This is a genomic window from Anabaena sp. CCY 0017, assembly GCF_963920885.1.
In the GTDB taxonomy this organism is placed as follows: domain Bacteria; phylum Cyanobacteriota; class Cyanobacteriia; order Cyanobacteriales; family Nostocaceae; genus Nodularia.
Genome location: NZ_CAWUDG010000001.1, coordinates 57,672 through 173,014 on the forward strand (window position 1 = coordinate 57,672; position 115,343 = coordinate 173,014).

Genomic DNA, 115,343 nt, shown 5'->3' on the forward strand with positions numbered 1-115,343 from the left:
ATAACGTTGTAAATAATCAATATCTCTAGTAATAATGGGACTGCGAGTTTGAATTACTAATGTTGGTGTAGGATAACCATCATCCCGAACATCTAGCATTACCTCCAACAATCTGCGAGTCAACTGATGTCGAGATTCCAGAGGTTGATAAGGATCTGTAACACTACTCATGTAAATTCTGGGAGGAGTTTGAGGATTTTGCTTATACCATTTTTGTAATTCTTTAGTTAAAACTTCCGCAGCATTTTCTTTGAAAATTACCCATTTACCCCAATCGTCGCGCATCTGAGTATTCGGACTAAATGCAGCCGCATAACAATAACTACAACCATATTGACAACCCCGGTAAGGATTCAGCGTAAAATCATAATCACCAATAAAACCGCTAGCTTTTGTCAGTAAAGACTTAGCATTTTGTCCATAAACCTGAGTGTCTCCAAATTTTTCTTTAACTAATTTAGTCGGCTGTACATCACAATAACCTTCATATTTTGCTTTTGCCATTTTTAATATTGAGTATTTAATAAGGGTGCGTTAGCCTAATGCTACACACCCTACTTTATATAATGCCCATTTTTGATTGCTGAATAACGCCCTAATGCTGCTGTTCTAAGCAAGCTACCAAATCAGCAACTTCGGAAAAATCAAACAATGCTTCGCCTAAATCTTCTAAATCATCAGCAGATAACTCTCTCACCTGTGTCATTAATGAATCATTAACATCACCAAAACGTTTTTTAATCTGACGACTAATCATTTTGAATGCTTGTTTTTGAACGATATCTTGATAAATTACAGATTCTTTGATAATATCCTCCCGTAAAAATTGATAGTTTTACCCTATTACTTACGCAAGCACTCTCTGAAACCCTCTTGACTTCTCCCAAGGGGAGACGCTACGCGAACGTGTCCTTTGTGTCCTTTGCTGTATGCGCTGCGCGCACGCTACGCGAACGTTTTTTCATAATTTTGCGTAAGTCCTGTACCCAACCAATTGCTATAATCAAACTAACTAAACTTGCCCCATAAAAAATTTTATGCTAATTTAACACCTGGAAATAATTAATTTGCATTAAATTCGTGTTTATTAAAATTTAAATAAGATCAGATTCGGTTAAATCTGCTTGTTTCATTAAAGTTTTTAGAAGTCCGATTTTCAAATCTTGATTAGCATGAATTGGTATAGAAATACTGATGCCATCTTTTTTGAAACGATGATGACTGCCTTTGACTCTGATTAATTTCCATCCGTTCTTTACCAGTATTTCTGATAATTTTTTACCTGATATTGCTTTCATACATTTAATTCCACTACTCTGTCAGAAGAGCTAATATTTTCTGGTTCATCCTCTGCATATAAACTGATTACCTCTTTAAGATTCTCTAATACTTCTTCAATGGTTTCTCCTTGTGTGTAACATCCATGAAAAATTGGTACTTCAGCCCAATAACCGCCTTCTTCGGCTGTATGAATTATTGCTTTAATTTTCATAAGGTTGAATTTTCCTGATAAAACGAGTGTGGTTACTTAATATTAAGTATATACAAAAATATATTTTACGTCCAGAACCAAAATTACTTTCAATACTTCAATTTGTGGCGCTTCTACCCCCAGCAACCAACGCACAAAATCAGCAGGATATTGTTCAGCTAAATATTTACAAGCGTTGTCGTAATTCAAATTTTTCTCCTTTACTCACTTCACAATATAAGATACTAGATTGAAATTAGGAAATTTATATGTTATTATCTCAGATAATTGACTAATTTATCAACTAATAAACTATGGAAAAACTACTAAACATCCATATTGAAAAATTACCAGAAGGTGTTTATTTAGCAACATCTGATGATTTGCAAGGGTTAGTTGCTCAAGGAAGGACTGTTGCAGAAACTTTAGAAATTGCTCGTGATGTAGCGAGAAAGTTATTAGAAGCGCAAAATCAAGATGAAGAATTAGAATATTTGCAGCCTATAACTGAGCAGTTTAACTATCCTTTAGTAGTAGGATATTAGTGAATTGATGGGTAGGTTATCTGGGTTTAGTTATCGAGAAATTATTAAAATTATCAAAAGATTTGGTTTTGTTTTTTATCGTCAAGCCGCAGGAAGTCACGAAATCATCTGGTTTAATCCTGAAACTAATCTTTATACTACCATTCCTAATCATTCTGGTGATATGCCAGAAGGCACATTACGATCAATTTTGAAGCAAGCTGGAATTAAACCTGATGACTTTCTTGAAGGTTAAATTCTTGCAATTAATTACAAGATTTATTATTTATGTATGCTTTAAATAAAGAATTAAGCTGAAATTTTCCTCCATCTTTTCCTAACAGTTTTTCTAATAAACACCGTCGTGTTAAAGATTGTATAATTTGCCGATATTTAGATTTCAATGATTCAAATTCAGGATGTTTCTGAGTAATATCTATAGGTTCATTTTGTCTTGCTAACCAGTTGATAACCTTTATTTCTAATTCTGACAAACGTTCTAAATCATTTTCTAAAATTGCTTCAATATCTCCTAAAAATAACTCATCATTATCTGCTAAAAATTGGGTAACTGAATCATGATAGTATTCTTGAATAGTTAATGTGATGATATTTAACCAACGCGGATGACCTTGATACAGTGTGATTAATTCGTTCCATTTATCTTCGTCTTTTAAACCTTTTTCTCTCAATATTTCTTTAGCATCTTCTCCTAAACCTTGAAGATATAATGTTTTTGTGTATTTGTTTTCAATTTCTAAAATTTCTATATCTGGTGGTTTTTCCGAACTAATTAATATTAAACAACTTTGATGAGATGTGGTAGAAATTTGTTTAAAAAATTTACTGTAATCTTTATATTCTTCTAAATATTGACCTGCAACGTTACCAAATTGAAATATGTTCTGTAGATCATCAATTATTACTAAACAACGAGATGATTGCAGATAATCTATTATTTCAGGTAATGGAGTTAACTGTGGTTGAGAAAAAAATTGTTTAAGGTCATTTTTAAGAGTTATCAGTTCAGGAAGATTATCAAGGCTGCGATAAATAATATAATCAAATTCTATTTGCATTTCTGAGATTAATTTAAGAGTTAAGGCAGTTTTGCCAATTCCACTTAATCCATAAATTGTGATTAGTCTGGTCTTATTTTCTAATATACATTCTTTAAGAGTAGAAATTTCTGAAGTGCGCCCATAATTACAGTTTAATTCTGGTGCTTTTGTTAGATCAATTATTGAGGTTTGATTTTCAGATTGAGGGGAATGCTTTTCTATGTATTCTGGATATTCCTGGTATTCTCTACAAATATTGATATGACTATTAATATTACTACTAACAATTTGTGAAGAATTACCAAAATTGTAGATAGTAGCTGAGGCTTTATTTTCTAAAATAGAACGAACATTACTTTGTTTAATATCTTCTTTAAAAACCTCAGAGAGAAGTTTCCACAATTTTGCACCCTCTCTTTTTACATGGTCATAACTATATCCATTATTATCCTTGATTTCACAAAAATCTTGAGATTGTAAAACTCCTTCTAATATAGACTTTTGCAATGAACTAAGACGGTTTCCTGTTTGATAAAAAACCTGGTCATCAGCCCATTTGGATAATTCTTTGATGTCCATATATCATTAGTTATTTGACTTGAGTGATTTTTGGAATTTTACTTATTTTAACCTATAGAAAAATTCTGCACCGACTTCTTAAACGAGCAAAAACTTTTGTATGGGGCTATGGATTTTATTGTTACACCTAAAGATGAATATGTTTTCCTGGAAAATAATCCTTTTGGTCAATATCTTTGGCTAGAAATAGAAACAAAAATACCATTAACAGAAGAGATTTGTAATTTATTGGTAAGCTATCTTGATGATTGATTAGTTTCTATGGAAATTAGCTATTTGGCATGAGAAGATTCAACTTGGGTATTTACAGTATTATTTAACTAAGTTGCTAAAAATTATATTACATAAAATCAAAAAAAACAGCCGCCCCCTTGCGGAAGCAGCCCAACGTATGTAGCAGTTCTCAGTTGATTGAGATATAAGAACCCCACCCCCAACCCCCTCCCCGCAAGCGAGGAGGGGGCTATGATGCAATTCATTCAAGTGCATACCGCCATAGCATTTTATAATCTGCTGAGTTAAACCTTATTAATTCTTCTCTCTGCGCCCTCTGCGCCTCTGCGGTTCGATTTCCATAAAAAAACAGCCACCTCCATCAGGAAGCAGCTATTTTTCAACTTATGTGACTACAGAATATTAGTAATCGAAGTCACCGCCACCCATACCACCGCCACCAGCAGGAGCAGCATCTTTAGGCTCAGGCTTGTCAACGATGATACATTCGGTTGTCAACACCATACCAGCGATAGAAGCAGCGTTTTGCAACGCAGAACGAGTTACCTTAGCAGGGTCAACAATACCAGCTTCTAACAAATCAACAAATTCGTTGGTTGCAGCATTGTAGCCGATGTTGAAATCTTTCTCTTTCACACGTTCAGCAATTACAGCACCGTTCTGACCAGCGTTTTCAGCAATCCGCTTCAGAGGCGCGGGTAAAGCACGAACGACAATCAAAGCACCAATCAACTCTTCATCTTTGAGATTAGCTTTTGCCCAAGTTTCTAATTCAGGAGCAAGGTGAGCTAGAGTTGTACCACCGCCGGGAACAATCCCTTCTTCTACAGCAGCTTTGGTAGCGTTGATCGCGTCTTCTAGGCGTAGCTTCTTGTCTTTCATTTCGGTTTCAGTGGCTGCACCCACTTTCACCACAGCTACACCACCAGAGAGTTTAGCCAGACGTTCTTGCAGCTTCTCTTTGTCATAAGAAGATTCGGTTTCATCCATCTGACGACGGATTTGTTCGCAACGAGCCTTCACAGGAGCTTCGTTACCTTCAGCAACAATTGTTGTTGTGTCCTTGGTAATGGTGACACGGCGAGCTTTACCCAGGCTTTCTAGCTTGGTATTTTCTAGCTTCAGACCAGCGTCTTCGGTGACCAATTGACCACCAGTCAGAACAGCGATATCTTCTAGCATCGCTTTCCGGCGATCGCCAAAACCAGGAGCTTTCACAGCTGCAACATTGAGTACACCACGCAAGCGGTTAACTACCAAAGTCGCTAAAGCTTCTTTTTCAATATCTTCGGCGATAATCACCAAAGGACGACCAGAGCGAGCTACTTGCTCTAAAACTGGTACGAGGTCTTGTACTAAAGCAATCTTCTTATCGGTGATCAGCAGGTAAGGCTCATCAAAAACCGTTTCCATGCGTTCAGCGTCGGTGGCGAAATAAGGAGAGATATAGCCTTTTTCAAAGCGCATCCCTTCGGTTATTTCTAACTCGGTGGTCATAGATTTCCCTTCTTCTAGGGAAATTACGCCTTCCTTGCCTACCTTGTCCATTGCTTGGGCAATCATCTGACCCACTTCTTCGTCGTTACCAGCTGAAATCGCCGCAACTTGGGCAATGGATTTAGAATCTTCTACTGGACGAGCGTGTTCAGCAATTTTCTCTACCAAGAAGGCGGAAGCTTTATCAATACCACGCTTCAAAGAAATTGCATTAGCGCCTGCTGCAACGTTGCGTAAGCCTTCTTTGACCATCGCGTGAGCCAAAACGGTAGCAGTTGTGGTACCATCGCCAGCAGCGTCATTGGTCTTGGAAGCAGCTTGACGAATCAAAGCTACGCCAGTGTTTTCAATATGGTCTTCTAGTTCGATTTCTTTGGCGATGGTTACACCGTCATTCACAATCTGGGGTGCGCCAAATTTCTTTTCTAGAACTACGTTACGACCTTTAGGGCCAAGGGTAACAGCTACGGCTTCAGCCAAGATGTCAATGCCTCTTTCCAGGGCGCGACGAGCGTTTTCGTTGTAAATAATGCGTTTTGCCATATTTGTCTCTATTCAGGGAGTAAGTCAATTTGATTTAGAATTGGGCGTTGGGTTTTCCCATTGCCTTGTAGAGACGCGATTCATCGCGTCTCTCTACCCATTACATGACGACTGCTAAGATGTCTTTTTCTGAAAGCAGTACGTATTCTTCTGTGCCGAGCTTGATGTCGGTGCCAGCGTACTTGGAGTACAACACTTTATCGCCGGTTTTAATGTCTAATTCTTGACGGCTACCGTCATCGTTACGCTTGCCAGGGCCAAGAGCGACTACTTCGCCTACTTGGGGTTTTTCCTGGGCATTATCGGGTAAAAACAGTCCACCTGCGGTCTTTTCTTCGGGGGCGCTTACTTTTACGAAAACGCGATCGCCTAGGGGTTTAACTGTGGAAACGCTTAAAGTTACAGCTGCCATAAATATTTATTTTCTTTTCTCTTCTCTTAGAGTTAGCACTCTCAACTCCTGAGTGCTAATCTACCTAAAAGCAGCCGACAATGGCAACGAGGACTTGAGTACGGGTTCCCGCACTAGGCGATCGCCCAATTACTTAAGTATAAATACTCAAATATTTTTATCTATCGGGTTTTGCTCGGTAGGTTACGAATATTTTTATATCGCTAAATTTATTTGCAAAGCTGGGAAATTGTTATAGAACTGTAATCAGGGTGCTGCTCGATGAGTAAGATTACAGTGATCCAGTGCCGCCGTCAAATCCCCAAAACCACTCAATCTCTAGACGACAAAACCTTAAGTAATTGTGTAGGAACTTTAGGACTGGCAAAAATTCAGCGACACATTTTGATCTTTGCTGACGAGACAGTTACTAACTTCTGTGCAAAACAAGTTAGGCTGGGATCTTGGGAATACCTAAAAAAACGGCGAATTCAAGAGTTAAAACTTGATCAGCCCCAAAACAGTTTCCCATTTGCATCGTTAGGACTAAAGCCAATTGCTTGCGAGTTTGTGGTTCTAGACCGATAATGGTGTTCTACCCAGATGGTGCATGGTTTTGCCTTTGCAAAACCAGAAGTTATTGAGCAAATCTCCCAGAACACTTGATAGGCATCATGATGGTGGAAGAATATGCATTTTTAAACCATCTTTTGCCGAAAATCTTCCTACTTGCTGGTAAACCTTTGATAAAGGCTGAACATCCGCAGGATATGGTAAAGCAGTAAGCATCTGAAAGTGCGGGTTGTTTTGAAGTTAGGGTCATCTTGAGCCAATACGTACCTCGTGAATCGGAAAGATGATGATTTAATCAGTGTTTTTCACCCGCCCCTTTCAAAGCGATATATAATAGCGCATTATAAATACTATTGCTCTACGTATCCTTACCGGAGTTTACCAATGAGCTGGAAATCTTATATAAAGTGTTCACCACTTTTGAAATTTCCAGAGAGCAAAGGCAAGTTAAGTAGGATAAAGGACAACATCTCAATGATCCACCATAAAGGATAACCATTCAAGACCTTGATGGACCGAAGCGCGACAAGTGCCACTGCTATGAAAGAACCCAGCATGAAAGATCATAAAAGACTGCTACTGATTGATGATGACCCTAACCTCATCTTGCTGGTGAAGGATTACCTGGAATTCAGAGGCTATGAAGTCAACACTGCCGAAAATGGACGAGAAGCTCTGGATATTCTTGAACAAGATATTCCAGATATGATCATCTGTGACGTAATGATGCCGGAAATGGACGGATATACTTTTGTAGAACAAGTCCGGCAAAATGAACGCACAGGCTGGATTCCCGTACTTTTCCTATCAGCAAAAGGACAAAGTGCAGACCGAGTTAAAGGTCTGAACAAAGGGGCTGACGTATATATGGTCAAGCCCTTTGAACCAGAAGAACTCGTAGCACAAGTAGAATCTTCACTGAAGCAAACTACCCGTTGGAAAGAACACCAAGCCAAAGGAGGAGAAAACGGTTCCCGCATTCAGGTTCCCTTTGATGTCCAGTTAACCCCAACCGAACTGAAAGTAGTACAGTTTGTTGCTAGGGGTTTAGCTAATCGGGAAATTGCTGAAGAATTAAACGTTAGTCAGCGTACAGTTGAAAGCCATGTGTCCAATATGTTGGGTAAAACCAACCTCCACAACCGCACCGAACTAGCACGTTGGGCGATTGAAAATCAAATGGCTTAAACCCTGGGCTAATTTCTGAAGTTCAGAGTTTTGAGTTAAAACACAGTAGCCCAAAACTCAAGCTGGTTATGGCATTTTGACTTCAGTTTGAAAGCTAATAGATTATGAATTGTGAAGCTAAATTTGGATTTTTTTAATTCAAACTTCATAATTCATAATTCATCATACAGTCCTCAACTGCGATGTTCCAACCCGGATATCACCTAAAATTATCACTACATCACCCCACGCAAATTTCCCCTCTGGACAACTGGAAAGGAAATATTAGCTTGTAGGGGTTTATAAATCTTTATATAACAAAAATTTAGGCTTCACCGGAGACGCATAGTTAAATTCGGTCGGTGTCTCATATGATGTTGAATTTGGGCGTTGCTGAATCAAAGTATAAAATGCCAAAATTACCTTTCTTTTCCTTGGTTCCTTTGCGCCTTTGCGCCTTTGCGTGAGACATATTCATACTCTCAATCAGCAACGCCTGAATTTGAATAGCGGCCGTTGTACTTACCAACTTTCTCACCCCACCAAAATTTAGCTTTGGTAGAGTGGTGTTATTTATGATGCGCTTCTATTTGGTTTTTACGTATTTTGGTGATAATGTATATTTTTAGCTGCATAATTAATTTTACTATGTCCAATAACCTTTTTCATCCTCCTCAAAATAATACTCCGACTCCATTCGAGCAAGATATTCATGATTTAGTTAAAAACCTTAAATGTAAAGTTACGGAGATATATAATAAAAATCCCCCTTCTTCTAGTATGGGAATAATGTGGATATATGGCTCTATATACCCAGGAAGGTTGCAGCGTGAAAACCAAGAAATGTTTCTGTTTTGGGAACTTGTTCAGCAAAAAATACTTGAAAAGTACGGTCACAACTTGACAGAAGAAAATGCACTTAAAAATCTCACTGCTAAGTTTCATCAATGGATTCTGGATGTTCAATTAGTTTCAACAGAGGGAAAGTTAAATAAGGTTTTGACGGAAATAGAAAGTTTAAGAATTAGACTTGGTGATTTCAGAGACCTAAATCCTTTCCAACCTGTTGTTGATTATTTTAGTCCTCCTGAACAACCTGTTGTTGATTATTTTAAGCCTCCTGAAACTCCGACTCCACTCGACGAACTAGATATTGATGATTTAAGTTCAAACCCTTCAAAATAAGATTTTGATTATTTTAAATAAAATTAACCTGAAACTATTGTAGTAGTTTTAAAAAGATATGTTGTAGCTTGGGTTAACCCCAGCACAAACCAATAAAGTCCCAGAAATGTTGGGTTTCCTTGCGTCAACCCAACCTACACCTAATATAGTATTTTAGCTACTAAAACTCGGCGCTTTGGGGTGTGCGGGGGAAGGGGATGACATCGCGGATATTTGCCATACCTGTCATAAATTGCACGAGTCTTTCAAAACCTAAGCCAAAACCAGCATGGGGAACAGTCCCATAACGGCGTAAATCCATGTACCACCACAAGTCTTCTGGTTGCATTCCTTGGGCTAAAATGCGGCGTTCTAAAACTTCTAGGCGTTCTTCTCTCTGGGAACCGCCAATAATTTCGCCAATTTTAGGTGCAAGAATATCCATTGCGCGCACGGTTTTTTCATCTTCGTTGACACGCATATAAAAGGCTTTGATTTGGGCGGGATAATCTGTGACAATTACGGGTTTTTTAAACAGTTGTTCGGCTAGATAGCGTTCATGTTCTGATTGTAAATCTAAGCCCCAACTGACTGGATATTCAAATTTGACATCGGCTTTTTCTAATAATTTGACTGCTTCTGTATAAGTTAAGCGCTCAAATTGATTATTAATAATATTTTCGGCTGTTTCTAAGACGGTTTTATCAATGCGCTGGTTGAAAAATTCCATGTCTTCTGGGCATTTTTCTAACACATATTTAAAAACGTGTTTCAGAAATGCTTCGGCTAAATCCATATTCCCATCTAGGTCACAAAATGCCATTTCTGGCTCGACCATCCAAAATTCGGCGAGGTGGCGGGAGGTGTTAGAATTTTCTGCACGGAAGGTAGGGGCAAAGGTGTAGACGTTAGAAAAGGCCATGGCCATGACTTCTGCTTCTAACTGTCCACTAACTGTTAAGTATGTGGGTTTACCAAAAAAGTCTTGGGTGTAATCTACAGCTTGATTTTCTGTGCGGGGAATGTTTTTTAAATCCAAGCTGGTAACGCTGAATAGTTCTCCTGCGCCTTCGCAGTCGTTAGCTGTAATTACGGGTGTATGTACCCATAAAAAGCCTCTTTGTTGGAAAAATTCGTGAATGGCCGCAGAACAGGCGTTTCTGACGCGGAAAACTGCACCAAAGGAATTAGTGCGCGATCGCAAGTGTCCAATTGTGCGTAAAAATTCAAAAGAGTGGCGTTTCTTTTGCAGAGGATAAGTTTCGGGATCAGCTTCTCCGTAGACCTTCACGGCTTGGGCTTGTAATTCAATGCGCTGTCCCTTACCTTGAGAAGCTACCAGTACCCCACTGACTTCTACAGCCGCACCTGTATTCAGCTTTTTGATGATTTCTTCGTAGTCTGGCAAATCCTGATTGATGACGGCTTGCAAATTAGCTAGTGATGAACCGTCATTGATTTCTATGAAAGCAAATCCTTTTAACTCGCGTTTCGTTCTGACCCAGCCTTGAACGATGAGAGAATCATCAGGTTCACCACTCCGCAATACTTCGGCAATTCGTCGATTTGACATATTATATAAATGCTATTTTGTCAAGTTAGATTAGACAGATATTAAATAATATTAACATTTAACTTAATCCTGCCAAGATTGGGATTACCCAGCACAGGATTTTAATATCCAGCCTATGATAACGCCCATACCACCAAAGCGGACAGCTTGCCAGAAAGGTTTTTTCAGACTCCGCCAAGAAAATAACTGGCTTTCTAAGTTAATTTCTAAAGCTTCTAACTGCTGTTTAATCTGCTGTAATTCTGCTTTGATTTCTGGTGTCTGGTGTTTATTTTGTTGTAATTCGTGGCGATGTTGTTGCCATTGTGCCTTTTTTTGACGATCGCTCTCAACTTGATTGTAACGTTCCTTTAAGGCGACAAGCGATCGCTCGACATCTTCTAGTTCTTGCTCAAAATCCGGTTCCTGATTTGACCCTGACGGCTGTGATTGTTTAGGCGGCTTCATTTTCAAGTAGTAAACTATGATTAAATGCTAGTCAATACTCAAAATTCTAACTTTTCTTATACTCACCAATTAAAATCATGTCTCAATCTACCCAGCTTCCTAAAACCAGTCAACTGAATGAAGTTAGCACCTTAGAACTAGCTCAAGCCCTGATGGAAAGGCTAAGTATATCACCTAACGATTGGCATCGCCTCAAGTCTAACCGCAATTCTCGCGCTAGTGAACAAGCAGCCGCAGCTGTTTTATATCTTGTTCAAAATCAGCCACAAGAAGCCATAGTTAGATTAGAACAAGCCGTTGGTTGGTTAGATAAGTCAATTTCCGCGCCTCCCTGTGAGAGTCATGGGAATAAGGGATAAAGGAAGTCGGGCGGTTTTTTTCCGCGTGTAATGACTAAGAGACTTACCCATAAAAAAATCTCCAATTTGTAGGGTGGGTTAGGACAGTAGTCCGTAACCCACCATCAAAATATGAATAATGGTGGGTTACGCTGCGCTAACCCACCCTACAATTCTTTTGACTTCCGCCTTGCGGCCTTAGCGTCTCAAAGACAAAAGGGGGCGATTTTCCATTTCTTTACAAAGCCTAAGTTCTGTACCTTTGCGATTCCACTCTACTTGGTCAAAAATTTGGTGTAGAAGACATAAACCACGACCATTTTCTGATTCATCGGGTGGTAAATAATCGGTTGGTTCTTCATCGTTAGTAGATGCGGGAATAAAACCTTGTCCTTGGTCTGATATTACCCACCAATACTGATTATCTATTAAGGAAAACCGGACTACAACTGTTTTACTAGGATCAAGATTATTACCGTGTTTGGCTGCATTTACTAAGGCTTCTTGGAGTCCTAGCCTGAGTTCTGCTTGGAGTTTGGCGGGAATTTCCGCCAACAGTAAATCTAAAATTGGGCATAGATAAAGAGTTGAGGCGAAACTAATCGTACCCCAATTACGTCCAACTGGACGGAGGGAAATGGTAATCACTAGAGAAACCCCGTAGCTTTCAGTTAGCTAGACATCAGTTTGCTATTACAGGCACCCTGATTTAATTTGAGGTGGTCGTGCTGCCTTCAAACTTGCGTCTTGAGATACTAAATTTTGAAAATGCTAGGGAGCATTGACTCTATTTAAAAGATGAGATTGCTGATACATAAAACGGCTATAAAAGAACTGGTAATGCATTTAGTGAGCAGCTAAAAGCATTGTAATTTTTGCTAAGACTCAGAGGTAGATTGGTAAATTGCCGATTTTTGTTTTAGACAATCCTATTCATGTTGTTTAGAGTTGATGCAACTTTAATCTTGGTCACAAAATTGTTTTTATTTTGAGGTTAATTCAATTTTAGCATTCTTAGTATGCACTCGACTAGGAATTTGAATTTTGATTTGTTGTTCAAGACTCAGTATTCCTATCCAAATGCGATCGCACCAGAAAGGCGACAGCTTCCACGTGGGCTGTTTGAGGAAAGAAATCAGCAGGTTGCACCCGTGTAATCGTATATTCCCCATCTTGGCACAACAATTTCAAATCGCGGGCAAGAGTGGCTACTTTACAGCTGACGTAAACGATGCGGGAAGGTTTCGATAGCAATAAAGAATCAATCACAGCGCGATCGCATCCTTTGCGGGGCGGGTCAAGTAACACTACATCTGGTATGATTCCCATTTCTGGCAGTAATTTCTCCACTGCGCCTACTTGGAATGTGACATTATTAATTCCATTGTGTTCGGCGTTCAAAATTGCCTGCTGTACAGCTTCCGGTTGTAATTCTATTCCTATGGCTTGGCGGACTTGTTTGGCTAAAGGCAAAGTTAAAGTCCCTATACCACAATATGCATCAATTAGCAACTCTTGTCCTTGAAGATTGAGTTCGGATTGAATTACCTGTAATAGGGCTTCTGCGGCTTCTGTATAAACCTGGAAAAAGGTATCTGGAAGGATTTGAAATTCTAAATCAGCGAATTTTTCTCGTAGGTAGGGAACGCCAGCAACGCAACGAGTTTCAGAACCAAAAATAGCATTTGTGCGATCGCTATTCCGATTTAACGACACACCCATCAATAGGGGATAGCGCTGTAACCATTCCTGCGCTTGGGTTTCAATTCCTGGTAAATTCCAATCCTTGACGACCAAAGTTAACAACATTTCCCCAGTTCGCCGTCCAATGCGTAAACCCAGATGGCGGATTTGTCCTTGGTGTTTACGTTCATCGTAAATTCGCCAACCGCGCTTTTGGATGTCTTGCTTGACTTCAGCCAGTAAAGGATTTAAGCGTGAATCTTGGACAGGACATTGATTCAAATTCACTAATTGATGACTACCTTTTTGATAGTAACCAGCCTGTACTTGACCCGTGGCGGAAATTCCCAGAGGATAAGTAGATTTATTACGATAGCCCAAAGGTGCAGATTTAGTCAGTACGGGATCTACTGGGGGATTGACAAAACCACCAATACGTTGTAATGCTTGAATAACTTGATTATGCTTCGCAACCAGCTGATAATCATAATTAATATGTTGCCACTGACAACCCCCACACTTATCAGCCACAATGCAACTAGGTCGCACCCGATGAGGAGAGGCTTCTAATAGCTCATGCAGTTTGCCGTGAGCGTATTTAGGTTTAACGTGTACTAAGCGTACTATAGCGCGATCGCCTGGAACCGTATCAGGAACAAAAACCACCTGTTCCTCAAAGCGTCCCACACCTTCACCTGTATTACTCAGGTCTGCGATCGCAATTTCAATTAAATCACCCTGTTGTTTAGTCATTAGTCATTAGTCATTAGTTATTAGTCATTGGTCATTGGTCATTAGTCATTAGTCATTGGGAAGTTACCGTCTTCTCCCCACACATCCCACACTCCCCACACCACATCTTTGTAATTTTCCTTTCTTTGTGTACCTCCAACTCGTTAAACTAGCAAATAATATTTCGCGTAATTGCGTATAGTTATGACTGTCATTAGCCAAGTTATTCTCAAAGCCGACGACCAACTGCGTTATCCCAGCAGTGGCGAACTCAAAAACATCAAAGACTATTTGCAAACTGGTGTACAACGGACGCGCATTGCTGCGACCTTAGCCGAGAACGAAAAAAAGATTGTTCAAGAAGCCACCAAAAAGCTTTGGCAAAAGCGCCCTGACTTTATCGCACCCGGCGGTAATGCTTACGGCGAACGTCAGCGTTCCCTGTGTATCCGTGATTTTGGCTGGTACTTGCGCCTAATTACCTATGGCGTACTTGCTGGCGACAAAGATCCAATTGAAAAAATTGGTTTAATTGGCGTGCGAGAAATGTACAATTCGTTAGGTGTTCCTGTTCCAGGTATGGTAGAAGCTATCACTGCCCTAAAGACAGCCTCTCTTGACTTACTCAGTGCGGAAGATGCAGCCCAAGCAGCACCTTACTTTGATTACATCATTCAAGCGATGTCTTAATCAAACTAGTGTTGAATTTTGGATCGTAAGGTATTAAAACCATAAGATTTCTTGTTTGATCATAACCTCCCCATACTTGGTCATAGCTTTGGCAAAAAATATCTGTCGGGTTATGAAACAAGTGTGGGGAAATTTTACCAGAAATTTAACGGGAGTGTGAAAGCCTATTCTGCCAGTGGCATCAGCCCTGATAAAGTATAAAATGTCTTTTGGCAAAACACATGGCTCAATTTGATTGGGAGAACTTACTCAAAGAATTCAGTTTAAAACTCATTGAATATGACATAAAAGAGTGTCGGGATGATATAACCAGAGAACCTAAACTTACACCCGAACTCCGTAAATCTGGTTGGCTGGGTTATCCAGGAGCAACAGAACAACAGATTATCAGTGCTGAGAGTCGTTTAGGTATTAAACTTCCACCTTCCTACCGAGAATTTCTGAAAATTTCTAACGGTTGGCGAAATTCAGACTGGACAGAGATGAAGCTTTGGTCAACAGATGAATTAGAGCAGTTCTCCACCAGAAATCAGGACTGGATTGATGCTTGGGTTCCATATACTGATGAAAGACCCACTGTTCCCGATCATGTATACTTCGCCTATGGTGAGGAGCAAGATTGTATTAATTTAAGACGTGAATATTTACAAAACGCCTTAGAAATTAGTAGTGACAGTGATGATGGCGATATTCTTTTGCTAATTCCTGATGTAGTTTTTGATGATGAAGAGTTAGAAGCATGGCACTTTGGTGATAAGCTTCCAGGTGCAAATCGCTATCCTTCTTTTTATGAGCTAATGCAAAAAGTAGTTGAGCAAGGAAGCTTCATTGACTAAATCAGTGAGCGATATATTTTGGTCGATTTACCGACATTACCAGCCGGTGACAGCATCAACAAGGCAGTTAGGAGATGAAAAAATTCCCAAAAAAGTATGAATTACATGGCAAGAACTGCACATATAGGGTAAGTAAATCGATACAATGATTCTCTGTACTCTTGGTGCATTATTCCCATGACCGCCACCTCCTCTACTCCCTTTTCACCGCAAGAAATCGCCGCCGAAGGCTTAAAACCAGAAGAATATGCCGAAATTGTCAGACGCTTAGGGCGACATCCCAACAAAGCTGAACTGGGAATGTTTGGGGTGATGTGGTCTGAACATTGCTGTTACAAAAATTCCCGCCCGTTACTCAAACAATTTCCCACCACAGGCCCCCGCATCCTCGTTGGCCCTGGTGAAAACGCTGGAGTTGTAGACATAGGCGACGGAAGACAATTAGCATTTAAAATTGAATCTCATAACCACCCCTCAGCCGTTGAACCTTTCCAAGGCGCAGCTACTGGTGTCGGCGGAATTCTCAGAGATATTTTTACAATGGGGGCGCGTCCCATTGCTTTATTAAATTCTTTACGTTTCGGTGATTTAGACGACCCCAAAACCCAAAGATTGTTTACAGGTGTTGTCGCAGGAATCTCCCATTATGGTAACTGTGTTGGGGTTCCCACTGTGGGCGGTGAAGTTTACTTTGATAAAGCTTACTCCGGAAATCCCTTAGTCAACGTCATGGCACTGGGATTGATGGAAACGCCGGAAATTGTCAAATCGGGGGCTTCTGGATTCGGGAATCCGGTGCTGTATGTCGGTTCTACCACCGGACGCGATGGTATGGGAGGGGCAAGTTTTGCTAGTGCGGAATTAAGTGATAAATCACTAGATAACCGTCCAGCAGTGCAAGTAGGCGACCCCTTTATCGAAAAGTCTTTAATTGAAGCTTGTTTAGAAGCCTTTAAAACTGGTGCAGTTGTCGCCGCCCAAGATATGGGTGCTGCTGGGATCACCTGTTCGACATCAGAGATGGCTGCTAAAGGTGGTGTGGGGATTGAATTCGATTTAGATAAGATTCCTGTGCGGGAACTGGGAATGGTTCCCTATGAATACCTGCTTTCGGAATCTCAAGAAAGAATGCTGTTTGTTACCCATAAGGGGCGGGAACAAGAGCTAATTGATATTTTTGAACGTTGGGGACTTCATGCTGTGGTTGCCGGTACGGTGATTGCTGAACCAATTGTGCGGATTTTATTCCAGGGTGAAATAGCCGCAGAAATTCCGGCTGAGGCTTTGGCGGAAAATACCCCCCTTTATGAACGGGAATTGTTGGCAGAACCACCAGAGTATGCGCGTGAAGCTTGGAAATGGTCGCCTGATTCTTTGCCGAGTTGCACAACGACTGGGATTGAAATTCAAGGAAAACTGCAATCTTGGGATGATGTTTTGTTAACTTTGCTCGATACGCCAACAATCGCTTCTAAAAGTTGGGTCTATCGTCAGTATGACCATCAAGTTCAGAATAATACTGTGATTTTACCAGGTGGTGCAGATGCGGCTGTAGTTCGCTTACGTCCTCTGGAAAAAACACAAAATGAAAAATTAGCACCGGAAACTTTTACTTCAGGGATAGCGGCGACTGTAGACTGTAATCCTCGGTATGTTTATCTTGACCCTTACGAGGGAGCAAAGGCAGTGGTAGCAGAAGCAGCTCGAAATCTTAGCTGTGTGGGTGCTGAACCTCTGGCGGTGACGGATAATCTCAATTTTGGCAGTCCAGAAAAACCCATCGGTTATTGGCAATTGGCTGAGGCTTGTCGGGGTTTGTCTGAAGGTTGTCTGGAATTGGCTACACCAGTTACAGGGGGGAATGTTTCTCTGTACAATGAAACTTTTGATTCTGAAGGTAATCCCCAACCAATTTATCCCACTCCTGTAGTGGGGATGGTGGGATTGATTCCCGATTTAAGCAAAATTTGTGGTCAAGGTTGGCAAGCCGTCGGTGATTTAATTTATCTTTTGGGTTTACCTCTGACATCCCCCATTAGTTTGGGTGCATCTGAGTATTTAGCCACTATCCACAAGACTGTGGCTGGTAAGCCGCCACGGGTAGATTTTGATTTAGAACGTCGTGTGCAGCAAGTTTGCAGGGAAGGGATTCGTGCGGGTTGGATACGTTCCGCCCATGATTCTGCTGAGGGAGGAATAGCTGTTGCTTTGGCGGAATCTTGCCTTTCTGGGAAGTTAGGCGCAGAAATTAACATAGAAAGTTCTGAAAATCAGTTAAAACGCCTGGATGAAGTGTTGTTTGGTGAGGGTGGGGCAAGAATTTTAGTTTCTGTTACATCATCAGAACAGAAAAATTGGGAATCCTACTTACAGGAGCATCTGGGAGAAAGTTGGCAAAAACTGGGTATGGTGGGGAATTCAGGCGGTTCTGAAGCAGGTTTAGCAATTTTAACTTCTGTTAACCAAACCTTAATAAAAGTTAGTATAGAACAAATGAGCGATCGCTATTTCCACGCGATTTCCAACCGTCTTGCTCACCCAACTAATACCCCCAATTAATTTTTTCATCCCCTATACCGGGATAATTAACGTCTGTGAGCATAATTACGGTAATGTTTTAATAGATGGTTAAAGATTCGTTAAGAATTTGGCAACTATCCGGCGACATAATCCCAGTGACCAAATAATTACTAATTTGTGGTTTGTCATTTGTAATTAATTCCAGATCAGGATGCAGCCCAACTCACTCAATTTATTGAGGGGTATAAATTACGAATTACGAATTGTCAATTACCGATTATTTTGACTTGACACCCAAACCAGGAGCAATAGCTAATGATTCCCATCCATTCCGTCACTTCGGATGAATACCCCAATCAGGAGACCAACCCAATTAATAGTCATGAACATCGACCAGACAAGCCAGAAGAAGCTTGTGGTGTTTTTGGCATCTACGCACCAGAAGCAGATGTGGCGAAAATGACCTACTTTGGATTGTATGCCCTCCAACATCGGGGTCAAGAATCAGCTGGAATTGCGACCTTTGAGGATACAAAAGTACACCTGCATAAAGACATGGGTTTGGTGTCTCAAGTCTTTAATGAAGCGGTTTTGGAGCATTTGCCGGGAAATCTGGCTATTGGTCACACTCGTTATTCCACTACTGGTTCCAGTCGCAAAGATAATGCCCAACCTGCGGTGGTGGAAACTCGACTCGGTTCATTGGCTCTAGCACATAATGGTAATTTAGTCAATACTTTAAAATTACGCGAAGAGTTAGTCCAGACTAATGTAAGTTTAGTCACCACTACAGACTCAGAAATGATTGCGTTTGCGATCGCCGAAGCTGTCAACGCTGGTGCAGATTGGCTAGAAGGATCAATTCAAGCGTTTCATCGTTGCGAAGGTGCTTTTAGTTTAGTGCTGGGTACTCCCGCAGGCGTGATGGGTGTCCGCGATCCTAATGGTATCCGTCCCTTAGTCATTGGGACTTTACCTGGTAATCCAGTTCGTTACGTCTTGGCTTCGGAAACTTGTGGTTTAGATATCATTGGAGCCGAATACTTACGAGATGTAGAACCAGGGGAATTAGTTTGGATAACTGAAGCAGGTTTAGCTTCCTACCATTGGAGTCAAAAACCTGAGCGCAAGTTGTGTATCTTTGAAATGATTTACTTTGCTCGTCCTGATAGCATCATGCACAACGAAAGTTTGTACACCTATCGCATGAGGTTAGGACGACGCATAGCGGCAGAATCGGCTGTAGATGCTGATATTGTCTTTGGTGTTCCTGATTCGGGAATCCCTGCGGCCATTGGCTTTTCCCAAGCTTCTGGTATACCTTACGCGGAAGGATTGATTAAAAACCGCTATGTAGGGCGAACTTTTATTCAGCCTACACAATCGATGCGCGAAACTGGGATTAGGATGAAACTCAATCCCCTCAAAGATGTGCTGCTGGGTAAACGCGTGATTATTGTCGATGATTCCATTGTCCGGGGTACAACAAGCCGGAAGCTGGTTAAAGCCTTGCGTGAAGCTGGTGCAACAGAAGTACACATGAGAATTTCTTCTCCCCCAGTCACACATCCCTGTTTTTACGGTATCGATACCGATAGCCAAGATCATTTGATTGCTGCTACCAAGTCTGTGGCAGAAATTGCCGAGCAGTTGGAAGTAGATAGTCTTGCTTATCTCAGTTGGGAAGGAATGCTAGAAGCAACGCAGGAAGATACTAATAGTTTCTGTTCGGCTTGTTTTACTGGGGATTATCCTGTAGCTATTCCTGAGCAAGTCAAGCGTTCTAAACTGATATTAGAAAAGGTTGTGGTTTAGATAATTAGGAAAATCTGAAGAGCGAATAATATCCTATTATGGGGGTGGGCAGAATGTCCACCCCTAATTCATAGCAGGCAAAAAGCCTACCTCATAAAAGCAGGATTTAAGAAAATTTTCTGACGCTGTTAAAAACTAAAAAATGGCGAGGTACAGGTATGTCATTCCAGCGCATTCACTGCTCCAGTCCGAAAAAGAGTCAAACATCCTCACATTCTCAATCCTCAGATCCTTCTATATTCGCACCTCATACTTTCTCTACCCCAAAAGTTCAACGAGAAGCAACACCAGAAGAACTCGAAAACCAGGCTTTTGAGGAGGAGAAGTTGGAAGTCCAAGGACTACAACTGAAGGAACAGCGAGGTACAATTACGAGTGAAGAGTCAGAAAAACTAACTGTGCTGCAAGCGAAAACGGATAGCTTTTTGCAAAAAAAGAGGGCAGCAATCGCAGGACAGCCGAATATATTAGAAATTCTCGCGAATAATAGTCGGTCTGCACAGCAAACTCAACCTGTACAACCTGTTAGACCTTCATTTTGGTGTTCAAATATTACCAGAAGGATCCGGCTCAATAGATACTCAAGTATCTTCTAGTGAAGAGATAAGGTCTGGAATTAATCCTGCAATTTGGCTAAATCAATTGGGAATTAGGCTTTCTGAAGTGGGGTATGAAAGACCACAAGATAGAGGGGAAAGAGGAAGACTGGCACATCCTAGAACAGAAATTGTTCAACGACAAGTTGATTCAGCATTACAGAAGCAGATAGGACAACTTGAAAACTCAACTAGAATTTCTATAGAACATATTTCAATGGAAACTCTACTTCCAATTCAGTCAAAAACTGACCGACAAACATCTCATACTCAAGGGTGTTCTTGTTCAAGCTGTATGCCAATTCAATTAACCAGGAATATAGTTCAAAGGCAAGGAGTGATTCAGAGAATTACAGAAGAAGAAAGGTATGAAAATACTTTACATAATGCAGGTACTACCAGAGGCACATGGGATAGTGGCTATCAAAATTCATCCTTTCTGGGGGTTGACATTAGAAACGGAATTCATCAACAACTATCTAATCGGCTTGCTTTAGCTCAAACATATCTCAGAGGCTTGTTTCCTGGTAGAAGTGATGCGGAAATTGCGAATGAAATTGGTCTTTATAGTGTGTCGGGTAGAAGACCTGTCCGAAGTGTCGTAGGTGGGAGTAAATTAAGTTTTCATTCTTTTGGACTTGCAATTGATGTAAACTATAGTGGTAATCCTTTTATTGGAAGGAATGAAGAAGTAGATCAAATTATCAATAGAATTTTTCAATTCATGACAGGAAACGAATTTCATATACGTGCTTCTCAGAGTGGAGATTTTGAAGAAATTAGATCACGATATGCGGAAGTTTCACAGGCATTTGCCACTTATTTTAGAATGCGAGGTAATACGGACTTAATTCGACAACATTTAGCAAGTCGAGGTGAGATAATTGCCTTACCTACTGACAGTGAATTACTTAACCCCTGGGAAACAGAAGGCGAAAGCAGAGTACAAGAGGTTTTTGATCAGATAGAGGCTGATGCAACTAATCAATCGTTGTTGGATGATATGAGAATGAATGATGGAGGAATGCGTTCTTTGAGCAGTGGTTTTATTGATTTGTCACAGGCTCGGAGTTTATTCAAGAGCGATCGCCAACAACAAGGTTTTTTTAATTAATCAAATAGTCATCGGCGTTAATATCTAATACATCAGGCTTGGTAAAAGGACATAATTCTGGGAAAGTAGCTAAAGGCAACTGGGTTTCAACAGCAGCAGCTTTGCAGGCTTCATGGTAGCATTCATCAAATACACCATCGAAGTGACGCTTCAAACTAGGACTATTTTTAAAGGCTTTGTTCAATCTTCGTGAGTGTTCAAGAATGGTATAAGACCAACTCACAGAGCGTTTTTTTGGCTGATAATTCCACTTGAGTAAATGTTGAAATACCCGGATGAGATTACTTTCCAAAGCATCTTTTTCACTGCGACTCATCCCTTCAATTTCTTCAAGTAAGTTTTCAATGTCTAATTGTTCTAACTTACCTTCTCTCAGTAGCAGCGCGGTTTCTTCTAACCAGAGATTAAAGTCAGTTTCGTAAAGGGTCTTTACAGTAAACATCTTGTAAATTCTCCTAAATTTCAAAATATGGAGTTTTGCGTCTATCGCGTCAATTCATAAAAATTAGGATAATAATCGAAAATTTAATCGGTTTCATAGAGTGTAGCTTTTGACTCTGCTTTCATAATAAGTTCTTCTCTACGAGAAGCTCTGCCAAAATGAAAACGAATATGAATCTATTTTAATTAATTTCGTAGCTCTCACGTATGCTGCATAAACTCAACTTTGGGTAATAACGGATCTGTGACAACCCCTACACCACTAAAACCCCAACGTTTGAGCAAGTTTCCTAACTGTGTACCGGGAATAGACTCTACAGCGAAGCGGTTGGCTAATTCACCTGCATGGGTGTTGAGATAGCTTAAAGCATCAAAGTTTTCCCGAAACAGTAATAAATAACCGGAAGTTTCGGGATTGGGATGGGCTAGGAGATAACGACCGTCAGCTTGCGATCGCACTATATAATAAATTTCAGTAAACATAGTATCGGGAATTGATTCTACAGCGAAGCGGTTAGCTGGTTCACCTGTATGGGTGATAAATTTTATTAAACATACTCAATTAAGAATCCAAACGAATTCGGGGGTCGGCGACCTTCAACAGCAAGTCTGCTAGTAAATTGCCTATATTCAGCAATACGGCACTCATTACGAGGCTAGCCATGACTAAATACTGGTCTTTTGCCATTACCGCCTGCAAAGTTAATCTACCTAAACCAGGCCAGTTAAAGAATTGTTCCGCGATGAATGCACCACCGAATAAACCCGCCAATTCAAAGCCTAATATCGTAATTAAGGGATTTATGGCATTGCGGAGGGCGTGAAGGTAAATCACCCGATTTTCTGGCAGTCCCTTAGCACGAGCCGTTTGGATATAATCTTGACGCAGAACATCCAACAATTCACCGCGAGTAATTCTCTGCAAACCAGCAAAGCTAGTGATACTTAAGGCGATAGTGGGTAAAATCATGTGCCAGCCGATATCAATGATTTTACCAAACCAAGAAAATTCTGCATGATTGATGCTAGTCATTCCACCCACTGGGAATAAAGGTGAGGTGATTTGAGCAAATATGAGTAAAAACAAGGCAGTGATGAAACTGGGAAATCCTTGTCCGGTGTAGCTAATTACCTGTAAAATCCGGTCAGTAGCTTTATTTTGTTTCACAGCAGCCAAAATGCCAAAGGGAATGGCGATCGCCCAAGTGCAAAATAAAGAAGCGATCGCTAAAAGTAAAGTAGCTGGTATCCTTTCCCACAACAGTGAAGCTACTGAACGCTGGTAAACAAAACTTGTGCCGAAATCTCCGTATCTCAAAATCCGCCATAACCATAGCCCAAATTGTTCTGGCCAAGATTTATTTAAACCAAACTGTTCCCTTAATTCCTCAATTCGTTCTGGCGAAATGGTCGGATTTTGCCGCAGCGTATCTACATAATCCCCTGGAGACAGTTTCATGATAAAAAACGACAGCGCCGTTGCCAATAACAAGGTGAACAGTGCTTGGACTATCCGTTTCACCACATAAAAAACCGTTTCGTTCGTGACTAGCCCCATCAGCCAATCTCGACCTGTCTCCAAGGAAATTTTAGTAGAAGTCATAGCAGTTTAGTCATGAGTCATGAGTCATTGGTCATTTGCTCAGGCATAGGAGAAAGCACGCCTGACTAGTATTGAATTAAGGAAATAATCGGCACATCTGGTAAATGCTTACGTCCTTGTAAATCCTGTAGCTCGATAATAAACCCAAACCCCACAAGTTCGCAGCCAATCTTCTGCACCAACTTTGCTGTTGCACTGGCTGTACCACCTGTAGCAATCAAATCATCCACAATTAAAACCCGGCTATTTGGATGCAAAGCGTCTTGATGCATTTCCAAACAGTCTGTACCATACTCTAATTCATATTCAATTGAGTGAACTGCTGCTGGTAACTTTCCCTTTTTCCGCACAGGAATAAAACCCGCGCCTAATTTGTAAGCTAAAGGAGGGCCAAAAATAAACCCACGGGACTCCATACCCAAAACATAATCCACCTGGAATCCAGATTCAATACATTTTTCTGTAAAAAAGTCAATAGTGTAGCGTAATCCTTCTGAATCACGCAGTAAAGTAGTTATATCCCGAAATAAAATTCCAGGTTTGGGAAAATCTGGGATATCGCGAATTAGAGACTTTAAATCCATAAATATGAGGGAGTAGGGAGTGGGGAAACAGTGTGGAGGGGAGAAGGTTGTCACTTCCCCATAACTAATGATTAGTCACCAATGACCATTACCTGAGAAATCCTACACTATAATGTCATACGCTGGGGATTTAGGCTCGAATTTAACAATCCATTGACGACACCTAGAATCTACACCAATCTAAAGATAAGCTTATATTTACAAGCAAGGAAGGTAAACAAATGCTTTGAAAATTTAAATTTAAGTATACGTAACCATTGGAATAGAACAAGTAATTAATGTATATATTAGGTAGTATTACTACTGCCAACAGTCTTATTTTCTTGTTTAGCTACCTATCTTAAATTAGTTGTACTAGTTTTATTTACTCTGTTTAGAACTGCACAAGGTATTTTATAGAATGAATGTCTCAGCCAGCTTAAAGCCATTGAATAGTCCAACCCCTCCATCATTGCCGATGATTCTGGATAGTTTACCAGACCCTGCGATACCTACGGTAAGCTTCGCTAACGCAGCACAGGGTTGTCCCGCTAGAACCCGGCTGCAAGTTGATCTAATTTTACTGGCGATTGAAGCTTTAGAACTTGGTGGTTCTGAAGCTATTCTGGCTTTTGCGGACGAGTTGGAACTCAAAGGAATTATTAAAAACCGGGTAAATTTATGGCGAATGCGTAGCTCTAACCCCATGCGACGAGCGCATATCCGCCGTCCCTTAACTATCATGGAGGCAAAAGCCTTAGTAGTAATTGCTAGCTACATAGCCCGGCGTTTAACTGTTGTCATTCGCCAGATGTTGATGACATACCAGCAAATGAGTGATAAGCAGATCCCTTTGGCACAAAATTTGCGACTATCTAATTACCTAGAGCGATTTCGAGTCCATTTCAAAAGTCGGATGAATTCCCGCCGTTCTAGTGTAATTGCATTAAGTTCTGATGAAAAATTAGATGAGCTAGCAATGAATTTGTTAGGACAATTACTATTTTGTACCGGCACAGCTGGAATGCAGCGCTTCTGGATTAGTCTTTTTGACGGTGAAGTAGAATGAATATCCAACGTAAATACAGTTTACCTAATTGTACGCTGCTATTAGAGGGTTTAAGTGATGCCTCCAAAGCTGCACACTACCAAGAAATACGTCCAGAATTATCCATATTGGTCAATGCCGAATGCCATGTCTCTGGCTACAATCAGCCTCTAGTGGGAGGCCGGGAATTTTTTGAAAGCTTGGTAAGAGCAGTAAGTGGCTATGCTCAAGAATTTTTGAGTAATGTGTCAAACCCACAAGCCCACAATCAAGACTCAGAATTAGTGGAATTACACAAAATTGGCACTAACCGACACAGGTTAATTGTGCATTCGGAAATAGCTGCGGACGGTTTTGAGTCCAACCCCAACTATAATAAACCAGCGACTCAAATGGAATTGAACACGGTGCAGTTATTTGATCTAGTGGAAGCTGTGGATCAATTTTTTGCTGACACCCAAACCTTACCAGAGTTATCACTAGAATTACAGCCAGTTGCTAGACGTTACGGTGGTACTAGTCAAGCCTTACTCAAACAGGCAGTACCAGCAGGTATAGGAGTTTCAACTGTAGCAGTTGCCGCGATCGCTTTCAGCTTAATTCCAGCCCCAGAGATCCGCCCACCAGAGCCAAAGGCAGAGGAAGAGACTAGCTCTACAGCACCTATCACTAATTCGGCTGCACCCAAGACCGCAGCAACCCCAGATGTGGCGACTCCCACACCCACACCCACACCCACTACTGTAGATGTAGTGACTCCCGCAACCGAAACAGCACCCAGAATTACAGATTTAGAAGCACTCTTAAATACAGTTACAGAAATTACTGACCGAGAGCAACTACGCATTCTAAACACTCTAGTTTATGAAAAAATTAATGCAGAGTGGAGTGGTCGATCAGCATTAACACAAGATTTAGTCTATCGTGTGGGTGCAACTGCCGATGGTGCTGTGATTGGTTACAAAGCAGTGAATGAAGGAGCAAATAAAGAAATAGAATTAACTCCTCTGCCCAAGCTGCTTTACAATCCTGCTACTCGTTCTCCCATTACCAATGAACCAATAGCCCAATTTAAAGTAGTTTTTACTAACAAAGGTGTCCTACAAGTTAGCCCTTGGTGGGGATATCAGTAATTGGGGAATGGGGGCAGGGAGCAGGGGGCAGGGAGCAGGGGGAATTGGAAAAGACCCCTGCCTCTTCTATCTGGTAACTTGCCTCATATAACTGCCCCATAGTTGAGCTGCTTGACCACTGCTGCCGGATGTGGGTGAATTATTGTCATTACCTAGCCAAATACCAGTTACAAGTCGCCGATTGGGGATAGAACCAATGAACCATAAATCAACGTTTTTATCCGTTGTGCCGGTTTTACCACCTTCTCCCTGTCCAATAGCGGCAGCGCGACCAGTACCGTTAGTTACCGCCTGGCGCATCATCCGGGTGATTTGTTCTGCTACACCTGTGGGTAAAACTTGCTGATTGGCGTTGCGATTTTGGTCAAAGGAATAGACAACACGACAGGTTGTTAAGTCATCACGATCTTGACAATCACTACTGTCTAAAATTCGACTAATTGCATGGGGTGGATTCCAGACACCACGATTAGCAATAGCGCCAAAAGCCCCGGTCATTTCTAAAACATTGACGACACTTTGACCCAGGACTAAGCCGGGAACTGCTTCTAGTGATGACTTGATTCCTAAACGTTTGGCCGTGGTTACAACTTGATTTAGCCCTACTTCTCTAGCAACTCGCAGAGCAATGGGATTTTCCGACTGGGCAAACCCAACGGTCATATTTAAGGAACCACCCGCACCGCTTCTACAAGGTCTGTAAGTAAAACCTTGCCAAGGCATAGCAGCGCAAGAGTAAGTTTTGGAGGCTGGTATCCCCTTCTCAAGAGCCGCAGCGAAGGCGAAAACTTTGAAGGTGGAACCTGGTTGTCTTTGAGCTTGTACAGCACGGTTAAACTGGCTTTGTCTAAAATCAGTGCCGCCGACCATAGACAAAATACTACCAGTGGTAGTGTCTAGAGTAACGATCGCACCTTGAGAAAAACGAAAAGTTGAGCCAGCGTTACTTATTGAATTACGCAACGCTGTTTCTGCTTGATTTTGGATTCTGGGGTCGAGTTGGGTTTCAATTATATAGTTCCCTTCTCTAGCTGCTCCTGCTCCCAAAATTGATTCTAGTTCCTGAAAAACATAACTGTAAAAGTAAGGAGCAATCGTACTGGCTTGCTGTTCACAAACTTTAGGGCTAATTTGAACTGGCGATCGCCTGGCTCGATTGGCTTCTGCTTCTGAAACTTTACCCAGATCCAGCATTCGCCTAATGACGCGATTCCGATATTCATCTACTGGTAGCCGATTCGAGCTATTCCCACAAAAATTAAAGGCGTTGGGAGCAGGTAAAATTCCCACTAATGTTGCAGCTTCCGAAAGAGTTAATTCTTTGGCTGGCTTCTCAAAGTAATAACGAGCCGCATCCTCAAAGCCAGATGTATCTACGCCCAAAAAGACTCGATTTAAGTAAGTCAGCAAGATATCATCTTTACTGTAAAAAGTTTCCAGCTTAAAGGAGACAACAGCCTCACGCAGTTTGCGTCCCAAGGAGTCCTGAGCGCCCACATAGTCCCGGAATAAACTTCGGGCTACTTGTTGGGTTACAGTACTAGCTCCTTGCTGCACATCTCCACTCCGAGTATTAACCAGCACGGCTCGTAAAATCCCCAACGGATCAACCCCAAAGTGCCAATTGTAACGGCTGTCTTCTGAGGACACTACGGCTGCTGCTAAATAAGGGCCAAAATCTTCCAAGCGCTTCATATCCACGTGGGAGGTACTCCGAGGTTCACGCAGGGGGGTCGAGCCATCACGGGCATAAATTACTATGGGAGCGCGAGTAGCAGTGGGTAGAGGCCTTACAGAAAATTTCAGCCATTCCACGCCGATGACTAACCCGACTAAGGCGCTAACACCAGTAATACCGTAAGCCGTCCAAGTGGCTGCTTTGATATGCAAGGGCGGTGGATCAACATATTGCAGGCGCACCGAAGCGGCGAGTTCTGGCGGCCCTAAAGTAAAAATATCACCGTGACGCAGTTCTAAGGTGTTAACTCGGCGTTTACCACGATAAATACCGTTAGTAGAATTTTCATCTTTAATCACAAACACAGGGGTGCGTTGAGCCGAATCCCGCGATAGTGACAGGTGAATTTGGCTGACAACTGGGTTGCGAATGACTATATCACAGGATTTGGAACTACGGCCGAGGATGTAGCGATCGCCTAACAATGGATAGACCTCCGCCTTATCCGCCCCCGCATCCTGCACCCATATTTCTGGTACTTTGGCATTAGGCTTGAGCGCCAATTTGGAAAAGTCAACCCTCGCTTGAATTGTCTGTACGGCTTGAGTCAGTTGACCAAGTAAAGTTTGTGGCTTGTGAGGAGGTTGGGGGGAACTCATCGGCTATTTAGATCACAATTGTTGGCAAAAAATTCAGACAATGACAATCTGGATACAGATATTCCACCATTTTACTCATAAGCCAAAGTAGAAATTGGCTATACGGAATTCTTGCCGCTTTAATTTTACACTAAGACAATATCCACTCAGAAAACTTACTCAATTGGGTTTGTTACTTTTTGACTGCGGCAAAATTTAGGTTATATAGTCTGTTATCTTGATTTTATTGACTATTATTTATCATCAAAATCAGGGTTAATACTTTTACTTTTGTGCTTCTAAAAACTAATTATTAATTTACAATAAATTTAAAGTTTACACTAAAAGTTTCCCATACATTTTATTCTTTATTTATACATCCTCATTTAGATAGATTTTCTCAAATTAATTGTTTGATTTAATTGGCGGAGTGTTCTGTTTCCGTTGAGGTTAATTTCAGAATGAAGGGAAAATTTCTGACCCTGATTGGTACAGCTTTGACTTTGGCTTTTACTGCTAATGTTGCTGTTGCCGAATCAAGTAAATCCCCAGTTACCGAATCCGATAGTTTATCCATGAATGCGCCTGCGGAAATCAAGCTCTCACCAGCAGGAATGAAAATTCTGTGTGAGCGATCGCCTCTTAATTCCCGTTGTCCAGGAGGGACTGCACTCGTACCTCCTACCTCTGGTACTATTCCTGTACCACTGTTAGATGGTAACACCACTCCTGACACTACAAATACTCCAGAAACTTTGATGCAGGAAGGAGCTGAACCGAATAGTAGCTTAACACCAGCCCCAGAAACTTTGATGCCGAGTGAATCTGATGTTCAGAGCGCACCCAACCCCCAATAAATTAGCAAAATAATTACTAATTCGTAATTCGTAATTTAAGAGGGTACAAGCCCCCACTATATATTTGTGATGTGGTGGATTACAATCAGTGGCGAGTCTCAAGCTCCCATTGATTGTAATTACGAACTACGTAAAGCCTGCGGCATAGCTGCGCTTAGAGCGTAGCTCCTCTGCAAGAGGCATTATCAATTACGAATTAGCTTGAGCCGTCGCCGGAATTTGGTGTTTTTTGGAAAGAAGCAATTAACAGACAAACAATACCAATACTAATAAATGAATCTGCCAAATTAAATACAGCAAAATTAATCAAGCGGAAATCTAGGAAATCAACGACATAGCCTAAAACAAACCGATCAATACCATTGCCCAAGGCTCCACCTAAAATTAAACCATAGCCGAACTGATCCCAGTAATTTAAATTCTGACCAAACCAGGCTAATGCTATCAATACTAAACTCACACCCAACGAGAGCCAGCGCAACCACTCTACTTTTCCACTAAATAGACTAAAAGCTGCACCAGTATTAGTAACATAAGTAAAATGAAATACGTCGGGTATGATTGGTAGTGTCTGTCCCAAAGTAAAGCTTTGCGTGATCCAATATTTTGTCAATTGATCCAAGAAAAAAGCAATAAAAGCAGCAATCCAAAAGAAATGATTTTTTAAACGCATGAAACTAAACTAGGGAGTGGGGAATGGGGAGTGAGAGCTAGTACAGTCATTCAAAAAGCTCAAAATCCCAAAATAACAACCTTTTGACTTCATGGCGGTACTAGTCCCGTCATAACTAATAAAACATTAAATGTCGTAATATATATGCTATTACAGTAACAGCGCACACTACAGCTAGTTGACCAGGTAGGGCAAACCACGAATATCTGAGGATTGCTTGCATTAGAGCTAAATTTTCCGTACCTTTCAACTGCAAAAGATAACTAATTGTCAAATAAGTAACACCACAGATGTGGACAGTTAACAAGCCACTTATACAACTAAAAGCTAGGCTTTCCAATCTGGGTCTAGCTTTAAAAGCTAAAAATCCACAAATCCACCCTCCCGGAATAAAGCCGAGTAGATAGCCAAACTGAGATAGCTTGACATAACCAATACCTCCGCCATCAGCAAATACAGGTAGCAAGGTTAAACCCATAACTAAATAGGCGATTTGCGATAGTGCGCCAGCATTTTTACCTCCTAAACAACCTACTAACAGCACCGCACCCACTTGACAGGTGACACCTAGAGAAAAAGTCTGAATGCCTTGCTGACCCCAATTCCAAGGCCAGTCCATACCATAGACTTCTAGGAATGTACCGCCCATTGTCAGGAGCAAGCCAACCATCGACCATAATAATTGAACAGTTCCCACATTTCCAACGCTTCCAGCCATTTTACTTACACAAATGCTCAAACAATGTATGAAAGGACTATTTTCTGTGTTTGAGGCTCTATTTTGAGCATAGCTATATACATATTGGTCATACTTAACTAATGCTCATTTTTCATTATGACAAGTGAATCATATTTTTAAGTTTTTGTGTACCTAGCACGAATGCTTAATCTCCCTATGTATCTTTCTTATTTAAGGTAATAGTTTAATAACTACAGAAGATAAACAGACAAAAAAATATAGCTATCAGAAAAAGGATCGGTGTTATTCTTTTTACAGTTGGTATCTATAGGTAAAAAATTTCTCAGGTTTAAAAGCCACAGGTCAAATATTTTTCCCTATCAGGTATTCATAAAAACAATAATTATACATATAGCGTTTACTCATCACATAAGGTATATCATCGCCCCCTGCTCGCTTGCGCCTATCCATTACCCAATGCTTGGCAGAAAGAACATTAGGGTTCAAGTCAATAATTAGGAATTTCTCATTCCACAAAATATATCTAGTGAAAGCAAGTATAAATTTTAAGTTTATTTACTGAATAAGTATAAAAAATATCCAGTCAAAGAAAACCAATTTGCCAAATTTATTCAAAAAAACATACATTTTTATGTTTCTTAACCTTTTGTTTACCTCTATATATATCTCTTAGAGGTATCCTGGTATCGCTCATCTGGATAAATTCACAGCGATGCTATCACGTATACAGAGAATCAAAAAAAGTCGCCTAGCGGCTACAGCTTCAGTGTTAGCACTGACATTTAGCTTAGGGGCTTGTGGCACAGAGCAAGCCTCAGATACTCCCGGTGGCACTGCGACAGACGCTACAGCTACAAGTCCTGTGAAATTGGATTTGGGCGGGGACGTAGCATTAACTGGTGCAGGTGCTTCTTTCCCAGCACCTTTATTTCAGAGTTGGTTTGCGGATCTCAACAAAAAATATCCTAACCTGCAAGTTAACTATCAGTCAGTGGGTAGTGGTGCGGGAGTTGAACAATTTACTAAAGGTACTGTAGACTTTGGTGCCAGTGATGTGGCCATGAAGGACGAAGAAATTCAGCAAGTACCACAAGATAAGGGCGTAATTTTACTCCCAGTGACGGCTGGTGGAATTGTACTGGCTTACAACTTGCCTGGTGTTACAGACCTAAACCTACCAAGAGACCTTTACACCGATATCGTTTTAGGTAAAGTCAAAACTTGGAACGATCCCAGAATTGTTGCAGCTAACCCAGATGCTAACCTTCCCGACCAGCCGATTGCATGGATACATCGTTCTGATGGTAGTGGTACTACAGGTGTGTTTACAAAACACTTGGCCACTATCAGTCCAGAGTGGAAAGATAAAGTTGGGGAAGGTAAAACTGTAGACTGGCCAGTAGGAGTGGGTGGTAAGGGTAATGAAGGTGTGACTGCCCAAATCAAACAAACTCAGGGTTCTATGGGTTACATTGAGTATGGTTACGCCAAGCAACAGAACCTCAGTTACGCTGCTTTGGAAAATAAAGCAGGCAAATTTGTTAAATACAATGACGATTCAGCATCTCAAACTTTAGCAGCAATACAATTGCCTGAAAATCTCCGTGCCTTTGAACCAGACCCAGAGGGAGATGGATCTTATCCTATTGTTAGTTTCAGTTGGATTCTGGCTTACAAAAATTATGCCAATCCAGTCAAAGCTAAAGCAATGGAAGCAACAATTGAGTACGTTTTAACTGAAGGGCAAAAAATCTCTGGAGAATTAGGGTATATTCCCTTACCTCAAGCTGTGATAGAAAAAGTGGCTGCGGCGGCAGATCAAATCAGTCCCGATTATCAAATAGCTGTAAATGGCAGTGGTGCTAGCGCTAGTAAGTAGTGCTAAGAAATTGTCAACAGTAGTAAATCAAGACATAGAGTAGCAAAAATCAAAAGTTAATCAACAGATTAACAAGCCTGTCGCTTTATTAACGTTCCCAACTAGCAACCCTGATTGAGCCATAGCTCAAATTTGCTCTAGTTGATGAAGCGACAATTTTACCCATTTGGTTTACGCTCACATTTTTTTGTGATTTAATTGTTACATTTGGTAGTCATGACTACAAATTTTTCAAGTCTGCAATCAGCAAATATTAAAAGTCGCTCCGATCTCAGAAATTCGCTAGACCGCGGCTTTATTTGGTTAACTCGAATTTTTTCTTTAGGTGTCGCTGCTACTTTGTTGTGGATTGCGATGCAGGTGACGATTGAAGCCTGGCCAGCCATACAAAAATATGGTGTAGGCTTTTTAATTAACAGTGCTTGGAATCCAGTTATTGATGATTATGGGGTGCTGCCGCAAATTTATGGAACTATAGTCAGTTCTTTGATTGGTTTGTTGATAGCTGTACCCATCGGCGTAGGTACGGCTGTGTTGTTGAGCGAAAATTTTCTCCCCACCCAAGTGCGGGTGGTGACAGTATTTTTGGTAGAACTGCTGGCTGCTATTCCCAGTGTTGTCTACGGAATATGGGGTATTTTCGTTTTAATTCCGATTTTGAACGAAGTGGGAAAATGGATTCATACTTATTTTGGCTGGATACCATTCTTTAGCACCACTCCTACAGGTCCATCAATGTTTCCAGCTGGAGTCATTTTGGCAATTATGATTGTGCCAATCATCACAGCTATATCTCGTGATGCTCTAATTTCTATACCTTCCAGTTTGCGTCAAGCATCTATGGGATTGGGTGCAACTCGTTGGGAAACAATTTTACAAGTAATAATTCCATCTGCCATCTCTGGCATCGTCAGTGCTATTATGCTGGCACTTGGCCGGGCTATGGGAGAAACAATGGCGGTAACAATGTTGATTGGCAATGCCAACAATATTAATATCTCAATTTTTGCTCCAGCGAATACAATTGCTTCTCTACTAGCAAATCAATTTGCGGAGGCTGGTGGTTTGCAAATTGCCTCTTTAATGTACGCAGGCTTGGTTTTGTTTTTTATCACGCTTGTTGTCAATATTATGGCAGAATTGATTGTTTTGCGAGTGAAGCGGATATAGCGTAGTTTTGGATTTAAGTATGACATCGAAATTTCCTGAACGTAGTTTGACACGCTCTTCTAAATCTCCCCGAACGCTGTTTAATACAGCCATGACAGTGGTAGCATTTATCTGTGGAGTGTTAGTGCTTGTGCCTTTAGTGGCAGTACTTAGTTATGTCATTATTAAAGGCTTTAGCAGTCTCAGTTTCGATGTGTTTACCGAACTACCACCCCCACCACTGAGAGAGGGAGGAGGTTTTGGGAATGCTATCATCGGAACAATATTAATGGTCGGAATTGCTGCATTAATGAGCATTCCCTTTGGTGTTTTAGCGGCAATTTACTTAACAGAATTTAGTACTGGTAAAGTCGCTAGAGGAATACGATTTGCTACTAATGTTCTCAGTGGAGTTCCTTCTATTATTGCTGGGGTATTTGCTTACGGGATTGTGGTTTTGGGATTAGTCAGGCTGAATTTAGGCTCATATTCAGCTGTTGGTGGTGGGTTCGCCTTAGCAATTTTGATGTTGCCAATTATTGTAAAAACTACTGATGAAGCATTACAGCTAGTATCGCAAGACTTGCGACAAGCATCTGTGGGTTTAGGTGCAACTAATTTTCAAACAGTAACACAAGTTGTTTTGCCAGCTGCTCTACCAGCAATTGTGACTGGTTCTAGTTTAGCGATCGCGCGCGCCTCTGGCGAAACTGCGCCTTTATTATTTACGGCTTTATTCTCCCAATTCTGGCCTAGTGGCTTACTCAAGCCTACTCCTTCCTTGGCGGTTTTAGTTTACAACTTTGCGATTTCTCCTTTTGACAATTGGCAGTCACTAGCTTGGGCAGCTTCTTTGGTCTTGGTATTTATGGTTTTGATTACCAGTATCCTGGCTCGTTGGGCAACTCGCAAAAAAGCTTAGTGAAATTGTATCCCAAGCATGGTTTTCTATCGCAAACATCAACACTACACTAGACTATATTATGGTTACTAACACTACTACAGTGAATGATACTGAAACCGTTTTACGGACAGAAAATCTTAACGTTTACTACGGCAAGTTCTTAGCTTTGCAGAATATTTGGCTGGACATTCCGAAAAATCAGGTGACATCCTTTATTGGCCCTTCTGGCTGTGGTAAAAGTACATTACTACGATGCTATAACCGCCTCAATGACCTGATTGATTCGTTTCGAGCCGAAGGTAAAGTTTATTTTTACAATGACAATTTGTATGCACCTAACATTGATCCTGTAGAGGTGCGCCGGAGAATTGGGATGGTATTTCAAAGACCAAACCCGTTTCCCAAATCAATTTATGACAATATTACTTTTGGAGCCAAAATCAACGGTTATAGAGGTAATTTAGATGAATTAGTGGAACGAAGTCTGCGACAAGCTGCTTTGTGGGATGAAGTTAAAGATAAACTGCGGCAAAGTGGTGCATCTTTATCTGGGGGACAGCAGCAACGGTTGTGTATTGCTAGAGCGATCGCAGTACAACCAGAAATTATCCTTATGGATGAACCTTGTTCAGCCCTAGATCCTGTTTCTACCTTGCGGGTGGAAGAACTAATTCACCAACTGAAAGAGAAATATACTATCGTGATCGTTACCCACAATATGCAACAAGCTGCACGGGTGTCTGATAATACAGCATTTTTTAACGTTAAAGTTGCAGAAGGTGGTCGCAGTGGTTATCTAGTTGAATACAACTCAACAGAACTTATTTTCAATGATCCTCAGCAAGAAGATACCCGCAATTATGTCAGTGGCAGATTTGGCTAATATCATAAATTGATATTTTTGTCAATCCCCACCCTAGAAAACTTTGGAGGTGGGAATTTTTATCACAAACGGCTATAAGCCTGCCCAAACTGTCAGGGGTTTTCCTACTTGTTTATACAGTAAGCTGGAAAGAATTACGCCATTGTTGTTGGCGGTGAGGCTTTTGTTGGGCTGACGGAGAGATTCATAGTAGCCGTTATACCAACCGTAATCTGATTGGAGATTTGTTTGGACAAAATTAGATAGTTTATTGGTGTAGTTGGTGTTGTAAAGTATGTTCCAGCCAAAGGCTGCTTTAGTACTGATAAATCTTAAGTTCTGATGTGGTTCGCGGCTATCCGTGATTGCTACCCAAGGTTCACCGTTGACAAATAAGCTGTTGTAAAGAAAGTATGGAGAACGGTCTAGGTTATCTTCTGTAACGGCTGTTAATTGATTGGTGGCTTGATAACGGGCTTCTTGGGCTGCTAATATCCGGTCAGCGAAAACTTTTGGTAAAGATTGAAATCCGGTTTCAATGCCATCTAATATATAGGGTTGGCTGAGGACGTAGTTATTCGCGCCTGATGTCTCATGGTCGCGTTTGTCGTAGGGTATGCCTTGTCCGTAAAGATTGGCATAAGCGGTATTGCTTTGATATTCTAAAGCTTCACTAGCATTTAAGCCCCACAGTTTCAAACCGTAGGCGGCATAGTTCCCATAACCTAAGCGTCCTTCTGGGTTATATTGTTCTCTACCTTTGACGATGCTAGTACCGTATATTTGACCTCTTCTGGTGAGGCGTTTAACTTGCCAATGTTGCCAAACTGCTTCGGTTTGCGATCGCCACTGGGGATATTTTGTCCCGACTATTTTTAACCATAGTGCCATTCGCCCTAAATCGATAGCTGACCAGCCAATTTCTGCGGGTTTCTCTAGTTGACCATAGTTAATGGGTGACAGAGTTTGGGAGTTATAGACTTTGTTAGGGAGTTCTTTTTTATATAAAGGCATAGTTGCTAAAGTCTGCAACATCACACCCATTTTTTCGTCAAATTCTGACTCAGAGACAATATCCAGTTCCTTGGCGCTGACCAAAGCGGCGATCGCACTGGCTTGATCCCACATAGTTACAGAAGTAATACCATCTACAGAATTAACTAAACCTGTTTCATCATTCCAGTTGCGTTGGAAGTATGACCAAGCTTGACGGGCGATCGCTATTTCTCCTGGAGTCAATTCTCCTAAGTTAGGTGCAACGTATGGAATGAAGGAGATAATAACTTGCTTAGGACTAATGGGGTCGCCTGGTAAAACTAAAGATTCCGCATCCAGTCTCGCCACTTCTTCTGAATCAACTTCTGGTTCTTTCTCCGGGGAAGGTTCAGTGATGGATGCTTCTGGTGTGTCTATAGAAGCTACGCGATTACTAGTTAAAGACACAGACCACCAACTTAGTCCTGTGATGGCGATCGCAGCTGTGACTACTCCTCCGACGGAAGCCAATATGGATAACTTTTTTGATGGTGGTTCAAAATCAGAGGTCATTTTTTTTAGAGTCTCGTTGTGTTAGTTAATATACGCTTTTACAGATAATAACAATTTCAATCTTCTCAGTTAAAAAATATAAAGTTATACAAACTGGTGTGGGAAATTTTCCAAGCCAAGGTAAGCGGAAAGCTATGCAGTGTGACTTTTTGATTGTATGCGCTTTCGCCGATATCTTCATTGGGAACGTGACTAAATGTATCCCACGAGTAAATTTTCCGTTGACTCACTGTTGTAAATTCTGAGTATTGAACTATACTTAGCTACGGGTAAGACTTGATTGCCTAATTCACCATCCAACGGGTGGATATCAGGTGATATTAGTAAATCTTACCCACATTGGCTTGAACCTCGTAGGGTGCGTGAAAAGCTTAAAATGATGCATTATGTTTCTCTTGTGGAACAGGCATACTTCGACAAGCTCAGTACAAGTCTTGCCTGTTCGGGGGGGGTAGAAGCCCACCCCACAATATTTATGCTTATGCACTATTTTAGGTTTGTCAGTCCAGTAGGGTGCGTTATGGACGCTAGTTCTAACGTACCGAGAATTGAAGATGGTGCGTTGCGCTACGCGACAACACACCCTACACACTTTAATTCCTGTTCCCCTCCTCGCTTGCGGGGAGGGGCTAGGGGAGGGGTTTCATCACAGCCCGACACTTTTCAAACACCCTCTCAAAAAACCATTAACTTTTTAATTTTCTTTAAGGTGCAATATGGCTTCAGACTCCATACTTAATCATGCAAAAAACTTTTCCGGTAATAGTCGTTCTATCCTCAAAAAAAGAACGTTACTTTTTCGCTATTTAGCAGAAATAAATTTAATTTTTGGGGCTTGGTATCTGCATTGGCGAATTAGTCATTCTATTAACTTTGATGCACTGTGGCTGGCGATTCCCTTATTATTAGCCGAAATTTACAGCTACTTCGGCGGAGTCATGTTTGTAATTGGACTGTGGCGACCCTTAGTTAGACAAATCAAATCTCTCGACCAAATGACACCATCCCTATCTATCTCTGATTGGCCGATTGTAGATGTTTTTGTGACCTGTGAGAATAAGCCGCCAGAAATTGTAGCAGCAACTGCTAGAGAGGCTTTAGGAATGGATTACCCCGCAAGTAAGTTACGCGTTTATATACTAGATGATGATAATTCAGAAGAAATGCGCAGGATGTCTGAAAGATTATGTATTGAAGATTTACAATCACCATTGTTACAACATGAGGCGAATCGAATTGATGCAGAACGTTCGACTCTGGTAAACCGTCTTCAGGAATTAGATAGTTTGCAACCAGATTTAGAAGCTGCTGAAGAATGCTTAAAAAACTTTAATTCCGAAGCCGATAATTCCTCCAAACTTTTAAATAGCCTGCAAAAATTTATTTTATGGTTAAATCTTGCTGATCACAATAGTTCTGAAGTAACAAATAGTATCCAAGAACGCCTAACTACAGAGCGACAATTATTAGAATCAGCTATTTACCAAAAAGAGTTAGAACTAGTTGAACTCGCTCGTTTACGCTATATTGCTCAACCAAAACAAACAGGTAGTCTTAATTACGCCATTTTTTCTGGCGAAACTGCGGGTGATTTTATTCTGACTTTAGATGCTGATCATATTCCTAAGCCCCAATTTCTTAAACGAGTTTTACCTTATTTTCATACTTACAATTTCTTTACAGCAAAATACGAATCCAACAAAATTGCTTTTGTACAAACACCCCAAGATTTTTACAATATTCCCTCTGGCGATCCTTTTGGTCATCGCGCCAGTTTATTTTATGAAACTTTACAACAGGGTAAAGATGGGATGAATTCGGCTTTCTATACAGGCACAAATGCCGTATTAAGAAGAGAAGCATTAATTAGTGTGGGGCTAGAATATTTTGCCGATGAATACATCAAAGATGAATTAAAATTAAATAATTGCGGATCTATCAACAGCATTACAGAAAATATAAATACAGCCATGCGCTTACATAGTGCTGGTTGGAAATCTGTTTATCATCATGAATTGTTAGCGGAAGGATTAGCACCTAATGATTTAATTTCTACATTGAAACAAAGATTACATTGGGCGCAAGGAACTATAAAAGTTTTAGTGGAAGAAAATCCCCTCACCAAAGCCGGACTAAGCTTTTGGCAAAAAGTGCAGTATTTTAAGACTATCTATAGCTATTTCTCAGGTTTTGCGACTTTTGTATTTATCTTGTGTCCAATTATATATTTTTTCACAGGAATTATTCCACTTAAAACAGTTGAATCTGATTTTGCTTTACACTTTTTTCCAGCTTTGATGATTAACCGAATGACCTTTATCGCTGCTAATTGGGGGATTTCTCCTAGAGAAATATGGCGTTCAGAACAATATGCGATCGCATTATTTCCTTTATTAATCCAATCCGTATGGAGTGTATTTTCTAAACAATCAATTAAATTTCCAATTATACCTAAGCACCGCCAATCACTAATGTATCTGTGGCTAATTTGGCCACAGTTATTTGTCTTTTTTCTGACTATTTTAGGAATATTATGGAGCATTTATCGTTATGCTACGGGTAATTTAAATAGTCCTGGCGTTTATTTCTTCAATATTGCTTGGGCTATTTACAATTTGGCATTAATCTGGGGAATTATTCAGGCTTCTATTTGGGAATCTCAGAATAATTCATAATTTATAATTAGTCTAAGTATGATTTATTCAGGTGCGTTAATTTCAGTTATAATGCACCTGATATTTACATACTATTAAAAAAAATTAATTGTTAAACTAGTAATAAATATTGATGAAGATTGCTTTTTTATAAAAATTATATGTAAAAATTAAATAATATCTCCCAAATTAATTTAAAGGTAAACGCGATGAATCCTAAAATCAAGGTGTTAGAACCTTCAGGAATTTTAAATTCAGTTAAGGGTAATGAGCTACGTCGAGAAATTACTAATCTTACATCCACAGATGCGGATATTATACTCATTGACTTGAAAGATGTTAATTTTATTGATAGTTCGGGTTTAGGTGCTTTAGTGGCGGCTATGCAGGCTGTTAAGCAATCTAATGGAAAACTCTTTATCTGCTCTGTAAATGATCAGGTGAAGACGATATTTGAATTAACGAAAATGGATAGAATTTTACAAGTGTTTACTACGAGAGAAGAATTTAACAATCAAGTATTAGCAACAAAATAATTAATTTTTTCTCACGCAGAGGCGCACCAGGCGCAAAGAGGAAATATTTTTGTAGGGGTAATTCATGAATTGCTTCTACTTAATTTGATTTACGCCGAGTTATCTAATTAAAGGTAATTTTTAAAAGCGATAAATCATCATCAAAAATAGCACTGGGGCTGAGATTTTTAATATGTGCTAATAGGTTCTGAAGATGAGAGTGATTTTGATTTGTCTGACTAGAATGGGTTAATAAATCTAAAAAAGCATCGAAACCCCAAATTTGACCATTTGGTAGTAAAAGTTCATACGTACCATCGCTAAAGAGGTATAAACTGCTATTATCTGCAATGTTTATCATCTCTATCTGAAAATCGATATCAGGAATAAAACCAATTGGTAAATCTAAAGAACTTAGCTGTTTGATATTTGTAGCATCTTTATCTAGTAATACACCTGCTGGATGTCCAGCATTAGCATAAGTTAATTGCTGTTTTAAGCGATTGTAAACTCCATACCAAATTGTAAAATATTTGTTTCCATGACTACTCATTTGAAAACTCTGATTAAGCGCTTTTAGAACTTCGTCGGGATGACAAAAATTAGTATTGGGTAGAGACTGCGATCGCAAGACGTTCAACACAGACACAGACAGTAGTGCTGAACCTACTCCATGTCCAGAAACATCTAAGAGATAAATCACCAAATGATCATCATCAATCCAGTAATAGTCAAAGCAATCTCCCCCTAACTGCGTTGAGGGAACAAACAAAGCCTCTGTAGTTACAGTACCTACAAGTGGTGATGGTAAGAGCGATCGCACATAATCAGCAGCTTCAGCTAACTCCGCTTCTAAATTGTGGTTTAACTCCTCTAAAGCTAGCTGTTTATTTCTCAAATCCTGATTGAGTTGATGTAACCTCAAACCAGCTCTCACCCGCGCCTTCAATTCATTCATTTCAATCGGTTTAGAAACAAACTCATCTGCGCCAGCGTCTAATCCCTTAACTCGCTCTCCTTCTTCCCCTGGTGCAGCACCTTTAGCCGTGAGTAAAATAAAAAAAGTAGTCGCTAAATCGGGATCTTTCTTAACTTGACGACACACTTCTAATCCATCCATTTCTGACATTACCCAATCACAAATAATCAGAGCCGGATGTAATATTTTCGCCTGTGTAATTCCTTCATTTCCATTACTAGTAACAGTAGTCTCATAGCCCTGATTTTGCAATGTTCTTTTCAGTGCTGCCCGTACTATCGGATCATCATCAATAATCAATATTTTAAACATAAATTTTAACTAAGTAATTAGGTATGAATAAACCTAACTATAGCAGGACTAAATCATTTGTGAACCTCTTTACTTCTTCACTTGGCGACCTACAGCCCTGGCGGGCATCGCTGCGCGCGGGCGACTTGGCGGTTTGATACATTCATAAATCAAAAAAGTTATAAATAATATAATATCAATAAAAATTTGTTATTATTTTGAAGGTACAAACACCCAGGTTGTCAAGGTGAGAAATGAATAAAAAAATTCATTTAAAAGTTAACACTGACATAGATGCTACAACTGAAATTTTATCCTGGTTTGAGCAAATAAATCAACCACCTCTTCCTGATCAAAAAATCTGGTGGAAGTGTCAAACCTTGCTGATGGAAGGTTTTGCCAATATTGTAGAACACGCCCATAAAGATTTACCTGTAGAAACTCCCATTGAGTTGGAAGTTGTGCGGTTAATTGAGCATATAGAAATTCGCATTTGGTGTCTGGGTTTAGCATTTGATTTAGAAAAACAATTACAAATAACACCTGAACTGATAGACAACTTTTTAGAAAGAGGTCGAGGTTTAAAAATCATGTCTTCTATCGCCGACGAATTAACTTATCTGCCAACAGATGATCATCGTTATTGTTTATTTTGTAAAATTAAATATTAAAATTTTAATTAGGATTTAGAGCAATAAATTATCAAGGAAACAGATATAAAAAAATTACTTAACTATATTTTTATTTAATTCTGCTATTTTAGCTAAAAAACTTTTAATCTCTTGAATAAAATCTTCTAACTCAGCTACTAATTCATTTGTACCAACAGACTCATTCTGATGACTTAATTTTTCTAGCTTATCTGCGGCTGTCTCCATAGATATAGCACCTATATTCGAGCTTGCACCTTTAATATGATGTGCTTCTCGTGCCAGTTGTTGAAAATTATTAGTAGCAATTGCCGCTTTGGTTGCTTCTAAATGTAACTCGCTATCTTCAACAAATATTTGTAATAATTCTAATTCAAATTCGGGATCATTTTCCGAAATTTGCTGTAAATGTTGCCAATCAATTGCTAATTCAAAATAAACATTTTTTCGTAAAATTATTTGGCTCCAATGGTTGAGGACATCTGCTAATTTTTCTTTGTTGACTGGTTTACTCAAATAATCATTCATGCCTGCATCTAGACAATTTTGTTTATCTTCTTTCATTGCATGAGCCGTCATGGCAATTACCACTGGTTGGCGATCCATACGACGACGAATTTCTTTTGTAGTTTCTAAACCATCTAAAATTGGCATTTGGCAATCCATGAGAATGAAATCATAGGGAATTCTTTCTAATAACTGTAAAACTTCCTGACCATTGCCTGCAACATCAGCAGCATAACCTAAATTTTGCAGTTGTTTTAAAGCAACTTTTTGATTTACTAAACTATCTTCAGCAATCAAAACTCTTAACTTGGATTTATTTACACTAGTTTGCTCACTAATTGGTAGCTCAATTTGTATAGTTTTGTCTGGAATTTCCAAGACATTGATAATTGTATCGAGTAGCCGAGATGCTTTGACAGGTTTGACTAAATAACTAGCAAATCCTATATTTAGCGCTTGTTGCACTTCCTCTCTTTGATTAGTAGAAGTCAACATAATTATGGGAATATCCGCAATTACAGGATTTGTTTTAATTTGTCTTCCCAATGTTAAACCATCGACTTGTGGCATTTGCATATCAATCAAAACTACATCATAAAGAATTCCTTTTTCAACAGCAGTTTCTAAAGCATTAAGTGCTTGAGTAGCACTAGCAGCCTCATCTACTTCCATTCCCCAATGGGTTGCTTGATCATAAATAATTTTACGGTTAGTAGCATTATCATCCACAACTAACAAGCGGCGATTCTGGAGAATTTCCCCATTCTGGACAGGAGAAACTGGCTGGGGGCGTTTTGTAAATGTTAGTTCAAACCAAAATTGAGATCCTTCTCCTGGTTCACTGTCAACACCAATTTCTCCGCCCATCAAATCTACTAACTGCTGACAAATAGCTAATCCTAAACCTGTACCACCGTACCTACGAGTAATGGAAGCATCGACTTGGCTGAATGGCTGAAATAGTTTGTTTTGATCTTCAAAGGAAATACCGATTCCTGTATCAGTAACTGAAAAATAAATAGTGACTTTTTTGGAAGTTTGCGATTGCAATTGGGCGCTGACTATAATTTCTCCCTTGCTGGTGAACTTGATAGCGTTACCAAGCAAATTCATCAAAATCTGTCGCAGGCGACTAGCATCACCTTGGAGATAAACCGGAACGTTACGATGAATTAATCCAGCAATTTCTAATCCCTTCTCGTGAGCTTGGGGTGCTAATAATTCTAAAACTTCTTCTACACAATTAGATAGGTCAAAATCTAATTTTTCCAGCATCATTTCGCCGGCTTCTAATTTTGACAAATCCAAAATTTCATTAATCAAGGACAAAAGCCCATCGCCACTAACATGAATGATTTCGGCAAAATCACGCTGTTCTCTATTCAAATCGGTTTCTAATAATAAGCCAGTCATTCCCAAAACAGCATTCATGGGAGTTCGAATTTCATGACTCATATTTGCTAAAAAAGCACTTTTGGCTTGAGAAGCTAATTCGGCTTGTTTGCGAGCAATTTCTAATTCTTGTCGTTGGCGGGTTTCTACCTCTAGTAGCTTGGCTTGAGCTAAAGCAATACCGACTTGATTTGCAAGCGATCGCAACAGTTCAATTTCCCAATTTTTCCATTGTCGGGTTTGATTACATTGATGAGCAATTAGCAATCCCCACAGTTCATTTTGCAGAAAAATCGGAATGACAAGGTTAGCTTTAACCTGAAATTCTTCTAATAATTTTTTATGGCAAGGCTCAATCTCAGATTCTTCTATATTATTAATAATGCCTATTCTACCTTCATAGTATTTCTGAAGATAACTCTCTGTCAAACAAGAGTCAGCAACATTTCTACCCATAACCGCAGGTAAATCCGGAATTACAGCTTCTTTGAGAATTGTTACAGAACTATCAGATTGCAGTTGCGAAATTAGTACCCGATCTGCTTGCAATAGTTTTTGGACTTCTGTAACGCTAGTTTGCAGAATTTCATCGATTTGTAAAGACTCGCGAATTTTTAAAGTCACATCTGCTAGTAATTGCGATCGCAAGTTTTGCTGTTGTATTTCTGCCTCGGCTTGTTTACCTTCTGTAATATCAATACCAGTAGCAATAATATATTCAATGTTGCCTTGTTCGTCTTTCAGGTTAGCACTAGTCCAAGCAATCAACCGCCGATGACCATTTTTTGTTAACCAGTAATTTTCGTAGTCTTGAATTTTGTCACCAGCAGCTGCTTGGGTTAAAATAGCTTTCACTGGTTCTATGTCTTGTGGAGTTAAAAATAGGTTCCAAATATATCTATCTTGTACTTGACTAAATGAATAACCAGTGATTTGCTCACAAGCTTGATTAAAGCGAACAATTCGCCCTTGTAAATCGAGAACTACGACTAAGGCACTAGCTGTATCTAGAACGGCTGCAATAAAGTTGCGCTCTGTTTTTAGCAGTTCCTCTGTGCGTGTTCGCTCAGTAAACTCTCGATAAATCAAGTAGTAGACAAAAGCCAAAATTATCAAACACAAACTAATGGCGATCGCCACTGTTATAATAGTATTATATCTGCTAGCTTTTGCAGATATAAACTGTTGCTGAAGTAATGCCTTTTCTTCTTTCTCTATATTATTAATAATCTGTTGAATGTCATTTAAAATATTTTTCTCCTGGTTAGTTTTCCATGACTGTAAACTAGACTCAAATCCCTGATTCTGCCGTAAATCGATAGTCTGCCTAATTCCGTCCAAACTGCTTACGATCAAAGTTTCTAGCTTGCTAATCTGACTTTGTTGGTTAAGTTGATTGGCTGTGATTGTTTTCAGGGATTGAATTTGTTTATCAATTTTTGTAAGTGCTAATTTGTAAGATTTTAAATAAGATTGCTCACCTGTGAGAATATAACCGCGCTGTCCCATTTCAGCATCTGATATTAATAAAAATAGCCGTTCTTGAATATTGATTTTTTCTAAATTGACTTGCTGTTTATGAATAATTTCTCGATAAGTTTTAGTATTTTGATAGGAAATCAAACCAATGGTGATCAAAATTGCTGATGCTACCCCAAACCCTCCAGTAATCTTTTTCAAGAATTGAAACCGTGCTTTCTTTGATTGTTGACGTTCCTGATTTACGAGTACCAAACTGGCTAAATTGCGTCGCAGTTCCAGTTGATTAATGACTTGATTACCTAAAATGCGTAAAGCTTCGATTTGTTCCGCAGTTAAACTTCGCGGTGTTTTGTCAATTACACACAGCGTTCCTAAACTGTATCCTTCAACATTAGTCAGAGGTACGCCCGCATAAAACCGGATATTGGGAGATGCTGTTACTAGTGGGTTACTAACAAATCGTTCATCAGTTGTGGTATCAGGAATAATAAAAACATCTTTTTGCAAAATAGCATGAGCGCAAAATGCCAAATCACGGGAAGTTTCTAATATGTCTAAGCCAATTTTAGATTTAAACCATTGACGGTTAGTATCAATTAAACTAATTAATGCGATGGGAGTGCCGCAAATATACGAAGCTAGCCGAGTGAGTTGGTCAAAAGTCTCTTCAGGTTTAGTGTCAAGGATTTTATACTGCAAAAGTGCTTCAATTCTTGCTGGTTCGTCATCAGGTAACGGTGCTTTCATAGGTCTCAATCCCTGATTATAGTTAGTATAAGAGGTTATTTATATACCAATTATTATTAATGATGACACATAAAACTCAGTATTTCAGAAAAATTAATTAATATGAATAAATCTGACACATAATTAGCTGGTGCTGATAGCTCCACATCTGCAATAACAAATAGATAAAAATCCTAACTAGACCACAAACCCAAAGATCCCCAACTTCTTCAAGAAGTCGGGGATCTGAACCTCTACTAGCAATACTGATTCTGGTTTACAGGTTTGGCTTTAACATCCGCGTCTCGATTTCTTGCCACCAATCAGGGGATGTTTCGCCAATTGCTGCTTTTTTGCAATCGATGATGAGCTTATTTGCGTAGAGATATTTATCATCTAGTGTTTCCAGTTCTTCCTCAGAGAAATCAATCATTTCTGGTGTAAGTTTGAAAGCATTTAGCAAAGTTGTTCGGAGTTCTTCAGCAAATTCAGTAAGTTTTTCCTGTGGTTCTTCATCATGGGGAATTTTAGATTGAAATTTCACTAGGTTTACAGCTAGTTTAGTAAATTCTTCATAATTAAATATTTGTAATTTTTCAAGTTCAAGCGTGGACTCAAAAGCTTCGTTCTTGCACGGCATTACAATACAAGTATGACTTAATACAGGTTTTGTGAGAAGAAAATACTTTATTTACCGATACGCTCAAGTTCTTCTCGCAAAACTCGCCTTAATGTATCTTCTAAAGGTTCACGATCCTGTTGAATATACTCACGCAAAACATCGTTAATCAAAGTTTGGTAATTTCCCCCACCTGCTAAGTGAACTTGCTCACGAAACCATGCCAGTATTTCATCATCTAGGCGAATTGTAATTCTAGTTTTGCCAGATGGCGTTGGCTCAATTGCTCCTCGCTTACCTTGGCTAAAATCATACTCAGCTTCCATAAATTATCCCTCCTCATAACGAACCACACCAGACGCAGAGAACACAGAGGAATTAGGGTTTGAAAGAGTTTTTGCGTAAGTCCTGTTGTTTAAAAATCCTCATCATCAACAAAAAACTCAGCATCGTCATCAAACCGAGACTTACCCGAACCTGAACCAACAAGACCCCACAGAGGTTGCAGTAAAGCCATCCCAATTAAACCCACACCAGCGCTGAAAGCCAGGACTAAACCGACTGGTATTTGAATCGTTTGAAATGTTAAGAATTTTAAAGATACAGGTGTGGCATTTTGAACTGAGATAATGGCGATCGCCACTACCCAAATAGCCACAACTAGAGATATAAAAATAGGAACCAAAGTTTTCATAATATTACAATTCATACTCCCCTCTCCTTGGTAAGGAGAGGGGCTGGGGGTGAGGTTTTCTTAAACTGCTACTTTTCCAAGTTTAGCGAATGGCTACGCCACGCGAGCTATCGCACTTTCCATTTCTTGAGCAACTTTAGCTAGTTTCTCCGCAGAATTGGTTTCCATGTAAACGCGTACTAAGGGTTCTGTACCAGAAGGACGCAGCAAAATCCAGCTACCTTCTTCTAAATACAACTTAATCCCGTCTTTGCGTCCGACTTCTTTCACTTTAATCCCGGCTACCTCTGAAGGAGGATTTTTAGTAAAGGAATCGATGACAGCAGTTTTGTGTGCCTCTGTCAAATGTAAGTCCAGACGGTCATTGTAAAGCGGACCATCAGCTTCGGCGATCGCTTCCTTCACCAATTGACTCAGGGGTTTACCTTCATAGGCGATCGCTTCTGCCACGAGCATATCAGCTAAAATTCCATCTTTTTCAGGAATATGCCCAATTACACTTAAACCGCCAGATTCTTCACCCCCAATCAATACGGTGGTTTCCCGCATTTTCTCACCGATGAATTTAAAACCAACGGCTGTTTCATAAATTGGCAAACCATGTTTAGCTGCAAAATTATCCAGCAGGTGAGTTGTCGCCACAGTACGGACTATTGCGCCGCTTTGACCTTTGTTTTTAATTAAATGCCGTGCTAACAATAACAGCACAGTATTGGGAGTGAGAAAATTGCCTAATTCATCCACAATACCAAAGCGATCAGCATCACCATCTGTAGCCAGTCCTAAATCGGCTTTATCGGCTCTTACTGCCTCCACTAACCCAATTAGTTGTTCACCCTTGGGTTCGGGCATTCCGCCGCCAAATAGCACATCACGAGTAGTGTTAAAACTTTCTAACTGACAGCCGCAGTGTTGCAAAACTTCATCTAAATAACCGCGAGAAGTAGAATAAAGGGCATCATATTTCACCTTTAAATTCGCACTCTTGATGCGTTCTACATCCAGTAAAGTGTAGATAAATTTCAGATACTCCGGTTTGGGGTTAAACAGAGAAATTGCCCCAGCCGGAACACTTCCAGGCAGCGCATCCGATGCACCTTCAATGTTCGCCACAATCGTATCCGTAATTTCTGGAGTGGCAGGCCCAGCATAATCAGGGATATATTTAATTCCACAGTAAGGTGCTGGATTATGGCTGGCAGTAAACATCAAAGCCCCAGCCGAGTTTAACAGCCGGGCGTTGTATGCAATTACTGGTGTAGGGCAATCCCGATCAGTAATTTTTACAGTCCAACCCAAGTCTGCCAAGACTTCAGCTGCTGTTTGAGCGAACTGGTCAGCCAAAAACCTAGTATCGTAGGCAATAAGAACTGGTCTATCTTTTGAATAGGCTGTTTCGAGGTAACTTGCGATCGCCCTTGTGACTTTCCGCACATTGGGAAAAGTAAAATCATCGGCTATAATTCCTCTCCAACCGTCAGTACCAAATTTTATTTTGCTGGAATTGCTACTAGCGCTCATTGTTGCCCCTTTATCCCAAATATCTTCAATACTATAGGAAGCTTCCCCTAAAGCGTGCGTAGCCGCAAGTCTCCCCCAACGTATTTTTTCTCACTGATATTGAGCAATGTCATTAACTAATCGACCTTTTGCCAGTTATCACCTTTGGTCTTTAGTTGCCCCAGCAACCGGACAAGAACGTTGGCATTGCCAGATGAGGAGGGGGTTTATTAAAGCGCGTCAACATGAACCGCAAGTTAAAGCGCTGTTAGGTCAGGCTACTGCACCCCAACGGATTGGCATCCTCGCCCAAAAAGGCGTTTATGAATTCCATCATAATAGACATTTGTTATATCAATCAGACGGTGTAGATCAAGTTGCCCAGTTACTCAAATTAAGCAATTCAACTGAACAAGTCCAACAGCGCGTGCGGCAAATTCTGCAAAAATATCATGATGCCCCCTTACTGTTAAATAAACAGATTGTCCAGTTAACAAGGGGAGATGAAGGCTTTCCCAAACCAATCTTTGTGAAACAGGAAGATTTTAATTTCCGCTTATATGCAGCTATGGACTGTGTGTTTCGGGAATCTGAGCGGACTTTGCATATTTTAGACTTCAAAACTGGTAAATCTGCCTTTGACCAAAGACAGGCATTAGTTTATTTACTAGCTGCGCGTTATCTTTACCCTGAACTAGAAGCGGTAGCATCATTTTATAATTTGGAGATGTCTAAAAAATCCGATTTAATTAGCCTGAACAATCGGGAGTTAGAATCTTTAAAGTTAAATTTAGCCAATATTGCCAACAAGCATCAATACGATTTACAAAAATATCACGAACAAAAGAGTAATTTTAGTAAAATATTTCCACCTAATCCAGGGAAACACTGCCGCTTTTGTCCTTTTAACTCAATTTGTGATTTTTCTGAAAAGACATCTTATTCACACCCATTACCCAACTTAAAAACTGAGAGGAAATATTAGTAGCACACATCAACAGCTAAAATAATAAATATGAATTTAAATTCAGTTATCAGTGAAGAGGCGTATAGTGGGGGACTTAGACCCAAGGATTTAACTGATAACTGATAACTGTTCACTGCTCACTGTTAATATGTATAAGAAGTTAAAACTTGTAATACTCGCCAGTTTATTCATGGTTTTCAGTTTTATTTTACCAATCAATGCTGATAATTCTTCCCCTTATGTTAATGAGAATGGCAGCGAAATTCAAGAACTTCGGCAACCTATCAAAACCTATTTTTTGACTGTTTTACCTGAAGGTACGAAACGGGAAGTGAAGATTAATCCACCCGCCACAAAAATTGTAGTTACATCACAATCAGGGGACACAGGTATTCGATGTGGTGATGGTTTTAGTAGCTATAGTTGTCTGCCTGGGAAGCGAATAGAACTCATTTATGATTCCGCCACACCAGTAGTCAAATTCTGGGGAGAAAATCAAAGTGATATCCAGGTACGGCTGCAAATTGAGGTTTATGAGGTTTCTGCTGAAATGCAGAACTCAAAGCCAGATGAATCGTTGGGGCTGCTAAGTTGTCTCCGGCATACAATCAGTGCTTTAAATATGCTGCTTGCAGAACCCTTGTAGAGACGTTGTATACAACGTCTCTACATTTTTTGTCGCAGATAACTAATGACTAAATGGCGGTAATTCTTGAAGAATCGTAAAGCGGATGTGATTAATTGCCAAGTCGCCTAGAGGAATGTCATCTTTTGTTAGCCTTGAACCCTGACTGCTTAAGGTTTCAAAGGTGATGCCTTTGCCAATTTCAATGTGATACCAGGATAAACCCATAAAAAAGCGTGTAGGGTAAGGGCCATTGTTCCCCACATCATCAGGATTAGATTCCATTGGCAACCAACCAAAACCGGGGATATAAAACTCTAACCAAACATGGTTAAAGTCTGGTTGTAATGGAACTCCTTGGTGTTCGCTATGGGGAGGACATTTATATCTACCAACTGTGCGGCAAGGAATGCCATTTAAGCGGCATAAAGCTAATAAAACACCAACATACTCACCACAGGAACCAACACCCCGTTCTAAGACCAAATCAGGGGTGTCAATGTGGGGTTTAATGCCATAGGATAGTTCATCGTAAACGTAGTTGCGGATATTGTACATTTTCCGCAACAGATTGGTTTCTGTGCCAATGGCTTCATTGGCAGCACGACGCACAATGTCGGTATCCATTGCTAAATCGTCGTCATCTACTAAGTAGCGACTTTGAAATTCTGGTGATATTTCGGGAGCATTTTCTACATCTTTGGGGGTGATGCGATATTTGATTCCGCGAACTTCTAACAGGGCTTTCCAGCCAAATATATGCCTTTCGCCAGGAGTTAGGGCTTCAAATTTAAAGACTGCTACACGTTGCCCATCTATGACTTCTTCGGTAAAAGGGACACCAATAGGTTCAATGTGTTTTAGCTTTTGGCGTTCGGTTTCTGAGGGCAAGGCAATACGCCATTCTACATCCGGTAAATACACCTCGTCTAAAGGCGCAATTTCCTCGGCATAGGACATTTCAATCAGATAGCCGTTAGATAGGGCGTATTGTTTATCTGGTTCGTGATGGTAATGTAGAGGGTGGATAAATGTGCGATCGCGGTATGTGAGTTCATGACACGGATCAGCATTGGGATTATCCCGAATATAAGGCTCTTCGGAGGCATAGGAGACGAATAAGGTTTCTTTGCCTGTTTCTTCATTCGTATGTATGGCTATACCTGTGGGACATTCAAATGGCGTTAACACGCTGAATTGAAGTTGACCTGTGCCTCTGTCCATAGCATAGACTGTTTGCTCAGTGCGATCGCAAACCCAAAGGGTATCAAGGCTGACTGCCAAATTTTCCACCCCTACCCCAGGTGCATAAAACCTGGTAATTTCTTTGCGCGTATTGCGGTCAAAAATCAAAATACTGCCTAGCTTTTGGCAGCTAACGTAAACTGTTGATTCCCAAACAGCAACGCCATCAGCAGCATAAGGCAAGGTGACAAAATGCTCTAGACCCAAAGAAGAGAGTTTAGAAAGGTAAACACTGTTTTCGCGTGTTACCCATAAAGAATCTGACCATACTGCTAGACCGGCAACATCGCTAAATTCCCTAACTTGATGGGGATTTCGGATTTTACTGTTGTCAGAGGTGGGATCAATCTCCAGTAAATGCCCTTTAACACTATCAATAGCGATCAGTGTATCTTTGATGAAAGCAATGCCACAAAGAGTGGCTGCTGTTAACGGTCGAATTGTTCTTTGACCAAACATTTGGCTGGCAATCAAACTAGGAAGTGCAAAACTCATATTAAGCATATTTGTTCAACGGTTTAGCACGCCCAGAATTAATTTTGGCATATCCTTGATGACCCAAATGGTGGTTTTTAGAGTTACTATAAGCAAGTGAAATGTGTTATTTCCTACTTTTGTAGCGGATAAATACATAGAAGTAAGCCAGAAAAATTAGTAAATTTTACTGAACACATCTACTTTCAAGTTACACAGCTTGGCGAAAATTCTGAGTTTAACTTTAGTTGATGCTTTTCTAGTCATCCCTAAATTATGATCGAATTCTATAACCATTTCTGTGACACACACAATGTCTGCTAATTCTCTGCCTGTTAATGAAGGGTCTCCGTCAGGAGAAAGTAACGCTGTTTGCCATAGTTGGGAAATTGATAAAGCTTTAAACCTGCTTGATAGTAACGCAGACAGTGGCTTAACATCTCAAGACGTGCAACAGCGCCGACAAAAGTACGGTGACAACGAACTAGAAGAAAATGAAGGTCGCAGTTCTTGGGAAATTCTGCTAGATCAGTTCAAAAACATTATGTTATTGATGCTGATTGCCGTAGCTTTCATTTCTGGTTTTTTAGACTTCATGGCTTGGCAAGCCGGAGAATTTAAGGCTGGAGAAGTGCCATTCAAAGATACGATTGCAATTTTGGCGATTGTAATTCTTAATGGCATATTGGGCTATGTCCAAGAAACTCGTGCTGAACAAGCTTTAGCCGCGTTGAAAAAAATGACTTCTCCCTTGGTGCGAGTCCTCCGTAACGGCAAATTGATCGAGATAGCCGCCAAGGAACTTGTCCCAGGAGATGTGATGCTGCTGGAAGCGGGGATGCAGATAGCAGCTGATGGACGCTTGATTGAACAATCTAATTTACAAGTCCGGGAATCAGCACTCACAGGTGAAGCTGAGGCTGTGAGCAAGCAAGCTAATTTAATCTTACCGGAAGATACATCATTAGGCGATCGCATAAATTTAGTCTTTCAAGGTACTGAAGTCGTCCAAGGACGCGCTAAGGTGCTAGTAACTCACACGGGAATGCGAACGGAACTTGGTAAAATTGCTACCATGTTGCAGTCAGTGGAAAATGAGCCTACTCCTTTGCAGCAGCGCATGACTCAGCTAGGTAATGTCCTAGTTACGAGTTCCTTGGTTCTCGTCGCCTTTGTCGTCGTCGGTGGGACTATTCAAGCCAGAGGTTTTGGCAACATCCGAGAACTTTTAGAAGTTTCCTTGAGTATGGCGGTGGCTGTGGTTCCAGAGGGTTTACCTGCTGTAATCACGGTGACTTTAGCATTGGGAACTCAGCGCATGGTACGCCATAACGCCTTGATTCGTAAGCTACCAGCCGTAGAAACCTTGGGTTCTGTCACTACAATATGTTCTGATAAAACTGGCACCTTGACCCAAAATAAAATGGTGGTGCAGTCAGTTTATGCCAATAACCATGTTTTTCGGGTGACAGGAGAAGGTTATGAACCTACAGGCGATTTTCTCTTAGATAGTCAAGCAATTTCTGTCGAAGATTATCCCGAAATCTCCGCCATGCTTGTCGCCTCTGCCGTTTGTACTGATGCGGTGCTGCAAAAAGAAAAAGGCGAATGGGCAATTTTAGGCGACCCCACTGAAGGCGCTTTGGTGACAGTGGCGGGAAAAGCCGGAATTGAAAAAGACCAATGGAATAGTAAATTACCCCGCATTGGCGAGTTTCCCTTTGATTCGGAACGCAAGCGGATGAGCGTAATTTGTCAAGTGGAAGAAGTCGCCACAGGTGAAGCATCTTTAACGGCTGTAGATCCTGTAATTGCTGGTTTGATCGAATCTGAACCTTATTTAATGTTTACCAAAGGTTCGCCAGAGTTGACTTTGGCGCGTTGTACTCAGATTATTATGGGTAATAATTCTGCCCCATTGACCGACGAACAACGGGAGAAAATTCTGGCAGAAAATAACCAGATGGCAAGTCAAGGATTGCGGGTACTAGGTTTTGCTTACAAACCCTTGGCAGAAATCCCCCCTGAAGGTTCGGAGGAGACATCTGAGGTAAACTTGGTTTGGCTGGGCTTAATAGGGATGCTAGATGCCCCACGTCCAGAAGTGAGGGTAGCAGTACAGGAGTCTCGAAATGCCGGAATTCGCCCCATCATGATTACAGGCGACCACCAGCTAACTGCACGAGCGATCGCCATTGATTTGGGAATAGCCCAAGAAGGTGATAGAGTCCTCACAGGTCAAGAATTGCAGCATATAACTGACCAGGAATTAGAGCAACAAGTTGACTTAGTGAGTATCTACGCCAGAGTTTCCCCAGAACACAAACTGCGAATTGTGCAAGCGTTGCAACGTCGGGGGAGATTTGTCGCCATGACCGGCGATGGTGTCAATGATGCCCCAGCCTTGAAACAAGCTGATATTGGCATCGCGATGGGTATCACTGGCACGGATGTGAGTAAAGAAGCCAGTGATATGGTATTGCTTGATGACAACTTTGCGACTATCGTCGCTGCAACGAAAGAAGGTAGAGTGGTTTATACCAATATTCGCCGCTTTATTAAATACATTCTTGGTAGTAACGTGGGCGAAGTTCTCACTATTGCTTCAGCACCACTTCTCGGACTAGGAGGTGTTCCCCTGACACCATTACAAATTCTCTGGATGAACTTGGTAACAGACGGTTTACCTGCTTTGGCCTTAGCTGTGGAACCCCCAGAACCAGATGTCATGAAGCGTCCGCCTTTTAGTCCCCGCGAAAGTATTTTTGCTAGGGGGTTAGGTTCTTACATCATTCGCATAGGCATCGTTTTCGCCATTATTACGATTATTTTAATGCTGTGGGCATTCAATCATTGCCAGATACCAGTGGAAGGACTAGACCCCGAACGGTGGAAGACAATGGTATTCACATCGTTATGTTTAGCACAGATGGGTCATGCGATCGCCATTCGTTCTAATAACAAGCTAACTATAGAGACGAATCCCTTCTCTAATATGTTTGTTTTAGGTGCTGTAGTGGTGACAACGATTTTGCAGTTAATGCTCATTTATGTCCCACCCCTGCGCGCTTTCTTTGGAACTCATTTTCTACCTCCCGCAGAGTTGGCTATTTGTTGTGGTTTCAGTGCTTTGATGTTTGTCTGGATTGAAATGGAAAAGCTTTTCTTCCGCTTGATAGGCAAAAAGAGTGTTTGAGGAGACAGTAGAGGCGGGTTCAAGCAGTGAGTCTGTGGTCTGTCGAAATTTTTCATAAACCCGCCCAGCAGGGTGCATGGGAAAAAGATTGTGACTTCCTAATGACTAATGACTAATGACCATGATTTATGTACTTAAAAAATCTACACCTGAGACAATTTCGTAATTACCAAGACCAGAAGGTTGAGTTTACTGCTGCGAAAACAATTCTGGTAGGTAATAATGCTCAGGGAAAATCTAATTTGTTGGAGGCGGTGGAGTTGCTGGCGACGTTGCGATCGCATCGCATGGGACGCGATCGCGATTTTATTCAAGAAGGACAGGACATCGCTCAAATTAATGCCATTCTGGAGCGAGAAAATGGTACTAGTGATTTGGCTTTAACTCTCCGCCGTAATGGTCGCCGTAGCGTGGCGATTAATGGCGAATCTGTGCGCCGACAAATGGATTTTTTAGGTGTACTAAATGCTGTACAGTTTTCTAGTTTGGATTTAGACTTGGTACGCGGAGGCCCTGATGTTCGTCGTAATTGGCTAGATACACTGTTAATTCAACTTGAACCAGTTTATGCTCATCTTTTGCAGCAATATAACCAGGTCTTACGCCAACGCAATGCTTTTTTAAGGAAGTCGCTCGATTCAGCAGACGGGATAAATCGAAATCAAGACGCGATTCATCGCGTCTCTACAAGGGATTCAACACTGGCTATCTGGGATGCTCAATTAGTTACCACTGGTACAAAGGTAATTAGAAGACGCGATCGCGCTATTCAAAGACTAGCTTCCATTGCTGCGGCTTGGCATTCTAGTATTAGTGGTAGTACAGAAGTTCTGCAAATCAATTATGTGCCTAGTGTGTCCTTGGCAGAAACCCCCCCAGAAGAGATACAGGCAGCTTTTTTAGCTAAAATTCACCAACGTTCTGCTGCCGAATTCTACCGAGGTACTACCCTTGTAGGGCCTCATCGTGACGAAGTAGAATTAATGATTAATCAAACCCCGGCTCGTCAATACGGTTCCCAAGGTCAACAACGAACTCTAGTATTAGCCCTCAAATTAGCCGAATTAGAACTCATTGAACAAGTCGTCCAAGAACCACCCCTGCTCTTACTAGATGATGTTCTTGCTGAATTAGACCCATTCCGCCAAAATCAACTACTTGATGCCATTCAAGACCGTTTTCAAACCTTAATTACTACCACTCACCTCAGTTCTTTTGATGCCCAGTGGCTAAATTCCTCGCAAATTCTGTATGTGAAATCAGGCGAAATCGTATCTTGACTAGGGATTGGGGGAAAAATAGTTATTTACCAATGACAAACTTTTTATTCTAATTTTTTAAATATGTTGAGAACCACGAAAGTTAGTACAGCACCAATTAATCCTAACCGCCACAAACCACACCCAGCCGCAACTCCCAAAGCTGCGGAAACCCAAATGGATGCAGCCGAAGTGAGTCCTTGAATTTTAATGCGCTGTGATTCTGGAGAAGATTGGCGGGCAATTTCTCCAGCCCCAAGAAATCCTACACCAGCAGCAACACCTTGGATAACTCGACTAAGTGCATCACCAGTCATCTGTGGCAAAGCTCCTTGTAAAGGTATAATCACAAACACTGCCGAGCCAAAACTGACTAACATATGAGTTCTGAACCCGGCTGGCTTATGCTTAAATTGGCGCTCTATACCAATGATTGCCCCGATTAGCAAAGCGAGACACAGCCTAAATATGAGATTCAATGAATCATCGGGTGTAAGGTAGTAAGTGTTTAACAATTCTGGTCTGGAAAAAATACTATCATCTACATTACACTGGAACAGCTGTATTTTAGATTGTCAAAAATCATATCGTGGTAACGTTCTAATTTTCATTGCTAGATTTCACAATAAACTGAATAATTGAAGTAACCCTAGCCTCTAAGAAATAACTCTTATTGGCGTAATTAAATGTAAATTACCGGAAATCTTCTTGGCAGGTCTTCAGTAGAAGATATATGAAAATCTATCAGGAGGAAAGACACTTCACAACAACTAAACAACTGATAACTAACAAATTGAGTGGATAAACTCTACTGGCTTGACCAAATTAAACTGCAAGACCGCACTCAGGTAGGTGACAAAGCATTTTACTTGAGTAAAATTATGCAGCGTGGCTATCCGGTAGTACCTGGTTTTGTCGTTTCCGCAGAAGTATTAACACAATTTCTCACAACTCTCAATAGTACATCCGCTTTAGTAGCAGATTTACCCTATTCTTCTTTGCATCTAGATGTGGCTAATTGGCGACAACTTCAGCAGGTAGCTGGCCGTTTGCGTCAAGAAATCATGACAGGCACAGTACCAGCGCAATGGGTGGATAAAATTTGCGCCGCAGCGAGAGAATGGCCAGGTAATTATCTGATTTTGCGCCCCAGCTTGGCTTTATCGGCGATCGCGCCAAGGATAGGAAATACATCGGGATTGTTGGATGCGATGTTTTGTCGCTGCGAGCCAGAAGCGATCGCCTCAGCATTAAAACGCGCCTGGAGTCAGTTATTTCGGGCTAGGAGTCTACTATATTGGCGGCGGGTGGGAGTTAACCTGCAACAGATTAATTTAGCGGTGTTGGTACAACCGGCGGAGAATGCGATCGCTAGTGGTCTTCTCTATGCTCATTCTTCTGGATGGACAATAGAAGCTACTAAGGGATTAGGAATAGCCCTTTCCCAAGGTGATGTCCAACCTGATGTATACTACATCCAACAAGAAACCGGGATAGTATTAGAGCGACATCTAGGCAATAAAATGCTGGCTTATGGTTTTGCTCATGGCGCAGCTATGGATTCACCCAAGTTAGTCATCACGGCAGATAATACTGATATAGTGACTTATGTACTTGAAGAAACTCAACAGAAGCAATACACTTTATCAGAAGAATATCTGCAACAAGTAATCACTCTAGGGAATCAACTTGTGAGTGAAATAGGTAACAATTTTACCATTAAATGGACGCTCTCCGATCACACCCCAGATCCCACTCTCCACTTAACTCAAGTTAGTTCGCCTCAATCTGCAATTCCTCATTTACACTATGGCTACGCCACACCAGCTATCATCAAAGGTCTAGGAGCATCTGGGGGACGTGTAACCGCAACAACTTATGTAATTACTGATACTCACAAGAAACCAGAAAAAATACACAAGGGAGTAATCTTAGTAGCACCAACTATTACACCAGATTGGCTACCTTTTCTACAAGAAGTTGCTGGCATTATTACACAGAGGGGAGGATTAACCAGTCATGCGGCAATTCTGTCCAGAGAATTGGGTATCCCAGCCGTAGTTAGTGCCGCAGATGCTACAGTCTTGATTCAAAGCGGTGAAAGGTTGCTTGTGGATGGCGATAGGGGAGAAGTTTATCGCATCAGAGGAGAAAAAGCCCCAGAGGGAGAAACTCCAGGATTCAAGTCCCTAGAGCCAACTGTTCCCCCATCGCCTCATTCTCATGTTGTTCCTCAGTTACCGATGATTTCTACCCAGTTGCTAGTTAATCTGAGTCAGCCCAGGTTAATCGAGCCAGGGCAAAGTTTACCTGTGGATGGAGTGGGATTATTGCGCTCAGAATTAATGTTACTCAACATTCTAGAAGGACAACATCCCCAAAGTTGGCTAGTCAGTGGTCGTCAAGCAGAATTGTTAGAAAAATGGACTGAGCAGATTATTCAATTTGCTCGTGCTTTTGCTCCCCGACCAGTTTTTTATCGTTCTTTGGATTGGCGAGTCAATGAGTTACCTTCAGGGCTACATCATCAACATTCTGTGCAAAATTCACCCTTGGGCGAGCGTGGTACATTCAGTTATGTATGCAATCCCGCCGTGTTTGAGTTGGAATTAACAGCTTTGGCAAATGTGCAGAAAGCTGGATACAGCAATATTAATTTATTGTTGCCTTTTGTTCGCAGTGTGCCAGAGTTTTCTTTTTGTCGGGGTAAGGTTGAGCAAGCTGGCTTAACCCAAGTACCGCAGTTTCAACTGTGGATGATGGCGGAAGTGCCGAGTGTGCTGTTTTTGCTACCAGAATATGTCAAAGCAGGTGTAGCGGGGATTTCTATTGGGACAAATGACCTTACCCAATTACTATTAGGTGTAGACCGAGAACAAGGACAAATTACTAGAGTCTTGAATGAACGTCATCCGGCGGTCATGGGTGCGATCGCTCAACTAATTCAGATGGCGAAAACTGCGGGGATACCTTGTTCAATCTGCGGTCAAGCCCCAGCGATTTATCCAGAAATCATTGATCAACTGGTTGAGTGGGGGATCACTTCTATTTCCGTTGAACCTGAAGCAGTGCAAAGGACTTATAAAGCGATCGCTCGTGCTGAACAACGTTTAATTTTAGCAGCAGCCAGAAAGCAAATAGGCGCAGCCTAAACCGCCAGCGTGGTCTATTTATCTGAAAATACCTATATGAAAAAACTCAATTAATCTAGTGGCGTGGCAAGCTTAAAATAGTGCATGATGTTTCTCGTTTCTCTTGTGGAACAGGCATACTTCGACAAGCTCAGTACAAGTCTTGCCTGTTGTGGGCGGGCTAGAAGCCCACCCCACAAAAACTATCAATACCGGAAAATAGCTGCGACTGGTGTGCCATTTGGCATTTGTTCTGAGTCAACCGTGTAAACTTTACCACCGTTGATAAATGTTTGAATGGCAGCAAAATCTAACATATCCTCATCATCTGGCTCTGGTTCTGAGTGTAAATCTACAGTCATGGTATCTGGATGAAATTTACCCCAAACTTGCATATCTATTGGCACAAACATCAAATCAACCCTTTGGCAATAAGTAGCTGAGACAATTTCTTTAATATCACTAGAAGTTGTCCCAGTCCCAGCTAATTGTTGATAACGCGCCATTGCTGACTGCTGATTTTCATGAAATAAAGGTTCGACAATCGGCCAAGCCTGCTCATGTACCTCTTCCGGCTTCATCATTTCGGGATTACCCGTAATACCTGATTCGATAAAATAAGGATAAGTATTTGCCTCTTGGTAAATTGGGAATAGGTACTCAACCCCCATCAACAGTAAGGGCGCATTGTCTCCCCGGATTTTCTCGTGTACCGCCCTATCAATAATGTGACAAAATTGCAAAATATCTTCCTGGCGTTTATCTCTGTCGGGACTTCCCTGACCATGAAAATCGCCGGGTTTCTGAGACACATTAGCAGTTCCCCCTCTAGATGTAGCAATACGATGTTGGACACCTTTTTGAATATCATCTTCCATCAAAGCTGCATCCATATTTTGAGGCATATTTGCTACTTCTACCTCATTGAGACTGTAGCCTGTTCCCTCAAAAAACTTGATATCCTTTTGGCTAAGAGCTAAGAGATAAAATTTGCCATCACTATTAATTAAATGCAGCAGTGGCTTCAGATGGAACCTGTCGCTAACAACTACCAATTCTTGAAACTCCATTGGCAGACGGTAATAACGAAACATCTGGGGAGAAATAAAAATTGCCAATCCGTTGTTTTGGTTTTGCCAAAAATCAGTTGTATCAAGTTCTTTAGCTGGCTGGAGAAAATCTATCGCCTCAGTGTGGCGCATACCCGTAGCATATAAACGTTCCTCAGCTTCACGGATTAAGTTTTTAAAACGAATTGGGTTTTGGCGAATTTCTGGCCCTGCCTTCTGCGTATGCATATATAAAGAAACACAAGGGATTTGGGAATTATCAACTAAATTTTTGAGTTCATCATGGGATAATATCGTCATATTATTGAACTCCTATCAATTAAAAGTAAACAAGTTAATTTAATTACACAGCAGGTTTAATTAAGTTTCATCCTGCTTTTGATAAGAAATTACCTGCTCTATAGACCATTCTTTAGATAGATAAATAGATGGTTCTAGATATGAATAGCTTCTAATTTTCTATAATAAATAGCCCTTGTCCCTCATAAAGTTTGGAGGTGACATGGGCTATGCTATGCTGATTTCGCGACCATGACAATTTTGAACTAGGCTAAAAGTAGCGGATGAAGCAGAACAATTAATATAGATCTGTATGAGTTCGTTCCCTCTGAATGTCTGTACCATTTTTTGGCTGCATCACAAAACTTAAAGATGCTCGTTTCATAATCCAATAAAAACTTAGCAGAATCACAAAGGTGAGAGCAATAATTATTAAAGGCTGTCTACCAAGTAACTCCTCGATACCTGTAGTTAGTAAAGCATCAGGTTGAGTCACAAAATCCCAACTGTTGAAACGTAAGAATCGACCCCAGTAAATCCCAACAGCACAAAGAGCATGGGTAATCATTTCAGCCCCTAAAATCCATTGACTTTTCCCTATGCGGTGTAAATAGTAACCTAAATTAATTAAAGATATCACATAAGCTTCAAAGCCAGCCAAAATTACTACTAGATAAATCGGAATTAGCACCAATGTAATCATCCAAACTGATTGAATCCGACGGATATCTTCTATAAAATGAATGACATCAGTTAATAAATAAGGTGCATTCGGTAAAAATGCCCAAAAAACCAGGAATCCTAGCCACCACAGCCAAGAGCGTCCGCGTTTCATGCGAAATAACCAAACACTTAACGCTAAAGGTATAAAAGCCAGAAATAAATTCCAAGTCATCCAACGCATATTAAAGCGTAAAATCTGTAAAAATGTAGCAATCAGTTCCTCTTTCATATTTGCTGACTCACAGGACTAAAAAGGACAATTGTTGACTATGTGACTTTGACGGTAAAACCGTGCAAAAGGTTACTATTATTCTTTTTAACATCTGTACTAAGTAAATGTCACGCAGAGGCGCACTAGGCGCGGGTAAAAAGGCAAATGTTCGATTTATACTGCAACATTCGCCCCAAACTTATTTAAATTATCTTTTCTCCATTGAGCATCTATTTTTCTATCTGTCCTTACTTCTAAAACCCTAATTCCCTTCTTAGGTAAGAACTGCAAATTTTCTTGTAATTGTTTCCAAGAATTAATTAACTGATGCTGCACATTATATGTGGCGCACAACTTAGCAAAATCTATATCCTGGGGAGTAGCAAAAAATTCTTCAAAGGGTGGATCAAATTTGCTAATTGGTAACATTTCAAAGATACCGCCACCATTGTTATTAATTAAAACTATTGTTAAATGACCAATAAATTTATTTTTAATTAAAAACCCGTTGGTATCATGCAATAAGGCTAAGTCTCCTGTTAATATAACACTACTTTGCTGACGATGTGCAATTCCTAAAGCGGTGGAAAGTATGCCATCAATACCATTTGCGCCTCGGTTCATATAAGGTTTTACACCTAAGTTGTTTGGTTGCCAGAAATATTCTACATCCCTGACTGGCATACTATTAGAAATAAACAAGGGTGTTCCCGGTGGGAGATTTTGCGAAATTACCCAAGCGGCTTTACTTTCAATTAATTGGTCAATATTTACAAAGGTTTCATGAATATTTTTTCTGATTTTTGTTTCAAAGTTACACCATTTTTGTAAATAAATTCCCTGGTCATGATTGATTATTGCCAAGTTTTCTATCTCTTCTACAGATATCCTTAAATGTGTGGTTTTTCCATGTAAAGGATCTAAGTTATCATGACTACTATCGATAATCCAGCGTTGGGGTTGCGTAGTAGATAGCCAGTGACGCAGTTCTTTACTGGTGGGCATTTCCCCAACTTGAATTACCATTTCTGGTGTTAATTCTTGGGCGAGTTGCTGATTGCGTAAAATGATGTCGTAGGTGGAAATTATATAGGGGTTGAGGTCTGCATGATTTCTAACTGGCGAAAGTCCCTCAGCTAAAACAGGCCAGTTGAGTGTTTGGGAAAGACGGGCGATCGCTTGACAATATTTTTCTGCTTCTTGGGGTTGGGCTACACCTGCAATAATTATTCCTCGCTCAGAGTTTAACCACTGTTGGGGAATCGGGAATGGAAAATGGGCGATAGGGTGAGTCGGTGCAACACCTGCAAAAAATTCTTCTGGTTGGAACTGTGACTGTAAATCGCTCAAATCAATTCCATGAGGAATGGGTGCAAGGGGGTCAGAAAAGGGAATATTTAAATGTACCGCCCCCTGTGTAGGGGTTTGACAACGTTCCCAAGCATGAATGATTGTTTGCCGTAAATAACCTAGCATTCTCATGTCTGGGGAAGGTATGGCTAACTCTGCTTGCCAGTTTGGGTAACTACCATATAATTTAATTTGGTCTATGGTTTGCCCAGAATGACAATTTCTCAATTCTTGTGGTCTATCGCTGGTTAATACCAACAGTGGTACGCGACTTTCTTTGGCTTCAATGATCGCGGGGTAAAAATTCGCTCCGGCTGTTCCAGAGGTGCAAACTAGGGCGACAGGAAGCCCAGTGGCTTTGGCTCTTCCCAAGGCAAAAAAGGCGGCTGAACGCTCATCGAGAATCGAAATGGCTTCTATCTCAGGTTGTTGCTGGACAAAGGCGACTACTAAAGGTGTAGAACGTGAACCAGGACAAATGATGACACAATTCAATCCCAGACGTTTTAGTGTCTCCGTCAAGATATAAGCCCAAAGTTGATTAACATTCTTATAGGCAAATGGTATTAAATCAAGCATAGCCATTAGATAATTATGAACTAAAGCAACTGTCAAGGAGGTTAGGACATTGTTGATTACTGAAAACCTTGATGTAGGGGCGGGTTTATTAAAATTGTTATTAGTAATTGAGCATATCTGTAAACCCACCCCTACTCAATACTGTTCGGTTAACGATATTTGCACATTGGAGATCCCCCTAAATCCCCCTTAAGAAGGGGGACTTTGAGGACTTTAGCCACCCTTTTCAAGGGGGGTTGGGGGGATTGCCTACGCTACGGCACGCTACGCGAACAAAACTTTAACCGAAAAGTATTGCACCCCTACTTGGTTTATACTCAGCACTCAGCACTCAGTACTCAGCACTTTCCTAACCTCTGGGAAAGTTGTGTTTTTCCAGTGCCAAATGTCAAATTTACTCTTAAAGTCTTATGGATTGCATTCATTTAACCAATATTCGCTGCTATGGCTACACTGGGTATCTACCAGAAGAACAGGTATTAGGGCAATGGTTTGAGGTGGATGTGAAGTTATGGTTAGATATCTCCACAGCTGCCAAGACTGACGCAATTGAAGATACTCTAGATTATCGCAGCGTCATTAGCTCTATACAACATTTGGTGAAAACAGCTAAGTTTGCTTTGCTCGAAAGGTTAGTAGGTGCGATCGCTGATTCTATCTTGGAACAGTGCGATCGCGTTACCCAAGTTCAAGTTATTGTCAGTAAACCCGCCGCACCTATTCCAGATTTTGGTGGCAGAATTAGTATTGAACTCACTAAAACTAAATCTAACCTCTGAAGTTTTTGTGTGCTATTTTCCACCTAACAAGTCTTTCACTACATGAGAAAGCATAGTTATCTATACCAAGCTGTTAATGATTTTTACGTCCTCAAACAGCTTGGGTTATTTTTCAGCATTTCTCAAACCATCAACTTATGATTTGTTCATTAGACCCTAAGAATTTATGTAAGCGCTTTTGCATTTCTGGATTTTGAATATAAACTTCTGCCGCCTCAATCAAATTATCTATATTTTCTTGACTCGCATCATCAATATCATCACTTAAACGTTTATCTGTTAAATCACCATCAAGCTTGAATTGCAACCGCAAAACCCGATCATCAATGATTTTATTAGTAATATACTCATGCACAATTGAAGAAGCATCCAACAACACACCAATGAGTGGCTGCGCCCATTGAATCAGACCCCAGCCCTCCGCTTTTTCAAATGGGATGATTCGCGTTAAATCACCAGTACCTATGGAGAGAACGCTAATCTCTTCAAACTTATGCCCTAATCTTAAAGCTTCAGCAACTGCACAGCTAGAGGGGTTATTAGCAGCAATACCACCATCAATAGCAGAGTAAATAGTTTTGATGGAGTAGCTAGAGGTATGATCGGGAATATTTTCCCACGGTGAATCTATCACAGCTCTACGTTTTTTTCCCTCATACTTTTTGATAGTCCGAGTTTGACCTTTTCCTGTACCACTAGTTATTCTAATCTGTGTATTATTATATATATTATCGCTGGCAGATACCTGATCACATAATGTTATGGCATTATTATCTGCACACTGCACTATGCCATTGATTCGTTTGTCTAGTTGATGGGCTGGGAAAAAAGTGGGCGCTGAAGACGAACAAAGACAGGCTTCCCATAAAGGCACATTGCCATAACCAGCCTCTTCATGCCAGCTTTTAAATACTATTGGCTGTCTGGCAATGGTATCGTAAGCAACAATTAATAGTAACGGATCTTTAATATCTAATAGTTTTGTGTTACCTAAAGTTTCGCTCAGAACTTTGACCAAACCTTCATTTGAAAACTTAGGCGCGGATAAACCGTACTTCAGTAGTACAGGAATTCTTTTGAATGAAAAACGGCTTTGGTAGGGAAAGATTACGGAGCCTTTTTCTTGATATATGCCAATAATTTCTTGGATACTGATTCCTGCGGCAATACCAGCTGCTAAAATCGACCCTGTGGAAGTTCCAGCAATTAAATCAAAGTATTGATTCAAGGGTTGATTAATTTCCTTCTCAATTGCAGCCAGCATCGTTGCGGAAATTACACCGCGAATACCCCCACCGTCTAAACTTAAAATCCGAAAGGGCATATCTCACTAAACTCCTTGTAAAATTATTTTTAAGTAATTGCTTGTAATACTTAAAATGGGCAAGCGTACATAATATCAGTAAATTTACTAAAATTTTCTTTTGACAATACAATTTTAAATATATACCATTTCTTCACCTGCTGAAAGATATATTTAGGGATAATTCCGGAATTATCCCTAAAAAAGCTTTAAAGTACGTAATTGCCAGTTTTTAGTCTGGTAATTATAAGGTATTAAGTTGAATTGATACTAAGTATATTTGGAATATTAATTTTGTGGAAAAAACTGAAAAGCAAAAAATGTTATCAGGTGAATTATATCTGGCAGAGGATTCGGAATTAGTATCCGAAAGAAAACGAGCCAGTCGTCTCTTACGAAGTTACAACACCACAACAGAAGAACAGGAGGCACAACGGCAACAAATTTTGGCAGAATTATTCGGTCAATTAGGAAATAAAGTAACCATTGTGCCACCCTTTCATTGCGACTATGGCAGCAATATTGATGCTGGCGATGGATTGTATATGAATTATGGTTGTGTAATTTTAGACTGCAATTTAGTCAAAATTGGTGAAAATGTCCTATGCGCTCCTTACGTGCAAATTTATGCGGCTTACCATCCCACAGAGCCAGAAATTCGTCTTTCTGGTAGAGAGCTTGCTGCTCCTGTGAAAATTGGCAATAATGTTTGGATTGGTGGCAGTGCAATTATTTGTCCCGGCGTGACAATTGGCGACAACACGACTATTGGTGCTGGTAGCGTAGTTGTTAAAGATGTCCCGGCAAATGTAGTTGCGGCTGGCAACCCCTGCCGGATAATTAGGCATTTATAAATTGCTAATTTTCAGAATTTATAACCTCTAGCCAGCCAATAATGCCAATCTGCGATCGCTTCTTTAGTATCAATATCAGTATCAATTACTACTAATTCTGATAGCTTGGCAGTAAACACATCTTCATCCTGGCCATTGGGATAAACGACTTCGACATACATATCTTTTAAACACTCATCATCGGGTGCCATTCCCAACACCTCAACTTTTTTCTCCTCAACTACGGATGTTTTGCGTGATTTCTTCTTCAAAGTAGCCATAAATGGCACATTCAGGGTGTCATCCAGGTAGTAATACCAACCCATTGCCCTGTCTTCTTTATCTTCAGCATCGACAATTATCTCGGTTTTAATGCGATGCTCTCTTTTTTCGTCGCGTTCAACACTAGGCATAAGATAAAAGCTTATGTATGATGCACTTTGATATGGTATAGCGTTTTAGCGATAGCCTGTCAATTTCCGATCTGCTGCTTTATCCAATCACGCCAAGAGCGAATCATCGGTATTTCGCCAATTTTGAGACTTTCTTGTAAAAATCGAGGAATTTCAGTTGTTAAAGGCAGATGGGCAAAAGTCGGCGAAACATCACAAGGAATATATACACCCTCTCGTAACTGGTAAATCTGCATTACAGGTTCGTCATAACGCCAAACCTCTGGTACACCCAAAGCCAGATATATCGGGAGTCTGTCCACAGAAGCGCTGGTGTAGTCTACCTCAATTACCAAGTCAGGTGGTGGATCTTGACTTAAATCGAGATTCTGTTTACTTCGCATCACAGGTTCATTCTGGATGTAAAAACTCGAATCTGGTTCCACACCCCTTTGTAAATCTTGGCGTTTACAAGTCACTGAACCAGTGCTTTTCAGATTCAGGTTGAGTTCCTCTGCTAGACTATCAATCAGCTTTTCTATCAGTCTTTTATTATGCTCATGGGGCATTAAAGGAGTCATGATTTCCAGTGTTCCGTGGTCATAAGCCAGTCGTGTCGCCCGATGATCCCCCATTTCGGCGAGAATGGTTTCAAAGGTATGCCAACTAATATTTGGCAGTATGGCGCGTTGGGAATAAGTGGGTGCAGTCATCACCATAGGACTTATGCTCCGGTTTTCTACTAAGATATCAGAGAAGACAGTGAGCAGGCGATCGCCTAACTTGATTTACGCCCAAAATTCCGGATAGAGGATGTTTGAAAAGTTTTGGGCGAATATAATAGAGCCTCCGGCACGCTTCGCGAACGCTACTACACAGGCAAAGTCCACCTCCGTGGACTAATGAAGAAATGGGGTGTTTAACCCGCGCAGGCGGGTTTTGTTTGTATAGCCGCGACTTCTAGTCGCCAGGGCTGTAATAAATTAGACTTTTCAAACAATTTCTTAGGAAGAATCTGAAATTGTTCCTACTACACCCGGATTTCTGACAACACATAATTATTTGCCGCAGATGTTCACCATTTACGTTATTCCAATTTCGGCATGAGTCATATTGACAAAATTCAGTTTATACTACTTATGATCTGACTCTGAGTAGAATATGGCTAAAATTTCTCTTTCGCTACCAGACGATTTACTGACTTACATTGATCTTAAAGTTGCCAACCGCAGCGCGCTGATTGAAACTCTTTTAAAAGAATGGCAGCAACAACAAGAAAATGCAGAATTAGCTGCCGCTTCTGCTGTCATTGATGCATTAGAATTAGGTTGGGAAAATGAATGGCACAACACACCGATTACCAACAGAGAAACATCCAAATCGTAAACTTTGCCCATTCTGGACATTTAAATATGAGAAACTCCAAATAGTTCTATAAAACCGAAAAGTTAAACTTTTCTCTCTGCGCCTCCGCGTCTCTGCGTGAAAATTTTCTCTAAAAATAACTAAAACCAGTGCTACTCCTTTAAGAAATGAGCATTATTGTCTTCGGCAGTATCAATATAGACCTAGTAGCAACAACATCCCGATTACCAATTGCAGGTGAAACTATATTAGGAGAAGACTTTTTCAAAATACCAGGAGGCAAAGGAGCAAATCAAGCCGTAGCATTAGCGAGATTAGAGATTCCTACTTACATGGTGGGACGTGTAGGCGCACAGAGTTTCGGTGCAGAACTTGTCCATAATTTGCAAGTTGCTGGCGTGCAGACTGAAAATATCTTCATTGATGAAACTGTGAGTTCTGGAGTTGCTATTATCACCTTAGATTATGCTGGTGAAAATCAAATTGTTGTTATTCCAGGCGCAAATGGAAGAGTTAATCAAGAAGATATAGAGCGATTATCCCACATACTACCAACAGCTTCCGCCCTACTTTTACAACTAGAAATTCCCCTTGATGCCGTAGTAGCAGCAGCTAAAGCCGCAAAAAACGCAAATATTCAAGTAATTTTAGATCCCGCACCTGCACAAGCGAATTTACCCGATGAACTATATCAATTAGTTGACATTATTACACCCAATGAAGTAGAAGCTGGGCAATTGGTGGGTTTTCCTGTAGATAATCAGGAATCAGCACTTACAGCAGCTAAAGTTTTATTGCAAAGGGGTGTGAAATGTGCGATCGTCAAATTGGGAGCAAAAGGTGTGGTTTGCGCAAATGCTGAGGAAACATTTTTTGTTCCAGCTTTCCCAGTTCATGCTGTGGACACCGTTGCGGCTGGTGATGCTTTCAATGGTGGTTTAGCAGCCGCACTTTTTACAGGGCTTTCTTTACATCAGGCAATTATTTGGGGTTCAGCCGCCGGTGCTTTAGCAGCAACAAAACTAGGCGCACAAACTTCGTTACCTGATAAGTTAACTTTTGATTATTTCTTACAGGACTTACGCAACAATTGCCAAAAATCTTGATTTATCGAACCGCCAAGCCGCCAAGAACGCCAAGAAAACGTAGATTATGCGTAAGTCCTATCTTAGAAGAAAAGGGAGCAGAAGAAGCAGGGTAGCAGGGGGGAAATTTTAACTTCTAATGACTAATGACTATTTCCCAATATCTTCATTCCATAGTTCGGGATTTGTTGCAATAAATTCGCTCATCATTTGTTCGCATTCATCAAGGTTGAGATCAATTACTTCCACACCGTGAGATACCATAAATTCTTTAGCACCGGGAAAGGTTCTCGATTCTCCGGCGATAACTTTTTTAATGCCAAATTGTACAACTGCACCAGCGCACAAATAGCACGGCATTAAGGTAGAGTAAAGTGTTGTACCTCTATAACTACCAACTCGCCCAGCATTGCGGAGACAATCTATTTCGGCGTGGGTGACAGGATCATTATCTTGCACACGTTTATTGTGTCCTTTGCCGAGAATTTTGCCATCCTTAACGAGAATAGAACCGATGGGAATCCCACCTTCTTTTCTACCTTGTTTTGCTTGTGCGATCGCTGCTTCCATGAATTCATCCATTTGTTAATTCTCCTATATGTCTAAACAACTTGTATTAATGGATCATGATGGCGGTGTTGATGATTATTTAGCAACCATGCTGCTGTTAACAATGGAGCATATCGAACTTTTAGGTATCGTCGTAACTCCAGCCGACTGCTATATTCAACCTGCTGTCAGTGCGACACGTAAAATTTTAGATTTAATGGAATTTTCTCACATCCCGGTGGCAGAAAGTACTGTGCGCGGAATTAATGCTTTTCCTCCTCTCTACCGCCGTGATTCGTTTATTGTTGACCATCTCCCCATTCTCAATCAAAGTGAATTTATCAACACGCCTTTGGTTGCAGAAACAGGTCAAGATTTCATGGTTCGGGTTTTGCGTCAAGCACCAGCACCAGTAAAGCTAATGGTAACGGGGCCTTTAACGACAGTAGCAGCAGCCTTAGATAAAGCACCGGATATTGAAGGGAAAATAGAAAAAATAGTTTGGATGGGGGGTGCATTAAATGTTGGTGGAAATGTCGAAAAAAGTTTAGAACCAGGACAAGATGGTTCCGCCGAATGGAATGTTTATTGGGATGCAGTTTCAGCAGCGCGAGTATTGCAAACTAAAATTGAAATAATTATGTGTCCTTTAGATTTAACTAATAATGTGCCTGTCACATCGGATTTAGTATACAAAATGGGACGACAACGCCATTATCCTATATCTGATTTAGCTGGTCAATGTTATGCCTTAGTTATTCCCCAAGATTATTATTTTTGGGATGTCCTAGCAACGGCTTATTTAGGACACCCAGAGTTTTATCAATTGCGTGAATGGGAAATAGAAGTTATCACTACTGGTTTGAGTCAGGGAAGAACTAAGGTGGTCGCTGGGGAACGGAAAGTTTATGCGATGGATAAACTAGATAAGGATGCTTTTTACGCTTATATTTTGCAACAATGGGCGCGTTAAGATGACACTTTTGCAACAAAGAAAGCGGAATATATTTCTGATTGACTATATAAGGAACTACCTTTAATTGCTTATCTTCAACTGGTATAAGATACAAGTAAGTCGTCGTGAAAATTTCAATGTCTGTCATTGCGAGTGGAACTGAGTGAAACGAAGCAATAACAAGGGTATTGGAGTTTTTATATTTTGTTACATAGTTAGATTTATTTGCACCGACTTACTTACCTAATTCTTGATTGCAACGCACTTATTATACGGATTCAAAGGAATCAGTAACCTCTTCTTTAAGAGAAACAAGGTGTGGATCTTCCATACGAAACATCCACTGTGAGGTTGTTATAACTTCACGGCAGGTTTCTAAAACTAGTTTTTTAGGTGATGTAGTAATATGAACCCCAGCAATCATACTTGGTTTACCATTCTCAAGTTTGAAGGTAACTAAGTAAGGTTCTACGCTCATGAGACGTAAGTAACCTTCAGGACAGTCATCTGTAGTCCATCCATAGACTTCAAGAGATAGTAATTGCTGCAATGTAATAATACATTCGTGCAACCAAGTACCAATTTCATGATTTCTAGCTTTATCAAAAATACTTTTAGCTTCATAAGGCATCAACTTGTCTACATGAGCTGATAGTTTATCTCGCACACCTCGAATCGGACTAGTCTTGTCAAGTGGAACAACTTTTAGAAAATTATCGAGAAGTTTATTAATCTCAAATCTCTGAGCTTTATTAAATTGACTTCTCATCTCTTGAGACGAGTTTAAATAGTTGCAAATGTCCCGTATAGCTTGGCAAAGTGAATATAGAGGTGTCACTAGTATTTTGACACGCCGCCGGCGTTCTTCCTCACTGCTCAGGATAGCAGTGCCTTTTAGCAAGTTTTCAATATCCTTCAGCGTGTCAAAACATCGCCAAAGGTGCATTGCTTGAGACAAATTCATATTTGAAATCAACAACACCAAATTAACACTGGTAATATTCTTTTAAGGATAGAGACCTCGATCAGCAAGCGCCTGTGCAACTCTACCCACACCCAAGGTATAAGCTGCTAAACGTAGAGGAATTTGCCTAATCTTTGACTGCTGAATTATGTGTTGATAGGCTTGTACCATTAACTTTTCCATTTCATGATTCACACGTTCTTCATCCCAAAAAAGATAAGAAAGACCCTGCACCCACTCTAAATAACTGACAACAACACCCCCAGCATTGGCTAAAATATCTGGTAGCACAGTTACACCATGCGCTTCTAGAAATTGGTTAGCTTCCAAAGTCACTGGACCATTAGCCGCTTCTGCGACAATTTGCGCTTGTACCAGATTCACATTTTCTTTGGTAATTTGGTTTTCCAAAGCTGCTGGAATTAAAACATCGCAATCTAAAGTTAGTAAATCTGCATTGCTAATGGGTGTTGTTGGCGGAAAACCTGCAATACTTTTACGATTTTCAGCAGCGTAGGCTTTTAATGCCGGAATATCAAGACCATCTGGGGAATAAATCCCCCCTGAACCTGTGGAAACAGCTAAAATCTTCGCTCCCTCTTTGTGTAACAATTCTGCGGCTGCACCCCCGACATTACCGAAACCTTGAATCACTACTCGCACTCCCTCAAGGGATTTACCTTGGGTGGCTAATGCTTCACGGACAATAATCATTACACCTCTACCCGTGGCCATTTCTCTTCCCAAGGAACCACCAATAGAAAGGGGCTTACCTGTGACAACTCCGGGGACAGCATGACCAACGTTTACAGAATAAGTATCCATCATCCAAGCCATTTCACGGGCGGAAGTACCCATATCTGGGGCGGGAATATCTACAGATGGACCAATATCTTTAATTAATTCGCTGATATAGCGGCGACTGATTCTTTCTAATTCGCCCACACTATAAGTTTTGGGGTTTATGGCTATACCTCCCTTCGCACCGCCATAGGGTATGCCTAATAACGCACATTTCCAAGTCATCAGCATGGCTAAGGCGGAAACTTCCCGCAATGTCACAGCCGGATGGTAACGAATCCCACCTTTATATGGGCCTAAAATATCAGAGTGCTGTACCCGATGTCCCGCAAGAACCTGGATTTCACCATTATCTAACTTCACGGGTATGGAAACCGTCACCACTTTGCGGGGACTACTGAGAATTGCCAATACACCTTGATCTAGCTTTAATTCTTTACCTGCTGCGTCTAAGTAACTACAAGCTTGATCAAATGGGCAAATGTGCGCTGGAGTAGCAGCTTCAAACGGTAAGGGAGATGTTAAAACCATAAAATCTTCTCCTAGTCGCGGTATCTTCGCGTACCGGATATTTATTTGCCTATCTTATCCTAGACTGGGAGAACAAATGGCAATTTTGTAGTTTCTGTTACAATTTTATCAATTCTGAGTCTTTTTCAGAATTGCTTAAAGGATGGCGTTTCCTAGTCTGCTAGGTACTTGAAACCCACCCCCAACCCCCTCCGGTGCAAGCGAGGAGGGGGCTATGATGTACCTTATATGGTTAGTAAAGGCTATAGCGATCGCATTCATTGAGTTAGGATAATCATAAAAGATATGAATATGAGTAGATTTTATGAAAACCACTAATTCCCAGACTCAAAATAAACTACCGCTTCCCCCTGGCAATTTGGGGCTACCTTTGATTGGCGAAACAATTAGCTTTTTGCGTGACCCAGAATTTGCTGAACAGCGATACCAGCAATATGGTTCAATATTCAAAACTCATTTATTTGGACAACCTACAATTATGATGATTGGCGCTGATGCTAATCGTTTTTTATTCAGCAATGAAAATCAATCTTTCACGATAAGTTGGCCTGATAGTACAAAAACTTTGCTCGGACCAGCATCTTTAGCATTACAAACAGGAGGTACACACCAAAAGCGCAGGAAGTTGCTTTCCCAAGCCTTTCAACCAAGGGCGCTAGCTGGGTATACGGGCAAAATGGAGGAAATTACCCACAGTTATTTACACAAGTGGCAACGCATGGGTACTTTCAAATGGTATCCTGAACTGAGAAATTATACCTTTGATGTGGCTTGCAAGTTACTCATAGGAACAGATGCCGCATCTGATAGCCATTTTGGTGAGTTATTTGAAGAGTGGTGTGCGGGTTTATTCACTATTCCCATAAATTTACCTTGGACTAAGTTTGGTCGGGCGTTGCGTTGTCGTCAGCAGCTATTGGTCAAAATTGAAGACATTATCTTGCAACGTCAACAACAGCCTCATTCCGATGCAGATGCTTTGGGACTGCTTTTACAGGCTGAAGATGAAGATGGAAATCGCCTCAGCTTGGCAGAACTTCAAGACCAAGTGCTATTATTGCTGTTTGCTGGTCATGAAACATTGACTTCAGCGATCGCCTCTTTTTGTTTACAATTAGCACAGCATCCAGAAGTATTAGCACAAGCTCGCGCCGAACAACAGCAATTAGCTATTGAGGAATCTTTGACACTAGAACATCTCAAGCAGATGCAATATCTAGACCAAGTACTCAAAGAAGTTTTGCGAACTATTCCGCCCGTGGGTGGAGGCTTTCGGCGAGTTATCCAGTCATCTGAGTTTAATGGCTACCAGATTCCTCAAGATTGGTCTGTACTTTACCAGATAGGTAAAACACATCAAGATAGTAGTACATATACTGAGCCAGACAGCTTTGATCCCCAGCGCTTTGCACCAGAACGGGTTGAGGATAAACAAAAAACCTTTGGTTATGTCCCATTTGGTGGGGGAGTGCGCGAATGTCTGGGTAAGGAGTTTGCCAAGTTGGAGATGAAGTTATTTGCTGCTCTTTTAATTCGGGAGTATCATTGGGAACTTGTACCAGGACAAAATCTGGATTTAATTATGGTTCCTACGCCCCATCCTCGTGATGATTTACAAGTTAATTTTTCAACGCAAAGGGGCGCAGAGTTCGCGCCAAGGTTCGCGGAGTCTTAGATTTCAGTGGTGAAGTTGCCATGTAGTCCATAGGGAATATGATGTTGGAGATGTAGTCTGGCTACTGTACCTTTATTAAAATCGCTGGCATCTAATATCACTAAGTCTGAGCGATGGTGTGTAGCATCATAGACTAAGGCTAACACCCAGCCGTCATCTTCTTTTTGTGCATCTGGGCGGGGGACAAATATCGGCTCACCGATGAAACCACGGGGCGCAGCGCTCCAAAGTTGTCTTTCGCCTGACTTTAAATCGATTTTTAGTAATGCTTGCAAGGGAGCGTTACCTGTTTCCCTATGCGCTGCGCCTATGTATAAATATTGGTAATCTCGTCCGACAAGTTCAGGATTTATACTGGGAAATTCACAACAACGACTTTCAATTATTTTTTGACAGGCTTTTCCACTATCAAGATTAACATGGAAGCGCCACAGTTGTCCAGGTGATATTGCTTCAAAATTCACTTGGCGAAAGTCGCTTTCTGGTTCGACCTCTGGGAGTGATTCGTAACAAATTGAGTCAATGACAATTTCATCATCAACTTCAAAAGCATTTGCGTGGTGGAAAACAAAGCCAGCCTGAGTTTCGAGAATTTTTATCCCTGTTTGAGTGTGACGGGGAATCACTATAATTTGCGTGGGTTGATTTGGCTGAAATTTGATACATTCTCCAGCAGCACGTATTCCCAAGGCTAAAGGTATGGGGTTAAAGGTGACGGGATTTTGAAAGAAAATACAGTAATTGGGAGTAATGACAAAATCGTGGATGAAACAGAAACCCGGAACACTATGAGCGTGTTTTCTGACAACTTTGCCGTCTGGGTTGAGTTCAAATATCGTAATTGTGGTTGATCGTCCGGGTTTAATGGAAAAGTTTACCAGACAAGGTGCGCCACCGTCTTGGTTACAACTAGGGTCAAAGCGGGGATGGGCGCTGAAAGCTTCACCTTCTGAGAGTACACCATCAAAATATTCTTTTCCTAACGTTTCCAATGTCTGGGGGTCAAGTTGATGGGGTTCTGCTGCTTCCCAAAGTGCTAAAAGTTTACCACCCCAATAGATAACGTTAGTATTGGCAATATTTTTGATTTTGAAGTCGAAAATATTCGCTAACCAACCGCCGGGTTTTTGAGTACCAAATACTCCTCTGTGCAGGATTTTTTCAGCTTTTTGTTCTGCTAAATAGCCTTCTGTGCGGATAAAGCGGTTACGGAAATGGGCGCGACCATTCGCCAAGCTGATGCGGCTAATCATACCATCGCCATCGAAGGGATGATGAATCGATTGTCCATTTATATCGAATAAACCGGGACCATTTCTAAATAATGTTCCGTGTAGTTCTGGGGGAATTTGTCCTTCTACATTATCAATCCAATAATCATATTCTTGGGTTAGGGATTTATATCCTCCTTGCCAATCTTCACGAGTATAGGATTTTTTCGGACTTAAATTTTCTTCTGTTTTTAAGGTTTGCATCTGTTTTTAAATTTGATGGAAAATATGGATTAGGTCACGCAAAGGCGCAGAGGCGCAAAGGTAGAACTTCCTCTCTTTCTTGGCGACCTTGGCGACTTGGCGGTTCGATACTACGGTATTAAATTAGCTAACAATTCTTCTTCTTCATTCGTTACCGCAGCTGGTTGTAATGTTGGTAAATCGGCTTGCGGGTCGTTAGCAGGTAACCAACGAATGAAGGGTAGTGGTAATAGTGTGCTGAGGTTTGTGATAATTACTAATAGCCACAGTAGTTCAAAGTTGGTTTCGGTGATACCTAGCCAGTGCATGATGATGGCTCCAAATTCGTAGGAAACCATATTTGCTAAGTTGGAAACTGACATCAGTACAGCAAATAATGTGGCTTCTACTCCTGGGGGACATAATCTCGCTGCTAATACTAATACTGGCATATAGGCGATTTGTCCCATAACTGTGAGAATGAGGCTATCTCCTAAACTAAACCAGTGGTCATCTATACCTAATGTTCGGTTGGTGTGAGTCACTAGCAGCAGCATTGTCATTCCCAATGCTGAGGAAAGCACTGTACTCCAAGCAAAAATGGTGCGGAATGACACACCTTTGAGGAAGCGTTGAAAAATCCAAATACCGATTAAGGATGCACCACTTGTTACTAGTCTTACCCGTCCTAAAAATTCTGGTTGAAAATGTAGTTCGTTGGTACTGAAGAAGAAGAAGGCTGCATCAGCTGTGGGGGTGGCTAACCAAACAAATACAAAGGCTGTGGGTAGCCAAATGGCTTTTTGGGTGACTGCTTGGCGGAGTTGTTTGAGTTGATGTTTGGTGCTGAGAGGATTATTGCTGTTATTGTCTTGGGTGTTTTTGCTGACGGGGGTTTCAGCGATTAACCAAGCTACTGCGGAAACGATGAGGGGAAATGAGGCGGTAATCCAAAATACAGTGCGGGTGGTGAAATGTTCTAGCAGCATTCCGCTAAAGTACGCGGTGAGTAAACCGCCAAATGCGGAAGCACCCCAGCACAAAGATTGTAGTGAACCGGCTGATGCTTGGGATTCTGCTCTGGCTCTTTCTACAACTAATGAGTCAACTATGACATCACTGACTGCGACTGAGAGAGAACCAAGGGCGATCGCTAGTGTAGCGGCCCAACTACTATGAACTATGGTGGCTAAACATACCCAAGAAATCGCTCCTAATATCCCAGATAGGATTAAATATGGGCGACGACGGTAGCCAAATATAGGTAAGCCATCGGAAATAAAGCCAAACACTGGTTTGATTATCCAAGGTAAGGCGACTATTCCCAACAGTGCGGAAACTTGCGCCGGACTCAGTAGTAATTCATCTTTGAGAAAAAAGCTGACAGCGAGACGCGCCAACCCTAAAATTCCTTGGACAAAGTAAACGGTAAGAATAGCAATTAACTCGGCGCTGGGTTCATGACCGAAGAAAATTTTTTCTTTAACTGAGTTTTTGACTTTGGTCAAGCCAGGGAAGTCAATCAGCATTTGATAAATATTTTTGAAGTTTTATTTACTTTTCTATCATATCTATTTCTCAGAATCTCTGTTTATCTAGTAACTAGGCTCATATCTTTTGCACCATACACACAAGTGATCTGATCCCCCTAAATCCCCCTTAAAAAGGGGGACTTTGATTCTAGTTCCCCCCTTCTCAAGGGGGGCTAGGGGGGATCAAAACGCTGTTAGGCAACTTGATAAGACTTGTGTGTACACCGTAGCCTACAAGGGGAGAGGCTTTGAGTTTTCCCCCTTCCCTACCAGGAAAGGGGGCTAGGGGGTTAGGTTTCGCGTTGGTTTTTCCAATCGCTAGGGCTAAGTGCTTGCTTTACTAATGAAAAATTTGGCACAATAAAGCTCAATTCCCCAGCGCCAAGTCAAAAATCATGCCTACGACTGGTACAATCCTCCGTCAACGCTATAAAATCATCTACATCTTAGGAAGTGGTGGATTTGGCGACACCTATTTAGCAGAAGATATAGACTTACCCAACCATCCCAAGTGTGTAGTCAAACACCTCAAGCCTAATTCTGACCCCGCAGTATTACAAATCGTTAGAAGATTATTTGATAGCGAAGCGCAAGTTTTATATCGTTTAGGCAATGATAGCGAGCAGATACCGCGCCTATTTGCCCACTTTGAAGAACAAGGTCAATTTTATTTAGTCCAAGAATTTGTTGATGGGGAAGACTTAAGCAAAGAAATTAGTCCTGGTAAACGGTTGAGTGAGAAAGAAGTCACCAAACTCTTACAGGAAATTTTGGAAGTATTAGCAGTAGTTCACAAAAAAAATATCATCCACCGCGACATCAAACCCCCAAATTTAATGCGTCGCCGTCATGATAAGAAAATAGTGTTAATTGACTTTGGTGCAGTTAAAGAAATAAACACCATGATGGTGAATAGCCAAGGTCAAACCAGTATTAGCGTTGTCATTGGGACTCATGGCTATATGCCAAGTGAACAAGCAGCCGGACAACCAAAATTATGCAGTGATGTTTATGCTGTAGGGATGTTGGGAATTTATGCTTTAACAGGAATACAACCCCACGAATTACCAAAAGACCCCACCGATGGCGAAGTGATTTGGCGCAATTGGGCAAATGTCAGTAACGAACTGGCAGGTGTTTTAAATAGGATGGTGAGTTATCACTTTCGGGATAGATATTTTTCAGCAGGGGAAGCGTTGCAAGCCCTCCAGCCTTCACAGCCACAACGACCACAACCACAGCCAGTAAAACAACCACAACGACGACAACCACAGCCACAGCCAACACCTAACTTGTCACGCCGTCGGGTAATTAAAACTGCTGGATGGTTAGCTGGAGGATTTGGTTTAACTTTTGCCGGGAATCGGTTGTTATTTCCCTCTGATTCTGGAGATATTACTACTACAACTCCGGTAACAAGTGAAACTGTTCCAGAAGTTGTGCAAACTCCCGTATCCCCGCCACCTGCTTCCTCAAATAGTCTGCAAAGCTTTTCATTTGAAACTGTAACGGTGAATGCACAGGGAAGCATTACCAACCGCCGCAACCTGCAAGCAAAATACTTTGCAGAAAATTTAGGAAATGGTGTTTCTTTGGAAATGGTGCAGATACCAGGGGGGACATTTACAATGGGTTCACCAGCAGGGGAAGCACAGCGAGAAAACGATGAAGGTCCCCAGCGTCAAGTAAGGGTTCCTAGTTTCTTCATGTGTAAATATCCAGTTACCCAGGCACAGTATCAAGCAATTATGGGGACAAATCCTGCTCGTTTCAAAGGTGAGAAAAGACCTGTAGAACAAGTAAGTTGGGATGATGCTGTAGAATTTTGTAAAAAATTGGGACAAAGGACAGGAAAAATCTACAGGCTACCCAGTGAAGCCGAATGGGAATATGCTTGTCGTGCGGGAACAACTACACCCTTTTATTTTGGGGAAACGATTACCACGGATTTAGTTAACTACGACGGTAATTTTCCCTACGGTTCAGCCCCAAAAGGTGAATATCGTGAGCAAACAACAGATGTAGGAAATTTTCCGCCAAACTCTTTCGGTTTATACGATATGCATGGTAATATATGGGAATGGTGTCAAGATATATATAATAGTAGCTACCAAGGCGCGCCCATAGACGGTAGTCCGTGGTTGAATGGTAGCGATAATAACATAAAGCTGCTGCGTGGCGGTTCTTGGGACTTCCACGCTTGGGATTGCCGTTCTGCTAATCGCTATAGGTTCGCGCGCGCGAGTCGTTACTCCTCTATTGGTTTTCGGTTGGTGTGTGTGGTTGCGTGAGGACTCCTTTCACTTTGCTCTTTTGCCCTCTTGCCCTTTACACTTCTTATTCTTTTCACTTCTTTCACCGCCGCTAGGCGGAAAATTTTTTTTATCAAATCTGGTGTCTTGATATCAATTCTATTATACACTACATTTAATCAAATTTCTCATTGAGTTGAGAATTTGAGGATGGGATTGGCACTTTTAGCTGCTGCGTGGCGGTTCTTGGAACAACAACGCTAGGAATTGCCGTTCTGCTAATCGCAATAGGAACGCGCGCGCGAATCGTAACAACAATGTTGGTTTTCGGTTGGTGTGTGTGGTTGCGTGAGCGCTCCCAAAGGTCAGAGCTGATAAATGGGAATTTATCGGGCGTACAATCGGGAGTCCAGACCTTTCCCAGTGAGGAAGGTGACGACCTCCGAATATAAAACTGAGTCGGATAGCTTGGTAGGTTGCAAAACCGAAGACTTGTCCGACTCAACTAAATATTTACCAGAGTCAACAGTTCAGTAGGTTGGGTAGAGGAACGTTAACGTAGTTTGCCGAAGGCGTAACCCAACAAATATTTGAGATATGGTAGGAAGAATGTTGGGTTTCACTGCATTCTACCCAACCTACAAAATTTAACTGATAACTGTATGTTAGAAGATGAAAAAACAGGCTTAAAACAATTACTCTACGAAAAACGAGAAGAAATTCTCAGAATTGCGACTCAACATGGAGCTTATAACTTGCGGCTTTTTGGTAGTGTAGCAAGAGGCGAAGAAACAGACGCAAGTGATATTGATTTTTTAGTTGATTACGATTTAGATAAAATCTCTCCTTGGTTTCCAGGTGGTTTGATTTCAGATTTAGAAAATATCTTAAATCGTAAAGTTGATGTTGTTACACCTAAATCATTACATGATTTAATTCGAGATAAAGTTTTTCATGAGGCTGTCTATCTATGAAAGATAGTCGGGTTTATTTGATTCATATTTGAGTATTTTATAAAGATTTTACCTAAAATACTAGCTCTGGCGATTAGAAATCGCGGAACCATCCAGACAAAACCCAATACTGTTCGGTTAACGATATTTCCACATTGGAGATCCCCCTAAATCCCCCTTAAGAAGGGGGACTTTGAGGACTTTAGCCCCCCTTTTCAAGGGGGGTTGGGGGGATCAAATCCTTAACCGAAAAGTATTGAGACAAAACCCACCTTCGTGGGTTGGAAAGAAATAATTTTTAGTTAGTCCGCGCAGGCGGACTTTGCTTGTGTAGTAGCGTTCGCGTAGCGTGCCGGAGGCTCTATTATATTCGCCCAAAACTTTTCAAATAACCCCTTAATCTTCTTTCTCAAAATTTACCCAAGCCAATAACAGCATTTTGACCACCAAAGCCAAAGCTGAAACATAATACTCTCTGCACTTCAGTTTCACGCGCCGCCATTACCAGATTTAAATCAAATTCTGGTGTTTGTAATCCTACGCAAGGTGGTAATATTTTTTGCTGCATGGCTAAAAGCGAAAATGCCACACCTAAAGCTCCCGATGCTCCTAATGTATGACCTGTAGCCCCTTTGGTCGAACTTATTGCTACTTTATGGGGAAATATATTATGTATAATTTTACTCTCTACTCTGTCATTTAGGAGAGTGGCTGTACCATGAGCGTGAATATAATCAATATCGGCTGGGGTGAGGGAACTGCGTTTTAAACATTGCTGAATCGCTGCGATCGCACTTTTCCCATTTGGTTCTGGCACATTACCATGATATGCGTCTGCTGTCAAGCCAAAGCCAAGAATCTTACCATAAATTTTAGCTTGGCGCTGCTGTGCTAATTCTGCCGATTCCAAAACAAACACCGCCGCACCTTCACCTAATACCAAGCCTTCCCGGTGCAAATCAAAGGGATAAGCTCCAGTTTTTGCTAAAGCGCCCATTTGTTGAAACCCTGTCAAGGTGAGGGGTGTAATGGGGGCTTCTACAGCACCGGCGATCGCGCGTTGACATTGCCCAGTTTCGATTAGTAAAGCCGCTTGAGCGATCGCCCAAATACCTGTAGCACACGCAGCCATCGGTGCTAAAACTATACCCGTTGCACCAATTTGTCGAGCAGATGCGATCGCATTGGTATGAGGTAAAAAATCTAACCAATTCTCTAAAACCACATCCCCACTATTTAAAGCAGTTTGGGGGCTATGATTACCGTACATTTGCCGTGCTAGTAACTCCCAAGCAGCCTGATGACTGCGACTTGAGCCAATGACCACAGCACAATCAGGTAAAGGTGAAACTAATCCAGCGTCTGTTAATGCAGCAGCGACAACTTGCTGAGTCAAACTTTTTAATTCAGTAGGTTGTGTCCCAATCAAACCCAGAGGGTATGCTTCCAGTTCGGCAAATGGTTGATACCACTGAATACCAGATTTACCTGCGATTAAATTTTGCCAGCTATCCTCTAAGTTTGTGCCTAAAGCTGAGACTAACCCGATACCAGTAATAACAACCATTTGGGGATTTGGGATTGGGACTGCGGCGAGTAGGGGCGGGTTTACTAATATCCTCGTTTTTGTTGAATCATATCTGTGAACCTGCCCCTACAGTTATTGGGGATTGAGAAGAGAAATTTTTCTCCCCTGCACCCTGCACCCCTGCCTCTTCTCCCCTGCTATTTACTCAGGAGTTTTGAGATTTTCAGCGCCTTGAGTAACTTTAGCTGAATCAATGCGATCGCCTTGCTGAATTTGATTAACTACATCCAAACCTTCAGTAACATTACCAAATACGGCGTAGCTACCATCCAGGAAAGCATGATCCGCGAGAGCAAAGTAAAACTGTGAGGAAGCTGAATCAGGCATTTGCGATCGCGCCATAGCTACCGCACCCAGTTTATGCTGTAACTCAGGTGGCTTACTCACACGAGCCGATTCTAAAGTTTTGCCATAAATTGGGCTTTCTTCGCCTTGTGGCTTAATTTCTAAGGGTATCCGGCGTTCGCTTCCAGTATTAGGATCAACATAACCACCTGTTCCCAGTCTATTTACTGGAAAATTGGGGTCTTTGCTTTGAGGGTCGCCCCCTTGAGCTACAAAAGGCTGAGGATCGCGGACAACTCGATGGAAAACTAAACCATCGTACACACCTTTTTGGACTAAATCGACGAAGTTACCAGCTGTAATTGGGGCATTGGTGCCGTCTACCTCGATAGTCACCGGCGAACCGTTCACCGTCATCACGACAGTAGCCTTACCTTCGAGCCGTGGTAAATCTTTCATTCCAGGAACACTCTCATTTATTGTTTCAGATACAGATGTTGCATCAGTTGTTGTCGTAGTATTTGTATCACCTGCTGTTTCAGTAGGAGAAGCGGGATCAGAAGTCACATTCTCTCCTGAACATCCTCCCAAAGTCAAAGCACCGACTATCAAAAATACAACCAGAAATTGTGAAATTTTTAACCGCATAGTCAGTTACAGATTCAACCAGAGTATCTTATCTTTTTAGTGGGGACTGGGTACTGGGAATTAGGATTCGGTATTAGGGACGATTGTAGGGGCGGGTTTACTAATATCCTCGTTGATATTGAATCATATCTGTGAACCCGCCCCTACTGGGGATTGGGAAAAAACTTCTCCCCTGCTCCCTGCACCCGTTCGGCTACGCTCACAGCAAGCCTGCTCCCCTGCCTCTTCAAAGTCCTTCCAGGGTTACTCCCAAAAAGCGGGCTAATTCTGCGCCTGTAGTTTCTAAATCTGCTAAAGATAAGGGTTGACCTACCCGTGTTAAAGGTATGTCTCGCCGACCCTTAACGCGTAGGTAAAGAGCGCGACGGGGATTGAGACCTTCTTTGATGTCTATTCGGATAGACTGCACGTCTTGAGTATAGCTGTCGATTTCAATGCGTCGGTTTTTGCCGGGAAATCCCCAACGAAAAATTTTTATGCGCCCAGTTTCCTGATTGAAGTCGTTGTAGCCCCCTCCTACATCCCATAAAACAACTAGCCATAGATATGTGGCTAAAAGTAAGCCCGCAGTGCCGTATAGCCCCATAACTAGGCCTTGGGGTACGAATATCAGTTGAGTTGCATCGGTCACTAGCAGGAAATTTACTTTCGTGTAACTAGATAACCCAGCCAAAAAGAAGCCTGTGGCTCCTAATGTCACGATAGTTGCCCACCAGTAGTTACTAAACCGACGAGAACCCAGAACATCTTGATGCAGGATACTTGAGGATTTGCGATCGCCATTGGGCGAATCACCTTTGTTAATTGTTGTTGATGCCGTCATTGAACTACCTTGGCCTGTGAGTTCTTCCCTATCCAAGTCTGCCATTTCTGGAGCTTTTCGTGCAAGTTCAGGGACAAAACCTTTGGGATTTCTGAGAAAACTTATGTCAGATTGTTAAAATTCTGATATTAATAATAAGTAATAGGTTTGTGTTTAATACCTAATTTACCGAAGTCCATTGGACGAAAACCCCAATGGATGTGATAAGTTAAGAATCATTAAGTTACCACAAGCTAAACAATTAGCCAATGGTACGTGTAATGGCATAACTCTGAGAAATTCCGATCATCAAGACGGTCAAAACTCAGATTCTCAGATGCTTCAGGCAGATGAGATTGTCAAAAAAACGTTTATTCCTCGTTGCATTCGCGTAAAGTCGGTAAAATTGCCGATAGCGCTGCTTCAAAGACGTTGCAATTTTAGTAAAAGAGGATTTTAGTTCAATGACCATCGCAGTTGGACGCGCCCCTAGTAGAGGGTGGTTTGACGTATTAGACGACTGGTTAAAGCGCGATCGCTTCGTATTCGTAGGCTGGTCAGGGATATTATTATTTCCCTGCGCTTACCTAGCACTAGGCGGTTGGCTCACCGGTACAACATTCGTCACATCCTGGTACTCCCACGGATTAGCATCATCTTACCTGGAAGGAGCTAACTTTTTAACAGTTGCAGTTTCCTCTCCACCAGACAGCTTAGGACACTCCCTACTATTGTTGTGGGGACCCGAAGCTCAAGGAAATCTCACCCGTTGGTTCCAATTGGGTGGATTGTGGCCATTCGTAGCTCTACACGGAGCCTTTGCATTGATTGGCTTCATGTTGCGCCAATTTGAAATTGCCCGTCTCGTAGGCATCCGTCCATACAACGCTCTTGCCTTCTCTGCCCCCATCGCGGTATTCGTCAGTGTCTTTCTGATGTACCCCTTGGGACAGTCAAGCTGGTTCTTTGGCCCTAGCTTTGGTGTAGCTGCAATTTTCCGTTTCCTACTATTCCTGCAAGGTTTCCACAACTGGACACTCAACCCCTTCCACATGATGGGTGTCGCAGGTGTTCTAGGTGGTGCGCTATTGTGTGCCATTCACGGAGCCACAGTCGAAAATACCTTGTTTGAAGACGGTGAAGGTTCTTCTAACACCTTCCCCGCTTTTAACCCTACCCAAGCTGAAGAAACCTACTCAATGGTGACAGCAAACCGTTTCTGGTCACAGATTTTCGGTATCGCTTTCTCCAACAAACGTTGGTTACACTTCTTCATGCTATTTGTGCCTGTAACTGGCTTATGGATGGCATCAATTGGGATTGTTGGTTTAGCACTAAACCTACGGGCTTATGACTTCGTTTCCCAAGAATTGCGGGCAGCAGAAGACCCAGAGTTTGAAACTTTCTATACCAAAAACATTTTGTTGAACGAGGGTATCCGCGCTTGGATGGCTCCTCAAGATCAGCCACATAAACAATTCGTATTCCCAGAGGAGGTTCTACCACGTGGTAACGCTCTCTAATAGACCATCTGTATTAGGCGGCGGACGTGACCAAGAATCATCAGGCTTTGCTTGGTGGTCTGGTAACGCTCGTTTAATCAACCTATCTGGTAAACTGCTGGGCGCTCACGTTGCCCATGCTGGTTTGATTGTATTCTGGGCTGGAGCGATGACTTTATTTGAAGTCGCTCACTTCATTCCTGAAAAGCCCATGTACGAACAGGGCTTGATCCTGCTTCCTCACCTCGCCACCCTTGGATGGGGCGTTGGTGCTGGTGGTCAAATTTTCGACACCTTCCCTTACTTTGTGGTTGGTGTACTGCACTTAATTTCTTCAGCTGTGCTGGGTTTTGGCGGTATTTATCATGCCGTCCGTGGACCAGATACTTTAGAAGAGTATTCCTCCTTCTTTGGCTATGACTGGAAAGACAAGAACAAGATGACTAACATCATCGGGTTCCACCTGATCATCCTGGGATGTGGTGCGCTCCTGTTGGTGCTTAAGGCCATGTTCTTTGGCGGTGTTTACGACACCTGGGCCCCAGGTGGTGGTGATGTTCGTGTTATTACTAACCCAACATTAAACCCAGCTGTAATCTTCGGTTATTTGATTAAGGCTCCCTTCGGTGGCGAAGGTTGGATTATCAGCGTCAATAACATGGAAGATTTGATCGGTGGTCACATCTGGATTGCCCTGATGTGTATTTCTGGTGGTATCTGGCACATCTTCACCAAGCCTTTTGCATGGGCGCGTCGTGCGTTCATCTGGTCTGGTGAGGCTTACCTTTCCTACAGTTTGGGCGCTCTTTCCCTAATGGGCTTCATCGCCTCTGTAATGGTTTGGTTTAACAATACCGCTTATCCCAGCGAATTCTTTGGTCCGACAGCTTCAGAAGCTTCTCAAGCTCAAGCTTTGACCTTCTTGATTCGTGACCAACGCTTAGGTGCTAACGTCGGTTCTGCACAAGGCCCCACAGGTCTGGGTAAATATCTGATGCGCTCTCCTACTGGTGAAATCATCTTCGGTGGTGAAACCATGCGCTTCTGGGATTTCCAAGGCCCTTGGTTAGAGCCTCTACGTGGTCCTAACGGTCTTGATTTAGATAAAGTCAAGAATGATATTCAACCTTGGCAAGCACGTCGTGCGGCTGAATACATGACCCACGCTCCTTTGGGTTCTTTGAACTCTGTGGGTGGTGTGGCTACTGAAATCAACTCTTTCAACTACGTATCTCCTCGTGCTTGGTTGGCAACATCTCACTTCGTATTAGGTTTCTTCTTCCTAATTGGTCACTTATGGCACGCGGGTCGCGCTCGCGCTGCTTCTGGTGGTTTTGAAAAAGGAATCAACCGTGAGACTGAGCCAGTTATGTTCATGGACGACATTGACTAGGTTGGAAGGTTTATTTCATCACTGACAATCAAATGCTTTACTTGCCCTTGTTTAACAACAGGGGCTTTTTTATTGGCGCTGGAATATGGCAAAATCAAATTATAGGAGAGTGCTGAGTGGTTAGGGGCGGGTTTAAGCAGTCAGTCTGTGGTTCGTCAAAATCCTTAGTAAACCCGCCCGTAAAGGAGTATTGAGTGTCGAGTGCTGAGTAGTAACCCAGTTGCTTCAAGGCTTTGAGCCAGAAATAATTATGAGCGATTCAAATTTTACCGATGCTTTGGGCTGGACATCAGAAGCTCAGGCAAAGTTTCAGAATATTCCCTTTTTTGTCCGTTCCCAAGCTAAAGCCCGAATTGAACAGTTAGCACGTCAAGCCGAGAAAACGGTCGTCACAGCCGATTTGGTTGAACAGGCTAGGCTGGAATTTGGGCAATAAGGGACTTCCAAGGAATTTCTGGGTAATTAATTTTTTGGTCTTCCCTAATAATGCTTAATATTTAGAGAGAAACTTTTGCTTTCAGAACGCTGGGGATTGCCTCCATAACTCTGTGAGCAATTTCTTCAGGTGTTTCTTCGGCTCTGACAGTGATTTTGAGATCAGCTTGAGAGTAAAGTGGTGTTCGTTCTTCAAGAAGCGATCGCAATTTGCCTAGGGGATCAGCATCTTGTAATAATGGTCTTGTGGTATCTTCTGCCAAGCGGGTGTAGAGTAATTCCACTGGCACATCTAACCACACAACTAAACCGTGGTGTAGGTAACTCCAGTTCTCTGTCCGTAAAACGATGCCTCCACCTGTGGCTATAGTCAACCGCGTATAAGCACACACTTGTGCTAAGACATCGCTTTCTAACTGGCGAAATGCTGCTTCACCTTCTTCAGCAAACAGCTGATTGATGGATCTTCCTGCTGATTGGGTAATTATATCATCGGTATCTAAAAATCTATAACCGAGATAGTTGGCAAGTAATTGTCCTACCGTGGTTTTACCAGCGCCCATCATCCCAATCAAATACAGGTTGATTCCTTGCAATAAGCTACTCACCAGTCGTTTTGCTCCAGTTAGGGTGAATTTTACGATAATCAATTCTCAAATTAGTTGATGTTAGCTCTGTATGTAAGATCACACAAGTAACATTGACACGAGTTAAAATCAAACAATTTGGTGATTTCTACTTAAGTATATTTAATGATTCGATGAAATTTCATAAAGTTTTCGTGAAACTTTATGCAGGCAAATTCTGTCAATACAAATCAACAGGAATCTCTCTGGTGGGAAATTTTGGTTGCCCAAAACATTATGTGTTTTAAAAGCACCGTATTGCAATTGTGAAACTTAGTTATAGCAAGCTTTCATCAATAACTTTAGACAATTAAAGTGTAAAAGATGACTTCTTATTTTAAAATTTGCTCAATGAAGTTCATCAATTTGAAAGTTTAGTAACAGTAGTAACTGCATATACCACCAGAATAAGACCAAATAAATTAATGTGGTATGTAAGAGGCATCAACAATGACTCGAATTCGGGACGTAGTACAACAAGCTTTAGCAACTAGCTACTTGACTGTTGAAGCAGAAAACCAACTACGGCAGCTGTTGACTACCCAGTATGATTTAGAAGATTTCAATGCTTTCATGGCTTTGCAAGAGGCAGCTATGAACGGTAGAGTTCAGCAGGAGTCTCGTCAGCGTGTACTTTCTTCGTAATTCCCAGCTCACTTACGTGGTTGCTGATCCTCATTCTCAACATCGTCGTCTTCAAAAAACTTCCAGTCGTCGTCGTCCTCATCGGCTTGTTCATCTACTTGATTAGTAGTCGATGGTTCATAAGGGGGAATGATGACTCGGTAATCAGCATCGTAAACAGATTCTGTTTTTCCTACCGCAGTATTTTTGGGGTCGCGATAGTTGTAGGAGTAAACCGAACCGGACTGAGAACGACTTTGAGGTTCTTGTTGGCGTTCGTAGGTTTGAGAGTCTCTATGTGGTGGAGTTTGAGGACTGGGGGTAGGTGCTTCTGGTTGTGGTTCGTCAAAGTCCCAATCATCATTTCTACTATCATTCGTCTCCCAATCATCAAATTCGTTACTGGTCGTGGACTCTGTGTTACTAGCGGCGGTTGAAGGTCTATAGCTTGGTTGTTGAGGTTCTTCCCTAGATGTCGCTTTAGTGCGGGGTGAAGTTCCGGCTGATTTATATGGTCTTTGGCGTTGTGGTTCCCCAAAATAATTTGATACCTTCAGTAAGGTAGTAATAAATAGGGATGTGACAGCACCAGCAGCAGTACTAAAAAGAATCCACATTGCTAGGGGTAATGGTAGAGTTCGCACACCCAAAAATACCAGGGATAGCACAGGCGACCAATTTTGAACCAACAACAGTGTGACTATCCCTAGTACTACCACTAATAGAATTAAGCGAATTACAGCCATAGAAAAGGCAAAAGTCAAAGTTACTCAATTAAAGCCAAAGGCAAAGAGCAAAAGGCAAAAGTTACTCTGTTTTTACTTTTACCTTACTCAGCACTCAGCACGGGCTAAACGCCCCGCTACCGCTAACAGCACTCTTCATTTACTTCCTTGCCAGCGCTGAATGGGAATGCAATCAATATCTAGTTGATCTAAAGCACGGGCAACTACAAAATCAACTAAGTCCTCAATACTTTGAGGATTGTGATACCAAGCTGGAATGGCTGGGACAACTCTGACTCCAGCTTCTGCCAAACTGGTTAAGTTTCGCAGATGAATCAGGCTAAATGGCGTTTCACGGGGAACTATGACTAGCTTTCGCCCCTCTTTAATCTGAACATCCGCCGCCCGTTCCAGTAAGTCAGAACTTAAGCCACCTGCCAGCTTTGCGGCTGTACTCATGCTGCATGGCATGATAATCATCCCCAAAGTGCGAAAAGAACCACTGGCGATTCCGGCTCCCACATCACCCCAAGGATGACAGCGTAGTTTACCCCCAACAGCTACTCCTGCTTGTTCTCGCCAGAATTGCTCTTGGGCGGTTGGTTCAGCTGGCATTCGAGTTTCCTGTTCGCTAGCCCAAACCATGTAAGTTGATTTAGAGGCTACGAGTTCAATCTCATAGTCTGCTGCGAGCAGATATTTGAGGGCGTGAACTGCGTAGATCAGGCCAGATGCACCAGATATGCCTAATATAAGGGGTTTGGAGTTGTTTGACACGGGGCTTTTAGTAAAGTTTATTCATCTTCTGCATAATCTAAGTTGCTGGGTAAGTAAGTATCTGATGCGTCATTGTTAGTAGCATTGACACCCAAACCCTTAGCGATAAGATCACTGCTGACAGTTACTAAATCAATTTGCTGACGATAGTAATCGACACTTTTTACTTGCACGGCTACGCGATCGCCTAGTCTGTAAGAAGCTCGATTTTTGCGCCCAAATAGTGCCTGTTGTCTGGCGCGGTATTCATACCAATCATCCTTGAGGGAACTGACGTGTACCAGTCCTTCTACCCGTAAAGGTACGCTGATATCTTCTCCAGGATTCAATTCGGCGACTGGAACTTCAATTTCCACAAAAAAGCCATAAGACTGCACACCAGTAATTACGCCCTGGAATACCTGACCGATGCGCTGTTTCATCAGTTGGGCTTTTTGCAGTCCGGCTAAATCGGCTTCAGCTTCTTGGACTTCTTTTTCTCGGTCATTAATCTGGATAATTACCCGATTCAAATCAGTTTGAAGTTCTTGTTGCAATTCTGGCGGCAGAACGTTCCAATTAATTTCATGGTGAGAAGAAGAGTGGCGCAGGTTAACTCGCTCTTTCACACGGGTGTTACGGCGATCGCGTCCATGTTCAAGTAACCTATAATACACTCTCTGCATGAGCAAATCTGGGTATCGCCGCAGAGGAGAAGTACAGTGTGTATATTGCTCTAGTGACAAACCAAAGTGCGTTCCTTTTGTGGTGTTATAGGCAGCTGGTTTGAGCGTATCTTGCAATAAATAAGTCAGAACTTGCTCTGATGGCGATTCAGCAAAAGCCCCAGTTAAGTGTTGATAATCTAAAGGTTGAATATCTACTTCTGCTTCTAGTGTAAGTTCTACGCCTAAATTGATCGCTAATTTCAGCATTTCCTGAACATCTTCGGTATCCGGTGTACCTTGGACTCGCCAAATGGCCGGAATCCCTAAAGCACTCAAATGTTTGGCCATGAGTTCATTCACTAGTAGCACAAACTCTGTCAAGAGCGATCGCACTGGTAAATCATTCACCAATACTGCTCCCAATATGCCCTCATCATAGTAGGGATTTTGGTTAGGCGGTAGATTCAACTGCAAGCTACCACGAGCTAGGCGCGTCTGTTTGACTGCCTTTCGCAATGTTTCTAGGTCTTGCAGAATCTCAATTACCTTTGGCAGTTCATCTTCAGTTTCACCAGTGAGAATAGCTTCTGCTTCTTGCCGACTCAGTGCTGCATCGACATTGATCACACTGGGCTGAATTTCCCACTCTAACGCTTCTCCAGATTCTGGATCAATAGCAATTAAGAAAGACAGGGCTAGGCGATCGCTTCCTTCTACAAAGGAACAGCGTTCGGCCACACCTTCCGGTAACATTGGTAGCACTAAATCTCCCAAGTACACTGATTTTCCCCGCTTGACAGATTCCCGATCTAGAGGTTCATCAGGGTGGACATAATGGGAAACATCAGCAATATGAAAGCCTAAAAGCCAATGTCCTTCTGCTGTTTTTTCTAAACTAAAAGCATTTTCAATGAATTTTGTGTCAAAATTCACACCTGCTATCGTCAGAGTAAATAAATTCCGTAAATCCAGTTTGTTTTTTAGGTCTGCTTTGAGTAGCCTTTTGGGCAACTTAGCGGCTGCATCTAGAACTGAATCAGGGAAATTACGGGATAAATCGTGTTTACAAGTTACTAAATCTATATCAGCAGCAGCTTCAGCATCGCTACCCAGAATTTGGACTACGCGACCCAATGGAGGGTATTGTGCTAGAGGATAACGCAGCACTTCAACGTGGGCGAGGTGATCAATGGCTTCTTCTAATTTCATGCCATTTGTTTGGATTTTGAGTTCAAACAGCAGTCGATCATCTAAAGGTACAGCCCGAAAACCGCTTTCTACGGGCTTAATTCGTGCCAGTAATGTGTGGTTGGAACGCTCCAGTATCAGCTTCACTTCTCCTTCTGGAGAACGGCGACGACTACCTTCTTTGAGGACTCTTACTAAAACGCGATCGCCATTCCAAGCATTACTCAGATGACTTTCACGAATATAAATATCCTCGGCTCCTTCCACATCTTGAATAGCAAAGCAAAAGCCTTTACTAGAACAACGGAGTTTGGCTTCAATGACACCTTCTTCGGCCACCCGGCGATATTTGCCGCGTTCTTTCACCAGAATTCCGATTTTTTCCAGAACTTCCAAGGCAATGTGAAGTTTTTGTAAACTAATTTCATCCTCGCAACCTAGTTTCTTTTCCAAGACTTTACGAGCAACCAATTTATCATCAGTGAAATTGGCAAGGAGTGTAGCGATAGAAAATTCCATGCAGTGAACCGACCTTTGGTCAAAACATCATTTTTCGTTTAATCTGTCCCTTTCGGTGTATACCTTCTCCCTTGACGCTAGCCTCTCCCTTTGGGAGAAGGGGAGACTCTGCGCGAACACGGCTTACAGAAACTAGTGCTGCTACGCAAAAGCCCTTTGACTTTTTTATCGGCTGACTTTTCAGGTCATGAGGAAAGATTATCGTATAACCTCACCATCTAACCCCTTTGCTACTAGAAAAGGGGGAAAATTTAAAATATCTTTCCTTACAGGAGAGAGGTTTGGAGAGGGGTTTTACAGTTTCCATAAAAAGTCAGTTTTATTTGTAGCTTGCTCCCCAGGGGAGGCACTGCTCGTAAAGCCCTGCGGGCATCGTAGACAACGACTTGTTGCCAGATAGTCGGTCACTTCTGCCTAACTACACTAGCACCGAAACGAATACCTTGAGACAAGGGTTCTGTTTTCGGTAAGGAAGCCGATTCAACCTTACGGTGAGCCGTTTTGTCTGTACGAACCTCGCACTGCAAAATCATCTGGTGAGTTCGTTTGAGTACAAGCCCCTTCAGCTAACCCAACTTAATACAGAATACATGATTGGAATTGAGCAACTCTAGGTAATTACGCAACCAGTTTTAATAGAGGCTGGGTTGGGATCACTATCCAAGCAGACCCCAAGCGCTACCACGGTAAACCACAAGTGTTTGATTGTCTAGATTTCAGGTACTGCAACACCATGACACTCTGATGTGTAAGTAAAATAAACTGCCCATAAACCCGATTTTCCTACATATAGAATCGGTAACAATCAGGTAAGCAGCTTAACAATCAGTGAGGGCGAACCTTATCTCCATTATTGTAGATTTAGTGCGTACTTCCAAAAAATAATTCCGGATATAGAATTGGGTAATTAGTATAGCATTGAAACAGTGACCACCTAGAGTTACCCAACCAACAGCTACTGCTACAATCGGGACACAACTGAGTGCTGAGTGCTGAGTCCTGAGTCCTGAGTCAGGAAGAAATTTTAATTTTTTCTTGTTGAGAGACGCAGGAAAAAGTAGTCCACTTTTCGTTACAAAGCAGATTTAGATTGGTGGCAGTATTATGTTGATGTTAGCTCAATTTCAGAGCTTGTATCCCCAGGGCAGTATTATTACTGAGTTAGTGCAAATTTTTCAAGGAAAATACATTGTCCGATGCTCACTGCAAATTGAAAATGTTACGCGTGCTACTGGCATGGCAGGGGCGGAAACCATAGAAGTAGCCGAAGACAAAGCCAGAAATAGAGCATTAATGGTTTTGGGTATTAGCGATTCTCCCCAGGCATCGGTAGAATTTTTTGCTCCCCCAGCAACAGCCCCAGTGCAGTTAAATCCTGCCTCGAACACAGCCCAGGTAGAATTGAACGAATCTCATCAGGCTAGCTCTTCCCCTGTCCTGGATGAAGACTTTGGCAGTAGCCAGTGGTCAGCACCCAATGATAGAGAAATATCTCTACCGCCTCTGAGTGAACAGAAGCTCAAACCAGAGTTAGTCATCAGTAACACCAAAAGCGTTGATCAAGACCATACTCAAAAGCAAGAAGATTTAAATCAGAATGTTCCTGCAATCCACAACCAGCACTTAGAATTCGATACCTCATTTGAAAATAGGGAAACCATACCTGATAACCAGCCGGAACCTCAGACATTTTCGGGAAACTTTGCGAGTAATGTCACACCATTTACACCCCGGAATTATAGTCAGCCAGATAATCTGAGTCATCAAATTGGGGTAGGTAAGAAAAATAAGAGAAATGAACCAGTGGATTTATCTGATGTCATTGCTAAAACCGATGTCGAACTTCAGCGCTTAGGCTGGACAGCAGAACAGGGAAGAGAGCATTTAATTAAAACCTACGGCAAGCGGGGACGTACTTTGCTTACCGAAGAAGAATTGCACAGTTTCCTCGAACACCTGGAATCTCAACCAGACCCAGTAGCAGGATTTTGATCACAGAGTGGAGAGAAGAGGCAGGGGTGCAGGGAGCAGGGAGCAAGGGGGAGTAAGAAATTACTTTAAACTTCCGGTTACTTAACAACCATTCCTCTTCTCCCCTGCTTCTTCCATCGCCTACTCCCTACTCCCATTATTTACTACTGATTGAGAATAGCAACCGGACGGCTACCAGCAGCGTGACGATCAATAACTTGGTCAATCAAGCCATATTCCTTAGCTTCCTCTGGAGACATAAAGAAATCACGTTCGGTATCTTCAGCAATACGCTCAATAGGTTGACCAGTATGTTCCGCTAAATATTCATTTAGCCGTTGCTTGTGGTATAATATTTCACGCGCTTGAATTTCAATATCAGTGGCCTGTCCCTGAGCGCCACCCAAGGGTTGATGAATCATAATCCGAGAATGGGGTAAACTCATTCGCTTACCCTTAGCACCTGCACTGAGGAGGAAAGCACCCATACTTGCTCCTAATCCAGTACAAATGGTACAGACATCAGGACGAATGTGCTTCATGGTGTCAAAAATTCCCATACCAGCCATTACCGAACCGCCGGGAGAATTAATATACAAATAAATATCTTTCTCCGAGTCTTCAGAGTCCAAGAATAGCAGTTGGGCAACAATCAAATTTGCAATCTCGTTATCAACCTGTTGTCCCAAAAATATGATGCGCTCACGCAACAGTCGTGAGTAGATGTCAAAGGCGCGTTCGCCTCGACCTGATTGTTCAACAACGATAGGAATCATGCAGCGTGCTTGTAGTGTAAGTATTCTAATTTTATATCTATCTATCTTATAGCGGTTTTCATAAGAGTGAGAACAGTGTGGATAGCTCAAATTCTTCTATTGGACAGATGAAAAAAACCTCCTAGGCACTTTTTATAGAAAAACAACGTCTGTAAATATATATCTCCTATCTCTGGTCAGGGAGGAAATAATTACAACATCAACAGGTGATGTCTACGACAAGACCTTTTCTTGCCGGAAAATTTATGCATCAACCCTGATATTTAGAGATATTTGTATAAATACATACCTTTAATTGCTTTTGTTTATAGTAAGTTTATGTCAGCTATTGGTAACTTTTTAAACATTTTTTTAGCTTTTTATTGAGCAATTATCCGGTTAATCCTTGTCAAGTCCGGTAAACCAATAGTCAGGCGTGTATTTACACAAATCGCTCCTACTTGAAGTGTTATTAACGAAGGGATACCTGCCATGCCTGAAAAACTTGTGCAAGCCGCCATCATTACCTTTTTACTTCACCTGATAGTCGGTCTTAGCCCTAATTACCGAATTCAGACCAGGGCTACCTCATCGACACAGCAAACGCCAGTCACAATTGTCAGTTTTTTATTACGCTCTTTTAAATGAATAGCTCGTTGGTAAATCAGTTGGTTTGGTACTGAAGGGATAAGTCGCTGGTTGAGTTTTTTGCTTGTGTAGATATGGTTCTAAGCTCAGGCTCCTAAGAAAAAGGTAAACTGAGTAAATAAGGCAACTATCTGCATATGAATTATGACTAATCGCCTTGCTGAAGCTAAGAGTCTCTATCTCCGCAAACACGCCGAAAACCCGATTGATTGGTGGTCTTGGTGTGACGAAGCTCTTGCAACTGCAAGGGATCAAAATAAACCAATTTTCCTTTCTATTGGTTATTCCAGTTGCCACTGGTGTACGGTCATGGAAGGTGAGGCTTTCTCTGACTCAGTTATTGCTGAGTACATGAATACTAATTTTTTACCGATTAAAGTCGATAGGGAAGAAAGACCAGACCTCGATAGTATCTATATGCAAGCTTTGCAGATGATGAGTGGTCAAGGTGGTTGGCCGTTAAATGTCTTTTTATCCCCAGATGATTTAGTACCGTTTTACGCTGGAACTTACTTTCCTGTGGAACCCCGTTACGGTCGTCCGGGATTTTTGCAAGTTATGGAAGCTCTCCGCCGCTACTACGATACAGAAAAAGAAGATTTAAGCCAACGTAAAGCATTAATTATTGAGTCGATCCTGACCTCTGCGGTATTGCAAAATGGTGCGACAAATCACGTTGCCAAAAATGAATTGCTTCGCCAAGGTTGGGAAACTAGCACAGGCGTAATTACTCCAAATCAATCCGGTAATAGCTTTCCGATGATCCCCTATGCAGAATTAGCATTACGGGGAACTCGATTTTTATTTCCATCCCAGTCTGATGGCACAGAAATTTGTACTCAAAGAGGACTAGATTTAGCTTTGGGGGGTATTTATGACCATGTAGGTGGTGGTTTTCATCGCTATACTGTTGATCCCACCTGGACAGTGCCTCACTTTGAAAAGATGCTCTATGACAATGGGCAAATTGTGGAGTATCTCGCAAATTTATGGAGTGATGGAGTTAAAGAACCAGCATTTGTGAGGTCGGTGGCTGGGACTGTGGAATGGTTACGGCGGGAAATGACGGCTCCAGAAGGTTATTTTTATGCGGCTCAAGATGCTGATAGTTTTACTCGCCCTACAGATGTAGAACCAGAGGAAGGCGCTTTTTATGTCTGGAGTTACAGCGAACTGGAACAACTGTTAACGTCAGAGGAACTAACGGAATTACAACAACAGTTTACGGTGACACCTCATGGGAATTTTGAAGGAAAGAATGTTTTACAACGCCGCCATCAGGGGGAACTGAGCGCAAAGATAGAAGTTGCTTTGAGTAAGTTGTTTGCGGCGCGTTATGGTACGAAGTTAGAAGCACTGAAGACTTTTCCGCCTGCTGCGAATAATCAGGAAGCAAAAACTGGCGGTTGGCCTGGACGCATTCCGGCGGTGACAGATACTAAGATGATTGTGGCCTGGAATAGTTTAATGATTTCTGGGTTGGCTAGGGCGGGTAAGGTATTTCAACAACCGTTATATCTGGAAATGGCTATACAAGCTGCAAATTTTATTCTGAAAAATCAGTTTGTAGATGGGCGTTTCCATCGACTCAATTATCAAGGTGAAGCAGCTGTGTTGGCGCAGTCTGAAGATTATGCTTTGTTTATTAAGGGGTTACTGGATTTATACGCTAGTTTACCAGAACAAAAATATTGGTTAGAAAGGGCGATCGCATTACAAGATGAATTCAATGAGTTTCTCTGGAGTGTAGAATTAGGTGGCTATTTCAATACCGCTACTGATGCTAGTCAAGATTTAATTGTACGCGAACGCAGTTATGCAGATAATGCTACACCATCTGCGAATGGAGTGGCGATCGCTAATTTAGTCCGTCTTTCTCTACTCACTGATAATCTACATTATCTGAATTTAGCCGAACAAGGACTGAAAGCTTTTAGTAGCGTCATGGGTAAAGCTCCCCAGGCTTGTCCCAGCTTATTTACAGCCTTAGATTGGTATCGTAATTCTACTTTAATTCGTAGCACTATTGAGCAGATAATTCCTCTGATGACTAAGTATCTGCCCGTGACGGAGTTTGCTGTGGTCTCTGATTTACCATCAGATAGCGTTGGTTTAGTTTGCCAAGGTTTCCAGTGTCTTGCACCTGCTGAAAGTGAAGAACAGTTGTTACAGCAAGTGCAGCAGAGTCAGATTAGGGCTTAATTGTTGTATTTATCACCTTAAAGCACCCCACCCCCAACCCCTCCCCGCAAGCGAGGAGGGGAGAAAAAGTATATAGTTTTACTCAGAAATAGGACGTTGATTTTATAAAAAAATGGGTATAAATCCGAATTCCTTACTCAGCGCGATTGTCTTAGCTGGTGGAAAGAGTTCTCGCATGGGTGAGGATAAAGCCCTGATTTCTATTGGGGGGATGCCTTTGTTGCAGTTAGTTTGTGGTGTAGCCGCAGGTTGTACAGGTCATGTTTATGTAGTCACGCCCTGGCCTGAACGCTATCAACACTTAGTATTACCTAGTTGCCAATTTATTCAGGAAGTACCTTTATCTCCCTCATCTTCTCTTTCCCAGGGGCCACTGGTAGGATTTGCCCAAGGGTTGGCGCAAGTACAAACAGATTGGGTATTGTTGCTAGCTTGTGATTTGCCTCGGTTGCGGGTTGAGGTGTTGCAAGCATGGGCGAGTGAACTTGATAGTGTACCGGATGAAGCGATCGCCACTTTAGTTCATCATAGTAAAGGCTGGGAACCTCTATGTGGTTTCTATCGCCGTCGCTGTACACCACAACTTTTAGAGTTTGTCAATCAAGGGGGTAAGTCGTTCCAGCAGTGGCTAAATCAGCATCCTATACAGGTTTTGTCCTTACCAGTATCAGAGATGTTATTTAACTGTAATACACCAGAAGACTTGGCTTGGATCGAATAAATTAACTGGCTTTATTTAAGGCTTTCAGCTATCAACACTGTTCTTACTCTTATGAAAATTGCCATAAAAAAATTGTTATCTATAAAACATTAATTTTAGGATAATTACTGTATACTTAGGTATAGCTTTTTAAAATAAGCCTTGTATAGATAATAGCGAGTAGCACAGTCATAAGTTCCTAATGGAATTTTTGCTTGTGTCTTGACTCGCATTTTTCATGTTTATTCCTTTGCAGAACTGATGGGTTTTCGATTTACTGAATTATTCTTGGCATTTTTAACAGCACCACCAGTTAGACTGCGGAAATAAATCCCTCCAACAGTGGCTAAAAATACAACATAAGCGATTGCCTGTACTAGATACAGATGTTCTCTGTAGCCAAACAAAGATTTGAGGATAATACCGGGGAATTGTTTATCTGGTAATACTGCGTCAGTATTCCATACCATTGGCCCCAAAATGCAGGAGGGGATTTGGCTAAAGTGATCGTAATACAAACAAATATTTTCTGGGGTGCTACTGCTGAGGGCAAGGTTAGCCAAACCTTCATCAAAATGCTTCAAAGCGGAAACTACTAAGCCGGAAACAATCAACACCAATAAAACGCCCATCACTTGGAAAAACTGGCGGATATTGATTTTGACACCCCATTTAAATAGTAAAACTCCAATCACAGTCGCCCCGGCTAAACCAGCTATAGCACCTAAAGCCGGTACTAATCCCTGTTGAAAATTCGCAGCAATAAATAGAACAGTTTCAAAACCTTCGCGGACAACGGCGATCAAAACTAAACTAAACACGCCCCAACCTGCATTCGAGTTTTGTGTTAGCGCTTGTGTGACAGCTCCTTCAACTTGCGCTTTCATGAATCTGGCTTGTTTCGTCATCCAGATTAGCATCCAACTGAGCATAGCGATCGCCACAACACTAAACACAGTTTCTAGCATTGGCTCAACGACTGGGGTGTATTGGGGATTTACTGCCCCTAGTGTTTGAATTAACCAAGTAAATAACACACCAATGAGGACACTAATCACAATGCCAACAGCAACGCCAGCATATACCCAAGAATTGAGTCGGGATTGGTTGGCTTTTTTCAGTAAAGCTAGGACAATGCCCACAACGAGGGCAGCTTCTACTCCTTCTCGGAGTGTAATTACAAAAGTAGGTAGAGCAGTGCTGAGATTCATGATTAGGGAATAGGGGCAGGGGGCAGGGGGGCAGGGGAGCAGGGGGCGGGTATGGCTACGCCACAATATCATTCAATGAGGAAGGCGGGCATCTTTGCCCTCCCCCACAATATTACTAAACCCGCCCGTACTACTTTTAGCTGAAATCGCGGAGCATCTTTTTGAGTTCGAGATTATGCATCTCTTCTTGCCCAATCATGCCACGAGCAAATTCTTCTAGATAAATGCTGGCATTAGTGACAGTTTTCAACAGACTTTTGTACAAATCCAGGGCTTTCTTTTCATGGGATAAGCTTTCTGCCAAAATATCCTTGACTGTGTGCTGGTAAGTTTCTTCCATTTGAGCGATTTTGAGAGAGGGATGCCCCTCTAAACCAGTGAGGATTTCTCCTACTTGTTGGGCATGAAGTAGAGACTCACTAGCCTGTGCTTTGAAAAAAGCTACGATGGGAATACGATTAGGGCCAGTTACCATTAAGGAATAATGGGTGTAGCGTACTACTCCCGCTAATTCAAATTCCATGATGGCGTTTAGTAGGTCGATAGTTTTTTCGTTGTCAAGCTCTTGCATCAGTTGTTAGTTAAATTTACGAATGGGGAGTCATCAGTCTTGAGTTAAAAGGTATACTGTGTACAGCTATTCAAAGTCTGAGCTATTTACACTCCATAACCTTACCTTCTCATTCATTTTAAACTCGTCTGTGTGCGCTACCAATTAAGTCAATGCGATCGCCTCTACATCCCTTAACCGAAAGGTATTGGATCGCCTCCGGCGTGGCTTTGCCAATCGCCCTCAGATCGACTTTGCTGAACGTATGACTTAATTATTTGCTTTTTTGATGATTTTTTGCGAGTTTTCGGCAATAGTTGTCACCAGCTTAGTAACATCCTCCGGTGTCTTTGCTGCTGTAGCTGGTGGAATAACGCTAGGCCAAGCTGCTTTTAATTCAGTAAAACTAGCCTTGATTGCTGCGTCTGCTTCGGGGTTTTCTGTGGCCACTTGGCTAGAAATCCCTTGATAAAGTTCATTGGCGTAGACGACAAAACCACGGGAATCTTGATATTCAATTGGTTCAGATATTTTGCTATCTGCGATCGCGGCTGTATATTCGGCGTTCGCTGCATCTAGTAACTCGTTAATCACCTGGAGGACGAATCCTGGTTTTGAGCGTTGTTCTGCGGGTAAAGCGGCGATCGCACCATCAACTGCTTGCATGGAAGCAGCCAAGTTAATGTTCACTTTGGCATCTTTGGGATTAGATTTGACGAAATTTTCCAAACTCACCAAAGTTGTTTTAAATTCTTTGACTTGACGCTCATTTAGTTGCTCTTCCACGTCAACATATATCTCTTCAACTGGATGTCCAATATGAGGTTCCGCTTGTTTTGGCTGATCCTTTTCTAACAGTTCTTGTGCTACTAAAAGATGCCCTTTCATTAAACTCAATTTGGTCATGTAGTCCACATCTTTGGCTTCACCTGTGAGTGCTACTTCCTGAACAGTAACCGAGTTTTTAATTTGATCAAATTGTTCCTGAGTAATAACTTTTTTGCTCACCAAATCTTCCGGGCTACCATAGGGACGGTTCGCCTGAATTTTGTTCGATAATTCGGGGATATCTAACTTGGCTTCAAATTTATCCAACTCTGACAAGATAGCAGTGTTGATGTTAATTTGAGATTTATCGCCGTGACCAACGTGGCTGACAACTTCTGTAGTTTGGGAACTGGGATTAGTGGCTGGCGTGGATGGATTTTCTGCGGTTGGTGTGTTGTTACAAGCACTTAGAGCAACCATGATCGCAGTGGTAACAGTCAAGCTGGCATAACGTAATTTAATCATTTTTGCTCCTGGCAAAACTTTAAGGGTAGTAAATAAAACTATTTACAGTAATAACAACAGTTGCGATAGATTTTACTGTTCTATGAAATGATATTTTTTGTCAACTAATTACTGAAATATGCAAGATAATTTAATCATCTTTCTTAATTCTCAGCACTTATGTAGTAATGACTTCAAATTGACCCATGCAACCTTTCTCAGCGATCGCATCCTGATGAGGATGAAACATATACTTTCCTGGATAGCGAAAAGCAAATTCTAAAATGTGTCTTTCTGCTACACCCATCGTAATCACATCAGTTTTTTCACTGGGAGTCAGAGTCATCCCAGAGCGATAGACATCAAAGAAATTGGCGTGGAGGTGAAACGTTACTGCGGGGTCAAATTCAATAATATTCAGGACATACAGCCGAATCAACTGATTTTGGTAAATGGGGATGGGATGATGCATATAATGGTCAGGCAAACCGTTGAAGGCGTAGTATTCGTTACGGTTATCATCATTCACGTCATACCCAGCCATGACTAGAACTATCTCATCTGCTGGGGGGCGTGGTGTTGGGGGATCAATAATAAACATCCCATATAGCCCCTTGGCAATGTGACGGGTAACTGGTTCAATATGGCAGTGGTACAAGTGGACACCATAGGGTTCAGCATCAAATTCATAAATTGTGGCACTACCATGTCTAACTGGACGAACGCCGTCCATTTCCGCCGGATGAGTGCCATGAAAATGTAAAGAGTGAGAATGTCCGGCTTGGTTGAGAAACAGCACCCGCACGCGATCGCCTTGTTTTGCGCGTAGGGTTGGCCCTGGTATCCGACCGTTTAAATCCCAAATATTGTAGGAGACAGCGCTATTGAGTTGAATTGTCGAAGTCCCCGCAGTTAATTCAAATTCTCGGATAGTACGCCCATTTTCTTGCTTGAGTGTCCCATAATCAAACTCTCTGAGCATTTTCATTGGGTTAGGAACGCCTTCAGTTGCTTCTATCTCTATAGACGGTACTCTGACATTTAAGTTAGTTTGTAAATTCCGCAAATGCCAAAGTGTAGCTGCACTAGTTACCCCAGCACCTGCTAACCCTAGTTTCAGCAGTTGACGACGGCTCCAAAGTTTTTCTTGATCCAGAGCAAAGTTGTCGGGCATGACATAATCAGCACAAATACTAAAAATTTGCAATTACTTTTGTGTATACTATGGGATTAAAACATTATTGTCAATAATTATCAACTATTTGCCAAATCTGGTTCAGCAGACAATTCCAACCAAAGAAAATTTTATGATTCACTTTGACATTAATCGGACTTTCGCATGGGTAATTTTTAATTAGGATATATTTTGATTTAAACTAGGTCTTTGAAATACATCTATGGAGTAGAGAGATTGTTAAAAACCATTCTCAAATCAAAACTTGGATCATTAATCCTGATAGGGGTTCTGAGCTTTTACATCATCGTGGGAGCATCCGCACCAGCTTATGCGATGCACATTATGGAAGGCTACTTACCAGCGAGTTGGGCAATTTTTTGGTGGGTAGTAACCGTACCATTTTTGGTTTTAGGATTGCGATCGCTGACTCGGATCACCCAAGCCAACCCTGAACTAAAATTACTTTTAGCATTAGCAGGAGCCTTTACCTTTGTTTTGTCAGCCCTGAAAATACCTTCAGTTACAGGTAGTTCTTCTCATCCTACAGGTACTGGCTTAGGAGCCGTGTTATTTGGCCCTTTAGCTATGTCAGTGTTAGGGACGCTGGTTTTATTGTTTCAGGCGTTGCTGATGGCGCATGGTGGTTTAACAACACTGGGAGCTAATGCTTTTTCGATGGCGATCGCGGGACCATTTGCCGCCTACTGGATATATCATCTGATCAAGCGGCTCACTGGTAAGCAACGAATCGCCATCTTTTTAGCCGCAGCTTTGGCAAATTTACTCACTTACATCATTACCTCTGTACAACTCGCCCTAGCTTTTCCGGCACCTGTGGGTGGTTTTATGGCATCATTCGCTAAGTTTGCCGGCATTTTTGCCATTACTCAAGTTCCTTTGGCAATTAGTGAAGGTTTGCTGACTGTGTTGGTGTGGAACTGGTTACAATCCTACACGCCACAAGAACTCGAATTATTAAATTTAATTAAAGGGAAAGCTCAAAGTAATGAATCAGTCTAAACAAGGATTGAATAACTGGCTTTTAATATTAGCCGTGATCATTTTAGCAGTCGCCCCCTTAATATTTATTCGGGACGCAGAATTTAATGGTGCGGATGGAGAAGCCGAAGCAGCGATTGGGGAAGTTCAGCCTAGTTATGAACCTTGGTTTCAACCTGTTTTTGAACCGCCTAGTGGTGAAGTAGAAAGCTTGTTATTCAGTTCTCAAGCTGCTTTGGGTGCTGGAGTAATTGGTTATGTGATTGGATTATATAAGGAGCGTGACCGCCAGCAAAGGAAAAAAGGATGACGCTGCAAATAGATACTCTGGCTTATACTAATCGGTTGCGATGGTTAGCGCCAGAGCAAAAATTATTATTTGCGATCGCCTTACTAATTATCACTGCCTTTGCTCATCCGCCAGTACAGATTTTAACTGCCATCTGGATGAGTATTTGGACAGTGATTTATGCTAAAATCCCCCTAAAAATATATCTAAAATTAGTTTATATTGCTACTTTGTTCTGGTTCACCAGTTTGCCAGCTTTAGTAATTAATGGTATACATATTAATTACCTTAGTTTGATCCAAGATGATGCAATCATTGGGTTTAATTTGGTTTCTTACTATATCTATATTAGTTATCATGGAATCGAGCAAGGATGGACAATCTTAACACGAGCGATCGCTTCACTTTCTTGCTTATATTTTATCATGTTAACTACCCCATTTACTGAGCTTTTACAAACCTTGCGTCGCTTTGGTTTTCCAGTGCTGCTCACAGATATTTTATTATTAATGTACCGTTTTATTTTCGTGTTATTAAACACAGCTTCCCAAATTTGGACTGCACAACAGTCTCGTGGTGGCTACAGCACTTTTAGAATTGGCATCAAAAGTTTATCGCTATTGATTGGACAACTACTCAGGCGCACCCTAGAAAATTATCAACAAGTTTCTTTAAGTTTAGCCTCACGGGGTTTTAATGGTGAATTTAAAGTTTGGCATCCCCATCGCTATCATCTCTCTAAACGCTATGCTATAGAAGCAATTATCGGATGTGTAGTTTTAATAGGATTGGCATGGGGCTAGAAACTGCAAAGCGCAAGTCAAAAGTCAAAAGTCAAAAATATTTATTATCGAACTTACGCAAGAATTACGGAGTAACGAACCACAGAGACGCAGAGGACACAGAGGAATAGGGTTTGAGAGAGTTTTTGCGTCAGTCCTGTATTATATAGGCTTTTCATTAATTTTAAATGTTTGGCTATGTAAGCCGACCTGTAATAGAAACCGAGGTTCTAAATTGCCTTATTATAATTATGCAGCAATCATTACTAGAATTTGAACAAGTACATTACACATATCCAGGCACAAAACAATTAGTTTTAAATGCTTTAACACTAAAAATACCAGCAAAAAAGAAATGTGCATTAATAGGTCAAAATGGTTGCGGTAAAACTACACTATTTTTATTAGCTAATGGTTTATATAAATCCCAAAAAGGAAATATCAAATGGCAAGGAGAAGCGCTAAAATATGACCGGAAATCTTTGCTAAATTTACGCCAAAAAGTTGGACTAATTTTTCAAGATCCAGAGCAACAATTGGTAGCCTCGACTGTAGAAGAAGATATTTCTTACGGCTTGTGTAATTTGGGGTTACCAACAGCAGAAATTCAACAACGTATTGAGTCCGCTTTAGTTGAGTTTGGATTAACTGAATTAGCCCAAAGACCTGTACATCATCTGAGCTTGGGGCAGAAAAAACGAGTTTCCATTGCTGATGTCATGGTGCTAAAACCAGAACTGCTATTACTAGATGAACCAACAGCATATCTAGATAGGTTACATACCCGTAACTTAATGGCAACCCTGCAAAACATTCATGCCTCTGGGACAACCATATTAATGGCAACCCATGACCTAGATTTAGTATACCGTTGGGCAGACTGGGTATTTGTCATGGATAGAGGAAAACTGATCTTAGAAGGAACACCCCCAAATGTATTTAGCCAGCGGGAAATTTTGGAAGATTTACAGCTAGGAGTGCCACTTATATATGAAATATTATTTGCCCAAGAACTAACAGAAGAAGAGCAGATTATAGCAGATTTCCGGCAGAGAATATTGAAACTTTTTCCTTACTTTTAGAATACAGTTCAGTTCAAAATTTCTGCCTCCACTTTCTTCTCTGTGCGACCCTTGCCGTTCTTAGCAGTTCCTTAAAGCCTGGGTTGATTTATTTAACCTAGCTGAATTTGAATATAAAATGCCAAAATCACATAACTCTAACTGGGAGCAACGCGATTTTGTGAGGTTCGGAAATTTGGTAATATAAGTTACCTAAGCTTTGAGCGATCGCTACCTAGAAAAGGTAAAAATAGGGAATTTCAACCAGGGTTTATTAGGAATCAGCCCTGGTAATTGAGATATAAAATCCGATCTCACATTTTCGCGTTGCTCCCACTCTAACTCTTCTTCTCTGCGACTCTGCGCCTCTGCGTGAATTTATTTATCCAAATTACTCATAATACCCTAAAAATCTCATTCCCCCCAAAGCTACATAAGTAATTTCACTAAAACTTCATTTCTAGTTCCCAGTTGATTATCAGCAATAAATTTCAATATTATTTAACGAAAAATTTATTATATGGATTTTCTGACTAACACGATAAAATCCCCCAAGAGGGCATTGCCAAAACCAGCAAAATTCTGTTTTCTATTAATGTGATACCGTAATGACATTCTTGACATTGTGTGAGTCCACACATTCAATACAGAGTAAATAATGCATATTCCTGATGGATTTCTTTCAGTTCCCGTAGCTGCGGCTACTGGTTTAGTGAGTGCTGTAGCACTTGTTGTGGCTTGTGGGCGATCGCAAGAAGCCTTTGGTATCCGTCGCGCCCCCATACTCGGCTTAACCACGGCGTTTATTTTTGCCGCCCAGATGGTCAATTTTCCGGTAGCAGGAGGCACAAGTGGTCACCTGCTAGGGGGAACCTTAGCGGCCATAGTTCTGGGTAGTCCTTGGGCAGCGATGTTGTCCATGACCACAGTTTTTATTATTCAAGCTGTGCTATTTGCCGATGGTGGGATCACAGCCTTGGGAGCAAATATTTTAAATGCGGGAGTGATTGCTGTATGGGTGGGCTGGGTATTAACCCAAACGTTACAACGGCTATTGGGAGGCTCTAAAGGTCGTTTACCCCTAGCAGCTGGGATTGCGGCTGGTGTCAGCATAGTTGTAGCATCTGTAGCTGGTGCCATTCAGTTAGTGCTTTCGGGAACGGCATCCGCCGCCATAGTTTTACCCGCCATGACGGGAGTACATATTCTGATTGGGATAGGCGAAGGCTTAATTACTGGTGGTGTACTGGTTTACCTCGCCAAAGCCAGACCTGATTTACTACCAGGAGAGGAGCAGCAGTTTAAAGGTTGGTTGGTTCCTGTAATCAGTATTTTATTAGTTGCCGGTGTGTTATCTTTGGTGGCTTCAGGATGGCCTGACGGTTTGGAAAGAGTTGCAGAAAACTTAGGTTTTATAGATTTAGCCGAGCAAGTGCGAGTAGAAGTGCCAACACCCTTAGCTGACTACGGTATTGAGGGTTTAGGAGCAATTAGTACGAGTATTGCGGGATTAGTGGGTTCGGCAGTTTGCTTTGCTGTTGCTTTTGGAATTGCCAAGGTCATGAAACCCAAAAATGCTTAAAATTGCTTTGCCGTTACGCTTGCAACTGTCTTTAGTAATTGTGGTAGGGTCAGCTTTACTACAGTTTAATGCTTGGCTGTGCTTGGGGATATATGGGGCGATCGCTCTGGTTTGGGCAGTATATTTACGCGTACCCATTCTCCAACTAGGCGGCTTACTCGGCACTGAATTAATTTTCCTCTCATTCATGGCATTACCTTTGGGATGGGAACGCGCGAGTTTTTTATTGGTGCGTTCCCTGGTTTGTCTAGTTACCATGAATAGTTTTTTGTTAACTTTACCTCCCCATAGTTTCGGTATTGCCTTAAAAAGTTTACCTGTACCCGCTCCAATCAAGGCTAATTTACTCTTAGCTGGGCAGTATCTAGAAATTTTGCTCGATGAAGTCACACGAATGCAGCGCAGCGCTCAATTGCGGGGTTTAAATGGTGCTGTGGGATGGTTGCGCTATACAAGTGCGGCGATGATTGGAGCCTTATATCTCCGCAGTTTAGATCGAGCAGAACGAGTTTATGCGGCAATGGTTATGCGTGGTTACAATGGCCAGCTACCTAAAGATGCAACATTTAGACCAAAAGAGCGTTTTGCCTTGTTATTAGCTTGGGCGATCGCATCTGGTTTGACCGTAACTTCTTACATAATTTAGCGCAGGTATTTTGAAATCTTTGACTTTTGATCCCCAAACTTCCACAGATCACCCCCACCCGACAGTGATTGAGGTGCAAAATCTGGTGTATGCCTATGCTCACCAGGAACCAGTATTGCAAGAACTTTCCTTTACTTTGAATGCAGGGGATGCCTACGGCGGTAAGCTACGTGTGGCGTTAATGGGTGCAACTGGTTCTGGTAAAAGCACTTTATTGGAAAACCTGATTGGTTTAAAACAACCAAGTTCGGGAAAAATTTTGATTAATGGTATCCCTCTAGAACCGAAAACCCTGCCTCAAGTGCGGCGTGACATCGGTTTTGGCTTTCAAGATGCCACTGATCAACTATTTATGCCCACCATCTTAGAAGATATTACCTTTGGTCCGCGTAATTACGGTGTTCCCCCAGCCGTAGCCATTGATCGCGCTAGGCAATTATTAACAGATTTTGGTTTAGAAGCTTACGCTCACCGTTCCACTCACGAACTTTCAGGAGGACAAAGACGACTTGCTGCTTTAGCGGCAATTTTAGCCCTAGAACCGACAATTCTGATTTTAGATGAACCAACTAACGGACTTGATCCCGCATGGCGACGGCATTTAGCACAAGTATTGTTAAATTTGCCCGTGCAGGTAATGTTAATTGCTTCTCATGAATTACATTGGTTGGGGAAAGTGACTCAACGTGCTTTGGTGCTATCTCATGGACGTATTCAAATAGACACTGATACCCAAGCACTTTTACAAGAGAAAGATACTTTAAATCAGTTGGGTTTGCCTGTAGATTGGTAAACTACGTTTTTCAATGCGAAATCACACAATTATTAGCTAAGATTATTTGGGTTTGATTGGTGTTGAGGGATTGTCTGTGTGGCGTAAGTTGATTGTAATTGTTCCTGTGAGTCTGAGTATTGCTTTACTGGTTAGTAGTTGTGAGGATCAAGTCACCCAATGTCAGCGACTGATTCAGGTGGTGAATGCCGGTAACTCTTTGATTGATCAAAATAAAGGAGAACAGGTAGTCACCAGCTTGCAACTTTCCAGGGATTTGCAAGTGATCACCCAATCTTTAAAAAAACTGAATTTAACAGACCCGAATCTCAAAGAATTTCAAAGCAATTTTGCCAGTATATTTGAGAATCTGAGTCAGGCGATCGCCACAGCATCTGAAGCACTTGGTACAGCTAAAAGTGCAGAAGCATCACCAGCAGGTAGGGAAAAACTCCAAAAGGCTAGAACACAAATTGATACATCTTTGACATCAGCCCAGAGTGCTGGGAAACAATCGGATGCGTTAGTTGAAGACCTGAATAAATACTGCGGTCCGACAAATTGAAATTAACAAAGTTATAGTAAAAAGCTGCTCTAATTCTTGTAAATTATTTAAGAATCTTTAAAAATTCCTCAAATAAAATTCTGAATTACCGTATTACTCTATACATCATGCAAATAAACTGGCAAATAGCAAAAAATTACGAAGACATCACATATCACAAAACGGATGGCATCGCTAAAATAACTATTAACCGTCCCCATAAACGTAATGCCTTTCGCCCTAAAACTGTCTTTGAACTGTACGATGCTTTCTGTGATGCTCGTGAAGATACTAGTATTGGCGTAGTCCTGTTTACTGGTGCTGGCCCCCACACTGATGGTAAATACGCTTTCTGTTCTGGTGGAGACCAAAGTGTACGCGGAAAGGCGGGTTATGTTGACGATGCGGGAATCCCCAGGCTAAATGTGTTGGACTTGCAACGCTTGATTCGTTCGATGCCAAAAGTGGTAATTGCTTTAGTCGCTGGATATGCTATTGGTGGTGGACACGTCCTACACCTAATTTGTGACCTCAGCATTGCTGCCGATAATGCGATTTTTGGACAGACTGGCCCCAAAGTGGGCAGTTTCGATGGCGGTTTTGGTGCAAGTTATCTCGCCCGCGTTGTGGGACAAAAAAAAGCGCGAGAAATTTGGTTTCTTTGCCGCCAATATAATGCCCAACAAGCTCTAGATATGGGTTTAGTAAATACTATTGTCCCAGTAGAACAGTTAGAAGCTGAAGGTATTCAATGGGCGCAAGAAATTTTAGAAAAAAGTCCCACGGCAATTCGCTGTCTGAAATCAGCATTCAATGCTGACTGTGACGGACAAGCTGGTTTACAAGAACTCGCCGGGAACGCCACTCTACTGTATTACATGACAGAAGAGGGTTCTGAGGGCAAACAAGCCTTTTTAGAAAAACGTCCTCCAAATTTTCGCACCTTTCCTTGGCTACCTTAAAATTACAGGTATTTTGAGGTAAATAGATTAAACTCTAGGGGCGCAAGGCCTTGCGCCCCTAGGACAGATGTGGTTCAAATACATAAAACATGATGTATAAAAATCGCACCTGAGAACCAGATGCGATTTTTTTTGGTAAAAGTATTCAAGATTTATATTATTTTTTCCCCATTGAGTCCAGTATTGGGCGACTAAATTTGTCCTACCTTAGTCTTAGCTTCTTGCAAGGTGTAGTATGCTATTTCCTCTACAGGGGCAAGAACAGTATTGTCTGCATCTGTAGCCAAAGTTGGTGAAGAACCTAAAATTCTTGTTGCATCTGGTAAATCCCAAGCGTCTTCCAAAGTTTCCCAAGAAGGTGCAAAAGGTGGGAGCGCCAAAGAGCAAGCTTTCCACCCTGCTTGGACTGGGCTTCCTAGCTGCTGGCACATTCCGCCTCGGCGACCTTCTGGCTGGTAATGACGACAATATCTACAGGCAGATGTGAAGAATTTAATAGGTTTCATTTGGGTACATCTTTAATGCAGTTCATGGTTAATTTACATATTTATATTTTGCTCCTATATATAAAGAGGTAATATGACCAATAAGTCATTATTGTACATAGGTTTCAGCGATCCCCACTACAAAATAAACTTTAGAATGTTTTTATATTCTTGTTATATATGTAAATGATTGCAGTAGTGGATACACACTAAAATTTAACTAAAAATGGCTGGGGATCAATGCTAAGGTTAGAGGTTTTAATTTAAATTAAATTGTAAACCCGTGAGTTAGGCATCAATTTTGGCATAAACTTCCGGCGATTATTCAGAATAATTGGCATAATTTTAGAGAAATTAGATATCAATACAGTTCAATTACGTATTTCTATTTTTCTTTCTTCTCTGTGTTTTCTCGGAGTTATTTGTAAATTTCTAAAACTGCTTGGTAGCACAAACACAACAGACTTGCCAACGCTGGAGTTCACCAGGTGGGGTGGGCGCTTGACATTGAGGACAAAGGGGTAGTCCTTGCGATCGCGCTTGCATTGTTTTCGCCCAAGACTCAAAAGCAGTATTAGCACTTTGAAGAGTGGGTTTAACTTGACTCCGAGAACGAGTAATTTTACCTAAATAACTGGGATGTGACTGTGGGATGACGGTTTCCGGGTGTAAGTAATCAGGACGGGGTTGCCAATCTTTAGTAGAAAAGCGAATATCGACCAAAGGTTCGGATAAATTTTGATTTAACTTTAAAAGCAGAGTTGTGCGTCCAAATGTCATGTTCTGCGCCCAAGCAGCGCTAGAAGTTGCTACCTGCAAAATATCACGCTGAATAGATAATGGTCGGGTATGTTTAGCAGCCACTTTGCCGACAATATCTGGCCATAACTCCAGCAAGTGCTGAAATGGGTGTTGTTGCCATTTGGCCTGTTGTTTTAAAACGCCTAAAATATTATTAACTGATTGCAATGACATCTTTAAGATTAATGAATGTGATCTTTCTATGTATTAAACAATTTTCGCTACTATTATGGCGCTGATTAAAATTAATTCACTAGTCTAGCTTTGAGGTGTAGAGGTGACGAATCAAGATTCTATAATAGATGCCAAAACGAAATTATCTCAAACGTCTAACTTGAAGCCACCATTGGCCGCAGCGTTGGCGAGTTTAGAAGTCCCTATAGATAAAGAGTTAGCCCGATACCGACGCACACGAATTGGAGTCAGGATACAGAATCAATCCCAGATGGGAAGTTACATCAGCAGTCAAGCCTCAGATTTGCTGGATAATCAGGCGATGGAGGGCGAACAAAATGCGATTCATGGCAGGTCTGCATTTATACTGAATGGGACTGCTGAACAAAACCCAGCACCAACTAACGCCGATTATTTCAACTTACTCTCTAATTCCGAATCTATCGGCACTCACATTCCCCAGTCTTCAAGCAATTCTTCTAGCAGTATTGTACCTGCGGGGGTTCATGCTGATCAAAATGACAACTTCGATCTAACAAATGATCATCCTGCACAACCAGATGATTACTTAGAATCAAGCGAAGCACTGCTGCGAAGTTTGGCAGATGAACAACAGCCCACAGAAACGCCGAGTCATACCAATGATAATTTTCTATCACCTTTGGGTATTGGCTCAATGTTACTGCTATTACTGGCTAGTCTCACTTTGGGTTATGTCGTATTGAATCCTAATTCTGAAGGCTGGTCTCCGTTTAATCTCAGTAGATTGTTTCAAACTGGCTCATCGCCGAATCCTGCGGAAAATACGGAAGAAGTTGAAAGTAACATCCAAGGTCAAACTCCACCAGAAATTACACCCATACCTAAGTATCCTAATTTAGCAGCGAAAGAATTTCCAGAGGTGAGAAACCCCACTGATATAGTTGGTTTACAGCCCAAAGTTCAACCGACACCCAGCCCAGTTATTACCCAACCACCAGTAATTACTCCAGATACGCAGTTATTACCACAGTTGCCGGTCATACCGCCTGTGAATTTACCCCCAACTTCCACAGAGGAAAGCACAACTCCACCCAATGCCAATGCAGAACTCAAACCAGCAGCAGATGGGTTTTATCATATAGTGATGGATAATCAAGGCGATCGCGCGCTCTCTAATGCTCAAAAAGTAGTTCCCGATGCTTATTTATCACGTGGACAAACTTTGATTTATCTAGGTTCAGTCAAGTCGCCAGAGGCCGCAAAACAAAAGGTACAAAAGCTACAGTCCCAAGGTATCAAAGCCAGAATTCAGCAGTAATGAGTTGTGAAAAACTAAGCTAGGATGAGAAAAACATCATTAAATCAGTGAACGGTTAACAGTTAAAAGTTAACAGTTCACTAACGTGTCTCCCCAAGAACAGCAATTTTTCCCGAACATCAATGGAGAGCCGATATGGAATTTATCAAGCGTATCCTGCGGATAATTCGCGCTAACATCAATAGTCTCATCGGCAATGCAGAAGATCCTGAAAAAATTCTGCAACAAGCTGTAATCGAAATGCAGGAAAACTTGATCCGATTACGACAAGGTGTAGCACAAGCGATCGCTACTCAAAAACGCACTGAACGACAGGCGGTAGCAGCCCAATCAACCTCAGAAGAATGGTATCGTCGCGCGCAATTGGCACTACAACAAGGAAACGAAGTTTTAGCCAGAGAAGCTTTAACTAAACGTAAAGCTTATCAAGAAACGGCTACGGCTCTATTTAGTCAAATAGAGCAGCAAAATGATGTGGTAGCTAGACTAAAAAAAGATACGCGATCGCTGGAGTTGAAAATTGGTGAGGCTAAAACCAAAAAAGATATGTACATAGCTCGCGCTCGTTCAGCTGAGGCTACTGTCCGACTTCAGGATATGCTGGATACTAGTTCTGCTACCAGTAGTCTGGGTGCCTTTGAGCGCATGGAAGATAAAGTTTTGCAAATCGAAGCCCAATCCGAAGCGATCGCTGTACTCGGTACTGACGACTTGCAAAAAAAATTCGATTCCTTAGAATCGGCTGGTGACATTGATACAGAACTAGCAGCGATGAGAGTACAGGTTTTAGATGCAGGTAAAAATGCGTCGCCACAAAAGTTACCTAAAAGTCAAGACTCGTGAACGATTGGGCAATCATCAAAGTTAGGATATATCTTAAAAAATAACGGGTGTCGGTATTACCGAACCAAACCGGAAAGATTACATTGTAATGGG

General features: G+C 41.5%; 109 protein-coding genes and 1 pseudogene (1 of these 110 only partly in view). 56 read left to right on the forward strand and 54 right to left on the reverse strand.

Annotated elements, in window-relative coordinates; genetic code table 11:
* From ACM0OW_RS00235 to ACM0OW_RS00255, 5 genes are all read right to left on the reverse strand, one after another.
* Positions 1 to 504, reverse strand: partial view of an SPL family radical SAM protein gene (locus ACM0OW_RS00235; protein WP_414548037.1) — the 5' portion only. It extends 435 nt beyond the left edge of the window; 504 of the gene's 939 nt are visible here — the first part of the coding sequence; it begins with the start codon at positions 502 to 504; the stop codon falls past the left edge of the window.
* Between the two features lie 91 nt (positions 505 to 595).
* Entirely contained in the window at positions 596 to 811 is a 216-nt protein-coding gene (locus tag ACM0OW_RS00240) for a DUF4351 domain-containing protein (RefSeq protein ID WP_414548415.1), read from the reverse strand.
* Between the two features lie 283 nt (positions 812 to 1,094).
* Positions 1,095 to 1,298 carry a type II toxin-antitoxin system HicA family toxin gene (locus ACM0OW_RS00245; protein ID WP_414548038.1) on the reverse strand — a complete coding sequence of 68 codons (204 nt, stop codon included), beginning with the start codon at positions 1,296 to 1,298 and terminating at the stop codon, positions 1,095 to 1,097.
* On the reverse strand, positions 1,295 to 1,492 hold the full coding sequence (locus ACM0OW_RS00250) for a type II toxin-antitoxin system HicB family antitoxin (protein WP_168694945.1): 198 nt from the start codon (positions 1,490 to 1,492) through the stop codon (positions 1,295 to 1,297). Before ACM0OW_RS00250 ends, ACM0OW_RS00245 begins: the two co-directional genes overlap by 4 nt.
* A 42-nt stretch (positions 1,493 to 1,534) precedes the next feature.
* Complete coding sequence (locus ACM0OW_RS00255; RefSeq protein WP_414548443.1) at positions 1,535 to 1,681, reverse strand: hypothetical protein; 147 nt, start codon at positions 1,679 to 1,681, stop codon at positions 1,535 to 1,537.
* 104 nt (positions 1,682 to 1,785) lie between these two features.
* Here ACM0OW_RS00255 and ACM0OW_RS00260 point away from each other — a divergent pair, with 104 nt between their 5' ends.
* A complete protein-coding gene (locus ACM0OW_RS00260) occupies positions 1,786 to 2,016 on the forward strand; it encodes a type II toxin-antitoxin system HicB family antitoxin (RefSeq protein ID WP_414548039.1) in 231 nt (76 codons plus the stop codon).
* 7 nt (positions 2,017 to 2,023) lie between these two features.
* Positions 2,024 to 2,251 carry a type II toxin-antitoxin system HicA family toxin gene (locus ACM0OW_RS00265; protein WP_414548040.1) on the forward strand — a complete coding sequence of 76 codons (228 nt, stop codon included), beginning with the start codon at positions 2,024 to 2,026 and terminating at the stop codon, positions 2,249 to 2,251.
* A 10-nt stretch (positions 2,252 to 2,261) separates the two neighbouring features.
* Here ACM0OW_RS00265 and ACM0OW_RS00270 read toward each other — a convergent pair whose 3' ends face one another.
* The 3 genes from ACM0OW_RS00270 to groES all read right to left on the reverse strand — a co-directional run bounded on the left by ACM0OW_RS00270 (position 2,262) and on the right by groES (position 6,321).
* Positions 2,262 to 3,635: an AAA family ATPase gene (locus ACM0OW_RS00270; RefSeq protein WP_414548041.1), complete on the reverse strand. Its 1,374-nt coding sequence runs from the start codon at positions 3,633 to 3,635 to the stop codon at positions 2,262 to 2,264.
* A gap of 636 nt (positions 3,636 to 4,271) precedes the next feature.
* Complete coding sequence (groL, locus tag ACM0OW_RS00275; RefSeq protein WP_414548042.1) at positions 4,272 to 5,909, reverse strand: chaperonin GroEL; 1,638 nt, start codon at positions 5,907 to 5,909, stop codon at positions 4,272 to 4,274.
* A 100-nt stretch (positions 5,910 to 6,009) separates the two neighbouring features.
* Positions 6,010 to 6,321 (reverse strand): co-chaperone GroES, encoded by a 312-nt coding sequence (groES, locus tag ACM0OW_RS00280; protein ID WP_006194609.1) that lies wholly within the window; start codon positions 6,319 to 6,321, stop codon positions 6,010 to 6,012.
* Between the two features lie 261 nt (positions 6,322 to 6,582).
* On the opposite strand from groES, the gene ACM0OW_RS00285 reads away from it, so the two are divergent.
* From ACM0OW_RS00285 to ACM0OW_RS00295, 3 genes are all read left to right on the forward strand, one after another.
* Complete coding sequence (locus ACM0OW_RS00285; protein WP_414548043.1) at positions 6,583 to 6,888, forward strand: hypothetical protein; 306 nt, start codon at positions 6,583 to 6,585, stop codon at positions 6,886 to 6,888.
* Between the two features lie 495 nt (positions 6,889 to 7,383).
* A complete protein-coding gene (locus tag ACM0OW_RS00290) occupies positions 7,384 to 8,061 on the forward strand; it encodes a response regulator transcription factor (RefSeq protein ID WP_239731969.1) in 678 nt (225 codons plus the stop codon).
* Between the two features lie 627 nt (positions 8,062 to 8,688).
* A complete protein-coding gene (locus ACM0OW_RS00295; RefSeq protein WP_414548044.1) occupies positions 8,689 to 9,225 on the forward strand; it encodes a hypothetical protein in 537 nt (178 codons plus the stop codon).
* A 160-nt stretch (positions 9,226 to 9,385) separates the two neighbouring features.
* Here ACM0OW_RS00295 and asnS read toward each other — a convergent pair whose 3' ends face one another.
* Both asnS and ACM0OW_RS00305 read right to left on the reverse strand, forming a co-directional pair.
* Positions 9,386 to 10,777 carry an asparagine--tRNA ligase gene (gene asnS / locus ACM0OW_RS00300; RefSeq protein WP_414548045.1) on the reverse strand — a complete coding sequence of 464 codons (1,392 nt, stop codon included), beginning with the start codon at positions 10,775 to 10,777 and terminating at the stop codon, positions 9,386 to 9,388.
* Between the two features lie 84 nt (positions 10,778 to 10,861).
* Entirely contained in the window at positions 10,862 to 11,224 is a 363-nt protein-coding gene (locus tag ACM0OW_RS00305) for a hypothetical protein (protein WP_414548046.1), read from the reverse strand.
* 77 nt (positions 11,225 to 11,301) lie between these two features.
* Here ACM0OW_RS00305 and ACM0OW_RS00310 point away from each other — a divergent pair, with 77 nt between their 5' ends.
* On the forward strand, positions 11,302 to 11,583 hold the full coding sequence (locus ACM0OW_RS00310) for a DUF6439 family protein (RefSeq protein WP_414548047.1): 282 nt from the start codon (positions 11,302 to 11,304) through the stop codon (positions 11,581 to 11,583).
* Positions 11,584 to 11,760: 177 nt separating this feature from the next.
* Here ACM0OW_RS00310 and ACM0OW_RS00315 read toward each other — a convergent pair whose 3' ends face one another.
* Together ACM0OW_RS00315 and rlmD are read right to left on the reverse strand one after the other, a co-directional pair.
* Complete coding sequence (locus tag ACM0OW_RS00315) at positions 11,761 to 12,210, reverse strand: ATP-binding protein (RefSeq protein ID WP_414548048.1); 450 nt, start codon at positions 12,208 to 12,210, stop codon at positions 11,761 to 11,763.
* A gap of 408 nt (positions 12,211 to 12,618) precedes the next feature.
* Complete coding sequence (rlmD, locus tag ACM0OW_RS00320) at positions 12,619 to 13,998, reverse strand: 23S rRNA (uracil(1939)-C(5))-methyltransferase RlmD (protein ID WP_414548049.1); 1,380 nt, start codon at positions 13,996 to 13,998, stop codon at positions 12,619 to 12,621.
* A gap of 183 nt (positions 13,999 to 14,181) precedes the next feature.
* On the opposite strand from rlmD, the gene ACM0OW_RS00325 reads away from it, so the two are divergent.
* The 6 genes from ACM0OW_RS00325 to ACM0OW_RS00350 all read left to right on the forward strand — a co-directional run bounded on the left by ACM0OW_RS00325 (position 14,182) and on the right by ACM0OW_RS00350 (position 21,548).
* Positions 14,182 to 14,667, forward strand: a complete 486-nt coding sequence (locus ACM0OW_RS00325; RefSeq protein ID WP_414548050.1) for an allophycocyanin — start codon at positions 14,182 to 14,184, stop codon at positions 14,665 to 14,667.
* 221 nt (positions 14,668 to 14,888) lie between these two features.
* Positions 14,889 to 15,503: an SMI1/KNR4 family protein gene (locus tag ACM0OW_RS00330; protein ID WP_414548051.1), complete on the forward strand. Its 615-nt coding sequence runs from the start codon at positions 14,889 to 14,891 to the stop codon at positions 15,501 to 15,503.
* 177 nt (positions 15,504 to 15,680) lie between these two features.
* Positions 15,681 to 18,062: a phosphoribosylformylglycinamidine synthase subunit PurL gene (gene purL / locus ACM0OW_RS00335; RefSeq protein ID WP_414548052.1), complete on the forward strand. Its 2,382-nt coding sequence runs from the start codon at positions 15,681 to 15,683 to the stop codon at positions 18,060 to 18,062.
* A gap of 276 nt (positions 18,063 to 18,338) precedes the next feature.
* Positions 18,339 to 19,838, forward strand: a complete 1,500-nt coding sequence (gene purF / locus ACM0OW_RS00340) for an amidophosphoribosyltransferase (RefSeq protein ID WP_414548053.1) — start codon at positions 18,339 to 18,341, stop codon at positions 19,836 to 19,838.
* 158 nt (positions 19,839 to 19,996) lie between these two features.
* Entirely contained in the window at positions 19,997 to 20,434 is a 438-nt protein-coding gene (locus tag ACM0OW_RS00345; protein WP_414548054.1) for a hypothetical protein, read from the forward strand.
* A 46-nt stretch (positions 20,435 to 20,480) separates the two neighbouring features.
* Positions 20,481 to 21,548: a M15 family metallopeptidase gene (locus ACM0OW_RS00350; RefSeq protein ID WP_414548055.1), complete on the forward strand. Its 1,068-nt coding sequence runs from the start codon at positions 20,481 to 20,483 to the stop codon at positions 21,546 to 21,548.
* Here ACM0OW_RS00350 and ACM0OW_RS00355 read toward each other — a convergent pair.
* The 4 genes from ACM0OW_RS00355 to ACM0OW_RS00370 all read right to left on the reverse strand — a co-directional run bounded on the left by ACM0OW_RS00355 (position 21,541) and on the right by ACM0OW_RS00370 (position 24,176).
* A complete protein-coding gene (locus tag ACM0OW_RS00355) occupies positions 21,541 to 21,990 on the reverse strand; it encodes a DUF29 domain-containing protein (RefSeq protein ID WP_414548056.1) in 450 nt (149 codons plus the stop codon). The genes ACM0OW_RS00350 and ACM0OW_RS00355 overlap by 8 nt on opposite strands.
* A gap of 200 nt (positions 21,991 to 22,190) precedes the next feature.
* Complete coding sequence (locus ACM0OW_RS00360) at positions 22,191 to 22,472, reverse strand: hypothetical protein (RefSeq protein WP_089091321.1); 282 nt, start codon at positions 22,470 to 22,472, stop codon at positions 22,191 to 22,193.
* Between the two features lie 79 nt (positions 22,473 to 22,551).
* Positions 22,552 to 23,592 (reverse strand): ABC transporter permease, encoded by a 1,041-nt coding sequence (locus ACM0OW_RS00365; RefSeq protein ID WP_414548057.1) that lies wholly within the window; start codon positions 23,590 to 23,592, stop codon positions 22,552 to 22,554.
* A gap of 65 nt (positions 23,593 to 23,657) precedes the next feature.
* Entirely contained in the window at positions 23,658 to 24,176 is a 519-nt protein-coding gene (locus tag ACM0OW_RS00370; protein ID WP_414548058.1) for an adenine phosphoribosyltransferase, read from the reverse strand.
* Between the two features lie 400 nt (positions 24,177 to 24,576).
* On the opposite strand from ACM0OW_RS00370, the gene ACM0OW_RS00375 reads away from it, so the two are divergent.
* The gene (locus ACM0OW_RS00375) at positions 24,577 to 25,224 is read left to right on the forward strand and encodes a DUF3038 domain-containing protein (protein ID WP_414548059.1); all 648 of its coding nucleotides are present in this window, start codon (positions 24,577 to 24,579) and stop codon (positions 25,222 to 25,224) included.
* A pseudogene (locus tag ACM0OW_RS00380) lies at positions 25,221 to 26,330 on the forward strand (DUF4335 domain-containing protein); the annotation flags it as partial. The gene ACM0OW_RS00375 and the pseudogene ACM0OW_RS00380, both read left to right, overlap by 4 nt.
* Before the next feature lie 72 nt (positions 26,331 to 26,402).
* Here the strand turns inward: ACM0OW_RS00380 and ACM0OW_RS00385 are convergent.
* Positions 26,403 to 28,673: a transglycosylase domain-containing protein gene (locus ACM0OW_RS00385; protein ID WP_414548060.1), complete on the reverse strand. Its 2,271-nt coding sequence runs from the start codon at positions 28,671 to 28,673 to the stop codon at positions 26,403 to 26,405.
* 440 nt (positions 28,674 to 29,113) lie between these two features.
* Between ACM0OW_RS00385 and ACM0OW_RS00390 the strand changes: the two genes are divergently transcribed.
* Entirely contained in the window at positions 29,114 to 29,509 is a 396-nt protein-coding gene (locus ACM0OW_RS00390; RefSeq protein ID WP_414548061.1) for a hypothetical protein, read from the forward strand.
* A 196-nt stretch (positions 29,510 to 29,705) separates the two neighbouring features.
* Here the strand turns inward: ACM0OW_RS00390 and lspA are convergent, their stop codons facing one another.
* Together lspA and ACM0OW_RS00400 are read right to left on the reverse strand one after the other, a co-directional pair.
* Positions 29,706 to 30,182, reverse strand: a complete 477-nt coding sequence (gene lspA, locus ACM0OW_RS00395; protein ID WP_414548062.1) for a signal peptidase II — start codon at positions 30,180 to 30,182, stop codon at positions 29,706 to 29,708.
* A 115-nt stretch (positions 30,183 to 30,297) separates the two neighbouring features.
* Complete coding sequence (locus tag ACM0OW_RS00400) at positions 30,298 to 30,900, reverse strand: biotin transporter BioY (RefSeq protein ID WP_414548063.1); 603 nt, start codon at positions 30,898 to 30,900, stop codon at positions 30,298 to 30,300.
* Positions 30,901 to 31,594: 694 nt separating this feature from the next.
* Here ACM0OW_RS00400 and pstS point away from each other — a divergent pair.
* The 4 genes from pstS (at position 31,595) to pstB (ending at position 35,697) form a co-directional block, all read left to right on the forward strand.
* Positions 31,595 to 32,761, forward strand: a complete 1,167-nt coding sequence (gene pstS, locus ACM0OW_RS00405; RefSeq protein WP_414548064.1) for a phosphate ABC transporter substrate-binding protein PstS — start codon at positions 31,595 to 31,597, stop codon at positions 32,759 to 32,761.
* A 216-nt stretch (positions 32,762 to 32,977) separates the two neighbouring features.
* Positions 32,978 to 33,931, forward strand: a complete 954-nt coding sequence (gene pstC, locus ACM0OW_RS00410; protein ID WP_414548065.1) for a phosphate ABC transporter permease subunit PstC — start codon at positions 32,978 to 32,980, stop codon at positions 33,929 to 33,931.
* A gap of 19 nt (positions 33,932 to 33,950) precedes the next feature.
* Positions 33,951 to 34,832 (forward strand): phosphate ABC transporter permease PstA, encoded by an 882-nt coding sequence (gene pstA, locus ACM0OW_RS00415; protein ID WP_414548066.1) that lies wholly within the window; start codon positions 33,951 to 33,953, stop codon positions 34,830 to 34,832.
* A 61-nt stretch (positions 34,833 to 34,893) separates the two neighbouring features.
* Entirely contained in the window at positions 34,894 to 35,697 is an 804-nt protein-coding gene (gene pstB / locus ACM0OW_RS00420; RefSeq protein ID WP_414548067.1) for a phosphate ABC transporter ATP-binding protein PstB, read from the forward strand.
* Between the two features lie 72 nt (positions 35,698 to 35,769).
* Here pstB and ACM0OW_RS00425 read toward each other — a convergent pair whose 3' ends face one another.
* Positions 35,770 to 37,224 (reverse strand): DUF3131 domain-containing protein, encoded by a 1,455-nt coding sequence (locus tag ACM0OW_RS00425; protein WP_414548068.1) that lies wholly within the window; start codon positions 37,222 to 37,224, stop codon positions 35,770 to 35,772.
* A gap of 716 nt (positions 37,225 to 37,940) precedes the next feature.
* Between ACM0OW_RS00425 and ACM0OW_RS00430 the strand changes: the two genes are divergently transcribed.
* Entirely contained in the window at positions 37,941 to 39,899 is a 1,959-nt protein-coding gene (locus tag ACM0OW_RS00430) for a glycosyltransferase family 2 protein (protein ID WP_414548069.1), read from the forward strand.
* A 188-nt stretch (positions 39,900 to 40,087) separates the two neighbouring features.
* Complete coding sequence (locus ACM0OW_RS00435; protein WP_414548070.1) at positions 40,088 to 40,414, forward strand: STAS domain-containing protein; 327 nt, start codon at positions 40,088 to 40,090, stop codon at positions 40,412 to 40,414.
* 103 nt (positions 40,415 to 40,517) lie between these two features.
* Here ACM0OW_RS00435 and ACM0OW_RS00440 read toward each other — a convergent pair whose 3' ends face one another.
* Positions 40,518 to 41,684 carry a SpoIIE family protein phosphatase gene (locus ACM0OW_RS00440; RefSeq protein WP_414548071.1) on the reverse strand — a complete coding sequence of 389 codons (1,167 nt, stop codon included), beginning with the start codon at positions 41,682 to 41,684 and terminating at the stop codon, positions 40,518 to 40,520.
* A gap of 233 nt (positions 41,685 to 41,917) precedes the next feature.
* Between ACM0OW_RS00440 and ACM0OW_RS00445 the strand changes: the two genes are divergently transcribed.
* The gene (locus ACM0OW_RS00445) at positions 41,918 to 42,334 is read left to right on the forward strand and encodes an ATP-binding protein (protein ID WP_414548072.1); all 417 of its coding nucleotides are present in this window, start codon (positions 41,918 to 41,920) and stop codon (positions 42,332 to 42,334) included.
* A 54-nt stretch (positions 42,335 to 42,388) separates the two neighbouring features.
* Here the strand turns inward: ACM0OW_RS00445 and ACM0OW_RS00450 are convergent, their stop codons facing one another.
* The 5 genes from ACM0OW_RS00450 to ACM0OW_RS00470 all read right to left on the reverse strand — a co-directional run bounded on the left by ACM0OW_RS00450 (position 42,389) and on the right by ACM0OW_RS00470 (position 49,254).
* Positions 42,389 to 46,441, reverse strand: coding sequence for a response regulator (locus ACM0OW_RS00450; protein ID WP_414548073.1), 4,053 nt, complete (start codon positions 46,439 to 46,441; stop codon positions 42,389 to 42,391).
* Positions 46,442 to 46,697: 256 nt separating this feature from the next.
* Positions 46,698 to 46,964: an NACHT C-terminal helical domain 2-containing protein gene (locus ACM0OW_RS00455; RefSeq protein ID WP_414548074.1), complete on the reverse strand. Its 267-nt coding sequence runs from the start codon at positions 46,962 to 46,964 to the stop codon at positions 46,698 to 46,700.
* Positions 46,965 to 47,107: 143 nt separating this feature from the next.
* Positions 47,108 to 47,365 carry a BrnA antitoxin family protein gene (locus ACM0OW_RS00460; RefSeq protein WP_414548075.1) on the reverse strand — a complete coding sequence of 86 codons (258 nt, stop codon included), beginning with the start codon at positions 47,363 to 47,365 and terminating at the stop codon, positions 47,108 to 47,110.
* 89 nt (positions 47,366 to 47,454) lie between these two features.
* Positions 47,455 to 47,733 (reverse strand): LapA family protein, encoded by a 279-nt coding sequence (locus ACM0OW_RS00465; RefSeq protein ID WP_414548416.1) that lies wholly within the window; start codon positions 47,731 to 47,733, stop codon positions 47,455 to 47,457.
* Positions 47,734 to 47,826: 93 nt separating this feature from the next.
* Positions 47,827 to 49,254 carry a phosphoglucomutase/phosphomannomutase family protein gene (locus ACM0OW_RS00470; RefSeq protein WP_414548076.1) on the reverse strand — a complete coding sequence of 476 codons (1,428 nt, stop codon included), beginning with the start codon at positions 49,252 to 49,254 and terminating at the stop codon, positions 47,827 to 47,829.
* Positions 49,255 to 49,360: 106 nt separating this feature from the next.
* Between ACM0OW_RS00470 and ACM0OW_RS00475 the strand changes: the two genes are divergently transcribed.
* Both ACM0OW_RS00475 and ACM0OW_RS00480 read left to right on the forward strand, forming a co-directional pair.
* The gene (locus tag ACM0OW_RS00475) at positions 49,361 to 50,218 is read left to right on the forward strand and encodes a PD-(D/E)XK nuclease family protein (RefSeq protein WP_414548077.1); all 858 of its coding nucleotides are present in this window, start codon (positions 49,361 to 49,363) and stop codon (positions 50,216 to 50,218) included.
* A gap of 172 nt (positions 50,219 to 50,390) precedes the next feature.
* Positions 50,391 to 50,846 (forward strand): hypothetical protein, encoded by a 456-nt coding sequence (locus tag ACM0OW_RS00480; protein ID WP_414548078.1) that lies wholly within the window; start codon positions 50,391 to 50,393, stop codon positions 50,844 to 50,846.
* Between the two features lie 42 nt (positions 50,847 to 50,888).
* Here ACM0OW_RS00480 and ACM0OW_RS00485 read toward each other — a convergent pair whose 3' ends face one another.
* Positions 50,889 to 52,565, reverse strand: a complete 1,677-nt coding sequence (locus ACM0OW_RS00485; protein WP_414548079.1) for a transglutaminase domain-containing protein — start codon at positions 52,563 to 52,565, stop codon at positions 50,889 to 50,891.
* Positions 52,566 to 52,857: 292 nt separating this feature from the next.
* Between ACM0OW_RS00485 and ACM0OW_RS00490 the strand changes: the two genes are divergently transcribed.
* On the forward strand, positions 52,858 to 55,740 hold the full coding sequence (locus ACM0OW_RS00490) for a cation-translocating P-type ATPase (RefSeq protein ID WP_414548080.1): 2,883 nt from the start codon (positions 52,858 to 52,860) through the stop codon (positions 55,738 to 55,740).
* Between the two features lie 128 nt (positions 55,741 to 55,868).
* Positions 55,869 to 57,020 carry a DNA replication/repair protein RecF gene (recF, locus tag ACM0OW_RS00495; protein ID WP_414548081.1) on the forward strand — a complete coding sequence of 384 codons (1,152 nt, stop codon included), beginning with the start codon at positions 55,869 to 55,871 and terminating at the stop codon, positions 57,018 to 57,020.
* 44 nt (positions 57,021 to 57,064) lie between these two features.
* On the opposite strand, the gene ACM0OW_RS00500 is transcribed toward recF, so the two are convergent.
* Positions 57,065 to 57,514 (reverse strand): MgtC/SapB family protein, encoded by a 450-nt coding sequence (locus tag ACM0OW_RS00500; protein ID WP_414548082.1) that lies wholly within the window; start codon positions 57,512 to 57,514, stop codon positions 57,065 to 57,067.
* A gap of 282 nt (positions 57,515 to 57,796) precedes the next feature.
* Here ACM0OW_RS00500 and ACM0OW_RS00505 point away from each other — a divergent pair, with 282 nt between their 5' ends.
* Positions 57,797 to 60,151 (forward strand): putative PEP-binding protein, encoded by a 2,355-nt coding sequence (locus ACM0OW_RS00505; RefSeq protein WP_414548083.1) that lies wholly within the window; start codon positions 57,797 to 57,799, stop codon positions 60,149 to 60,151.
* 185 nt (positions 60,152 to 60,336) lie between these two features.
* On the opposite strand, the gene ACM0OW_RS00510 is transcribed toward ACM0OW_RS00505, so the two are convergent.
* The 3 genes from ACM0OW_RS00510 to menD all read right to left on the reverse strand — a co-directional run bounded on the left by ACM0OW_RS00510 (position 60,337) and on the right by menD (position 64,342).
* On the reverse strand, positions 60,337 to 61,500 hold the full coding sequence (locus ACM0OW_RS00510; RefSeq protein ID WP_414548084.1) for a hypothetical protein: 1,164 nt from the start codon (positions 61,498 to 61,500) through the stop codon (positions 60,337 to 60,339).
* Between the two features lie 277 nt (positions 61,501 to 61,777).
* Positions 61,778 to 62,431 (reverse strand): DUF1361 domain-containing protein, encoded by a 654-nt coding sequence (locus tag ACM0OW_RS00515; RefSeq protein ID WP_414548085.1) that lies wholly within the window; start codon positions 62,429 to 62,431, stop codon positions 61,778 to 61,780.
* A gap of 156 nt (positions 62,432 to 62,587) precedes the next feature.
* Positions 62,588 to 64,342: a 2-succinyl-5-enolpyruvyl-6-hydroxy-3-cyclohexene-1-carboxylic-acid synthase gene (gene menD, locus ACM0OW_RS00520; protein WP_414548086.1), complete on the reverse strand. Its 1,755-nt coding sequence runs from the start codon at positions 64,340 to 64,342 to the stop codon at positions 62,588 to 62,590.
* 410 nt (positions 64,343 to 64,752) lie between these two features.
* On the opposite strand from menD, the gene folB reads away from it, so the two are divergent.
* Complete coding sequence (gene folB, locus ACM0OW_RS00525) at positions 64,753 to 65,121, forward strand: dihydroneopterin aldolase (RefSeq protein ID WP_414548087.1); 369 nt, start codon at positions 64,753 to 64,755, stop codon at positions 65,119 to 65,121.
* Positions 65,122 to 65,251: 130 nt separating this feature from the next.
* Here the strand turns inward: folB and ACM0OW_RS00530 are convergent, their stop codons facing one another.
* A complete protein-coding gene (locus ACM0OW_RS00530; protein WP_414548088.1) occupies positions 65,252 to 66,445 on the reverse strand; it encodes a patatin-like phospholipase family protein in 1,194 nt (397 codons plus the stop codon).
* A 275-nt stretch (positions 66,446 to 66,720) separates the two neighbouring features.
* On the opposite strand from ACM0OW_RS00530, the gene ACM0OW_RS00535 reads away from it, so the two are divergent.
* Positions 66,721 to 67,278: a sugar O-acetyltransferase gene (locus tag ACM0OW_RS00535; RefSeq protein WP_414548089.1), complete on the forward strand. Its 558-nt coding sequence runs from the start codon at positions 66,721 to 66,723 to the stop codon at positions 67,276 to 67,278.
* Between the two features lie 11 nt (positions 67,279 to 67,289).
* On the opposite strand, the gene ACM0OW_RS00540 is transcribed toward ACM0OW_RS00535, so the two are convergent.
* Both ACM0OW_RS00540 and ACM0OW_RS00545 read right to left on the reverse strand, forming a co-directional pair.
* Positions 67,290 to 67,670 carry a calcium-binding protein gene (locus ACM0OW_RS00540; RefSeq protein ID WP_414548090.1) on the reverse strand — a complete coding sequence of 127 codons (381 nt, stop codon included), beginning with the start codon at positions 67,668 to 67,670 and terminating at the stop codon, positions 67,290 to 67,292.
* Positions 67,671 to 67,729: 59 nt separating this feature from the next.
* Positions 67,730 to 68,368: a Uma2 family endonuclease gene (locus ACM0OW_RS00545; RefSeq protein WP_414548091.1), complete on the reverse strand. Its 639-nt coding sequence runs from the start codon at positions 68,366 to 68,368 to the stop codon at positions 67,730 to 67,732.
* 442 nt (positions 68,369 to 68,810) lie between these two features.
* Between ACM0OW_RS00545 and ACM0OW_RS00550 the strand changes: the two genes are divergently transcribed.
* Entirely contained in the window at positions 68,811 to 69,035 is a 225-nt protein-coding gene (locus ACM0OW_RS00550) for a hypothetical protein (RefSeq protein ID WP_414548092.1), read from the forward strand.
* 146 nt (positions 69,036 to 69,181) lie between these two features.
* Positions 69,182 to 70,120 (forward strand): ribokinase, encoded by a 939-nt coding sequence (gene rbsK / locus ACM0OW_RS00555; RefSeq protein ID WP_414548093.1) that lies wholly within the window; start codon positions 69,182 to 69,184, stop codon positions 70,118 to 70,120.
* Positions 70,121 to 70,249: 129 nt separating this feature from the next.
* Here the strand turns inward: rbsK and ACM0OW_RS00560 are convergent, their stop codons facing one another.
* Positions 70,250 to 70,681, reverse strand: a complete 432-nt coding sequence (locus tag ACM0OW_RS00560; protein ID WP_414548094.1) for a nucleoside deaminase — start codon at positions 70,679 to 70,681, stop codon at positions 70,250 to 70,252.
* A gap of 16 nt (positions 70,682 to 70,697) precedes the next feature.
* On the opposite strand from ACM0OW_RS00560, the gene ACM0OW_RS00565 reads away from it, so the two are divergent.
* Positions 70,698 to 71,621 carry a nucleoside hydrolase gene (locus ACM0OW_RS00565; RefSeq protein ID WP_414548095.1) on the forward strand — a complete coding sequence of 308 codons (924 nt, stop codon included), beginning with the start codon at positions 70,698 to 70,700 and terminating at the stop codon, positions 71,619 to 71,621.
* A 250-nt stretch (positions 71,622 to 71,871) separates the two neighbouring features.
* Here the strand turns inward: ACM0OW_RS00565 and ACM0OW_RS00570 are convergent, their stop codons facing one another.
* Both ACM0OW_RS00570 and ACM0OW_RS00575 read right to left on the reverse strand, forming a co-directional pair.
* Positions 71,872 to 72,561, reverse strand: a complete 690-nt coding sequence (locus ACM0OW_RS00570) for a hypothetical protein (protein ID WP_414548096.1) — start codon at positions 72,559 to 72,561, stop codon at positions 71,872 to 71,874.
* Positions 72,562 to 72,609: 48 nt separating this feature from the next.
* Complete coding sequence (locus ACM0OW_RS00575) at positions 72,610 to 73,899, reverse strand: Glu/Leu/Phe/Val family dehydrogenase (RefSeq protein WP_414548097.1); 1,290 nt, start codon at positions 73,897 to 73,899, stop codon at positions 72,610 to 72,612.
* A gap of 304 nt (positions 73,900 to 74,203) precedes the next feature.
* Between ACM0OW_RS00575 and ACM0OW_RS00580 the strand changes: the two genes are divergently transcribed.
* Complete coding sequence (locus ACM0OW_RS00580) at positions 74,204 to 75,574, forward strand: cytochrome P450 (protein ID WP_414548098.1); 1,371 nt, start codon at positions 74,204 to 74,206, stop codon at positions 75,572 to 75,574.
* On the opposite strand, the gene ACM0OW_RS00585 is transcribed toward ACM0OW_RS00580, so the two are convergent.
* Positions 75,571 to 77,049, reverse strand: a complete 1,479-nt coding sequence (locus ACM0OW_RS00585) for a carotenoid oxygenase family protein (RefSeq protein WP_414548099.1) — start codon at positions 77,047 to 77,049, stop codon at positions 75,571 to 75,573. The two genes, ACM0OW_RS00580 and ACM0OW_RS00585, sit on opposite strands and share 4 nt — an antisense overlap.
* 110 nt (positions 77,050 to 77,159) lie before the next feature.
* Positions 77,160 to 78,557: a folate/biopterin family MFS transporter gene (locus tag ACM0OW_RS00590; RefSeq protein ID WP_414548100.1), complete on the reverse strand. Its 1,398-nt coding sequence runs from the start codon at positions 78,555 to 78,557 to the stop codon at positions 77,160 to 77,162.
* 398 nt (positions 78,558 to 78,955) lie between these two features.
* Between ACM0OW_RS00590 and ACM0OW_RS00595 the strand changes: the two genes are divergently transcribed.
* From ACM0OW_RS00595 to ACM0OW_RS00605, 3 genes are all read left to right on the forward strand, one after another.
* On the forward strand, positions 78,956 to 80,851 hold the full coding sequence (locus ACM0OW_RS00595; protein WP_414548101.1) for an SUMF1/EgtB/PvdO family nonheme iron enzyme: 1,896 nt from the start codon (positions 78,956 to 78,958) through the stop codon (positions 80,849 to 80,851).
* A gap of 193 nt (positions 80,852 to 81,044) precedes the next feature.
* A complete protein-coding gene (locus ACM0OW_RS00600) occupies positions 81,045 to 81,164 on the forward strand; it encodes a hypothetical protein (protein WP_414548417.1) in 120 nt (39 codons plus the stop codon).
* A 310-nt stretch (positions 81,165 to 81,474) separates the two neighbouring features.
* Positions 81,475 to 81,786, forward strand: a complete 312-nt coding sequence (locus ACM0OW_RS00605; RefSeq protein ID WP_414548102.1) for a nucleotidyltransferase family protein — start codon at positions 81,475 to 81,477, stop codon at positions 81,784 to 81,786.
* Positions 81,787 to 82,174: 388 nt separating this feature from the next.
* On the opposite strand, the gene ACM0OW_RS00610 is transcribed toward ACM0OW_RS00605, so the two are convergent.
* From ACM0OW_RS00610 to ACM0OW_RS00620, 3 genes are all read right to left on the reverse strand, one after another.
* On the reverse strand, positions 82,175 to 83,332 hold the full coding sequence (locus tag ACM0OW_RS00610; protein WP_414548103.1) for a beta-ketoacyl-ACP synthase: 1,158 nt from the start codon (positions 83,330 to 83,332) through the stop codon (positions 82,175 to 82,177).
* Positions 83,333 to 83,494: 162 nt separating this feature from the next.
* Entirely contained in the window at positions 83,495 to 84,286 is a 792-nt protein-coding gene (locus ACM0OW_RS00615; RefSeq protein WP_414548104.1) for a peptidylprolyl isomerase, read from the reverse strand.
* Between the two features lie 226 nt (positions 84,287 to 84,512).
* Positions 84,513 to 85,109 carry a photosystem I assembly protein Ycf4 gene (locus ACM0OW_RS00620; RefSeq protein ID WP_414548418.1) on the reverse strand — a complete coding sequence of 199 codons (597 nt, stop codon included), beginning with the start codon at positions 85,107 to 85,109 and terminating at the stop codon, positions 84,513 to 84,515.
* A 178-nt stretch (positions 85,110 to 85,287) separates the two neighbouring features.
* Here ACM0OW_RS00620 and ACM0OW_RS00625 point away from each other — a divergent pair, with 178 nt between their 5' ends.
* From ACM0OW_RS00625 to ACM0OW_RS00640, 4 genes are all read left to right on the forward strand, one after another.
* On the forward strand, positions 85,288 to 85,548 hold the full coding sequence (locus tag ACM0OW_RS00625; RefSeq protein ID WP_414548105.1) for a hypothetical protein: 261 nt from the start codon (positions 85,288 to 85,290) through the stop codon (positions 85,546 to 85,548).
* A 4-nt stretch (positions 85,549 to 85,552) separates the two neighbouring features.
* Positions 85,553 to 86,611: a photosystem II D2 protein (photosystem q(a) protein) gene (psbD, locus tag ACM0OW_RS00630; RefSeq protein ID WP_006198347.1), complete on the forward strand. Its 1,059-nt coding sequence runs from the start codon at positions 85,553 to 85,555 to the stop codon at positions 86,609 to 86,611.
* The gene (gene psbC, locus ACM0OW_RS00635) at positions 86,595 to 87,983 is read left to right on the forward strand and encodes a photosystem II reaction center protein CP43 (RefSeq protein WP_414548106.1); all 1,389 of its coding nucleotides are present in this window, start codon (positions 86,595 to 86,597) and stop codon (positions 87,981 to 87,983) included. Before psbD ends, psbC begins: the two co-directional genes overlap by 17 nt.
* 250 nt (positions 87,984 to 88,233) lie before the next feature.
* Positions 88,234 to 88,419, forward strand: coding sequence for a PCP reductase family protein (locus ACM0OW_RS00640; protein WP_414548107.1), 186 nt, complete (start codon positions 88,234 to 88,236; stop codon positions 88,417 to 88,419).
* 61 nt (positions 88,420 to 88,480) lie between these two features.
* On the opposite strand, the gene ACM0OW_RS00645 is transcribed toward ACM0OW_RS00640, so the two are convergent.
* Positions 88,481 to 89,026: a shikimate kinase gene (locus ACM0OW_RS00645; RefSeq protein WP_414548108.1), complete on the reverse strand. Its 546-nt coding sequence runs from the start codon at positions 89,024 to 89,026 to the stop codon at positions 88,481 to 88,483.
* Between the two features lie 468 nt (positions 89,027 to 89,494).
* On the opposite strand from ACM0OW_RS00645, the gene ACM0OW_RS00650 reads away from it, so the two are divergent.
* On the forward strand, positions 89,495 to 89,689 hold the full coding sequence (locus tag ACM0OW_RS00650; RefSeq protein ID WP_414548109.1) for a hypothetical protein: 195 nt from the start codon (positions 89,495 to 89,497) through the stop codon (positions 89,687 to 89,689).
* Positions 89,690 to 89,697: 8 nt separating this feature from the next.
* Here ACM0OW_RS00650 and ACM0OW_RS00655 read toward each other — a convergent pair whose 3' ends face one another.
* From ACM0OW_RS00655 to ACM0OW_RS00670, 4 genes are all read right to left on the reverse strand, one after another.
* Complete coding sequence (locus ACM0OW_RS00655) at positions 89,698 to 90,414, reverse strand: LapA family protein (protein WP_414548419.1); 717 nt, start codon at positions 90,412 to 90,414, stop codon at positions 89,698 to 89,700.
* Positions 90,415 to 90,549: 135 nt separating this feature from the next.
* On the reverse strand, positions 90,550 to 91,170 hold the full coding sequence (locus ACM0OW_RS00660; RefSeq protein ID WP_414548110.1) for a flavin prenyltransferase UbiX: 621 nt from the start codon (positions 91,168 to 91,170) through the stop codon (positions 90,550 to 90,552).
* Between the two features lie 17 nt (positions 91,171 to 91,187).
* A complete protein-coding gene (locus tag ACM0OW_RS00665) occupies positions 91,188 to 93,524 on the reverse strand; it encodes a ribonuclease R family protein (protein WP_414548111.1) in 2,337 nt (778 codons plus the stop codon).
* 404 nt (positions 93,525 to 93,928) lie between these two features.
* Positions 93,929 to 94,057, reverse strand: coding sequence for a hypothetical protein (locus ACM0OW_RS00670; RefSeq protein WP_414548112.1), 129 nt, complete (start codon positions 94,055 to 94,057; stop codon positions 93,929 to 93,931).
* Positions 94,058 to 94,634: 577 nt separating this feature from the next.
* Here ACM0OW_RS00670 and ACM0OW_RS00675 point away from each other — a divergent pair.
* The gene (locus ACM0OW_RS00675) at positions 94,635 to 95,516 is read left to right on the forward strand and encodes a hypothetical protein (RefSeq protein WP_414548113.1); all 882 of its coding nucleotides are present in this window, start codon (positions 94,635 to 94,637) and stop codon (positions 95,514 to 95,516) included.
* Positions 95,517 to 95,659: 143 nt separating this feature from the next.
* Here the strand turns inward: ACM0OW_RS00675 and clpP are convergent, their stop codons facing one another.
* The gene (clpP, locus tag ACM0OW_RS00680) at positions 95,660 to 96,271 is read right to left on the reverse strand and encodes an ATP-dependent Clp endopeptidase proteolytic subunit ClpP (protein WP_414548114.1); all 612 of its coding nucleotides are present in this window, start codon (positions 96,269 to 96,271) and stop codon (positions 95,660 to 95,662) included.
* A 471-nt stretch (positions 96,272 to 96,742) separates the two neighbouring features.
* Here clpP and ACM0OW_RS00685 point away from each other — a divergent pair, with 471 nt between their 5' ends.
* From ACM0OW_RS00685 to ACM0OW_RS00695, 3 genes are all read left to right on the forward strand, one after another.
* On the forward strand, positions 96,743 to 96,898 hold the full coding sequence (locus ACM0OW_RS00685; RefSeq protein WP_414548115.1) for a hypothetical protein: 156 nt from the start codon (positions 96,743 to 96,745) through the stop codon (positions 96,896 to 96,898).
* Between the two features lie 144 nt (positions 96,899 to 97,042).
* A complete protein-coding gene (locus ACM0OW_RS00690; RefSeq protein ID WP_414548116.1) occupies positions 97,043 to 99,100 on the forward strand; it encodes a thioredoxin domain-containing protein in 2,058 nt (685 codons plus the stop codon).
* A gap of 112 nt (positions 99,101 to 99,212) precedes the next feature.
* Positions 99,213 to 99,821, forward strand: coding sequence for a molybdenum cofactor guanylyltransferase (locus ACM0OW_RS00695; protein ID WP_414548117.1), 609 nt, complete (start codon positions 99,213 to 99,215; stop codon positions 99,819 to 99,821).
* A 221-nt stretch (positions 99,822 to 100,042) separates the two neighbouring features.
* Here the strand turns inward: ACM0OW_RS00695 and ACM0OW_RS00700 are convergent, their stop codons facing one another.
* From ACM0OW_RS00700 to ACM0OW_RS00715, 4 genes are all read right to left on the reverse strand, one after another.
* The gene (locus ACM0OW_RS00700; RefSeq protein WP_414548118.1) at positions 100,043 to 101,011 is read right to left on the reverse strand and encodes an FTR1 family iron permease; all 969 of its coding nucleotides are present in this window, start codon (positions 101,009 to 101,011) and stop codon (positions 100,043 to 100,045) included.
* 136 nt (positions 101,012 to 101,147) lie between these two features.
* Positions 101,148 to 101,582 carry a ferritin-like domain-containing protein gene (locus ACM0OW_RS00705; protein WP_414548119.1) on the reverse strand — a complete coding sequence of 145 codons (435 nt, stop codon included), beginning with the start codon at positions 101,580 to 101,582 and terminating at the stop codon, positions 101,148 to 101,150.
* A 249-nt stretch (positions 101,583 to 101,831) separates the two neighbouring features.
* Positions 101,832 to 102,854, reverse strand: coding sequence for a helix-hairpin-helix domain-containing protein (locus ACM0OW_RS00710; RefSeq protein ID WP_414548120.1), 1,023 nt, complete (start codon positions 102,852 to 102,854; stop codon positions 101,832 to 101,834).
* A gap of 157 nt (positions 102,855 to 103,011) precedes the next feature.
* The gene (locus ACM0OW_RS00715) at positions 103,012 to 104,007 is read right to left on the reverse strand and encodes a multicopper oxidase domain-containing protein (RefSeq protein WP_414548420.1); all 996 of its coding nucleotides are present in this window, start codon (positions 104,005 to 104,007) and stop codon (positions 103,012 to 103,014) included.
* Positions 104,008 to 104,343: 336 nt separating this feature from the next.
* On the opposite strand from ACM0OW_RS00715, the gene ACM0OW_RS00720 reads away from it, so the two are divergent.
* The 9 genes from ACM0OW_RS00720 to menB all read left to right on the forward strand — a co-directional run bounded on the left by ACM0OW_RS00720 (position 104,344) and on the right by menB (position 111,647).
* Positions 104,344 to 105,030 carry an energy-coupling factor ABC transporter permease gene (locus ACM0OW_RS00720; protein ID WP_414548421.1) on the forward strand — a complete coding sequence of 229 codons (687 nt, stop codon included), beginning with the start codon at positions 104,344 to 104,346 and terminating at the stop codon, positions 105,028 to 105,030.
* On the forward strand, positions 105,017 to 105,319 hold the full coding sequence (locus ACM0OW_RS00725; RefSeq protein ID WP_414548121.1) for an energy-coupling factor ABC transporter substrate-binding protein: 303 nt from the start codon (positions 105,017 to 105,019) through the stop codon (positions 105,317 to 105,319). Before ACM0OW_RS00720 ends, ACM0OW_RS00725 begins: the two co-directional genes overlap by 14 nt.
* The gene (gene cbiQ, locus ACM0OW_RS00730; RefSeq protein ID WP_414548122.1) at positions 105,316 to 106,101 is read left to right on the forward strand and encodes a cobalt ECF transporter T component CbiQ; all 786 of its coding nucleotides are present in this window, start codon (positions 105,316 to 105,318) and stop codon (positions 106,099 to 106,101) included. Before ACM0OW_RS00725 ends, cbiQ begins: the two co-directional genes overlap by 4 nt.
* A gap of 230 nt (positions 106,102 to 106,331) precedes the next feature.
* Entirely contained in the window at positions 106,332 to 107,162 is an 831-nt protein-coding gene (locus tag ACM0OW_RS00735; RefSeq protein ID WP_414548123.1) for an energy-coupling factor ABC transporter ATP-binding protein, read from the forward strand.
* Between the two features lie 637 nt (positions 107,163 to 107,799).
* Positions 107,800 to 108,723, forward strand: coding sequence for an energy-coupling factor ABC transporter permease (locus ACM0OW_RS00740; protein ID WP_414548124.1), 924 nt, complete (start codon positions 107,800 to 107,802; stop codon positions 108,721 to 108,723).
* Positions 108,716 to 109,369 carry an energy-coupling factor transporter transmembrane component T family protein gene (locus tag ACM0OW_RS00745; RefSeq protein ID WP_414548125.1) on the forward strand — a complete coding sequence of 218 codons (654 nt, stop codon included), beginning with the start codon at positions 108,716 to 108,718 and terminating at the stop codon, positions 109,367 to 109,369. The genes ACM0OW_RS00740 and ACM0OW_RS00745 overlap by 8 nt, the downstream gene beginning before the upstream one ends.
* Before the next feature lie 10 nt (positions 109,370 to 109,379).
* Entirely contained in the window at positions 109,380 to 110,162 is a 783-nt protein-coding gene (locus tag ACM0OW_RS00750; RefSeq protein WP_414548126.1) for an energy-coupling factor ABC transporter ATP-binding protein, read from the forward strand.
* 70 nt (positions 110,163 to 110,232) lie between these two features.
* Positions 110,233 to 110,706, forward strand: a complete 474-nt coding sequence (locus tag ACM0OW_RS00755; RefSeq protein WP_414548422.1) for a hypothetical protein — start codon at positions 110,233 to 110,235, stop codon at positions 110,704 to 110,706.
* 107 nt (positions 110,707 to 110,813) lie between these two features.
* The gene (gene menB / locus ACM0OW_RS00760) at positions 110,814 to 111,647 is read left to right on the forward strand and encodes a 1,4-dihydroxy-2-naphthoyl-CoA synthase (protein WP_414548127.1); all 834 of its coding nucleotides are present in this window, start codon (positions 110,814 to 110,816) and stop codon (positions 111,645 to 111,647) included.
* Positions 111,648 to 111,838: 191 nt separating this feature from the next.
* On the opposite strand, the gene ACM0OW_RS00765 is transcribed toward menB, so the two are convergent.
* Together ACM0OW_RS00765 and ACM0OW_RS00770 are read right to left on the reverse strand one after the other, a co-directional pair.
* On the reverse strand, positions 111,839 to 112,153 hold the full coding sequence (locus tag ACM0OW_RS00765) for a hypothetical protein (protein ID WP_414548128.1): 315 nt from the start codon (positions 112,151 to 112,153) through the stop codon (positions 111,839 to 111,841).
* Between the two features lie 411 nt (positions 112,154 to 112,564).
* Positions 112,565 to 113,107, reverse strand: a complete 543-nt coding sequence (locus ACM0OW_RS00770; protein WP_414548129.1) for a DUF721 domain-containing protein — start codon at positions 113,105 to 113,107, stop codon at positions 112,565 to 112,567.
* Positions 113,108 to 113,210: 103 nt separating this feature from the next.
* Here ACM0OW_RS00770 and ACM0OW_RS00775 point away from each other — a divergent pair, with 103 nt between their 5' ends.
* Both ACM0OW_RS00775 and ACM0OW_RS00780 read left to right on the forward strand, forming a co-directional pair.
* Complete coding sequence (locus ACM0OW_RS00775) at positions 113,211 to 114,407, forward strand: hypothetical protein (RefSeq protein WP_414548130.1); 1,197 nt, start codon at positions 113,211 to 113,213, stop codon at positions 114,405 to 114,407.
* Between the two features lie 135 nt (positions 114,408 to 114,542).
* A complete protein-coding gene (locus ACM0OW_RS00780) occupies positions 114,543 to 115,250 on the forward strand; it encodes a PspA/IM30 family protein (protein WP_414548131.1) in 708 nt (235 codons plus the stop codon).
* The last annotated feature ends 93 nt before the right edge of the window (positions 115,251 to 115,343 follow it).

Coding starts and splice junctions, on each gene's coding strand:
- ACM0OW_RS00260 (WP_414548039.1), top strand. CDS start 1,786: ATGGAAAAACTACTAAACATCCATATTGAAAAATTACCAGAAGGTGTT.
- ACM0OW_RS00440 (WP_414548071.1), bottom strand. CDS start 41,684: ATGTTTAAAATATTGATTATTGATGATGATCCGATAGTACGGGCAGCA.
- menD (WP_414548086.1), bottom strand. CDS start 64,342: ATGCTTGATTTAATACCATTTGCCTATAAGAATGTTAATCAACTTTGG.
- ACM0OW_RS00690 (WP_414548116.1), top strand. CDS start 97,043: ATGACTAATCGCCTTGCTGAAGCTAAGAGTCTCTATCTCCGCAAACAC.
- ACM0OW_RS00545 (WP_414548091.1), bottom strand. CDS start 68,368: ATGGTGATGACTGCACCCACTTATTCCCAACGCGCCATACTGCCAAAT.
- ACM0OW_RS00560 (WP_414548094.1), bottom strand. CDS start 70,681: ATGGATGAATTCATGGAAGCAGCGATCGCACAAGCAAAACAAGGTAGA.
- psbD (WP_006198347.1), top strand. CDS start 85,553: ATGACCATCGCAGTTGGACGCGCCCCTAGTAGAGGGTGGTTTGACGTA.
- ACM0OW_RS00295 (WP_414548044.1), top strand. CDS start 8,689: ATGTCCAATAACCTTTTTCATCCTCCTCAAAATAATACTCCGACTCCA.
- menB (WP_414548127.1), top strand. CDS start 110,814: ATGCAAATAAACTGGCAAATAGCAAAAAATTACGAAGACATCACATAT.
- ACM0OW_RS00485 (WP_414548079.1), bottom strand. CDS start 52,565: ATGAGTTTTGCACTTCCTAGTTTGATTGCCAGCCAAATGTTTGGTCAA.
- ACM0OW_RS00265 (WP_414548040.1), top strand. CDS start 2,024: ATGGGTAGGTTATCTGGGTTTAGTTATCGAGAAATTATTAAAATTATC.
- ACM0OW_RS00355 (WP_414548056.1), bottom strand. CDS start 21,990: ATGTTTACTGTAAAGACCCTTTACGAAACTGACTTTAATCTCTGGTTA.
- ACM0OW_RS00540 (WP_414548090.1), bottom strand. CDS start 67,670: ATGCCTAGTGTTGAACGCGACGAAAAAAGAGAGCATCGCATTAAAACC.
- pstS (WP_414548064.1), top strand. CDS start 31,595: ATGCTATCACGTATACAGAGAATCAAAAAAAGTCGCCTAGCGGCTACA.
- ACM0OW_RS00345 (WP_414548054.1), top strand. CDS start 19,997: ATGTCATTCCAGCGCATTCACTGCTCCAGTCCGAAAAAGAGTCAAACA.
- ACM0OW_RS00585 (WP_414548099.1), bottom strand. CDS start 77,049: ATGCAAACCTTAAAAACAGAAGAAAATTTAAGTCCGAAAAAATCCTAT.
- ACM0OW_RS00470 (WP_414548076.1), bottom strand. CDS start 49,254: ATGAGCGCTAGTAGCAATTCCAGCAAAATAAAATTTGGTACTGACGGT.
- ACM0OW_RS00250 (WP_168694945.1), bottom strand. CDS start 1,492: ATGAAAATTAAAGCAATAATTCATACAGCCGAAGAAGGCGGTTATTGG.
- ACM0OW_RS00605 (WP_414548102.1), top strand. CDS start 81,475: ATGTTAGAAGATGAAAAAACAGGCTTAAAACAATTACTCTACGAAAAA.
- ACM0OW_RS00515 (WP_414548085.1), bottom strand. CDS start 62,431: ATGAAAGAGGAACTGATTGCTACATTTTTACAGATTTTACGCTTTAAT.
- ACM0OW_RS00390 (WP_414548061.1), top strand. CDS start 29,114: ATGAAGGGAAAATTTCTGACCCTGATTGGTACAGCTTTGACTTTGGCT.
- lspA (WP_414548062.1), bottom strand. CDS start 30,182: ATGCGTTTAAAAAATCATTTCTTTTGGATTGCTGCTTTTATTGCTTTT.
- ACM0OW_RS00765 (WP_414548128.1), bottom strand. CDS start 112,153: ATGAAACCTATTAAATTCTTCACATCTGCCTGTAGATATTGTCGTCAT.
- ACM0OW_RS00705 (WP_414548119.1), bottom strand. CDS start 101,582: ATGCAAGAGCTTGACAACGAAAAAACTATCGACCTACTAAACGCCATC.
- ACM0OW_RS00655 (WP_414548419.1), bottom strand. CDS start 90,414: ATGGCTGTAATTCGCTTAATTCTATTAGTGGTAGTACTAGGGATAGTC.
- ACM0OW_RS00720 (WP_414548421.1), top strand. CDS start 104,344: ATGCACATTATGGAAGGCTACTTACCAGCGAGTTGGGCAATTTTTTGG.
- pstC (WP_414548065.1), top strand. CDS start 32,978: ATGACTACAAATTTTTCAAGTCTGCAATCAGCAAATATTAAAAGTCGC.
- ACM0OW_RS00425 (WP_414548068.1), bottom strand. CDS start 37,224: ATGACCTCTGATTTTGAACCACCATCAAAAAAGTTATCCATATTGGCT.
- ACM0OW_RS00575 (WP_414548097.1), bottom strand. CDS start 73,899: ATGGTTTTAACATCTCCCTTACCGTTTGAAGCTGCTACTCCAGCGCAC.
- ACM0OW_RS00620 (WP_414548418.1), bottom strand. CDS start 85,109: ATGACGGCATCAACAACAATTAACAAAGGTGATTCGCCCAATGGCGAT.
- cbiQ (WP_414548122.1), top strand. CDS start 105,316: ATGACGCTGCAAATAGATACTCTGGCTTATACTAATCGGTTGCGATGG.
- asnS (WP_414548045.1), bottom strand. CDS start 10,777: ATGTCAAATCGACGAATTGCCGAAGTATTGCGGAGTGGTGAACCTGAT.
- rbsK (WP_414548093.1), top strand. CDS start 69,182: ATGAGCATTATTGTCTTCGGCAGTATCAATATAGACCTAGTAGCAACA.
- groES (WP_006194609.1), bottom strand. CDS start 6,321: ATGGCAGCTGTAACTTTAAGCGTTTCCACAGTTAAACCCCTAGGCGAT.
- ACM0OW_RS00475 (WP_414548077.1), top strand. CDS start 49,361: ATGTCATTAACTAATCGACCTTTTGCCAGTTATCACCTTTGGTCTTTA.
- ACM0OW_RS00245 (WP_414548038.1), bottom strand. CDS start 1,298: ATGAAAGCAATATCAGGTAAAAAATTATCAGAAATACTGGTAAAGAAC.
- ACM0OW_RS00640 (WP_414548107.1), top strand. CDS start 88,234: ATGAGCGATTCAAATTTTACCGATGCTTTGGGCTGGACATCAGAAGCT.
- ACM0OW_RS00745 (WP_414548125.1), top strand. CDS start 108,716: ATGCTTAAAATTGCTTTGCCGTTACGCTTGCAACTGTCTTTAGTAATT.
- ACM0OW_RS00365 (WP_414548057.1), bottom strand. CDS start 23,592: ATGACTTCTACTAAAATTTCCTTGGAGACAGGTCGAGATTGGCTGATG.
- ACM0OW_RS00565 (WP_414548095.1), top strand. CDS start 70,698: ATGTCTAAACAACTTGTATTAATGGATCATGATGGCGGTGTTGATGAT.
- ACM0OW_RS00490 (WP_414548080.1), top strand. CDS start 52,858: ATGTCTGCTAATTCTCTGCCTGTTAATGAAGGGTCTCCGTCAGGAGAA.
- ACM0OW_RS00305 (WP_414548046.1), bottom strand. CDS start 11,224: ATGAAGCCGCCTAAACAATCACAGCCGTCAGGGTCAAATCAGGAACCG.
- groL (WP_414548042.1), bottom strand. CDS start 5,909: ATGGCAAAACGCATTATTTACAACGAAAACGCTCGTCGCGCCCTGGAA.
- purF (WP_414548053.1), top strand. CDS start 18,339: ATGATTCCCATCCATTCCGTCACTTCGGATGAATACCCCAATCAGGAG.
- ACM0OW_RS00715 (WP_414548420.1), bottom strand. CDS start 104,007: ATGCCCGACAACTTTGCTCTGGATCAAGAAAAACTTTGGAGCCGTCGT.
- purL (WP_414548052.1), top strand. CDS start 15,681: ATGACCGCCACCTCCTCTACTCCCTTTTCACCGCAAGAAATCGCCGCC.
- ACM0OW_RS00725 (WP_414548121.1), top strand. CDS start 105,017: ATGAATCAGTCTAAACAAGGATTGAATAACTGGCTTTTAATATTAGCC.
- ACM0OW_RS00330 (WP_414548051.1), top strand. CDS start 14,889: ATGGCTCAATTTGATTGGGAGAACTTACTCAAAGAATTCAGTTTAAAA.
- folB (WP_414548087.1), top strand. CDS start 64,753: ATGGATTGCATTCATTTAACCAATATTCGCTGCTATGGCTACACTGGG.
- pstA (WP_414548066.1), top strand. CDS start 33,951: ATGACATCGAAATTTCCTGAACGTAGTTTGACACGCTCTTCTAAATCT.
- ACM0OW_RS00580 (WP_414548098.1), top strand. CDS start 74,204: ATGAAAACCACTAATTCCCAGACTCAAAATAAACTACCGCTTCCCCCT.
- ACM0OW_RS00595 (WP_414548101.1), top strand. CDS start 78,956: ATGCCTACGACTGGTACAATCCTCCGTCAACGCTATAAAATCATCTAC.
- ACM0OW_RS00615 (WP_414548104.1), bottom strand. CDS start 84,286: ATGCGGTTAAAAATTTCACAATTTCTGGTTGTATTTTTGATAGTCGGT.
- ACM0OW_RS00735 (WP_414548123.1), top strand. CDS start 106,332: ATGCAGCAATCATTACTAGAATTTGAACAAGTACATTACACATATCCA.
- ACM0OW_RS00740 (WP_414548124.1), top strand. CDS start 107,800: ATGCATATTCCTGATGGATTTCTTTCAGTTCCCGTAGCTGCGGCTACT.
- ACM0OW_RS00400 (WP_414548063.1), bottom strand. CDS start 30,900: ATGGCTGGAAGCGTTGGAAATGTGGGAACTGTTCAATTATTATGGTCG.
- ACM0OW_RS00590 (WP_414548100.1), bottom strand. CDS start 78,557: ATGCTGATTGACTTCCCTGGCTTGACCAAAGTCAAAAACTCAGTTAAA.
- ACM0OW_RS00650 (WP_414548109.1), top strand. CDS start 89,495: ATGACTCGAATTCGGGACGTAGTACAACAAGCTTTAGCAACTAGCTAC.
- ACM0OW_RS00710 (WP_414548120.1), bottom strand. CDS start 102,854: ATGATTAAATTACGTTATGCCAGCTTGACTGTTACCACTGCGATCATG.
- ACM0OW_RS00780 (WP_414548131.1), top strand. CDS start 114,543: ATGGAATTTATCAAGCGTATCCTGCGGATAATTCGCGCTAACATCAAT.
- ACM0OW_RS00325 (WP_414548050.1), top strand. CDS start 14,182: ATGACTGTCATTAGCCAAGTTATTCTCAAAGCCGACGACCAACTGCGT.
- ACM0OW_RS00385 (WP_414548060.1), bottom strand. CDS start 28,673: ATGAGTTCCCCCCAACCTCCTCACAAGCCACAAACTTTACTTGGTCAA.
- ACM0OW_RS00270 (WP_414548041.1), bottom strand. CDS start 3,635: ATGGACATCAAAGAATTATCCAAATGGGCTGATGACCAGGTTTTTTAT.
- ACM0OW_RS00460 (WP_414548075.1), bottom strand. CDS start 47,365: ATGGAAGCTGAGTATGATTTTAGCCAAGGTAAGCGAGGAGCAATTGAG.
- ACM0OW_RS00465 (WP_414548416.1), bottom strand. CDS start 47,733: ATGAAAACTTTGGTTCCTATTTTTATATCTCTAGTTGTGGCTATTTGG.
- ACM0OW_RS00445 (WP_414548072.1), top strand. CDS start 41,918: ATGAATAAAAAAATTCATTTAAAAGTTAACACTGACATAGATGCTACA.
- ACM0OW_RS00665 (WP_414548111.1), bottom strand. CDS start 93,524: ATGGAATTTTCTATCGCTACACTCCTTGCCAATTTCACTGATGATAAA.
- ACM0OW_RS00435 (WP_414548070.1), top strand. CDS start 40,088: ATGAATCCTAAAATCAAGGTGTTAGAACCTTCAGGAATTTTAAATTCA.
- ACM0OW_RS00370 (WP_414548058.1), bottom strand. CDS start 24,176: ATGGATTTAAAGTCTCTAATTCGCGATATCCCAGATTTTCCCAAACCT.
- pstB (WP_414548067.1), top strand. CDS start 34,894: ATGGTTACTAACACTACTACAGTGAATGATACTGAAACCGTTTTACGG.
- ACM0OW_RS00530 (WP_414548088.1), bottom strand. CDS start 66,445: ATGCCCTTTCGGATTTTAAGTTTAGACGGTGGGGGTATTCGCGGTGTA.
- ACM0OW_RS00695 (WP_414548117.1), top strand. CDS start 99,213: ATGGGTATAAATCCGAATTCCTTACTCAGCGCGATTGTCTTAGCTGGT.
- recF (WP_414548081.1), top strand. CDS start 55,869: ATGTACTTAAAAAATCTACACCTGAGACAATTTCGTAATTACCAAGAC.
- ACM0OW_RS00375 (WP_414548059.1), top strand. CDS start 24,577: ATGAATGTCTCAGCCAGCTTAAAGCCATTGAATAGTCCAACCCCTCCA.
- ACM0OW_RS00450 (WP_414548073.1), bottom strand. CDS start 46,441: ATGAAAGCACCGTTACCTGATGACGAACCAGCAAGAATTGAAGCACTT.
- ACM0OW_RS00675 (WP_414548113.1), top strand. CDS start 94,635: ATGTTAGCTCAATTTCAGAGCTTGTATCCCCAGGGCAGTATTATTACT.
- ACM0OW_RS00360 (WP_089091321.1), bottom strand. CDS start 22,472: ATGTTTACTGAAATTTATTATATAGTGCGATCGCAAGCTGACGGTCGT.
- rlmD (WP_414548049.1), bottom strand. CDS start 13,998: ATGACTAAACAACAGGGTGATTTAATTGAAATTGCGATCGCAGACCTG.
- ACM0OW_RS00510 (WP_414548084.1), bottom strand. CDS start 61,500: ATGACGATATTATCCCATGATGAACTCAAAAATTTAGTTGATAATTCC.
- ACM0OW_RS00670 (WP_414548112.1), bottom strand. CDS start 94,057: ATGATTTTGCAGTGCGAGGTTCGTACAGACAAAACGGCTCACCGTAAG.
- ACM0OW_RS00285 (WP_414548043.1), top strand. CDS start 6,583: ATGAGTAAGATTACAGTGATCCAGTGCCGCCGTCAAATCCCCAAAACC.
- ACM0OW_RS00480 (WP_414548078.1), top strand. CDS start 50,391: ATGGTTTTCAGTTTTATTTTACCAATCAATGCTGATAATTCTTCCCCT.
- ACM0OW_RS00430 (WP_414548069.1), top strand. CDS start 37,941: ATGGCTTCAGACTCCATACTTAATCATGCAAAAAACTTTTCCGGTAAT.
- clpP (WP_414548114.1), bottom strand. CDS start 96,271: ATGATTCCTATCGTTGTTGAACAATCAGGTCGAGGCGAACGCGCCTTT.
- ACM0OW_RS00770 (WP_414548129.1), bottom strand. CDS start 113,107: ATGTCATTGCAATCAGTTAATAATATTTTAGGCGTTTTAAAACAACAG.
- ACM0OW_RS00700 (WP_414548118.1), bottom strand. CDS start 101,011: ATGAATCTCAGCACTGCTCTACCTACTTTTGTAATTACACTCCGAGAA.
- ACM0OW_RS00610 (WP_414548103.1), bottom strand. CDS start 83,332: ATGGTTGTTATTACTGGTATCGGGTTAGTCTCAGCTTTAGGCACAAAC.
- ACM0OW_RS00310 (WP_414548047.1), top strand. CDS start 11,302: ATGTCTCAATCTACCCAGCTTCCTAAAACCAGTCAACTGAATGAAGTT.
- ACM0OW_RS00685 (WP_414548115.1), top strand. CDS start 96,743: ATGCCTGAAAAACTTGTGCAAGCCGCCATCATTACCTTTTTACTTCAC.
- ACM0OW_RS00550 (WP_414548092.1), top strand. CDS start 68,811: ATGGCTAAAATTTCTCTTTCGCTACCAGACGATTTACTGACTTACATT.
- ACM0OW_RS00290 (WP_239731969.1), top strand. CDS start 7,384: ATGGACCGAAGCGCGACAAGTGCCACTGCTATGAAAGAACCCAGCATG.